Consider the following 115,343-nt stretch of genomic DNA (forward strand, 5'->3'; position numbering starts at 1 on the left):
TGAGGCCCGCCTCCGACAGCACCTTCGCCGACATGCCGCCACCGGCCCCGGAGCCCACGATGATCGCATCGTACACCGTAGAATTCTCTATTATCTGCATCTGTTAGTTTGGTTTAATTTAATTGATTGAAATTCAAAAAATTAAGTGAAATGATTTAATCTTAATTACCTTTTGTTCGTTTTAAAGATACTTTTTCTACGAATAAAACCGAGTAGTTTTCTAGTTTTCCTTTGAGTTTCCTGTCCAATAAACCCATCAAAATAACCGATATTTGACAAACTAACTTTCTCAAAAAAATTATTATCATGTTAAGAACCTCTAGCTTCCTTGCGTTTCTTTTTATCTGCATCAATTCCATAATTGCACAAAAGGGCAATATTTCTTCTCTACAGATCAAAGACATTATGCAGGGGGATGACTTTGTCGGACATAGACCATCCAGCGCATATTGGGCCACTGATGGCAAAACATTGTATTTTGATTGGAACCCGGATGGGGCACTGAGCGATTCACTCTATGCCTACTCCGTAACAAACAAAAAAATTAATAAAGTGGGCTTTTTGGATGCAAACTCGCTTCCTTCTTCACGATTGACCTATAATCAGGTCAAAACAAAAGCGGTCTATGCCAAGAATGGCGATATTTTCTTACTGGACCTCAACACCCATCAATCCAAACCTATCACTAAAACACAAGCTAGGGAAAGTGGTCCGCATTTTACGGATAATGGCAAGAGCATCGCTTTTGAACAAAATGGAGAGCTATTTACTTGGAACACGGATTCCGGTTTACTAGAGCAAAAAACACGATTTGTAAAATCCAAAAACAGTGAACCCAAGCGCGACTCCAAGGACGAATGGCTATACCAAGACCAATTGGAACTATTTGATGTTTTGCAGGAGCGTAAGATAAAAAAGGACAGAGGTGAAGAAATAAGTAATCAGTTGGAAACTTTGGAACCGTTGGAGATTGAAACCAAGGGTAAGCCGGTCATCAATCTCGAAATAGACCCGTCCGGAAATTTTATTACTTATGTTTTAATGGACAGGCCTAATTCTAAGGGCACCATTGTACCTCATTTTGTTACAGAATCAGGTTACACCGAAGACCAGAACACCCGTTCCAAGGTGGGTGACGAACCCACAGAATACGAAATGTTCGTGTACGACATCAAAAGTCGCAAGAGCTATCCGGTGGTTTTAGACAACTTGGAAGGTTTGGATTACATTCCGGAATACACCAAAGATTATCCTGACAAGACGTATAAAAATGAAAACCGCATTGGGTCTATCAGTGGGCCTACTTGGAATTCAAATGGAACAAAAGCCGTGTTAGATATCCAAGCCAATGATTATAAAGATCGTTGGATTGTGTTGCTCGACCCAAAAACTGGAAAAGTGGAGCAGCTGGACCGTCAGCATGATGAAGCTTGGATAGCAGGACCAGGCATTGGCAGATGGGGAGGTGGCTCCCTAGGATGGATGCCCGGTGATGACAAGGTTTGGTTCATGTCCGAAAAAACTGGCTACTCCCATTTATATACAGTGAACATCAACAATAAAAAAACGGATGCCCTTACCTCTGGGAATTTTGAAATCTATGATGCTTTCCTATCAAAAGACAAGGACAAATGGTACTTTACCTCCAATAAAACGCATCCCGGAGACCGACAGTTTTATACTATGAAGCTCAAAGGGGGCAAATGGGAGCAATTGACCAACATGACGGGTGGAAATGATGTAACCCTTTCCCCCGATGAGAAAAAAATGGCGATTTTATACTCCTATTCCAACAAACCTACCGAATTGTTTATTAAAGATAACCCGGTGGAGGTCGGTGGAAATCCAGAAGCAGAACAAATCACAAATTCGAATACCGATGAGTTCGAAACTTACGACTGGAAAGACCCGGAAGTCATCACCTTTAAGGCATCAGACGGAGAAGAAGTATATGCAAGACTGTACCAACCGGATGCTTCGGTGAAAAACAAGGCTGCCGTAATTTTTGTACATGGTGCGGGCTACCTTCAGAATGCGCATAAATGGTGGAGCTCCTATTTTAGGGAGTATATGTTCCATAATTTATTGGTGGACAATGGCTATACCGTACTTGATATCGATTATCGCGGAAGTGCGGGCTATGGCAGAGATTGGCGGACTGGAATCTACCGACATATGGGCGGGAAGGATTTATCCGACCAAGTGGACGGCGCCAATATGCTGAAGGAGAAATACGGTATTGATTCAGATAAAATTGGAATCTATGGTGGTTCTTACGGTGGGTTTATCACTTTAATGGGAATGTTCAACGCGCCAGAAACTTTTAGTGCCGGGGGTGCAATCCGTTCCGTGGGCGATTGGGCAGCCTACAACCATGGCTACACCGCTCGAATCTTGAACACGCCGGCTACGGATAGTTTGGCCTATAAACGAAGTTCACCTATTTATTTTGCAGATGGATTAGAAGGTGACCTTTTGATTCTTCACGGTATGGTGGACGATAATGTACATTTTCAGGACATGGTTCGCCTTTCTCAACGGTTGATAGAACTTGGCAAAGAAAACTGGGAAATGGCAGTTTATCCTGTAGAGCGACATGGTTTTGTGGAACCAAGTAGTTGGACAGATGAATACACCCGTATTTTTAAACTATTCCAAAAATCACTTTTGGGAAAAGAATAAACGATTGCCTCTAGGGGGGAAACTGAAAAATTTCAACAAAAAAACATATCTTCCTCCCTGAAAATTAACCAACAAACCGCATGAAGGCACTGTTGAAAGCACTTGGCCCTGGCCTTTTATTCGCCAGTATGGCTATTGGCACCTCACATTTGGTGTTATCTACCAAAGCAGGTGCCCAATATGGTTGGGTAATGGTAGTCCCGATTATTTTGGCCAATTTGCTCAAGTATCCTTTTTTTGAGTTCGGGATTCGCTATACCACGGTGACAGAAAAAAGCTTGATTGAGGGGTACACCAATCTAGGAAAAACTTATTTGTACATTTATGCCTTTGTAACGTTGATTTCCACCTTTACCATTTTGGCGGCGTTGTATGTTGTGACCGCTGGATTGTTCATTAACCTATTCGAGGTAACTTCCGTAGGGGCGGGTGCGATTGCATTTGGACTTTTTGTATTTATAAGTCTTTTGCTCATCATTGGCAAGTATCGATTCCTAGAAAATTCCTTGAAAGCGGTGATTACCATACTCTTTATCGCTCTTTTGATTACAACCGTTATGGTATTACAAAAAGGGCCGGTGCCCAATGCTTCCTCCTATCAAAGGCCGGAAATTTTCAACGAGGTTGGCATTTTATTTTTGATCGGACTTGTTGGGTGGATGCCCACAGCGGTGGAGGCATCTGGCTGGGTAAGCTTATGGGGCATGGAAAATTTAAAAACCATGAAGAACAAGCCCTCTCTAAAACTTGCTCTGCAAGAATTCAACGTTGGATATATCCTTACAGCGGTCTTAGCTTTGTTTTTTATGATCATAGGGTGGATGACCCTCTATGGTACCGGAACGGAAGTTAGCAATAACTCCGTCATCTTTGCGGACCAACTGGTAAGTCTCTTTACGACGCACATTGGAAGTTGGGCCTATTTTTTTATTGCCGTTGCGGCATTCGCCACCATGTTCAGCACCTGTATGACGGCACATGATGCCATTTCCAGGGTAAGCTTGGATGTGCTTCAAAAATTATTTCCCAAAAAAAACATCTACAATGGTAAACATACCTTTGCTTTGATGGTGATTGCCATGGCTTGGATCAACTGGATCGTTATAAGTTTGTTCAGTGCCAACATGGGAAATCTTGTGGCTCTAGCCACTTTTGTTTCGTTTGTTTTTGCCCCGCTATTAGGTTGGATGAATTTAAAAACGGTAACAGGAAAAGATATCCCAGAGGAATACAGGCCCAAAACAGGCTTAAAAGTTCTCACCTATTGCGGCATGATCTTTTTATCGCTCTTCGCTTTGTACTATTGTTGGATGCTGTTGATTTAATTAATCGAACAGAACATTATCGTTGAGTACAACTATCAAAGAACGTTGGTTCTTTTTGTGCAATGTTTCCAAACAGAACACTCCATTGGTACAATTGTTCAAGATTTTATCTTCTCCATAGCCAATAGAGTATAAAATAGTTGTGGCCGGCACACCACTTTCCACCAGATATTTTTTAATGGCATCGGAACGTGCCTGAGTAAGCTTAAAATTGGTACTGCTTCCTCCCCTACTGTCCGTATACGTCTCTATTCGCAATTGTGCATCTGGGAATGCTTTGACGAAGTCAACAACTTTGGTAAGCTCTTCTTTGATATCATCATTAAGTTGGGTAGACCCCGTTTTAAAATAGAAGTCATTCAACTTCACCACTTTTTGACCTTCCCTTTCTTCCACTAAATCATCATAAAGTGAAACGGGAATATCGAAAGTAGTGTTCTGTAAAGCATCCAATTCATCTTGGACAAACTTCTTGATATATCTTGAATATCGCTCTTTGGATGCATCCAACACCAATTCGCTCTCGTATGGAATTTCCAGACGATATTCACCACTTTCATCCGAAATTGTTTTGGCCAGCATAGCCCCGTTCATATCCCATAGACTGACTTCTACGTTGGCAACCGTTTGGGATGATCCACTCTGGTTTACCACAGCACCTTTAAATGTGATAGTCTTGAGACCTGGCTTTTCATCCACCTTGAACCCATAGATATCATCCTTTCCTTTACCTCCTTTACGGTTGGATGCAAAATAGCCCAACAAGCCATCTCCTTCGTTACGGATAATCATTCCAAAATCGTCAAATTCGGTGTTGATGGGTTCTCCCAAATTGATTGGAACCCCAAACCCATCATCCTCAATATTGGATTTATAAATATCCATACCACCCAGACCATAAAACACATCGGATGCAAAATAAAGACTGTTCTCAAATATGTATGGGGCAATCTCGTTTCCTGGCGAATTGATTCTTGGACCCAAATTGATTGGAGCTGACATTACCTGTCCATTATTGGTGTACACATAATAGATATCCGTACCACCATAACTATCCTCAAAATCGGCCGAAAAATAAAGCTTACCGCTAGCATCATCATAAAAGGGATAATAGAAAGAGGTACTCAAGTCCTTCAATAACAATTGATAGGAACCTCCTATCGCTTGTTTGGCAATGGCCAAGGCATTTTTTCCGTTGGAATCGAAGGCTAGCCCCCCATTTTCGGTGTTGGACAGCACATAAAAAATACTGTTCAATTTTGATGAATAGAATGGTGTTGCTTCGTGGTAATCCGTATCCTTCAACGATTTGAACAACTGTACGGAGGCAACTAGTCCAGTAGGCTGAATATTTGATTCGTAAATATGGAAATACCCTTCATTGCCTGGCTCATAGCGTAATTTTTTATTGACTTGTCGTCCACTGGAAAACAAAAGTTTATCATCGTAAAAGCTAGGGGCAAAATCCGTTTGAGGACTGTTTCCGTTCAAATTGAAGATATCATATTCCAACTGATTTTCTTGCGAGCCATTTTCTAGAAGTTGTTTATTGAACTCCATGTTCTCCATCAATTCCTTAGGAAAACTTGACGAAACTTTGGCCAAAAATCCATTTGTTCCATCCGTATTGGAATTTTGGGATAGGCTCCTAAGCATCTTGTTGTAATGGTGAGCATCCATCAAAGAATCCTTTCCAAAGATTTCCATGTAGGTCTTGGACGCTTTTTCAAAATTCTCGGTTTCAAAATAGGCATCAGCCAGATTAAGGAACTGCTGTTTGGTAAGTACTCCTTTTGAAAGTTGCTTCTCGTAGGCATCGACCGCCTTTTGATATTCGTACTGAAAAAAGAAAACATCTCCTGGGGAACTTCTTTTTTGAGCAAAACTGAGCACTGTGCCCAGTAGGCATGCCCAAAGTGTCAATTGTATTTTTTTTACATGGCTCATGTTAGAAAAATCTAGGGGAATCTATTTGCTTTCCTTTATTGTCGTTCGATTTTTTATCCTTGGACTTATTACCTCCGGAACCAAAACCGCCCCGTCCTATATAAAACTTGATGATTGCCTCATGGGAACCGCCGCTGTATTCACCCAGACCATTGGTAGCATAATCGTACGCGTACCCTATAAACATCGCGTTTGAAATCTGAAGTCCCGCCAACCCGCTTACGGCATTGTCCAATCGATACGACCCACCAATAGTGAGAGCATCCAAAAACTGAAAATTGGCCGATAAGTTTACCGTTACTGGGGAACCTTCTAAGTAATTTACCAAAAATGCAGGCTTAAATTTGGTCTGTTCTCCCAATTTGAACACATACCCTCCAATGGCATTGAATTGCATATTATCTTCTACGATGGTCGCCACTTCGTTGTTGTACAATGCATTTGTCAAAAAGTTGGGTACAGAGACCCCAAGGTACCAGTCTTCTTCATGGTACATAAAAAGACCTGCCCCCACAGTGGGATAAAAACTATTGTATTTACCCCCCAATATCGATGGATCCGATGGGTTTTCAAAATTACCCTTGGAATAATCTATATCTAGCATTGACCCTCCGACATTTAGTCCAAAAGAGAGCTTGGTTTCTTGAGATAATCGGATTTGATAGGAATAAGCAATATCAAAATATGTTTGGGTAGATGGTCCTAGAACATCGTTCACCACATTGATTCCCAATCCCATTTTTTCATTCTTAAAAGGAATATTGGCACCTCCCCTAATCGTTGTAGGCGCTCCATCGATATCCATCCATTGCGAGCGGTACAATCCAATTATTTCAGGACTTTCCACAGTGCCCACATATGCCGGGTTAAAACTACCAATATTATACATGTACTGAGTGTAATGCGGCTCCTTTTGTCCATACACGGAACCAATGACCATGCATAGAGTAAGTAAGCATATTACGTATTTCAACAAACCTTTTATATCTGGCATTTTAGTTGTCTCTTACAATTTGTATCCATCCTTTTAACACATCCGTTCCATCTCCATTTAGGTCCAGAACATAGAAATAAGTACCCTTGGGTAAATCGCCATTCTTGCCTGTTCCGTCCCAAGAACTATCATATCCATCCATTTGGAAAACGCTGTTGCCGTATCGGTCGAAAACTTCGAATGTATTATTAGGGAATAGATGATCCCCAACCAAGGTAAGGGTATCGTTGTACCCGTCCCCATTGGGCGAGAAAATATTACATATAGTGCCTGGATAAACACATTGGCTTCTATCTACACTTACGGTTACAGAGTCGGAGTTATTACCAAGCACATCATCTTCAGGCACCGAGGATACCAATGCTGCCGTATTCGGAATATCTCCTGCACCTCTTGCTCTTACTGTTATGGTCAGAGTTGCATTTAAATCGGCCGGGGTCATTTCCGAGATGGTCCATTCTCCAGTACCTGAATCATAGTTCCCTAAGGTTGCTTCAGCATTCAAAAATTCAAAATCTTCATCAAGTATATCACTGACGACAATATCCATTACCAAATTTCCGTCCACATTTTCCACATCGATAACAAAAACTATTTCTTCCCCCAACAAATAGGCATCCCTACCTTCTACGCTTTTTGTTATGGCCAAATCAATGGCCTCATTGGAAATACAATCTTGTACGGCTATGGTAATCTGGGCCGAAGCTGTTTCTGTACAGTTTCCAACAGTATTCGTGGTATATTCAAAAATGTAATCCCCACTGGGAAGCCCAGTAAAATCGACTACGTTTTCAGCTCCGATTGTCACATTTCCTTCTGAAGGATCAGTAATTATTGTCCAAGTCCCAGGATCTTGACCAATAAGCCCCTCATCCAAATCGAAAGTATTCGGACCATCATCACTGGAAACATTACATGCTTGCAGTCCATCTATCGGAGCCCCCGCCAACGGTTCATTGTTCACGGTGACCACCACCTCCTCACGTTCGGAAGCACATTCATTGGATGCCGCGGAAACATAAAAAGAGGTAGTTTCCGTTAACTCTCCGGTCTCAAAGGTGGTTCCTGTTGCGATAGGACTTGCATTTGCATCCAAACTATCGAACCAGCTATAGGTTATGGCACTCAAATCTTCCACCTCGGCAGTAACCGTTAATACAGATGTTCCTGAGCCACAAATCTGTTCTGCAGTGGTCTCTATAATGGTTGGGGTGAAATTTCTTTCCAGTTCCAGCTCCAAGCTAGCGCCGTAACAGTCATTGGCATTATCGTAATAGAATCCATAGTAAACACCAGAGCCATCTTCTATATTACTATCAATTTGATCATCAACGTTATCCGGAGAAGGGTTTCTGGACCACACCAGTTGTGTGCCCCCGGGTCCGTTCACATTGTTAACATAATTGTCCAAATCCACAAATATGGCCTCGCAGAACACTGTGGGCTCTGTGGTATCTAAGTTAGGGGCTGCCAAATTGGTACAGGTACCATCAGGGACATCTTCGCTTGAAATGGTCACTGTGGCCGAACCACTACCAGGGGCTACTGTATAATTAGCATTGGAAACTATGTTCACGGTAACCGTTTCATCAAACTCGACCAGAGCATCTTGCAATACATCGACGTCCAATGTCTCTGAACCATTACCTCCACTTAAAATACCAATGGTAACACTCACAGAGGGTGGCAATGCAGTATAATCCACTCCTGATGTTGCCGTACTGCTCACATCGACTTCCAAAAAGACTTCCACAGTTGAGAAAACTGTACCTCCTGTTACAGAAATAGTAAACTCACCAGAAGTAAGGCCTGCCTCGCTGGCATTAGGTTCGCTTGCGGTTATGGAAACGGTTTGCCCAAAGCCAACACCGATACCCAATAGTAGAAAAAGAATAATCAAAATATGACCACGACCCATAGCGGCAGATGGTATTGATGAGGTTGTTTTTAGCCGAGCTTGCATTATTTATTGCGTGCTTTTCAGTTATGTTCTTTTTGCCTGCGTGTAGTTGGTAAGTTGGGTGAACCAATATTACAAAAAAGGCAAGGAACAACCTTGCCAATTAGTTTAAATCTCAATTTATTTGGATGAACTGTTTTCCGTGCTTAAGAAACCACTGCGGAACTGGTTTCGGCCTCACCGTGAATTTTTTTCACCAACCCTTGCAACACCTTGCCCGGCCCTACTTCCACAAAGGATGTAGCCCCGCCTTTTACCATTTGCTGAACGCTTTGCGTCCACTTTACGGGAGCGGTCAACTGTAGTATTAAATTCTTTTGAATTTCAATCGGGTCGGATACTGCCGTCGTGGTCACATTTTGATAAATAGGGCAGCTCGGCGTCTTAAATTCGGTAGCTTTGATGGCTGCGGCCAATTCTTCCCTAGCAGGCTCCATCAACGGGGAATGGAAAGCTCCACCCACTGGCAACAACAAAGCTCTTCTTGCTCCGGCCTCTTTCAATTTTTCACAGGCTACATTAACAGCATCCACTTCACCGGAAATTACCAATTGCCCTGGACAATTGTAGTTTGCAGGCACCACTACACCTTCCACTTCCGAACAGATTTTTTCCACAACCTCATCTTCCAGCCCCAAAACGGCGGCCATGGTACTGGGTTGTATCTCGCATGCTTTTTGCATGGCAAGGGCACGCTGTGAAACCAATTTTAGTCCATCTTCAAAGTTTAAGGTGCCGTTGGCCACCAATGCGGAGAATTCTCCCAAGGAATGCCCGGCCACCATATCCGGCTTAAAACTATCCCCCAACACCTTGCTCAAGATTACAGAATGTAAAAAAATGGCGGGTTGTGTCACCTTGGTCTGTTTTAGGTCCTCGGCCGTACCTTCGAACATGATATCGGTAATTGAAAAACCAAGGATTTCATTGGCTTTTTCAAACAGCTCCTGTGCCTCGGAGTGATTTTCGTACAGGTCCAAGCCCATACCTACAAATTGTGCACCTTGTCCTGGAAAAATATATGCGTTCATGGTTGTCGATTTTTTTGAGTGGCACAAAAATAGGGAATATTCAATTTATCGTTTGCTCGATTACTATTGTTCTTTGAACCAACTGGCGTATTTCACGTAATTATTGGCTATCCGGTCTATTTCCCCTTTGGACAGTTCAGGGCTGATGTCCTTTATCTTCTTGGCGGGCATTCCTGCATAAATACTTCCCGCTTCCACATGGGTCCCCTTAGTGACCACTGCCCCTGCCGCAATAATGGAGTTGCTCTCCACTACACAGTCATCCATAATAATGCTTCCCATACCCACCAGCACATTGTCCTTGATCGTGCAACCATGTACTAAAGCATTATGGCCTATGGAGACGTTGTTCCCGATAGTGGTCGGGGATTTTTCGTAAGTGCAGTGGATCACCGCACCATCCTGCACATTCACTTTATTTCCCATTTTGATAAAATGGACATCGCCACGTATTACTGCGTTGAACCAAACACTGCATTGGTCTCCCATAGTTACCTCACCCACAATGGTTGCATTTTCCGCGATAAAACAATCCTTTCCAAACTCAGGAGATTTTCCCCGTACCGGTTTTATAATCATGCTAATATATTTTGACTTTGTTTCACCTTCCTCGACATGGGATGATGAATAATTTATTGAAAATACGACAATAGTTCCGCCTTTTTGGATGCCGAAACGGAAAGTTCTTTCCCGTTGGACAACACCACACTACCTCCCTTGCCTTTTTTGTACTTCACCACCTCGGTCACGTTGACCAAATATGATTTATGGATTCGAGCAAAAGAATACGATTGCAGGGCTTCTTCAAAATATTTGAGGGTTTTGCTCACAACTATTTTCCTTTTTTCCAGATAGATTTCGGTATAATTATCGTCCGCTTTGCAGAAATAGATATCGGCAACCTCCAACACTTGGAAACCATCTTGTTGGGGCAATGTTATTTTTCCTTCAGCCTTCACGGACCGAGCTTGCAGCACCTGTCCCTCCAAGGCATTCTCCTTTTCCTTGATGGTACGCACATAGTCCACTGCTTTTATCAACTCATCAATATTGATGGGTTTCATCAAATAATAGGCCGCATGATGATTGAGTGCGTCCATGGCATATTGGTTATAGGCCGTCACAAAAATGGTCTCAAAAGTACGGTCGGGGATTTGGTCCAACAGGTCAAAAGCATTTCCAAAGGGCATTTCCACATCCAAAAACACCAAATCGGGACTGTGTCTTTTGATTTGTTGCAGCCCCTCTTCAATAGTAGCTCCCTCGCCTAACAGCGTGACTTTATCGCAATACTTCGCCAAATAGTTCCGGAGAATTTCGCGGCTATTGGCTTCATCTTCCACAATTACTGCTTTTAGTTCCATTATTGCTTTTTAAGTTTTAAGGAGACTCGGGTTCCGGTTTGGTCTTTGTTCAAATCAGCAATGGATACATCTACCCTGTTTTTGTACATATCGTTCAAAATCTGGATGCGTTTTTTTATGTTGCCCATGCCCTTGGATTTCTGTTTCTTTTGATTGGTGGTCTTCAATTCAGCGGACCTTTTTCTTCCTATACCGTCATCCTCGATACAGATTTCGAGCATATCATCTGTAATTTGCCTAACTTTGATTTTAAGGCAACCCTTTTCCTCCCTATAGCGCAGTCCATGCCAAATGGCATTTTCTATATAGGGCTGCAACAACATGGGCGGAATCTGAAAGGCATCCACATCTATTTTTTTATCTACGTCTATTTCGTAATCAAACTTGTCGGAAAACCTTGAATGTTCCAATTTTACGTATAGTTCCAACAACTCCAGTTCCTTGGCCAACGGAATAAAATCTTCTTCTGAATTCTCGAGTACACTTCGCATCAACACGGAAAACTCACTTAAAAACCGATTGGCACTTCGCTCGTCGCTCTTGGCGATGTAGGTATTGACGGAATTAAGCGCATTAAAAATAAAATGCGGGTTCATTTGTGTCCGGAGCGATTTCAATGCCAGAAGGTTATTGGCCAATTTTTGCTGCCTGTTGCTCCTGTAATACAAGAATGCGGTAAGTGCCATCAGGGCAATTCCAAATATCAGTGAGTAGATGATCCATTTTTGTCGCTTACTGGTCTCCTCGTACAATTGCTGCTCCGTTACCGCCAGACTATACTTGCTCTGACTTAGCTCCCTTTCCTGTTCCAAACTGGAAATTCGGTTTTGTGTGTTTGCAATCTCTCGGTTAAAACGTGCCGCCCTGGAAATTTCCTGTTCCTTTCGAACATATAGGCTATCCACCACGGCCACATAATCCTGATAAGATGCCAATGCCTTGCCGTAATCACCTTTGTAGCCGTACACTTCGGATAATTTTCGCGTAGCGTCCTTTTGCACTACCAGGTCATCATCCTTGTCCGCTTCCACTATACTTTTTTCCAGATACGGAATTGCTTCCTCTAATTTGTCCTGTGCGATATAGGCGTTGGCAATTTTATAATTGATGCGCTGAGAGGTTATGGTATCCCGTGTATTGATTCCCAGTCCTCTGGTGGCCACACTGGCCCTTGACATCTGCTTTAGTTCGTCCAGGTTTCTTTTTCTCAGTTGAATCTCGTCATTATAACGACTTTTCTGATTATAGAAATCCGCCACTTTTTCACTCTCTTGAATCAAGCGCTCAGGTGCCACTTCTTTTGATAAGTTCAAGGAATTTTGGTAAAACCCTTCGGCTTCTATTACCCTATCTTCGCTTGCGAATACATCAGCAATTTTAGAATTGAGGTCGATTTCCTTTGGCGAAATCTGATTCTTTTCCGCAATAAGCAGTCCCTGCTGATAGTACCCTTGGGCATCTTTCAATTTGTTCAGCTCCTTATTGGCATCGCCTAGAGCTTCAAAAAGCTCGATTCGCTGATAGGGAACCATGTTCCTTACCGTTACCAGAGGTTCTAGAATGGAGATGGCACTTTCATAATTTCCGTTCAGCACATAAGCACGTCCCAAATGTATTTTGGTCTTGTTGGATTCTTGGGCGGCCAAGGCATCCTTAAAATTGGTGATGGCCAAATCGTACTGTTCGTGGAACATATAGATTTCGCCCAAAGTACGTAACGAGGCAGAAAATTCAGTTTTATTGCCCGAACTTCCCAAAGGTTCCATGGAACGCGCGATAAAATCGATGCTCTTTTCCAAATTGGTTTTCTTGTAGACATTGGCCGAATCCAAAAACCGTTGATGGTCTGCAAGGAAACTCCTTGAACTTATGGCTTCCCGTTTTTGCTTTTTCGAAACCCCACCGTAATAACCTTCCACCAACACATCCACATCCTCACCCGATTTGATACGGTAACGCACGGTTTCCAGTTCAGGTCCTTCAACCATCAATATATCTCCTACGGAAGCCCTGATAACAAACTCGCCCAAGGCATTTGTAGTGGTAAAGGCACCTTTATCGGTAGATACACGAACTCCAGAAATGGGGGCGTAGTTTTCCTTGCCCTTTACCGAGCCCTTGATCTGTATTTGACCCTGTGCATTTCCCACTTGCGCCAGAGAACCCAACGAGGAGAAAAGAATCAATAGTAATATGTAAATGTGGCGAGCCATATGTTAGGTAAACATACTGCATCCCAAGCATTTTAAAAAATGGTCACCTACCGAAATCCACTAAAAAACAACTCTATTTTACCACTTTACGAAGTTGTTGGTTCCATTCACTCATTTGAAATGCCAGGTCACTCATTCCTGATTTTAATTGAACAAAGTTGCCGATACATTTACCTCAACTTTAAAAATTATTGCATCATGAAACATATGAATTACTTTTTAGGTTCGGCTTTTCTGTTATTTATGACAGGTACAAGTTACGGTTGCAACCTTAATGCACACACGAAAGAGAAAACAACTTTAGTCACTCGGTCCGTAACCGAAAAGCCTTCAGAGCAATACGTTAAAATTGCGCTGCTTTTGGATACGAGCAATAGTATGGACGGACTCATCAATCAGGCGAAAGCACAATTGTGGGACATTGTAAATGAGTTTACCCATGCCAAATGCGGCACCAACAAGAGACCATCACTTCAAATTGCACTTTATGAATATGGAAATGACAATCTTTCTTCACGTGAAGGATACATCAGACAGGTGTTGGGTTTCAGCAACGATCTGGACGAAATTTCGGAAAAATTGTTCTCACTGACCACAAATGGTGGTGAAGAGTATTGTGGACAGGTTATCCATACCTCATTAAAACAATTGGATTGGGGCAAGAACGCAGATGACCTTAAAATGATATTTATTGCCGGTAATGAGCCCTTCACCCAAGGAAAACTGGATTACACGGACGCCACCACCAATGCAAAGGAGAAGGATGTTATTGTAAACACCATTTTTTGTGGCAATTACGAGCAAGGTATTTCCACCATGTGGAAGAGCGGCGCCACACTTACCGGCGGCGAATATATGGCCATTGACCACAACAGACAGGTGGTCCACATTAACACGCCTTATGACGATATTATCATCAAATTGAATTCTAAATTGAACGGGACCTATGTTTCCTATGGCTCCATTGGCAGACAAAAAAAGGAGCTGCAATATGCTCAAGATGCCAATGCTGCAGAACTGGAAGAAGTGGTAGCTGTGAAAAGAGCTGTGAGCAAAAGTTCCAGGTTGTACAAAAATTCGACTTGGGACCTTGTTGATGCCGCTGAAGATGATGAATCCTTGATTGCAGAGTTGCCACAAAAAGATCTGCCCGAAGAACTCCGAGGGAAATCCGAAAGTGAGATCAAAGCTTATGTAAAACAAAAGAAAGCGGAACGGGAAGAGATCCAAAAACAAATACAAGAGCTCAATGCCAAACGAGAGGTTTACATTGCCGAAAATCAAAAAGAGGAAACCGGGGAATTGGAAAATGCCATGTTATCCGCTATAAAGGCCCAGGCATCAAAGAAAAACTATACTTGGGATAAAAAATAACATTGACGCTTTTTAAGATTGAAATGGTCCATCATAAAAAGATGGGCCATTTTAGTTATTGGCCGCAGGACAATAGCAGTCGTAACGCTTGCCTTGGTCACTTTGCCCGAAGTCGTATCCTAGCGTAATTTGGTGAAACCCTCCATTATCAAAGCGGATATCCCCCGCCTGATAGGAGTAGTTGTAAGAAAACATAAATCGGTTCACATTGACCCCGATAATAGGTGTAAATAATTGAAGACGTTGCTCCCCAAAATTCCCGTTGGATTGAAATTGTGCCCCATCAAAACTGCGGCGGTAGGACAATCCGGCCCAAACGGTTCCAAAACTCACATCTCGATATACTTTTGCGTTCAGGTCCACCGTCTTCTCTTTGGTAAAATCCGTCATTTGAAACAAAATGGATGGTTCGATTCGGGTAGTTTTCCCAAAAACATAGCCTACGGAGAACAAATAACGTCTTAGGTTATCAAACTCGGCAGCCGTATAGAGATCACGTCCACTTCCCAAAAGGTTCAGTACAGCGACATGTGCATAAAACTCAAACAGATTATAGGATGCCCCTAGATCTACATTAAAATAACTAGTGGTGTTTTTGACCCCTGTGACAACCGGGTCAGGAATTACGGACCTAAATTCGGTTTCGTCCAAACTGCTCAGTATTACACCAGCGCTCAGTCCAAAAGATAACTGGTTGAGCGTCCTAAAATCGCCAGCCAACTGCAAGTGGTGCGCATACGTGGCCTTGAACCCTGTTTGCGAATGGTAACCGTTGGAATCGTTGAAAAGAATTCCCCCTACTCCGCTGCGTTCCCCAACTCGAGAATTAATGTTCAATGTTTGCAAGTTGGGCGCTTCGTCCACACTGAACCACTGCTTTCTTGCTGTTAGGCGAACTTTGGTACCTTCCGAAATACCCGCCATTGATGGATATACCAGATAATAATTATCCGCCAAGTAATCAAAATACACGGGAATACCTTCTTGGGCCTTGGCAAATGAGCCAAAAAACAAGGCAATAAACATTGAGGTTAAGATTCGTCTCATCTGACGGTTGGGGCTAGTGATTATCGAATACAATAAAACACTTAAATAACGATAAGCTTGTCACATTATTATAATATTTTGCTGCGCATCGCAACTATTGGTATTTTTGCAACAAATATTCAAGATGAAAGAGTTCAATATCACGGTTGTTCCTACCAACAACCCCAAAATAATAAAACTGGAAGCCAACCATTTTTTGGTGAAGGGCAATTACGAGTTTAAAAATATTGATGAGGCCAAAAACTCCCCTTTGGCCCAACAACTTTTCTACCTCCCATTTATCAAGACCGTTTACATTGCCAGCAACTTTGTGGCATTGGAACGTTTTGACATTGTGGAGTGGGACGATGTAAAGGATGAAGTGGCTCAACAATTGGTAGAGTACCTCAACGCCGGTGAACCTGTGGTCAATGAAGAGGCGGTTACAAAAAAAGAGCCGATTACAGTATACGCTGAGGTAACACCCAATCCTGCTGTGATGAAGTTTGTGTCCAACAAAAGAATCGTTCCCTCTACATATGAGTTCAAGAATATTGACGAGGCCAAAGATTCACCACTGGCCAAGGAACTTTTCCATTTACCTTTTGTAAAAGAGGTTTTTATGGACGAAAACTACGTATCCGTTACCAAATATGAAGTAGCCGACTGGGAAGAAATCAATATGCAATTGCGCGAATTTATCCGTGATTATCTTGCCGATGGCAAGGAAGTGGTAACTGCAGAAGCCATTCAAAAGGGCAAGGAAACTATTGAGCAGAAAAAATCAGGCACTGATTACGATGACACCTCACTTCAAATCATAGACATTTTGGAAGAATATGTGAAGCCAGCCGTTGCCGGTGATGGCGGAAACATTCTTTTTCAATCCTATGAAGAGCAAAGTGGTACCGTGAGCGTTATCCTTCAAGGAGCATGTAGCGGCTGTCCATCATCCACCTTCACCCTAAAGAATGGTATCGAGACCATGTTAAAAAACATGATGGGCGATAAAATCAAGGAAGTTGTTGCCCTTAACGGATAATTAACTAGGCCACTGCCTTATTCCGGTCAAAATTTGTTACCTTAAAGGAAATCTAAAAAATACATTGACCATGGCAGTTTTAAAAGTTATCGAAGTATTGGCTAATTCCAGCAAGAGCTGGGAAGATGCTACCAACAATGCGTTGGAGCAGGCCTCAAAATCAGTTAAGAACATTCGTTCCATCTACATCAACGAGCAGAGTGCTACCGTAAAAGATGGAAAAATTGACAACTACAGGGTAAACGTGAAGATTACCTTTGAAGTACAATAACAAAAATGAAGAAAAGAAAATGCGTCCCGAAACGGACGCATTTTTTTATGCACAAAACCGCCCATGTGATGAAAAAAGTGCTTTTCTTCATATTATTTGGAACCGTAGCCCTTGGCTGCAAACAAAATTCCGACAACATGAGCCATAAACATACCAACGCCCTTATCCATGAAACCAGCCCATACTTGCTCCAACATGCACATAATCCGGTAAATTGGGAAGCTTGGCATCCAGATGTGCTGGAAAAAGCGCAAAAAGAGGATAAACTTCTGCTCATAAGTATTGGCTACGCTGCCTGCCATTGGTGCCATGTTATGGAAAAAGAGTGTTTTGAGGACGAAACAGTGGCCCAAGTGATGAACGACAACTTCATCAATATAAAGATTGATAGGGAAGAGCGTCCAGATGTGGACCAGATTTACATGGATGCCATCCAAATGATATCAGGTCAAGGTGGGTGGCCCCTCAATATTGTGGCCCTGCCCGATGGAAGGCCTTTTTGGGGTGCGACCTATGTTCCAAAAGACAATTGGATAAAGTCCCTGGAACAACTGGCCGAACTTTATAAAAACGATAAGCAACGGGTAACCGAATATGCCACCGACCTGGCGAATGGACTACAGGCCATAAACTTGGTAGAAAACAATGTGGACAGTGAACTCTATTCCTTGGAGCAGTTGGATAGTGCCGTTCAAAACTGGACGCAGTACTTCGATACTTTTTTGGGCGGACATAAGCGCGCTCCGAAATTTATGATGCCCAATAATTGGGAATTTTTATTGCACTATGCCACCACGACCAACAAACCCGAGATTATGGAGTTTGTGGACACTACTCTAACCCGAATGGCCTACGGAGGTGTATACGACCAAGTGGGCGGAGGGTTCTCCCGATATGCCGTTGATGTAAAATGGCATGTACCCCACTTTGAGAAGATGCTGTACGACAATGGTCAATTGACCAGTCTGTATGCCAAGGCCTATGCCGTTACAAAGAATGACCTGTACAAAGGTGTTGTTGCCGAAACGATTGCCTTTGTCCAAGAGGAACTTTTGGACAAGAGTGGTGGATTCTTTTCCTCATTGGATGCCGATAGCTTGGACGGACATGGCAGCTTGAAGGAAGGTGCCTATTATGTTTGGACGAAGGAGCAACTTATCAATTTACTGGGCAATGATTTTGAACTGTTCCAAGCATATTTTAACATTAACTCTTACGGGCATTGGGAAGAGCAGAATTATGTACTTATCCGTGACAAGAACGATGAAGAGATTGCCAACAGTTTTGGCATTGACATTGAAACGTTGAGGAAAACCATAAAAAAGGGCCTAGCCACACTTAAAAATGAAAGAAATAAGCGTCCGAGACCACGGTTGGATGACAAAATCTTGACATCGTGGAACGGATTGATGCTTAAAGGACTGGTGGATGCCTATCGTTATCTGGAAAACGAGGCATACTTGGACCTTGCCTTAAAAAACGCCGAATTTATTGAACGGGAACTTATAAAAGAAGATGGCTCACTCTACCGCAACCATAAAAATGGTACCAGTACCATCAATGCATTTTTGGATGATTATGCCACTGTAATCGATGCTTATTTTGCACTTTACGAGGTCACTTTTGATGAAAAATGGCTAAAACTTTCCAAAAACCTTCTCAAATACACAAAAAAACACTTTTTCGACAATGAATCTGGAATGTTTTTTTATACTTCGGACCAAGACCAATCCCTGATTAGGAGGACCATAGAAGTGGACGACAACGTTATCTCCTCCTCCAATTCCATGATGGCCATCAATCTCTATAAATTTGACAAGCTGTTTCGAGGTGAAGGTTATGGAGAAACATCAAACCAAATGCTCAAAAACGTTCAAAAGGATTTTGACCGTAGGGCACAGGGTTTTTCCAACTGGTTGCATTTAGTGTTGTTCAACAACAAAAATTTCTATGAGGTCGCCATAATCGGTGATGACTATATGGACATGGCACAACAAATTGGCAAGGAATACCTGCCCAATAGTATTTTAGCTGGTTCCAAAAAGAATGGCAATCTTGATTTGTTGAAAAACAGGAAAGTACCGGGTAAAACCTTAGTATATGTATGTCAAGAAGGAGCTTGCAAACTCCCTGTCAGTACGGCTAAGGAAGCCTTGGAACAATTGTAAGCACCCTTTAACATTAACATTTGTTTAAAAACCTTTTCTTTTTTATTATTTGAATATTAACTACGTTGCCAATTAAACTAAAAAGCTATTATGAAGGAACTAGAAAATTACCAAGAATACGTTGATCAGGCCATTGAATGGGCCTTTGGGGTCGTACCCAATATAATCATGGCGATTATCATATTTTTTGTCGGTCTATGGGTTATCCGGCTCATCAATAGGATGGTGAGAGGGTTCTTTAAAAGAAAAGAGTACGACCAGACCCTAGAATCCTTTCTACAAAGTTTTATAAGTATCGCCTTAAAGGTTATGCTATTTGTGGTCGTGGTGACCCAATTGGGCGTAAAGACCTCATCATTGGTAGCCATCATCGGTGCCGCTGGTTTGGCCATTGGCTTGGCCTTGCAAGGTTCATTGGCGAATTTTGCCGGCGGGGTATTGATACTGGTTTTCAAACCTTTCAAGGTCGGTGATTTTATCTCTGCACAGGGCGTGGATGGAACGGTTAGGGAAATCTCCATTTTCAATACCAAGTTGAGTACTTTCGGGAATCAAATTGCGATTATACCGAATGGTCAGCTCTCCAATGACAACATCATCAACTACAATATGGAGTCTACCCGTAGGGATAAAATTGACGTTGGAATCGGGTATGGTTCAAACATTAAACAAGCAAAGGAAATCCTTCTTCAAATCTGTGCCGAGAACGAGAACATCAACAAAGAACCTGCACCAGAGGTGTATGTTGGAAATCTTGGTGACAGCTCCGTAGACCTGTCTTTGCGTTTCTGGGCCAATAACGATGTATTCTGGGCGGCACATTTTTATGTCATCGAGGAAACCAAATTACGTTTTGATGAAGCCGGAATCGAAATACCTTTTCCGCAACGTGTTATGCATAAGGCATTGGAAGATTAATTCTTCTTCTTTTTTTGCTGAAACACAAAGTCCTTGAGATAATAGGGCTCGAAATAGGCCACGTCCTCAAAATCATTGGACTGATATTTTTGAAGAGCAATTTGAATCATATCCTTCGCAGAAGGCACAACGGATTCATTAAAAATAAAGTTGGGGTGTTCTAGGACACCCCTAATTTTTTCTGCTCCACTACCAATAATATATACCTTGCTGTCCGATACGAATTCAGAGAAGGATGCTTCCTCTATGATCTCGGCCCGGGTTTCGCGAACTTCCTTATATGACGCATTGTAAACACAGGAATACACCTCCATACGTCTTGCATCGAGTACAGGAATCACCAATTCACCAGATTTTAAATCCACTTGATGCGCCATACTCTGGAGGGTAGGAACAGAAATCAAAGGAATATCCAATGAAAAACATAAACCTTTTGCGGAAGACACCCCGATACGAAGTCCTGTATACGAACCCGGGCCTTTACTGATGGCAACTGCATCAAGGTCCGAAAATGACAAAGAAGCCTCTTCCAAGGCTTCTTTTATAAATACGTGCAATTGTTCCGAATGGGAATAGTTCGCTGCGTTGTTTTCTTTTAGGACAAGCATTTCGCCATCCTTTGCAATGCTCACGGAGCAATTGGTGGTAGCTGTTTCTAAATGTAGTATTGTAGCCATAGCGGCCACAAAGATACTAGTTTAATGAAATGGGTATACCAAAGTAGAACTCCAATATTTTCAATCGGAAAATATAATCGTATTTGGTACGGATCACATCTGCTTGTGCATTCTCCACCCTGGCTTGCGCTTGGCTAAAGTCAAAAGCGTTCATCAAACCAACATCGTAACGTTCCTTGGCATAGTCATACGCCAAAGTCCTTGCCTCCAATGTTTTTTCGGCTGCCGCATAGGCCTTTTCAAACGTATTCACATCTACATAGGCCTGCTGAACGGTATTTTCCAAATCTAGTTTATCCTGCTCCAGTTGAAGCTTGGCCTTTTCCAGACTTATTTGTGAACGGGTTACATTGTTACGTGTGCTCCATCCATTGAAAATAGGGATGTTCAACTGCGCACCGTAACTGATACCATCAAAAATCCATAATTGGTCAGTAAGGCCAGGAGTATACACACCTCCATTTCCGTCAGGAATCTGGGTTACATCTGAATACCTTGTTCCGTATTGAAAGAAAGCTGATAGCGTTGGCAAATAGGCTCCCTTTGCAATTTTGACATCTTGTTCCGCCAATTCCACATTGGATTCTGAGAATTTGATATCGTTCCTAAAGGTCATCGCCTTATCAAAAATAGCCTTAGGTGAATTATCAAGAATGTCAGATGGGGGAATATCAAATTCCTCTTGAGCAATATCAAAATTTTCATAATCTGTAATCTGAAGCAATTGTGCCAGATTGATACGAGAAATTAGAACATTGCTCTCGCCATTCACTATTTGCTGTTCTTGATTGGCGGCCGTCGCCTCGATTTCTAAAAGGTCTCCCCTGGGAACCACACCGGATTCTACCAACTCCTTGGTTCTTTTCAAATCCTGTTCGGTAACGGCATATTGCGCCCTAAAGGTTTTAAGCTGCTCCTTGTTGGAGACTACTTGTAAATAAGCGTTCGCCACGTTCAAACGGATATCATCCTTTAAATCATCCAAACGGTATTGGTTTGCAATTGCGTTCATTTTGGCCCTATGCAGCTGGTTAATGTTCCTCAGACCATCAAAAAGTGTTATGCTGGATGTGGCACTAATGTTTACGTTGTTTGCCGTACTGTTCGTGGGCAAGTTGTTCGTTGGATTAATGGAGAAACCTGTGTTGCTCGACGCTGACATTGTTCCGCTTAAACTTGGAAGCATGTTTCCAATGGCATCGGACTTATCTATTTTAGCGTTTTCCAAATCCAGTTCAAACTGTTCTACGGTCAGGTTGTTTTCTACTGCGTATTCCACACATTCCTGGAGCGTCCATTGTCGCACCTGTGCACTCGACAAGGTGACAGCGAACAACGCAAGTAATATGGTTATGCTATTTTTCATTCGTTTTTCGATTTTGATTTATTAATGATGGTTTAGTACGGATTAGTTTTCGTCAGATTTTCTTTCCAACTTGTTCCAAACCTTGATTTTATCATCTTCATCAATACCTGAAACAACCTCTACGTCTATACCGTCGCTAACACCCAATTCAAGATCTCTGCGTTCAAATTCATTTTCACCTGTCTGTACTTCCACATATGGCTTTTCTGTCTCTTTATCGAACTGAAGCAAAGCTTCTTTTATGGACAATACATCTTTCTTCTCTTCCAATACTATAGAAGCGTTGGCACTATACCCTGCTCTTACGTAAGAAGTACTGTCACTAGCTTTTACATCCAAATCACCTTCAATCTTAAACTGAACGGCCCCTTCTTCCTCCACACCTTTTGGCGCGATGAATTTTAATTTGGCATTGAATTTCTGTTCCTCCAAAGCTCCCAAGCTAATCTCCAGGGGCATTCCTACACTAAGTTTTCCAACTTCGGCTTCGTCTACCTCTCCCTCAAAAATCATTTGGTTCATATCTGCAATGGTGGCAATGGTGGTACCATCGTTAAAGTTGTTACTTTGGATTACCTGATCTCCTTCTTTTACTGGAATTTCCAAGATGGTTCCAGCTACGGTAGCCCTAATATTGGTGTTTGCGCTTGCCGAGCCTCCGGCAGAACCTTTTCTAATAATTTGGTAATCTGCTTGGGCATTTTTCAATTCCTGCAACGCTTGCTCGTAGGTAAGCTTTAGGTTATTGAAGTCTTGGCTGGAAATCACACCTTTATCAAAAAGGGTTTTATTCCTGTCGTATTCTATTTTGGAATTGTTCAAAGCGAGTTCTGCAGTTCTTACCCGTCCTGCAGCTTGGTTCAAAGATTGCTCGTTCGGAACTACCTTGATTACGGCAATAAGGTCTCCGGATTCTACGCGCACACCTTCTTCCAAGAGGATCTTATCGATAATCCCTGAAATTTGAGGCTTGATGTTGATCTCGTCCTCTGGTATTACCTTTCCGGTTACGATTACTTTATTCACGATGTCCTTTCGTTCTGCTGTTTCGGTTTTATACAGCTCTACAGGAGCACTGTTCTGCTTTAAAAAGTAGACTATCGCGGCCAAAATACCAATGACCACTACCCCTATCAATCCGTATTTTACATACTTGTTCATTCTTGCTTATTTGATTTCGTTATTTAATTGTATTGATGATTATTCTTCTCTTAATGCATCTATGGGTTTTATTTTTACCGCTCTATTGGCAGGCAACAGTCCAATGAGCACGCTCAAACCTACCATTAAAACAAATGATATGATAAATTGAGGTATACTGATCATTGGTTTTACAAAAGGGAAATCATCCCCACTGCCGAACATGGCATCCAAAAGCGACAATATTCCCACAGAGATGGAGAATCCAACAAGGCCCGCAAAAGCTGTCAACACGATGGCCTCAACCACAATCTGGCGTTTTACGATCACCGGTGTTGCTCCCAAGGCCCTTCGCACCCCTATTTCTTGCGTACGCTCCTTTACGGTAATCAAAAGGATGTTACTGATGGCAATCACACCAGCTAGTAGTGTGAAGATTCCAACAAAGAAGGAAAATCCTTTGAGTACGGTGGTAAAGGCAGTGATGCTGTTGAATATTTCCGACATATCGAAACTTCCAATGGCACGCTCATCATCTGGGTGGATATCGTATTTGGCCTTTAAGATGCTCTTAATTTGGCTTTCAACAAATTTCACTGGAGTATTATCCTCCACCGCAATCGCCATCCACCCCATCCTGTCACCCGAGTTAAAGGCTATCTGAAAGGTACTGAAGGGAATGAATACGGCGTTTTCACCATCTATATTGATATTGTTGTTCGGCTTATATATTCCTACCACGGTAAAGTAAACTCCATTAATCCTAATTTCTTCACCGATGGCCTTCTCCCCTTTTTCAAAAAGGAGCTTATAGGTTTCTTCCCCGATAACGCATACCTTTTTGGAGTGCTCTATATCGGTTTGATTAAGGAACCTGCCCTCCACCAATTTCTTTTTTGTAATATCATCGATTTCCGGATAGTCCCCATAAACCGCAGAACCACTTGTTTGACCATTTCTATACACCGTCACAGTCCCCCGATGACTAGCCAACTCAATTCTTGGCGCCAACACTTCTATTTCGGGTATCTGCTTTTTTAAGATATCGGCATCTTCCAGTTTATATTGAATTCTTCTTCCTCGCTCAAAGCCTTTGTATGGTTCGGAGGTCGATTGACCCCAAACAAACAAACTGTTGGAGGCTGTTCCAGCAAAAAGTTTATTGAACCCGTTGCTCATCCCGTTGGCCGAACCTAGCAAGAGCACCAAAATGATCATCGCAAAGATTACCCCAAGCATGGTCAAGAACGTCCTAAACATGTTCTTGCTCAGCGTATGAAAAATTTCTATCCACAAATCCTTATCAAATAACCACATAACTATTTATCACTTAGTGCAACAATGGGTTTAACATTCGCAGCTTTCATCGCTGGCAACAGACCTGCCAATACTCCCGCTATTACAAGAATAATAGTGGCGGTTATCACAGTGGAGAGGTTTACGGATGGATTACTGAATGCCGGTGTTTGTATCATGGGACCGATTGCGGCCAAAATCATCCAGGCGAACAAAAGCCCCACAAATCCCGAAATAGCAGTAATAAAAACGGACTCCAACAAAACCAGATTCACTATTTGGCTCGGTCTTGCGCCTAGAGCTTTACGTACACCTATTTCTTTGGTTCTTTCCTTTATTGTAAACACCATAATGTTTCCGATACCGACGATTCCCGCAATGAGAATCAAGAATCCAACCCCGATACCTATGCCTTTTAGAACAGCCGTAAAACTGCTGATATCGTTGAATGCTTCGGCATAGTTCCAAACGGAAAGACCCGCTTGGTCCTCTGGTGCAATCTTATGTCTTCGCTTCATCAAAATCTCCAACCTTTCGGAAAAGTCAAGAGCTTCCGTTAAATCATAATTAGGGTTATAGGTCAATGCAATACTGGCAATTTCATTGGTGTTCCCATAAATACGTTGATATGTACTTACCGGCGCGTAAATCCTTCGCTCCGCATTGTCATCTCCATCATCTGTAAATATTCCAATCACCCTAAATGGCAGCCCGTTGAACTCTACGAATTTTCCCAGAGGATCTTCCTTTTTAAATAAATCCTCTGCCACTTTTCTACCGATAACGGCAACTTTGGCCTTGTTCACTATGTCGGCCTCATTGATATACCTTCCAGAGGTAACCAATGTTTTTTCTATAGCTTGATGACCAGGATGGGTAGCTTGTACTGAGTAGGAGCCGGTCTCACTCTTATAACGTGCTGTTGCATTGGCATAATACCTTGCGCTGATATATTCAATATCCTTTGGAAAGGTTTGTTTGATGTATTCCAAATCATCATTCTTTAATTGAATGCGTCTGCCTGCCTCAAAACCGCCATAAGCTTTGGAAGTTGTACCGGTGCGCACAAAAATGGAATTGGTGGCATCATCATTGAACTGGCCCACAAAACCGTTCTGCATTCCGTTCACCGAGGCCAACAACATCACTAGGATAAATATGGCCCAACCTACAGAGAAACCAGTCAAGAAAGTCCTGAGTTTATTGGTCTTCAGCGTATTGAATATTTCCTGCCAAACGTCCCGATCAAACATATTGTTCTGCTCTTACTTGTTCGACTTTTTTGTCCTCGACGATAACACCATCTTTTAAGTGCACGATTCGTTTGCACATGTGCGCGATATCCTCTTCGTGGGTAACTACCAAAATGGTGTTTCCCTCATCGTTGATTTTTTGAATAAGGTCCATGACCTCATAAGAAGTTTTACTATCCAAAGCTCCTGTTGGCTCATCCGCCAAAAGCACCTTTGGCTCCGCTGCCATCGCTCTCGCTATGGCAACCCTTTGCTTTTGACCTCCGGAAAGTTCGCTTGGCAAATGGCCCGCCCAAGGTTTTAGCCCCACTCTTTCCAAATACTTCATCGCTTTTTCTTGGCGTTCCTTTCTAGGTACTTTTTGATAGTATAATGGAAGCGCCACATTTTCTGCTGCACTTTTATAGTTGATCAGGTTAAAGGATTGAAAAATGAATCCCAAGAACTTGTTCCTATACTGGGCCGCCTTGGTCTCGCTCAAATTCTTGATTGGAACACCATCCAAGGTATATTCTCCGGAATCCGCACCGTCCAACATTCCCAAAATGTTCAAAAGAGTGGATTTTCCAGAACCGGAAGACCCCATAATGGCCACGAGCTCTCCTTCCTCGACTTTAAAATTTATCCCTTTTAAAACATGCAGGGAGTTGCTCCCCATTTTATAGGATTTATGAAGATCTTTGATTTCTATCATGATTGATGATGTTAGCTATCTTACATTTACTTCTGCTAGTAAGACATATATGTTGTTAAAATGTTACAAGATTTTTTACTTTTTTTTCAGAAAGGTGCATTTTGCACACTATTCCTCGGCCAGCGCATTCCATACCTTAACCTTGTCAGTAGCCGCTATACCTGACTTTACCTCTACAAAAATGCCATCACTGACCCCAAGTTCGATTGTTTTTCTTTCGAACTGCTGATTGGCAGTCTCTACCTCTACAAATGGTTTTTTGGTGTCATCATCAAACTGGACAAGCGCCTCCTTAACCGCCAGAACGCTATCGGCACGTGCCAAAATTATGGAGGCATTGGCACTGAGTCCCGCCCTGATGAAAACGGTATCGCTTTTCTTCAACGTGCCCTTAATCTCAAATTGGATTGCTCCGTTTTCTTCCTTGCCCTTGGGGGCGATGTAATCCAGAACGGCATCAAAAACACGGTTTTCAATGGCACCAACGGTAATCTCCAATGGCAAATCCTCTTTAATCTTTCCAACTTCGGACTCATCCACCTTGCCCTCAAAAATCATTTTATCAACATCGGCAATGGCTGCTATGGTGGTTCCTTCGTTAAAGGTGTTGCTCTCGATTACTTGATTACCGACCTCCACAGGGACTTCCAGCACCATTCCACTGACAGTAGCACGTATCATGGTATTGGCCGAACTGCTCAATCCGCTGGTAGTTCCTGTTTTTACGATATCGTAGCGTTTGTTGGCCGCCGAATAGGCTTGCTTAGCTTGGTCATAGGCCACTTGCGCCCGCTCCAAGTCCGTTTTGGGAATCACACCCTTGCCGAATAGCGTTGATTGGCGTTCATAGTTCCTTTTTTGATCATCGAGATTTATCTTGGCCTCGTCAATTGTATTTTTTGCATCATTCAATGCGGACAAATTGGGCACTACCTTGATCTTGGCCAAAAGATCACCAGATTTTACGTAATCTCCACCTTCCACATAAATCTCCTCAATCACTCCAGAGATATTGGGCTTGATCAACACCTCTTCCAAAGGAAGAATACTTCCGGTCGCAACGGCTTTTTTAACGATGGTCTGCTTGGAAGGTGTCTCCGTTTGATACACTACGGGGTCCTCAGCATTTTTTTGATACAAATAGTACATGGAGCCACCGAACACTATTACGATGAGCAACAAGATGACAATGGTTACCGATTTTTTCATTTTAATTGATGTTATTGATTGATTCTTTACCTATTATTCTGTTCTAAGCGCTTCGATGGGTCTGACCCGTATGGCACTCTGTGCTGGAATGAAGCCTGCCAATAGCCCGGATACCATTAAAATGGTCAATGCGCCGGTGACCACTCCAATACTGACACTTGGACTCATAAACATATCCACAGGCCCAACGCTATCCAATAGGGAGTTGATTCCAAATATGACCAACGACCCAAAAATGATGCCTACCATTCCCGATATCAAAGTCAGGAAGATGGACTCCATCAAAATTTGTTTTTTTATGGACCATGGCTGCTCGCCCAACGCCCTTCGTATTCCGATTTCCTTGGTGCGCTCCTTCACCACAATGAGCATTATATTGCTCACCCCGATAATTCCAGAAAGCAACACCATAATGCCCACAATATAAGCGACTGCTTTTAGTGCCCCAAAAAGACTTTCTACACGATTATATTGTTCGTAAAGGTCAAAATAGCCAACTGCACGGGTATCTTCGGGATGTACCTTGTGGCGTTTTTTCATCACATCCACAATTTTTTCCTTTAGTTGTGATATGGAACTGCCGTCGTTTGCGGTTATGGCCATCCAACCAACATTTTCTCCTCTGTTGAATGCCTGTGAAAATGAGGTAAATGGTACAAATATTTCCTTTTGGCCTTCTTCGCCCCCACCACTATTGTTCTTTTTATAGGTACCGATCACCATAAAGTTCACTCCCTGTATTTTGATATAGGTTCCAAGCGCATCTTCTTCTTTATCGTACAAATCATTCTTTACCCCTAGACCAATTACGGCAACCTTTCGTTTTTCCCTAATGTCGTTATAGTTCAAAAAACGCCCCGAGGTCACGGCCATTGGATCTTGATTGATAATCTCCGGATAATCCCCATACACATTATAAGCTCCGGTCCTAATGCCCCGTACCACATTGTTGTTGCCGCCAAAACCTCCCAATTGGTTCCGTGGTGAAATAAAACGTAAGTTAGGCACATTGTCACGAAGTGCTTGCACATCACTTATTTTAAACTCAAAACTCCGCCCTTTGGGTAGCCCCTCGTAACCTTTTGTGGTGGCACGTGTCCACATGAACATGGTGTTGGTGGCGATGTTTCCAAAATCTTGTTTGATGCCATTTTCCAATCCCTTACCTGCCGCCAAGAGCACGATAAGAATAAAAATACCCCAACACACTCCAAAGGCCGTAAAGATGGTACGCCACACATTGGTAGTGAGCACCTCAATAATTTCCCGCCATCTATCTTTATTGAACATATCAGCTTTGCTTATTCGTCCCTCAAGGATTCGATTACCTTAACTTTTGCCGCTCGGTAAGCGGGCACAAAACCTGCAAGGGTCCCTGCCACTATCAAAACGATTACCGTGGAAAAGGCCACATTAAAGTTGACCGAAGGATTCATAATGTAATCCACTTCTATATTGGGCCCGACAAGTTCCAACAATGCCATACTAAAAATAAGGCCACCAAAACCAGAGATAGCCGTAACAAATATGGCTTCGTGCAATATCATCCCAATAATGGACCATGGTTTGGCGCCCAAAGCCTTTCGGATTCCGATTTCACGAGTGCGTTCTTTTACCACGATCATCATAATATTGCTTACGCCCACTACTCCTGCGATGATGGTACAGACCCCAACGAACCAAAAGAAAAGTTTTATGTTGTTGGTAAGGCCATAATACCTCTTGGCTTCTTCCATGGCGCTCCACACCTCAATGGCCCCAGTATCGTCAGGAGCTATGGTATGTGTTTGTTGTAAATATTGGCGTAGCCCGTTTTTAAAATCGATGGACTGTGCTACGGCTTCGTCAAAATTCTCGACAGGAGGCAGGGTGAAGGACATATTATTGAGCCTATTCCCGCCATTAAAGGTGCGTTGTGCTGTGGTTATGGGTATATAAATTCGTTCTTCCTCCCGCTCTTCCATTTCTTTGAAGACCCCTATTACTTTGAAAGGAATGCCCGAAATGTCTATGAATTCTCCAATGGGTGTTTCCACCTCACCAAAGACATCCTTTTTTATTTTGTTCCCAATGATGGCGACTTTTCCATTGGAAACTTCGTCTTGATAGTTGATGAACCTACCCTCTACCATATTGGCATTTTCAATAAATTGAAAATCGGATGCTACACCCTGTACGCCGTAAATGAGCGCCTCCTTTCCATAATTGACATTGACGCCACGAACAAATATCCTGGCCGAACCACGTTCAATGTCCTCTTTGAACATAGCACTTGCCCTATCAAAATTTTCATTTACAAGCTGAATAGGTCTTCCCGGGTTAAGTCCCTTATATTCTTTTGAAGTAACTCCCGGCCACACCCAAACACTTGTGGACGCATCTTGCTTGAACTCGTTTTCGATACCGTTGCGCATACCTTGCCCAAAGCCCAATAAAATGACCAAAATAAAGATGCCTGAGGCCACGGAGAGCCCTGTTAAAAAAGTCCGGAGTTTGTTCTTTCTTATGGTGTCAAATATTTCTTGCCACCGTTCCAGGTCGAACATAGGTTAGCGATTTTGATTGATGAAATACGCAAAAGCGCACACCAATTAGACTATCAAAATCTTAAATTGTTACAGTTTGAGTTAAAAATCCTTATTGAAAGAATGTTTTAACCTCTCATCTTGCGATAAATAAAGTAGAAAAGACCAGCAACCAAGACATAAGGAACGGCCATTAGGTACACAATTCCATTATTAATCGCTTCGGCAGTTTTTCCATCAGACTCACTCTCTACAACTGCTCGGCACATGGCACATTGGGCCTCCGACAGGGTCGGGACCATAAAAGCTATCAGCAGTATGATAAGAAATCTTGTCTTCATGTTTGATTAGTATTGATAATATGGAGAAATCATTACGTAGACCAAAACACCCGTAACGGCTACGTACAACCAAATCGGAAAGGTGTATTTGGCCCACTGTCGATGACTTTCAAAATCGTCAAGGTACACTTTGGAATAGGTAATCAGTACCAATGGTATTACGGATATGGACAACACGATATGTGTCATCAAAATAAAGTAATAAATAAATTTAATGGGCCCTTCTCCTCCAAAAACCGTTGTTTCGGAAGTCATGTGATAGGCTACATACATCACCAAGAACAAGGCAGAAAGCACAATATTGGTCAACATCAACCTTCTATGAATCAATTGACGTCCATTCTTGATGGCGATAATGGCAGCAATCAATAGAATAGCTGTAAGACCGTTTATGCCCGCATAAATCGGGGGGAGAAACGACAATGGTTTTGCATTCGGAATTTTATAACCAAACAAAAGTGCCACCACTAAAGGTATAGCAATGGAAATTACGGTAATCAACCTATTGTACCGCTTTTCCTTAAGAGTAATTTCCTCGGTCATTCTGCCAATAATTTTTTAATGTCCTCTTTTAATATGGTAATCTGTTGGGATTCCCCTTCTGAATTTACTTTTTGTTCCTCGGTAATTGTTCCTCGATAATAGATCAACGGGTTACCGAATTCATCTTCACGGGAACGAATATACCCATTTTTGTCTACCAATGCGAACATACCGGAATGCTCGAATCCTCCTGGCGCATTTTGGTCTTCGTTGGCAAAAATGTAAAATCCTTGCCTTGCCAATTCATATATTTTCTCTTGATCGCCTGTCATCAAATGCCAATCCTTATCCGTGATACCATATTTTTCGGCATAGGCTGTTAGCACAGTCGGCGTATCATATCGTGGGTTGATTGTAAAGGATGCCACTCCAAAATCTTCATCTTCTTCGAAAGTATCCTGCAATTCCACCAGGTTTTTTGTCATTATAGGACAAATAGTGGGACAAGTGGTAAAGAAGAACTCCACTACATATACTTTGCCCAAATAGTCCTTGTTGGTCACCAAGGTACTATCTTGATTATAAAACTCGAAGTCTGGCACGCGGCGCTTTTCACCTTGGTTGACCACAAAACCTACCTCTATTTCTTTGGAGCCATTGCTCATCCGGTCGTTTTCTACGACCGTGCCCCCTTTTATGCGTTTGGTGATTTCATACACAGCAAAAATCCCAAAAATCAATATGATTGCTGAGACCCAGATATAGGTATGCTTTCGTTTGTTATTTGCTCCTGTCGGCATTGTTCTTTTTTAAAGCTAAACGGTATTCGGCCAAGATTATCTTGATATCGTCCACCATTTTATTGTTCAATTCTGCTACTGAAGAAGTATCGAATCCATACTTGGTTCCTTCATCCTCATCATCGGTTCGTCCGCGAAGTTTTAAATCCTTGTCAACTATAAATACATTGGGCGTGGAATAACTATCGTCCAAATCAATATTGGTCTCCAATGATTCAAAAATTGTTTCGATTTCATCTGGGTTGCCAAATGCAAAGTGCCATTTATCTATGTCGGAAAGTTTTCCCAATTCACTCTTCAAATCTTCGACCTTGCCCATTTGGTCTTCCGTCACCAACATCACCATCTGAAAATCGTTGAACTCCCCAAATCTTTTATAGATTTTTTGGTTCAAATTGAACGCATTCCCTTGTTTGGACGCTACATCATTGCCCAAAAAACCCAATATGGTAATCTTATCCTTTAGTTGGACGTTGGGGTCTATCCGAGCTACATCTTCCACGTTTTCCGTGAGAATGGGGAGGCGTCCGAAATTGTTCACTCCCGATGCGAAAAATAAATACACGACCACAGGGAGTATAAAAAGAACGGCTAATACAATTTTCTTCTTCATAGTGTTTATAACCGTACAAAAATAAAAAAAGACGGTTGGAAAACCGTCTTTTAAATCTGTTAAATGCTTTTCTTAGAAGTTCCAAGTAATGAATCCATCACTGTACACATTATAAATGTAGTCGGCTTCAAAAAGCAAGATGAATATCAAATAACATACTAGGAAAATCGGGGTCCATACGATTACCCTTCGCAATGGAGTCTTCTCGTCCCTTAAGTGCATAAAGTCCCATGCTATATAATAGGCCTTAACCAAGGTAAGGATGATGAATATCCAGTTTAACAACTTCATGCCCAAAAAGTAACTGTGGGTCAAGAACCGTGGCTTTATGATACCCAATGCAACTTCTACTGTTGTTACTATCGAAAGGAAAATAAGTACTCCCCAAATTTTTTGGGTGTTGGACTTAAATTTTAAAAGTCCTCTGAAAATCTCGAGTTTATGATCGTGTGCCATTTGTAATCTATGTTTTTATACCAAGTAAAAGAATGTAAATACGAATACCCATACCAAATCCACAAAGTGCCAGTATAGTCCAACTTTTTCTACCATTTCGTAATGGCCTCTACGCTGATAGGTTCCCAAGATCACATTAAAGAAAATGATGATATTGATTACTACCCCGGAGAATACGTGGAATCCGTGGAATCCAGTAATGAAGAAAAAGAAATCGGCGAACAACCTATGTCCGTATTCGTTGTGTACAAGGTTTGCTCCTTCTACCACTTGATTGGCCTCCAATATTTTTGAAAGTGATTCTTTTCTATCCAAAAGGGTCTTTTCACCCTCTTCATTAAGTTGTTCTGTACGAATAAGGATATTCGGTGTTGCTTTAAAACCCTCTACTACTTCGTTTAACGAATAAGAGGTCTGATAACCTTCTCCTTGGAACCAAATACCTTTGCTTGCCACATGCTTCTCTCTTTCCTCTGGCAATGTCTTGGCAAAGTCTGCCAAGGCAGCTCTTTCACCGGTTTCGGCATCTACGAACTGAAGGATTCTACCTGAGTTGGTTTCTACAGCTCCATAATCTCCTTTGATGAATGTTGCCCATTCCCATGCCTGTGAACCAACGAAGATGGCACCACCAATGATGGTAAGGAACATATATAGGATAACGCTTTTTTGCTTCATTTTATGACCTGCATCTACTGCGAGTACCATGGTCACAGAGGACATAATCAAAATAAAGGTCATGAAAGCTACATAATACATAGGATAGTTCCCATGGAAGAACGGCACGTGGGTAAATACCTCATCGGCAATTGGCCATAGCTCTATAAACTTAAATCTTGAGAAACCATAGGCTACCAAGAACCCAGAAAAGGTCAAGGCATCCGACATGATAAAAAACCACATCATCATTTTTCCATAGCTAGCGCCAAGGGGCTTATTCCCGCCTCCCCAAACGCTGTCTTCTGTACCGGTACTTACCGTTGCATCCATATAAAAGGTCGTTTTATTAAAACTTTCACAAATTTACATTTTTTGATGTATTGTAAAAGACAAACTTGATTGAAAACTGCGCCAATCTTGTTTTATTTCACGAAATACATAAATAGAATTAGATATACCCAAATAAAATCCAAAAAATGCCAAAATGTGGCACCCAACTCCATTCCCAACATATTATCGGGGGTATACTTATGTCTTATTTGCTGTACAATAACCACTAAAAGTGAAATCAATCCTGCCACTACGTGGGCAATATGTACGGCAGCTATCAAAAATACGTAGGACATTTTTATATTACTGGTGGGACCGGTAAAATAATACCCGTTCTCCAGCATCTGTGAAAACCCCACAAATTGTAATGATATAAATGTGATTCCCAGTGCCAAAGTGATGAGCAAACATATAGTACCCGCCTTTTGATTATTGTTGCTTACAGATTTTCTTGCGATAAAATAGGTAATACTGCTCAGGATAATCATGGCCGTGCTGACAAAGAATGCACTTGGAAGTTCCAAATCGCTCACCCAATCCTCTCTTTTACTACTAACGATATAGGCACTTGTCCAGCCAGCAAATCCCATGATCAAACTCACAATACCGAACCAGAGCATCATTTTTTTTGCCCTTTTATTCTTTTCCTCCGCTGTTCCTTGGGTTAAATCCATTCTTAGCTTATAAACTTATCTAATACGTATACAATCTGAATCAATGATATGTAGGTTACACTGGCCAACATCAATTTTCTGGCTGATGCATTGTCCCTATTTTCATAAAGTTTGAAAGCAAAAAACAACATGACCAATCCTGACAAAAATACGATGATTGCCGCAGTAATGGAAAGGTTAAGCCTACCTGTAAAACCAAAAACCGGGACAATGGAGATTACAATCATCCAGATGGTGTACAGTATGATCTGAAGTGCCGTTCCCTTATCCCTATTCCCTGTAGGCAACATTTTGAATCCTGCCTGCTTATAATCGTCATCTAACATCCACCCGAGTGCCCAAAAGTGCGGAAACTGCCAAAAAAATTGAATCATGAACAATGTCCCCGGCTCAATACCAAAATCATCGGTCGCTGCCACCCACCCCAACATAAAAGGTATGGCTCCGGGAAAGGCACCTACGAATACGGATAAAGGCGATTTTGTTTTCAGCGGCGTATAAACACTGGTATACAAAAAAATGGATATGGCACCGAACATCGCCGTTTTAGGGCTAAGTGCAAGCAAAGCCAAAACTCCCAGCACTGTTAACGTGACTGCAATGATCAATGCGGTCCTCACGCTCATTCTTCCCGAGGGAATGGGGCGGTTTCGGGTACGCTTCATTAGAGCGTCGAGGTCTTTTTCTATAATTTGATTATAGGCATTTGAGGCTCCGACCATGCAGTACCCCCCGAACATCAATAACAATAAAGAGACCAAATCCACCTGATAGGCACCCAGAAAATACCCCGCAATCGAAGAGAAGACCACGCTTACGGCCAATTTGGCCTTGGTAATCTCCTTAAAGTCGGAAAATACTAGGGAAAGGGTATTGCTTTTTACTGAACCTACGGCAGATTTCATCCACTACATTATTGGCTGGCAAAGATAACGCCAGTGTATATCTTTTGCAACCAAAGCTAAAGTTTTATGATTCTAGTATTTAAATGAATAAAAAAAGCCCTGACGTTTCCATCAGGGCTTTTTCTATTCCTACCTCGGCAAGAATTATATAAATTTTACTGAAGCTTAAATGTAATTGGAATACTGAAAGGAACCTTTACTGGCCTACCCCTCTGTTTTCCAGGTGTCATTTTAGGCAGTTTTTGAATAATTCTCATTGCCTCTGCTTCCAAGTTTTTGTCCGGTCCACGCATTCTAATGTTTCCGATACTTCCATCTTTCTGGATAACGAAAATTACACTTACCCTACCTTGAACTCCCATTTCTTGGGCAATTTCTGGGTAACGGAAGTTTTTACGGATGTGGTTTTGCATTTGTTCTTGGAAACAAGCCTTTTTATCCTTAGCGTTTTCGCACCCAGGGAATACTGGCACGTCCTCGATAACTGCAAAAGGAACAGAGATATCTTCTTCAACTTCCTCTACTTCAACTTCCTCGATTTCGATTACCTCTTCTTCTTGGCTGGTTTCAGTAGATTCGATTACTGTTTCCTCAACTTCTTCCTCATCCTCTACAACCTCGATAACTTCGGGGGCTGCAGGTGGCGGTGGTGGCGGTGGAGTCTTAATCTGCTCGGTCATTGGCACTTCTTCGTCCAATTGATCTTCAACATTCATAGAAATGTCGTAATCATTGACCTTGTCATATTTTTTCCACTCCATTGCTCCGTATACCAATGCCAAAACAGCGGCCAATCCTATAACGAAATATAGGGCACTGTTTCTTCCTACGTCTGCTTTCGGGTTCTTTTTTGGTTCCATCCTTTTTCTCCTTTTCTAAATTTAGTGTTTGCTAATTTAATTATTAATTGGTTAAATAAACAATTAAAATTTCCATTTTAACGGGTTTTTCTTAGAAAAAAACCACCGAATCAACCCAATTCCTGCAAATGCTCCCAGTGTATTTGCCAAAACATCGGCAAATTCGGCCATCCGATCCGTTGTTAGGGTATATTGCAGCACCTCAATCAGCATTCCATATAATATAGCGAAAATCAAAACAATAATCAAGGTTTTTCTCAATCCTAGGCTTCCAGAGGTTCTTTCCCGTAAACTTAAACTTCCCACAAATGCGAACACCAAATAAAATGTAAAATGAACGATTTTATCGGCATAGGGAATATCCAGACCTCCTGTATCCAAATCCATTTGAGAGAAAGAAAATAAGCTGAGCATTGTGATGACCACTACCCAGCTTATAAACAATATAGTATATATGCTTTTTTTAAGCACCTATCAATGCCTTGTAATCATCAGCACTCATTAATTCTTCTACCTCGGAAGGCTCGCTAATTTTTATTTTCACCATCCAGCCATCGCCATAAGGGTCGGAATTCACTTTTTCGGGCTCGTCTTCCAATGTTTCATTAAATTCTACGATTTCACCGCTCAACGGCAAAAACAAATCAGAAACGGTCTTTACGGCCTCAACGGTTCCAAAAACCTCTTCTTTATCCAAGGTTTCATCCAAAGTTTCCACCTCTACGTAAACGATATCCCCTAGTTCGCTCTGGGCAAAATCCGTGATTCCAACGGTTGCGATATCCCCATCTATCTTGACCCACTCATGGTCCTTTGTGTACTTTAATTCTGATGGTATGTTCATTGCTAATGTATTTGAATTAGTCGATGGACAAATGTAACAGATTGCGGAAAGCTTTTCAAAGAAACTTTGCCACAAAATGACGTATAAATAAATATAGGGTGTTTTCTAGTTTCCGAAGTTATATCGCAACGTAAAGCCGGTATTGATGGTAGTCTGTGGAAATGCAGTGGATACCGCAAACTCAGAAAAGGAATGATCATAGAAGAACAAGGCGTTCAAACTTTTGCTTAGGGCATAATCCGCAGTAAATTTTATGGACATTAATCGCTGACCGGAAGTAATTTGATTGTTATTGATATCCAAGTTACGGATGATGGTGATGTTATCACGAAGTGATAGGTCGGCCTTCAGGTTCAAATCTCCCTTCAACCGTGTTTTCTCTCCGCCGATATTGGTCACAAATTTTACATCCTTAAAGCGATAGCCCAAACCAAGCGTGTATTCATTTCCGTTGATTTCGGTCAACAAATTATTATCAAAACTCATAGACAGGGTTCTGCTCGTCCGCATCTCGGCCAAAAAGCTGAAAGAATTTTGCATCTCAAAATCCACTCGCATCAACGGATTGAACTCATCCGTAAGCACCACATTATTGATCAATGTTTTGGGGAGCCAATCACCGGTCTCTGAGTCGACAGAAGTGTTTTGGCGCTCCAAATTGGTCTGGAACGAGTTCACACTGTAGGCAGCGCGATATCCATGGCTCAAGGAGAATCGCTTGAATTTCTTTTTGAACCATCTGTTTTTCATCAAACCGGTGTACTTAATGTTCCAGTTTGGAATCGGGATTTCCCGGAATGCATCCAAATTAACACTTTCAGCATCCTGACCTGTATATGCGGCAAAGAAGGCCGGAAGCAATACTTCCTGCTGCGTTTTACCATATCGCTCTGGAAAACCGTCCTCATCCAATTGCCCAGGATTCTCCCCTCTATCGGCAACCAATCTATTTGCAACGGTAATACGGTTTTGTTTGAACTGCTCAAAGGTTTCGGAATCAAATTCATCACTTTTACTGAACACGGTTCCGATCATTACGGTGGAGATGCTAAAGTTCCCCATTTCGTTGATCAATCCCGGTTGTCCGTTTGCCCATTCCTCAGGACTATAGGTCTCTTGTGACGAACTCATAAAGTTTCTATCGGCACTAAGGTCGATTGTCAAATCTTGTGTTGGCTGGGCCGTGGCAGTAACATTCAATTGCCTATTGGTGTTCTGCATAAATTGGTTGCTGTACTCTGGATAATCCGTCAACCATCCTCTACGTGCCGCTTCGAACCTTACATCGGACTGACTTCCAAAGACAAATCCCAATGTTGGTCGAGAAGTTCCGATAAATCCGATGGATTGGGTATAACCTGGCAAAACCGTTCCCCGATTTTCGCTGTAATTGACATTGACCCGTTTTACCATAGTAACAATATCCACCAAGGTATTGAAACCTTTACTGGTTTTTCGGGGACCTTCTGCTTCTTCACCATTAGCGGGGTTACCGGCTTTGTCCCTCCTTATAGCGGCTTGGTTCGCTGTTACTTTTCCGTCACGTTTCTTCAGACCCAAAAAGTCATAAAAACGTTGCATGCTCATATTGGCCGTCAAATTATGGGTGCTGGCATTTTGAACGGTGTTGATGTTTTCCTCGGCAACTTCTATAAGCGCATCGCCTCCGCGCTGCCAATCAAAGTTACTGGTATAGGTGTACTGGGCATTTATAAAATTAAGGAACGGAATCTTGCTGAACGGCAGCTCATAGTTCAACTGCATTTGCTGTGCATGTCGGTTGGGCTCACCAATATCGAAGAATCCATCCCAAAGGTCCAATGCCTGATTGATTCCCGAATCCCTGTCATCATCAACATTGAAATAGTTACGGACAATATTGTTGTTGGAAGCGGTCAGGTTCAACCGTAATGATTTTGACAAACTATAGTTGAGGGCATATTGCCAATTGAATAAGTAATTACGTTGTTGAAGCAATGGCAACTGCAGCGCATCTACTCCTGGCTCCAACACATCACGATACCTTTGTTGATTAAAGGAGCGGTTATAGTTGGCATTCACCGACAGGCTTGTAGGCAGGGCATTAAAGTTTAAATCCTTGAGCCATTGCCAATATTTACCTGTGAGCATGGAATCTTTTTTGGCGAACGGCGCCACTGGAGCTGGCTTAAAATTATGATTGTAAACGAATCCCGTTGAAACGTTTTGGTCCCTAAGCTCTGCCACCTCAAAATCCCTATGGTCGGTTTCGTTATAGGAATAATTAAAGGTAAAATTTTCCACATCGAAGAAATTTTCCTCGGCTTCCTCTCCCCTATTTTTTCTGACCCCGATCAAATTGATACTGGTTCGTTTGGTATAATCCTCCGCTTGCTCCTGAATGGTTTCAGCTTCTTCTTGTGTTGAAGCTGCAGCAATCCTGTCGTCCAATCTTAAATCATCATAAACAGGGTCGAACTCAGGTGTAATCAATGTTTCAGAAATACCATAATTGAATGGTAGTTGCAGATTCCATTTCTTGGGAAACAATTGCCCCACATTTACATTGGTGACCACATCATAGGAAATAGCATCTTCCAAAGCACGCTCGGTCGGGGTCTGATCTATAGACCCAAAACCAGATGTACTTCTGCTTCCTGTTGCGGTTACATTGGCAAAATCGGCCATGTTGGCGTCCAAGGCAGCAGTTGCGGCCCAGCCTCCATTATTTTCCAATCCCGCCAAACGAAGCTCGTTGAACCAAACTTCTCCCCTTGCAGGTATATCATCGATATTCTTGATACCGACCATCATACCACGGATACTACCCAAGGATGGGTTACCCCTGATACCAATACGGACCCTTCCCAAAGTTCTTGGAGCGAACTCATCTACCAAAACAGCCTCGCCATCCACTATTTCATAGTAATTGATTTCGTCCAGGGTCTGATCTGATATTCCTTTTGATTTCACCTTGTTCAAATCCCTCAATGCTACATCAATTTCGTTGACATCTGGCCAAATCTCTTCCGCAGTTGATGCTCCGAAGGAGGTAAATTGAAGCGGCAATTCTATCTGATAAAAGTTTTCGGAGAAATCCGTGCCGATTCTCAAGAAACCGACCAAGGGTGTGTCACTGTCCGAATAATCGGCATTGAATATTTTTTCGGCGTGCATAAACATTTTTAAACGTTCGTACTGACGCACATCCACATTCACATTTTTAAACACCCCACGGGAATCTTGGGACTCCAAATTTTCCACCACAAAGGACAATGACTGCTCATTCTGACGGATAATTGTATTGTTGTTGTTCAACTGTTCCCTGAAAACTCCTGGAGGCAATACATATGGTATGGGTTGCCTTCCATAATTTTCCTCTATGTTCACCGTATTCACATCGGTCACGGTAGCATCATCCGTAGGATCATTGTCCACAGTGGGCTGTAGCGAATTGGTATAGGTCCTCCAATCGCCGCGTACCAAATCCAAAGTAGCAAAACGAAGCACCACATCATCCGAAAACCCGGTAAGGTACATCCTCATAAAGCTAATGGACCTAAAATCCGAAATTCCACCGACGGCATCGGTAAAATCGCTCAATGGGATTTTATATTGAATCCATCTACGGTTCAACTGCGTTCCATTGGGCAGCGTAGGTGTTTGTCCTTCACGGATATCCGTTACGTATTGATCATCGATAGTTGTATTTGGCTTTATTTGAATACGGTATTCGTAATAGCTGTTCACAGTATTCATGGTCAAATCCCTATCGATATCCTCCACATCGGGCAAAGTGGTGGAGCCCCTATTAGTGTTTGTAACGGTGACCGGGGAGTTTCCCTGTGTATTGTTGAAATCCAAATAGCGTTCTAAGATACCTCCCTCGCGATTTAAGTAATATTGGTAGTTGTCCAAAGCAGGGTCTTCTGCCGGACCATTATAGATTGTAGCTTCTTCCGCATCGCCGTAACCATCCAAACCAAGGTCTTGTGCCGACCTATTGGCTTCATCAGCATCAAATGCGTAAACCAAAGACTGCGTGGAAGGTACTTGACCCCAAATGGTCTCTCTCGGAATTTCATTATTGGTGCTGGCAGGCAATCCGTTTTCGTATTGCTTTCTACCATCCTTTAAAATATCTTCGGAAATATTTCCCAGGTTGAGCACCAGTTCCCCCGCATTGCCATCAACGGTTTCGCCATCGACATAAGGGTCCAACACCCAAAATTGGACAAACTCCACATTGGATTGTTCAAAATTGGTACTGCTCAACGGTCTCATGATTCCACCCCATTTGGCATCCGGGGTTTCGGTCTCAAAACTTGGATTGGCGTTGTACGGTCCTTTTGCGTTGGGATAGTAAACTATGTCCAAAGTGCTTTGCACTTGGGTCTGCCCTTGTGCAATATCGGTTTCGGTAAATACCTCATCAATAAAAACCCTACGGGTAGAGTTCAGGGAAATATCGTTGTCCGATAATCCAGATGGTCTTTGGTTGGTATAAAAAATAGGATCGATGGTGTACCAAGCCATTTTTGCCCGCTCGTACCCAACATCTATTCCCGTTCTATCATTCAAAAACTCTACTGGCGGGCTCGCCAATGTCCACCCCAGGGATGAGCGAATATCAATCAAGGCCTGTGCACCTTCAAAATCATCCAGATAGGTAGTTGTCTCCCCTTGAAAGTCGGCATTCTTTGGTGAATTGGGCCTTAAAAATGCTACCTCTCCCCTTACAGAAAGATTTGAAGGCACATCCGTATCAATATTTGGCAATTTATTGGCCAATCTCGTCAGAAAAGGAATTTCAGTACTAAAGTTTCCGTTCAGTCCAAAAATAGTATTGTTCACGGGCTCGATTCCGTAGTTTGATTTTTGGGTCAAGGGACGCTCGTTCAAGTTGAGAAAGGTTCCCCCTAAAAGAAACTTTTCGTTGAATTTATGTTCCACGTTCACCCCTGCAAAACGTCTGGTCTGCTGACCAAACACCGCATTGTTCTCAACCGAAATATTGATAGGCGTATTGGATGCCTCCAAACTTGGGTCGAGAAGCTGCACCGTACCAGCTTGATAATTTACAGTATAATCAATCCCTTCTTGCAACTGGCGACCTCCTGCAGTTACGGTAACCGAGCCTTGAGGCACATTGAAAGCTCCAATTGGAATACCGTTATTGGATTGCGAAGTATATTTTCCTTTTATTTGAAATCTGTTTTTTTCGGCATCCTGTAACGAAGCTGCCTTGGTCTTGGCGTACATGTTTCGGAACACGTAGCGCTGTTGGTTGGGATTGTAGCCCTGATCGTTGTCCACATCGTAGACCCCACCTCCCAACAATTCAAAAAGATACTCTCCGAATGGTTCGACCTTCGTGAAAATAATCCGTCCTGATTGCGAATCGACCGTAATTCCTTCAACATAATCAAAAAAGCCATCTCCGCCCGGTTGCACATCATTATAAGTGTTCAAACGGTCCAGATTAAATACATTTAATAGCACTTGGTCCTGTAGACCAGTGGGCCAACCAGCGTTCGGGTCGACCGGAGTAATATAATTTCTAGGCGTTGGGTCCGAGTAGAGGATATTGAGCCTAAAATCTTCTTGGCTCAATTGATAAGCTCCTGTAGAGTAGATGTTCTTCATCATCAAATCCCAAATAGGGTCTTGCACATTGGTGATGTTACTTTTCAATAGTTTCAAGACCAATGAATTGTTCTCAATCAAGTTGGAATTTGGTGGAACCGTGGTCGCATCCACACCTCCGTTGGCAAATTCCCCAACTTGATAGACCTGCCCATTAAAGGTATACTGGAAAGCAACCCCGAGCACCTCATCATTGCTCAAACTCTGGCTCAAAGAAATATAACCCAATTGGGAATCGAATTCATAATCGCGGCCAGCCTCCAGTTTTCTCGCATTTTCCAAGATTGCATAATCAAAACCTTGGTTTACGGTATATCCTGGGATATTAAATCCTGCTTCCACCGTGGCGATGTCCCGGATGGACTGGGTAAGCGCTCCGCTACCTATTTGATTTGGATCATAGTCATTAGCACCATTCTGTGGAAGTCCTGTGGCCACTGCCTGGGGATTAAAAAATCCTGCGGGGTCCCCATTGTTCACTCCTATACGGGTATTATCCGAAATGGCCTCTCCCAAATCCTGGATGGCCACCACATTTCGCACATTCTGAGTCTGTTGGTTTCGGTTGGTCACCCATACCTCCAAACGCGTAATCTGCACTTGGGTCTGTATAAAGGGGTAAAACTGCAAGGCACGGTCGTAATTGTCACGGAAATAATGTGCCAGGAAAAAGTGCCTGTCCTCATCATAATCCAAAGCCGTAAGTGAAAATTCATTTACTGTTCCACCACCTTGGGCAACTACGGTATTGTTTTGCGAACGCTGTTCAGAGAAAACAGCCGTTACCGTGGTTTTTCCAAATTGAAGCTGTGTTTTTACACCAAACAAACTCTGCGCACCGGTAATCAAAGAACTGTTGAGCGGCATACTTACGTTACCTACTTCAATTTTATGAAGAATATCGTCCTCGGTGGGGGTGTAATCCAACTTGACCAAATTCTGGAAATCGAACGTGGCCTCTGTATCGTAGTTTGCTGTCACCTGAAGACGTTCCCCTACTTTTCCCAACAAACTCAAACTGATACGCTGGTCAAAATCAAAAGAAAGGTTGGTTCGGTTTCTAGGGGACAATGCAGGGTTATCGTTCTTCTGCCACAAAACGCCCAAATCCATGGCTACCGACCCTTGTGGAATCACCTCAATGGTGTTTCCCCCAAAAATGGTCTCAAAAAAGTTACTGTTTACATAAAAATTGGGCAAAAGGTTTCGTCTAGCCTCTTCGCTACCGGCCTTTTTTCCGGCGTAGGCATCTCCTTTTTGCTTAAAATAGAGTTTCATCTGCTCCCTCTCCACCAAATCATAGTACTGCTCGGGCGTAAGGATTATTGGGTAATTAACATTGAAATCGCCAATGCTCTCGGTATATACGTAAGTGTTTGTTTTGGGGTCATAGGTATATTTTGCAACAATGCTGTCGGGATTTTGCATAATAAGGCGACCAAGCTCAACTCCTGTTTGCACGGAATCCTGAGCCTGCTCGTTAGTTTCCTGCGCCAATAGGTTGGATATGGACAACAAACAAACAATAAAGAAGGTGTACTTAAAACGTATTGGTTTAAGTATTGGTTTTGCCCCTTTTTTCAAACTAGTTACAAATTTTTCAGCGCCTGTTTTATAATGTTCTCTACGCTTAACGAAGTGTCTTGGGAAAGTACCTTGTCGACCACCTTTTCAGATTGCTTTCTGGTAAAACCAAGAACCTCTAATGCAGATAACGCTTCTTCTTTATTTGTATTGTTTGATTGTTGTGAAACTTCACCTATGTCGTAGACTTTTAAAATCTTGTCCTTAAGGTCCAAGATTACACGTTGGGCCGTTTTTGCACCAATCCCTTTCACAGACTGGATTGTGGGTACATCGCCATTGGCAATCGCATCCCTCACATCGGCCGGCGACAGAGAGGATAACATAGTCCTTGCCGTGCTGGCCCCGACCCCAGAAACGGATATCAATAAACGGAAGACTTCACGCTCTGCACGCTCCGCAAAACCGAACAGGGTATGGGAGTCTTCCTTTACCAATAAATCCGTGTAGATAAATATATTTTCCTCATCGGTTAGCAAGGAAAAGGTATGCAGTGAAATATTCAAAAAATAGCCCACCCCAGCGCATTCCACAATGGCATAGGTTGGATTTTTTTCGACTAGTTTTCCTCTTAAATGAGTAATCATACTATCCGTTTTATTGGAGGCTATTCTCCTTGCATTCTAGCTTTTCGTCTTTTCTCCCTTTCTTGGGCATCGATAACGGCCACTGCGGCCATATTTACCATTTCATCCACGCTTGCCCCCAATTGTAAGATGTGGGCGGCCTTGGTCAACCCGACCATTATTGGTCCAATCGAATCGGCTTTGTTCAGACCTTTCAAAAGCTTATAGGTGATGTTGGCCGATTCCAAGTTAGGAAATACAAATGTGTTCACCTTTTGACCTGATATTTTGGAGAACGGGAAATTTTTATCGCTCATTTCCGGGTCTAGTGCAAAATCAGTTTGAATTTCACCATCGACCACCAATTCAGGGTTTCTCTCATGTAGGATTCTAACGGCTTCACGCACCTTTTTGGCGTGGGGATGGTTTGACGAGCCAAAGTTCGCATAGGAAAGCAATGCCATGATTGGATTAAAACCAAAGGTTTTGGCCACGTTTGCCGTCATTTGGGCAATCTCGGCAAGCTCTTCTGCATTTGGATTTATATTAATAGAGGTATCCGCTAAAAATAGTGGACCTCTATCCGTAATCATAATGTTCACTGTACTGGCATTCTGCACGTTCTTCGCCCTTCCCAGCACTTCAAAAACAGGACGTAAAACTTTAGGGTACGCCCTTGAATAACCGGAAATCATACCGTCAGCGTCGCCTTCCCTCAACATCATGGCTCCAAAATAGTTACGCTTGCCCATGTTGACACGCGCACTGTATTTGGTCTCACCCTTTCTTTTTCTGAGTTCCCAAAGCTTTAGCGCATATCTGGAACGCATTTCACTGAACTCATCGGAACGAGGATCAATAATCGGCACCTCGGCATCAAACTCAAGCTCCTTTTTAAGATGTTCAATAATTTCCTTGTTCCCGAGCAAAATAGGTGTTGCGATTCCTTCCTCATAAACAATCTGAGCGGCCTTCATTACATCCAATAATTCCGCCTCCGCAAAAACAATGCGTTTTGGATTCACCTTGGCCCTATTGTGCAATAACCTCACTACTTTATTGTCGTTGCCCGACCTTTGGTACAGTTCTTCTTCGTATCTGTCCCAATCTTGAATCGGAAACTTGGCGACCCCACTGTCCATGGCGGCTTTTGCCACTGCCGGTGGAATCTTGGTTATCAATCGTGGGTCGAATGGTTTTGGAATAATGTAATTCCTGCCAAAAGTCAACCTTGTTGCATCATAGGCTATATTGACCTGCTCCGGCACAGGCTCCCTTGTCAAATCCGCCAAGGCCCTTACCGCGGCCATCTTCATTTCTTCATTGATCTTGGTGGCACGAACGTCCAAAGCTCCTCTAAATATGAAAGGGAATCCAAGTACATTGTTCACTTGGTTAGGATGATCGGAACGTCCCGTGGCCATAATAATATCCCTTCTGGTTTCACAGGCCAGGTCATACTCGATTTCGGGATTAGGATTGGCCATGGCAAATACAATTGGATTTTCCGCCATGGAGTTCAACATCTCCGGTGATACAATGTCCGCAATGGAAAGTCCAATAAATACATCGGAACCTACCATGGCATCTTCGAGTGTATCTATTTTTCTATCGGTGGCAAACTCTGCCTTTTCAGCGCTTAAATTCTCTCTATCGCTTCTAATTACTCCTTTACTATCGAGCATTACGATATTTTCCGCCTTTGCCCCAAATGCCTTGTACAATTTGGTACAGGAAACTGCCGCTGCGCCCGCGCCACTTACAACAATCCTGACTTCTTCGATTTTTTTATCTGCTATCTCCAACGCATTCAACAAAGCAGCAGCGGAGATGATAGCAGTACCGTGCTGGTCGTCATGCATTACCGGAATATCCAGTTCCTCCTTTAATCTTCTTTCTATCTCAAAAGCTTCGGGAGCTTTGATGTCCTCTAAATTGATACCTCCAAAAGTTGGAGCGATGGTCTTCACCGTTTCGATAAAGCGATCAACATCTTTGGTATCCAATTCGATGTCGATTCCATCTATATCAGCAAAAATCTTAAAAAGCAAACTCTTTCCTTCCATTACCGGCTTGGAAGCTTCTGGTCCAATATCCCCCAGACCCAATACAGCCGTTCCATTGGAAATTATGGCAACGATGTTCCCTTTGGCAGTGTACTTGTAAACATCATCCTTGTTCTTTTCAATTTCCAAACAAGGTTCGGCCACCCCTGGTGAGTAGGCCAATGCCAAGTCCCTTTGGGTGGAATATGGTTTTGTTGGTACAATCTTGATTTTTCCCGGCTGTGGTTTTGCGTGATACAGTAACGCCTCCCTTCTTTGCTTTTCCTTGCTCATATTGTAAAAAATGAAGTGGTAAAGTTAGGGCATTCGTTGCTTTTATCTTAAAATCTTGATAATCAATTTCAAGTTGACCGAAAAATTAAAAAGGTAATTTTATAACCTACTGCCTCAGTTTGGTTTAGGAATCCAAGGGATACTCCTTTTTAGCCCTTTTAACATTGAGTCGCATGGCCAAAATGCTTGCTATAACAAAAAACAAGCCTGCAAAAAGCATCGCATTGACTGAATTGCCCCCCAAAAGGTTTTTAAAAATAGGGCCAAAAGAAAGTGTTTCAATGCCCATTGGAATTACGATCATCATATTTAGTATACCCATGTACACCCCTCTTCGTTCCTGAGGCACTACTTTGGAAACCATACTGTACGGGATTCCCATCATGGCCGCCCAACCAATTCCGAACAGCACCATTGGGAACAGAACATAAACCGGATCTTGAATATATGGTATGGCAAACAGCGCAATGGCCGTGCCCAATAAACTCAAAGCATACACTTTTTTACCTCCAAAACGCACGGTCAACGGTACCAACACCAATGCAACCACTGCTGTGACAACATTGTAGGTTGTGCTCATTTTGGCAGCTTGCGCAGCAGCCTCTGAAGTATCGTACCCCAATGAGACCCTGAACAATGGCGTTATGAACTGCCAATACACAAAAAGGGCATACCATTGAAATAGGTATACGGCCGAAAGCTTCCACATAAATTTGGGCATATCCTTGACCGCTTTGGCAATTTCCACAAATGGAACCTTGACGCGTTCCATAAAGGGTAGCGCTTTATGTTTATTGATTTCTGAAAGCTCTTCATCCGTGGGAGGAATCTCGGGAGTTTTTAAAACAGACCATAAGATGGTGGCTATCGATAAGAACGATCCTATAAAAAAAGAATAGTACAACCATTTGGGCACCGTCCCTTCTATTTCTTGTCCCCCACCAAACCAATCCTGGAACAAAAAGATGGAAGCATTGGCCAAAAGAATACCCGCACCCACAAAAAGGCTCTGCATTTGATAGCCCATACTGAATTGTGACTCCGGCAATTTATCCCCAACAAACGCCCGATATGGCTCCATGGCCATGTTGTTTCCCACGTCCAAAATCCACAACAATCCCACAGCGAACCATAAGGCGGGACTTAAGGGAAAGGCAAACAAACAGATACTGCCCATTATGGCACCTATCAAGAAGAAAGGTTTACGCCTGCCCCAACGTGGAGACCATGTTTTATCGGATACGGCACCAATGATGGGTTGAACGATCAAGCCCGTTACCGGCCCCGCAATATTTAGAATAGGGAGCATTTCTTCCGAAGCGCCCAAAAAAAGAAATATTGGGTTAATGGCGCTCTGCTGCAACCCAAAACTGTATTGGATTCCAAGGAACCCAACATTCATATTAAAAATTTGCCAAAAGCTTAATTTTGGTTTTTTAATCGTAATCATCCTGTTTGTTTAGCTAGTCTTTACCATATCCCAACAAAAGACATGGATATTTTAAGAATATAGCTCAATATAATGCTATTTCTTCAAAAAATTGATGTTCCGCTCAAGACCGGATAATTTTGTTCTCTTTACCGCTGACTTTTTGAAGATTTTTTTGAAGACATCCTCTGTTATCTCTTCCCAATCTTTTTTGGTGAAGGACAACAAGTCCGGATTAGGATTAAAAAGGGGTTCGCTATGCGGTTTTGAGAATCGGTTCCATGGACAAACATCTTGGCACACATCACAACCGAACATCCATTCGTCCAATTTACCATCGAATTCGGAAGGAATCTCGTTCTTCAATTCAATGGTGAGATAGGAAATACATTTACTGCCATCGACCACGTAGGGCTGCACAATGGCCTCCGTAGGACAGGCATCAATACAAGCAGTGCAGGTTCCACAATGGTCGGTGACCGGTGTATCGTATTCCAGTTCCAAATCTACGATCAGTTCAGCAATAAAATAAAATGAGCCTACTTGTTGGGTCAGCAAGTTACTGTTCTTTCCTATCCAACCCAAACCGCTTTTGGTGGCCCATGCCTTATCCAGAACCGGAGCAGAATCCACAAATGCACGTCCATGGACATCCCCTATTTCTTCTTGAATAAACTGAAGCAGGCTTTTGAGCTTGTCCTTTATCACAAAGTGATAATCCATCCCATAGGCATATTTGGAAATTTTATAGGAATCGGGGTTTTGCTCTTCGGAAGGAAAGTAATTCAACAAGAGTGATATGACCGACTTGGAGCCTTCAACCAATTTTGTAGGATCCAAACGCTTATCAAAATGGTTCTCCATGTACTGCATTTCGCCATGCATGTTCTGGTTGAGCCATTTCTCCAAACGGGGCGCTTCTTCTTCCAAAAACCCCGCCTTTGATATGCCACACGACAAAAAACCGAGGCGCTTGGCTTCGGTCTTGATCATAAAAGTATGTTTGGTTGTCGAATTCAATATTGGCGACTACTTATGTTTTGAAGCACCAATATACAAAAGACATGTTCAATTTTATTGCGGAGGGGGAGGAATGGCCATATCAAAATCCGATGCCGTGGCCAATACCTTTTGAATGATTTCTGGTTCAACAGATTTCATGACGGCATTGTCTTCGGTTTCGGGAACACCAAAAGTCTCAAAAAACTTAGAGAATCCTTTGGGACTGTGAATATTGACCCAGGTACAAGGTGAATCCGTTTTATTACTGAACGTATGCAGAGTTCCCGGTGGCACATCCACAGACTCTCCCTGTTTACAAATGAATGTTTTCCCGTTCACAAAAAACTCAAGCTCACCCTCGATTACCATAAAAGCTTCCTTGTATTCGCTGTGCACATGTGGCGGGGGTCCTTGTGCACCAGCTGGAGTTTCACAAACTACTAAATCATAATCACCCGTGGTCGGATGCAACGTCACTTTTTGGCCTAAGACCCATTTTGAAGTATTGTTTTTCATTTTTATGAGATTTTTGTCTCACAAACATATATATTAATTTTCACAGTTCAAAATTTTATGAGATATTTGTCTCATGAAAGAGAAACATATTACGTCTGGGCGAAAAAAACAGAAACAAAATACTAGGGATAAAATCCTTGAGGCATCACGACAATTATTGGAGAAGAAAGTGACGTTAACCATGGAAAACGTAGCGGAAAAAGCCGGTATTTCCAGGGCAACGGTCTATAGGTACTACACCAATATCGATTCCTTATCGATGGATTTGATCCTTCAACTCGATGTACCCAATCCTGAAACCATTTTTAGCAACAACGAGGGAGCATCACATAAAGATGCGATTCTAGGTATCCAAAAAGTCTATCTGGATTTCAGTCTTCGAAACGAACAAACTTCCAGACAGTTCTTGGCAGCAGTGTTGGCATCATCGAACCCAAATATGCGCAGGGGAAAAAACCGCATCAATACCTTGAAGGAGCACTTCAAATCCAATAAGGTAGATTTGAGTGAAGAGGATAAAGAAAAGTTGGTTCACCTGTCCGTACTTTTGATGGGCATAGAATCTATCATTACCGCAAAAGATGTCTGTGGACTGGACAATCGAACCGCTACGGATACCTTATCATGGGGGTTACAAATGATTTTGAAAGGGTGCGGTGTAGATAAGTGATCGGTCGTTCAACAATTCAACCCCGGATCATCAAAACCAAGAACTACTTGGTTTTGACCATATCAAATTCATCTTTATAATATTTCATTATGGGTTGGAACGGTCCCAATTGATGTTGCTCTTCACTAAAGTTATCAGAATATGGGCCGTAAGGGGTAGAAACAGGTTTCTTGACCAAATCAGGGAAATCAACTTCTCGATTGGGCTTTGTCGGCCTCAGTTTTTGATTGATATACCCCGCCACATCATATGCTTCCTCATCGGTAAGTACAGGGTTATCGAATGTGGTTCCGTACGGCATGTTCCCTTTTATAAACTGTGCGGCGGTAATCACACGTGTCATGCCGGCGCCATTATTGTAAGAATCGTTTCCCCACAATGGCGGGTAGAGATAAGTGCCATCTGCTTGGGACTCTCCTTGCCCATCCGCGCCATGACATTCAACACAATTTTTGACAAAAACCTGTTCTCCATGCTGTAAATCCACGGCCCTATCAGGGATTTCAATGGTCAAAAAACCTTGTCCTTCTATTTTTCCGTTTGATGGGGCAGCCCTTCCCAACCATTCCATGTAGGCGAGCAAAGATTTCATTTTTTCACTGTCCTCTGGCATAACCTTACCGTTCATGCTGCGCTCCATGCAACCATTGATTCGCTCCTCGATGGTCCCCATTTTATCCTCTCGACCACGATACTGTGGAAATCGCTTGACCACACCTATCAGCGGAGCAGCATAAGGCTTTGTCCCTCCATTTAAATGACAACTGGCACAAGCCAAATTGTTCCCCGCGTACATCTGTGTTGAATCCCCTTGTTTGGAACCCAAATGCTGTGGGGTGTTCCTAAAAACTTCAAAACCTTCCTTTATTTTTTGATTTTTAGCAGAATTGGAGAGATTGTACACATTGTAATCCAAGTAATAGACACCATCTGGAAATGCTGCATATTCTTTGGAACCGAAGTCGCCGAATGCGACCAAAACCACTGTAAAGGCCAACCCCAGCATCAAAATGACACAAACACCCAGTTGTACGCACAGCTTTTTAATCTGCCGAGCAATGGCTATGTTTTTATCCGAACTCAGCTCTTCTGGATGTATTGGTTCTTCCATGATTCTTCTTTAATCATGCAAAGCAATTACGAAATGATAAGATAGGGGCACTTTCCTTGATTCCCATAAAATGAATTTCCAATCCAAGAAGACAATCAAACAAGCAAGTAAATTACAAAAAGATTTAAAACTGGAAAACATCAAAACAACCCGCCCTGCGTACCGCCCTTTACCTTGCCCAAATGTTTATATGCAAGTTCGGTGACCTCACGCCCCCTTGGTGTTCGCATTATAAAGCCTTGCTGAATCAAAAACGGCTCGTAAACTTCTTCCAAAGTTTCGGCACTTTCGGACACTGCCGTTGCCAAGGTGGTGATTCCAACCGGCCCTCCCTTGAACTTATCTATGATAGTGGTCAAGATTTTGTTGTCCATTTCATCCAGTCCATGGGCATCCACGTTTAGGGCCTTAAGACCAAATTGGGAGATTTCGAGGTCAATTTTCCCGTTACCCTTTATTTGGGCAAAATCCCGGACCCTTCGCAAAAGTGCATTGCAAATTCTAGGTGTTCCCCTGCTCCGACCGGCAATCTCTATCGCCGCATCATTGGTTATCGGCACGTTTAAAATTTCCGCACTTCGTTCCACTATAGTGGACAACAATTCTGTATTGTAATATTGCAAACGGCTCTGGATCCCAAACCTTGCACGCATGGGAGCTGTCAACAGACCTGACCGTGTAGTGGCTCCTATCAAGGTAAACGGACTCAAATTAATCTGCACGGTACGGGCGTTGGGCCCTGTCTCGATCATGATATCAATTTTATAATCCTCCATGGCAGAATACAGATATTCTTCCACGATGGGGCTCAATCTATGGATCTCATCAATGAAAAGAACATCCCTTTCATCCAAATTGGTCAACAAGCCTGCCAAATCACCAGGTTTGTCGAGTACGGGCCCAGAGGTAACCTTTATTCCCACACCAAGCTCATTGGCAAGAATGTGCGCCAAAGTTGTTTTACCAAGACCCGGAGGCCCATGAAAAAGAGTATGGTCCAAGGCCTCGCCCCGAAGATTGGCGGCCTGCACAAAAACCTTTAGGTTTTCCAATACTTGGGCCTGCCCAGTAAAGTCATCAAAACTTATGGGCCGTAAAGCCCTTTCTATATCAAACTCTTCCGGGGAAAGATTTTCGCCTGTTGGATCTAAATTTTCATTCATGGTTGAACAAATATAGTTGAAAACGGAATCCACCTAATGTCCTAAGCACTAAAATACCGTTTTGAACTCACTTCTTAAAAATCTAAACCTTACCTTAGATAAGTTTAAAATTCGTCAATTTACCCCTTTATGGTTACCACAGATTATTCCACTGGAATTCTACAATACATCCCTTTTTTCTATGTCATTTGGTCCGATGACCTTCTCTCCGCTTCCGAAATATCCGTTGTTCAAAAGGTAATAGCGCTGGATGAAACACTGACGAGTGAAGAGAAAAAACAATTAGGCAATTGGTTGCACAAAAACCGTCCTCCGCATGATGATGAAATCAAAAACTGGAAGCAGACCATTGCCACTTCCAAAGTAAAACTGATTGAGAGCGACACCTACCCTCTAACCTCACTCAGCCAAAGATTGGTGAAAAACGAGGAGTTGAACGAGCAATTAAAGCATATCGAAATTCATTTGGGCATACAGCCCAACCATTACAACCACTTGTTCGATGTCGAGGTAGTCCATGAAAAAACTTCGGACGAATATGATGCCGATGTTCTGGACACTATTTTAAAGGGAGAACATGCCAAGGAAGTAGATGAGTTCCGGAAGTTTTTGGATAAACCTGATTTTTCTTGGGAAATTTTACGCGATAAAGATGAATTCCGGAATAGGGTATTGAAACAGGTCCAACTTTTAGGCGGGGCCGGGTACGGTGCAATGGCCTATCCTGATGCATATGGCGGAACTGACAACATGCCTGCCTATGCCGCTATTTTTGAGCATCTGATGTTCGTGGACGGTAGTTTGGCGGTGAAGTTTGGGGTTCAGTTTGGCCTTTTTGGTGGAAGCATACAGAAGTTGGGCACAAAAAAGCATCATGATGCGTATTTGAAAGACGCTGGCGAAACCAAATTGTTGGGATGCTTTGCCATGACCGAAACCGGGCACGGCTCCAATGTACGTGGTATAAAGACCACGGCTACTTACGAAAAAGCATCGGATTCCATCATTATCCATACTCCAGGCAAAAACGACAACAAGGAATACATCGGGAATGCACTGCACTCCAAAATGGCATCCGTTTTTGCCCAATTGATCGTCGATGGCAAAAATGAAGGGGTACATGCGATTTTGGTTCCTCTCCGTAATGAAAACCATGAAACCTTGGAAGGCATTACCGTCGAGGACAATGGCTATAAATTGGGACTGAACGGAGTGGACAATGGAAAAATCTGGTTCAACAATGTAAAGGTCCCCAGACAAAACTTGCTTAACAAATACGGGGAGATCAAGGATAATGGCTCATACTTTTCCTCTATTAAAAATCCGAACAAGCGATTTTTTACCATGTTGGGCACCTTGGTCGGCGGTCGTATTTGTGTGGCCCGGGGTGCTCTGGGGGGCAGCAAAATGGCCTTGTCCATTGCGGTAAAATATGCCCTTAACCGTAGACAGTTCAATGATAATGTAAAGGTGCAGGAAGACTTGATTATGGACTATCCCACCCATCAGCTCAGGCTTACCCCAAAAATTGCCGGAGCCTATGTATATCATTTCACCTTGGAGGATATGATGAAGCGCTACAGTGACGACTCCCAACCTGATAAGCGAAAGATCGAGACACAAGTAGCAGGGCTGAAATCTATTATCACCTGGTTTGCCAACGACACGATTCAAGAATGCCGTGAAGCCTGCGGAGGAAAAGGATATCTATTGGAGAACCGAATTGCCGACCTTAAGGGAGATGTGGATATTTTTACCACTTTTGAAGGAGATAACACGGTGTTGCTACAGTTAGCAGCAAAAGGCGTCCTATCCGATTTTCAGGCTGAATTCAATAGTGCTGGCTTTGCATCAGTTTTAAAACTTCTCCAATCGCAGCTTTCGGATAAGCTTACAGCGATAAACCCCATGTATTCCAACAAGGTTGATGCTGAGCATCTGTACAATCCAAAGTTCCATAAGCATGCTTTTGATTATCGCACTCGCAGGTTGACTTACACCCTAGCTATGCGGATTCGGAACTACATTAAAAAGGGAATTCCTTCGTACCAAGCTTTCCTTAAGGTTCAGACCCATTTACTGGCATTGGGAAAAGCATACAGCGCAGATTTGGCATATACTATTTTTTGCGACCATTGCGAGCAGATAACAGACCTTAAATACAGGGCCTTGATGGAAAAAGTGGGATGCCTTTACGCTTTGGACCAAATCAATTCGGATGCAAGATGGTTTTTGGAACAAGGATATGTTGGAAGCACCAAATCCAAGGCTATCCGTCAGCGAGTAGAGCGATTATCTACGGAACTAAGGCCGCATATAGAAGTATTGGTAGATGGTTTCGGTATCCCTGAGCATTGCATGAGTGCTCCTATCACCAAGTAATCGTCAATCCTCTTTTTTGATGAGCTGGGAGGTTCCCAAAAATTCCTCTATGGTAATCTTTGGTGTGCCGTAGAGATAAATACCTGCGTTTCCGAACGATTTTATGGATATGTCGCCAAATGAATATACTCTTGCACTAGCGGTCCCAGTGATTTCCAGTTGCACTGAATTGATTTGCATGGCCTCCCCTTTATAGTTGGCATCTTCCATTAGATTGGCATGGAATCTATCCGAAGTACCCTCCATGGCCAAGGATGAATTTCCTTCCAAATCCACAACGCCGGAATTTATCTGCGCGTACACATAGGCCTGCGCCCTTTTATTCAGGTTTACGTTCAATGAGTCTACCTCTAGATGAAAATCGCCCCTACTGGTGTCTTCTAAATTTATGTCCATTACATCTGCATTCGCCTTAATATCCAATTTGGTATTGTTAAAACCATCCACGAACAGCTCCTCGGATTGGATAACGTCTTGGGAGACCATGGTCCCGTTCTTGACTGTAATTGCATTGAGTTGGGTATAATTCACTGTGATTTCCAACTCTTTTTTTGCTGTGATGTTATAGTAAGAACTAATAACCAAAGTGCCATCATTGACCTCGAATTTTAGAATGTCCACCAAGTTATCATCAGCTATAAGGTGGTAGCCCGGCCCCAAAGATTTCTTTAGGCTAATCTCAAGGTCATCATTTAAGATTACAGCATTAAACGGTGGCAGCTCCTCGGTCACCTGCGTTACAATGCGGCTACCTTTTATCTTGGGCTTACGCTGGGCAGTGGTCACTATAGGAAACAGCACTAAAAGTAGGATAACAATCTTATTCATCTTGGTTGTTTTTGTGAAAGGGGAAATGCCTTTTAAAGATATACAATTCACATCAAAATATGTTTCCATAAAAAAAGCCCATCCAAATTGGACGGGCCTTTTCACTAATATAACTATTTTTTAATGGTTGAGTTCTTCCTCGTTCTCTTGAAGTGGAACGTTTTGCGGAACAAAATCCTGCCCTGCAATGATGTACTCACCATTCTCGTATGTTTTACTGTAATCGTATGCCCAACGGTACACATGTGGAATCTCACCAGGCCAGTTTCCGTGGATATGCTCCCTTGGAGTTGTCCATTCCAATGTATTTGAGCCCCATGGGTTAACGGGTCCTTTTTTACCGTAGAATATGCTTGAGATAAAGTTGTAAACGAATATCAACTGTGCCAAACCTGCGATTATCGCAAATACGGTCATCAACACTTGAACGTTCGTCAACTCATCGAACATCGGGAACGCTGTGTTCTCGTAGTAACGACGTGGCACACCGGCCATTCCCACAAAGTGCATCGGGAAGAATACCCCGTAGGCACAGACTGCGGTAATCCAGAAGTGAACGTAACCCAAGTTTTTGTTCATCATACGGCCATGGAACATTTTTGGGAACCAGTGATAAATACCTGCGAACATTCCGTACAGTGCAGATATACCCATTACCAAGTGGAAGTGAGCTACCACAAAGTACGTATCGTGTACGTTAATATCCAACGTACTATCTCCCAAAATAATACCGGTTAGACCTCCTGTGATAAATGTTGACACCAAACCAATGGAGAACAACATGGCAGGGTTCAACTGCAGGTTACCTTTCCACAATGTGGTGATATAGTTAAATGCCTTTACCGCTGATGGTATGGCAATCAATAGTGTTGTAAATGTAAATACAGACCCCAAGAATGGGTTCATACCAGATACGAACATGTGGTGACCCCATACAATTGTGGACAAGAAGGCAATTGCCAAGATGGAGGCAACCATTGCTCTATACCCAAAAATCGGTTTTCTGGCATTTGTAGACATTACTTCGGAAGTAATACCCAATGCCGGTATCAATACGATATATACTTCAGGGTGGCCCAAGAACCAGAACAAGTGCTCATACAATACCGGAGACCCTCCTTGGTAGTGCAACACTTCCCCTTGTATAAAAATATCCGAAAGGAAGAACGATGTACCGAAGCTCCTATCCATGATCAGTAACAAAGCTGCCGATAACAATACGGGGAAAGAGATAACACCAATGATTGCCGTTACAAAGAATGCCCAGATGGTCAAAGGCAAACGTGTCATGGACATTCCCTTAGTTCTAAGGTTGATGACGGTTACAATGTAATTCAATGATCCCAACAAAGAGGAGGCGATAAATATGGCCATGGATACTAACCAAAGCGTCATACCCATACCGGAACCGGGCTGGGCCATTGGCAATGCGCTCAATGGTGGATAAATGGTCCAACCTGCTGCTGCGGGCCCTGCTTCCACGAACAATGAAATAATCATGATAACAGACGAAATGAAGAACATCCAGTAAGAAATCATGTTCATAAATCCGGAAGCCATATCCCTGGCACCAATCTGCAATGGAATCAAAAGGTTACTGAAGGTACCACTTAACCCCTGTGTCAATACGAAGAATACCATCAACGTACCGTGGATCGTAACCAATGCCAAATATATGTCGGCATCCATTACACCATCTGGTGCCCATTTGCCCAAAACGGCCTCGAATATCCCAAAAGATTCGCCAGGCCATGCCAACTGCATCCTAAACAACAATGACATAGCAATACCGATGAATCCCATGATTAGACCCGTAATGAGATATTGCTTGGATATCATCTTATGGTCCTGACTGAAAATGTATTTTGTTATGAAGGTTTCCTTATGGTGATGTCCATGATCATCGTGGTGATCATCGTGACTTACATGGGCTACTTCAGACATATTCCAATTAATTTTTCGTTATTCTTTTTTTGTTTTTACTCTTCCGAAGCGGTTTCTTCCGATTCAACATCCGCTACTTCTTCCGTGCTGGCCGTTTGCTCTTCGGTTTCTGTTTCAGTTTCATCAACCATTACAGATGCCTTAAAGGTCTGCTGCTCGGCAAGCCATGCATTGAACTCTTCTTCGGTTTCCACTATAATCTTCATCTGCATGTTATAGTGCGATTTTCCGCATATTTTATTGCACAACAAAATGTAGTCGAACTCCCATGGGTCATCGCCCTTTTGGGCACGTATGGCATTGGTTCTTTTTACCTTATCCACAACATCGGGATTCAAACGCATTTCTTCCGTTGTTATGGTCGGTGTGAACGAAAACTGCGTAACCATTCCGGGGACACAGTTCATTTGCGCCCTAAAGTGGGGCATATATGCAGAGTGCAATACGTCCTGCGATCTCATTTTAAAGTTTACTTTTCTTCCGACCGGCAAGTGCAGTTCCTTTACGATTATATCATCTTCTGCATTGGGGTCGGATTCATCAATACCCAGAACGTTGGCATTGGCAATATCTATTAATCTAACATTGGCTTCACCCAGAACATTATCGTCCCCACCGTACCTTGCGGTCCAGTTGAATTGCTGGGCGTATAGCTCTACGATCAATGGGTCATCGTCCTCATTGATGTCCATAATATTGGTCCAAGTGTACAGTCCCCATAGAATCAAACCTGCCAATACGATTACGGGAATAATGGTCCAGATGAATTCCAACCTATCATTATCGGCAAAGAAAAGAGCCTTTTTACCTTTCTCTCCTCGGTACTTGTATCCAAAATAGTGCAACAATGCCTGTGTGATGGTCTGTACAAAGAATATAATTGCAAATGACACCCACATTAACTGGTCGTAGTCACCACCATGTTCGGATGCCGCCTCTGGCAAAAGCATTTTGTAATACTTGGCAAAGCTAAAAATTGTGATCCCGTAAATAAAAATGAGGAACGCAAACAACAAATATCCGTTGTTCTTGTTATCGGAATCGTTAGCTATTTGAGAGCGTTCCGTTTTAGTCTGCGACAGTTCAAAAATCTTGGTCATTTGCCAAATCGCAATCGCAACCAGTACTAAAACAGTAAATGTTAATAATGCAGTCATCGTATATCTATCTAAGACTTAAATCGTATTGTATTAATAATGAAAATGTCTACTCTCCTCTATAAATGGGTTTCGTTTGGGCTGTAACGGTGCCTTTGTCAAAGCAGTGAATATCCAGTACACAAACAAACCTCCAAAGAACAGAATACCGCCAATTTCCGGCAATCCAATAAACCATTGATCGCCAACCGTTGCAGGCATTATCATATTAAATATATCTAAATAGTGGCCAAAAAGCACCACAATACCGGTCATGATCACAAACCAGTTGATTCGCTTATAATCGCTGTTCATAAGGACCAACAAAGGGAACACAAAGTTCAATGCCAACATACCAAAGAAGGGGAGTTTGTAATCTTGGAACCTTGCTACATAATAAGTGACTTCTTCCGGGATGTTTGCGTACCAAATCAACATGAACTGTGCAAACCAAAGGTAGGTCCAGAAAATACTGATACCGAACATAAACTTGGCCAAATCGTGGATATGGCTATCGTTTACATCTTCCAGATATCCTTTTGATTTAAGGTAAACGGTTACCATAGCGATAACAGTGATACCGGAAACGAACATACTGGCAAATACGTACCATCCGAACAATGTACTGAACCAGTGAGGATCAACACTCATGATCCAGTCCCAGGACATCATGGACTCGGTTACAAGATAAAATACCAAGAAACCTGCAGACCATCTAAAGTTTTTTACAAAGTTTGTATTGTCATCCGACTCATCTTGCGCCAAAGAAAGTTTTCTGGAATATTGACGGTAGAAAATCCATCCGCCCAAGAAAATGGCGGCTCTTATCAAAAAGAAAGTTGGGTTCAAATATCCCGCTTTACCTTGCAACAATTCATCGTGCGCAACTACTTCTGGATCCATCCACACAAACATGTGGTTCATGTGCATGGCAGAAAGCAACAAAATCACAAATACAATGATTCCTCCAGGAACCAGGTAGGCTGTTATACCCTCCATTACCCTGAAGAGCAGTGGGGACCATCCTGCTTGGGCCGCGCGCTGTATGGCATAGAAGGCCAATACGCCCAACGATATCATAAAGAAAAAGAAGGCTGCTACATAAAGTGCGGACCATGGCCTGTTTTTTAACTGGCTCAACAAATGCTCATCGTGCGAAGAATCGTGTTCTTCACCGTGAGAGGCCTCTGCGCCGTGCCCTTGATCTCCATGGCTTTCGGTGGCCGCTTCTGCATGTCCTCCTCCATGACCATCATCATGCACTGCTACCATGGCCTTGGCTTCTTCCACGGTTGAGGGGGCAGATATAAAACCAATTACAAGGAAAATAAATCCAAGCCCCATGGCGATGAAAGATCCTAGTCTAAGTTTGTTTGAAAAGGTATACATAGTTTCTTCTTATCCTATTATTTTGTTAGGTCTCCCTTTAATTTCATCACGTACTCGGACACTTGCCACATTTCTTCCTCGTTGGCGAACTGTGAGGCATATGACCCCATAGAGTTCAATCCGTAATAGATAGTGTGGTACGTGGTTCCTACCGTAATATTTCTGGCTGCATCATCGTAGCTGGGAACACCCAATATTTTTTCTCTTTTCACAAGATTTCCTTGTCCAGCTCCTTTTGGTCCATGACAAACAGCGCAGTAAATCGCATAGAGCTCTGCCCCTTTTGCCAAATTTTCTTCCTGTTTCAAGGAATCCAAAGGACTTGTATTCAATCTTGCCAATTCCTTACCTTCTGGAGTGTTTTCGAACTCATAGGGCATATATCCCCTGGAAATGGTTCCCTCTGGTGGCAACATGGCCTCGGTCCCATCGGGGAACAATCCGTTGTCCACACCTTGATAGGTTTCATATCCTACAGGTTCGTACATGTTTGGCATGAATTGGTAGTTTGGACTGTTCTTGTCCGCACAAGAAGCAGCGAACATCATCAGAACCAAAACAACACTTATTTTACCTAATTGCTTCATATTATTAAGACTCCTTTTCTGTAACTTTTACTTCTACCGCTCCTGTTTCCCACAACAATTCGGCAAGTTCATTTTCGTTATCGTGCAATCCGATTTCCATTAAAAAGTGGTCGTCGGTCGTACGTTTATCCGGGTTCTCTGCTTTTTTGAAAGGCCACATTCTACTTCTTAGATAAAAAGTGATTACCATCAGGTGAGCCGCAAAGAATACCGTAAGCTCGAACATGATAGGAACAAACGCAGGCATGTTCTCCAAGTATGTAAAACTTGGTTTGCCCCCTATATCCTGAGGCCAGTCCTCGATCATGATAAAGTTCATCATAACTATAGCGACCGTAAGCCCCAAACATCCATAAAGGAAGGAGGTGATTGCGATTCGTGTGTCCGCCAATCCCATGGCCTTATCCAAACCGTGAACCGGAAAGGGAGTGTACACTTCTTCGATATGATGGTGCTCTGCCCTAACTTTTTTTACGGCATGCATCAACACATCATCGTCGTTGTAAAGTGCCTGTATAACTTTTGACGCCATAATTATTTTTTATCGTTTAACAACTTTGCCTGACCAGCCCAATCATCGCGTTGTGCACGCCCTGGGAACCTTCCAGTAATCGAGTCTAGCAAATCATATTCTCTTTCTGTCATTCTAGCGACCTGGGCATAGGTGAATATGCCTATTTCGTTCAAGGTACGTTCCATTTCGGGACCAACACCTTTTATCTTTTTAAGGTCGTCCGGTGTTTCCGTAGTGGAATCAAATGTTCCTACTGCGCTGAGCAATTCATCCACCCCGACCTTATCACCGACCACCGGCTTGGGTTCACCCATCAGTACATCGTCGGTTATTGGCTCATCATAGCCTACGGTTTTGTTAACCCCTGTTGGTATTACATACAAAGGCTGTCCAGCATCCCTTAGTTTCTTGTATTTCTCACCGGATGATTTCAAGATTGATTTTACTTCCGCCTGTGCGATTACAGGGAATGTTCTTGAGTACAACAGGAACAATACAAAAAAGAATCCGATCGTTCCCACAAAGATTCCGATATCCACAAATGTTGGGGAGAACATGGTCCATGAAGATGGCAGGTAATCCCTATGCAATGAGGTAACAATGATCACGAAACGCTCGAACCACATCCCTATGTTCACCACAATAGAAATAAAGAAAGAGAACATGATACTGGTACGTAATTTTTTGAACCACATAAACTGTGGCGAGAATACGTTACAGGTCATCATGGACCAGTAAGCCCACCAGTAAGGCCCTGTAGCCCTGTTCAAGAAGGCGTACTGTTCGTACTCAACTCCTGAATACCAAGCAATGAATAGCTCAGTAATATAGGCACACCCTACAATGGAACCTGTGATCATGATCACGATGTTCATCAACTCGATATGCTGTACGGTGATGTATGCTTCAAGACTACATACTTTTCGCATGATAATCAAAAGCGTGTTCACCATGGCAAATCCAGAGAAAATCGCACCGGCAACGAAGTACGGTGGGAAAATGGTGGTGTGCCATCCTGGAATTACCGACGTGGCAAAGTCAAACGATACGATGGTGTGTACAGAAAGTACAAGTGGCGTTGCCAAACCGGCCAATACCAAGGAAACTTCCTCAAAACGTTGCCAATCTTTGGCCCTACCTGTCCAACCAAAGCTCAACAAGCTGTATATCTTCTTTTGGAATGGTTTTACCGCCCTGTCACGAATCATGGCAAAGTCAGGCAAAAGACCTGTCCACCAGAACACCAATGACACAGAAAGATATGTTGAAATCGCAAATACGTCCCAAAGCAATGGTGAGTTAAAGTTCACCCACAAGGAACCAAATTGGTTTGGAATAGGAAGTACCCAGTAACCCAACCATGGACGACCCATGTGGATAATCGGGAACAAACCTGCCTGAACAACCGAGAAAATGGTCATCGCCTCAGCAGAACGGTTGATCGCCATTCTCCATTTTTGACGGAAAAGCAAGAGTACAGCTGAAATCAGTGTACCTGCGTGACCAATACCTACCCACCATACAAAGTTGGTAATATCCCAGGCCCAGTTAACGGTTCGGTTAAGTCCCCAAACCCCAATACCTGTGGAAACGGTATAAATGATACATCCTAGACCCCAGAGGAATGCCACCAATGCAATGGAAAATACTATCCACCATTGCTTATTGGCCTTTCCCTCAACCGGACGGGCAATGTCCACTGTTACATCGTGGTATCCTTTGTCTCCGACCACTAAGGGCTTTCGAATAGGTGCTTCGTAATGCGACGCCATAATTTATCTTCTAGTTACTTCTTTTATTGATTAAGCCTCGTTGGTGTTTCTAACTTTTACATGGTAGAACACGTTTGGTTTTGTGCCCACATGCTCCAACAAATGGTACATTCTATCATCTTCCTTCAACTCCGCCACTTTACTGTCATGGTCATTGATATCCCCAAATACCATGGCCCCACTGCTACAAGCTGCAGAACATGCCGTTTGGAACTCACCATCTTTGATGACCCTTCCATCTCTCTTGGCATCCAAAATGGTCTTTTGAGTCATCTGGATACACATGGAGCATTTTTCCATTACACCTCTTGAACGTACGTTAACATCCGGGTTAATTACCATTTTACCCAAATCGTTGTTCATGTTGAAGTCGAACTCGTCGTTGTTGTTGTACAAGAACCAGTTGAACCTACGAACTTTATACGGACAGTTGTTGGCACAATATCTTGTACCCACACAACGGTTGTATGCCATATGGTTTTGACCTTGTCTACCGTGAGATGTTGCCGCAACCGGACAAACCGTTTCACAAGGAGCGTGGTTACAGTGCTGACACATTACAGGTTGGAAGGCAACTTGTGGGTTGGCAGACGGATCTTCCATCTCCCTGAAACCACCAAGGGAACCTTGATCCCCCCAAAGGCCATCCATATTTTCCTTCTTCTCGTTATCTTCCTCAAAAGTCTCCTCAGAAGAGTAGTATCTATCAATTCGCAACCAGTGCATATCCCTGGAACGACGCATTTCAGCTTTACCAACCACAGGAACATTGTTCTCCGCATGACATGCTATAACACAGGCACCACAACCGGTACATGCATTCAAATCGATGGACAGGTTAAAGTGATGACCAACGCTTCTATCAAACTCTTCCCAAAGGTCCGCATCCGGTGAAGTCACAGGTATTTCGTTGTGATTCAAGGTTACGTGCGGCATTGGGTTCCACTCTGCGTGGTCTTTGGTATTGAAGATTTCCAAGGTGGTTTCCTTGATAATATCCCCTCTACCCATCAATGTCTTATGTGATTGGATACAAGCAAACTCATGCTCACCTCCAATTTTCTCAACGGTTACAGATTGCACGTCGGAGAAGTTACTATACAAAGTATAGGCGTTAACTCCGGTTGCCATCTCTTCCTGCATACCGGCCCTCTTACCATAACCGTAAGACAGACCAACAGTACCTACCGCTTGACCTGGCTGGATAATAACTGGAACATTTTCCAACACTTTTCCATCCACGGTCAATTTCACGTAGCTTCCATTTACACCACCATCAGCCTCAATACTGTTTTCAAGGCCCCAAGCTTCGGCATCTGCCTTCGAAACGGTCAAATAGTTATCCCAAGAAACCCTAGAAATTGGATCAGGGAATTCCTGCAACCAAGGGTTATTGGCCTGACGACCATCACCCATTCCTGTTTTGGAATACAGCACCAACTCGGTACCAGAACTAGTTGAGTTCACCAAAGAACGAATTGCAGAGGCTATCGGAACAATCTCTGGCTGAACCTCTTCGACATCTTCCTGAGAAGTCGTTTGCGGTTCAGCACCTTCCGCCACAGCAACACTTGCCGAAGCAGCGTAAACACCATCCTGCAAAGCTTTGTTCCAAGAACCACCTTGAAGTACATCCGTACTCCAAGTTTCTTTGATGTATTCGTAATATGTTTTCTCAACGCCCATCCAAGTCAAAAGTGCTGTTTGAAACTGTTTCGTATCAAACAACTCCCTAATGGCTGGCTGCATTAAGCTAAATTCACCTTTTTTGAATTCGGCATCGCCCCAAGACTCCAAATAATGGGAAGCTGCGGCTACATAAGTAGAAGCTTGAGCAGTTTCATCATTATTGAAAGCAAAGTCGACCGACACATCTACCTGCCCAAGTCCCGAAAGGAACTCTTCGGCATTTGGCAATGTATAGGCCGGGTTGACCCCATCCATGATCAATGCACCAACACGACCTCCATTCATGTCCGCAATAAGCTTGTTTACTTTTGCAACATCACCTTGGCGAACATATTTTGGTTTGTCGGCATCAAAAGCCTCACTGCCCAACAATTTGTTGATGGCCAACACTACAGTTTGTGCATTTTCGTCATTAAGCCCACTAACAACAACAGCTTTGCTACCAGCTTTTTTGATTTCAGCCGCAACTTTATCAACAGCTTCGTCCACATCCGACGTTCCTCCTCCAACATTACTACCGTTCAACTTGCCGTATAATTTGGCAAGGGCAATCTTTTGTTGCGTAGGAGTCATTGGATATCTCTTGTCTGCATTGGCACCGGTCAGAGACATATTGGCCTCCAACTGCACGTGTCTGGACATTTTTCCATTTTTTGGAACACGACCCTTGGCATAACCAGAATCATACCCACCACCTTGCCAGTCACCAAGAAAGTCAGCACCAAAGGAAACGATCAAACCTGCTTTTTCGAAGTCATAATCCGCCAAGGCACGCTCACCGTATGCCTTGCTATATGCATTTAGGGCAGCATCTTCGGAAATGGCATCGTAAACCACATGGTTCACATTATCACCGTATGCCGCTTTAAACTCAGATATTAGTTTTGCAGTGGACGGACTGGCATGAGTCTGCGTCAGCAATACCACTTGCTTGTTGGAACCCTTCAGAGCATTCAATTTCGCTTTCATGGTAGCATCCAACACTTTCCACTCTACCGGCTCGCCATTGGCCATCGGCCCTTGAACTCTTTTGCTATCGTACAAAGTCAAAACGGAAGCCTGCACTCTTGCGTTGGCACCGCCATTTACTTTTGCATCGGTATTGTTTTCAATTTTAATAGGCCTTCCCTCCCTCGTCTTTACCAAGATGCTGGCAAAATCAAAACCGTCCGCAATAGTGGTTGCGTAGTAATTGGCCACACCGGGAACAATATTGTCCGGTTGCACCACGTACGGGATAGATTTATGAACAGGACCTTCACAAGCTGCAACAGTTGCCGCAGCTGTACTGAAACCTACATATTTCAAGAAATCCCTACGCGACGTATTGGAAGCAGACAAATTTTCTTTGTCCCCCAAAAACTCATCAACAGGAATCTCTTCGGTAAACTCGTTGTTTCTTAGCGCCTCAACAATGGAATCGTTCGGATTTAACTCCGCTTCACTTTTCCAATATTTTTTGTTTGATGCCATACGATATATCTGAGATTATCTTCTTTTAATTCTTAATAGTGACACTTTCCGCATTCTAGACCGCCCATCATCGCTGCGGTCAGCTCCTCAACACCATACTTCTTGGACAATTCCTCGTGGATCGCCTCGTAATATGCATTGCCCTGAACCTTCACATTGGTCTCCCTGTGACAGTTGATACACCACCCCATGGTCAATGGAGCATGTTGCTCAACAATTTCCATTTCCTCAACCGGACCGTGACATGTTTGACAGTCCACACCCGCTACGGAAACGTGCTGTGAGTGATTGAAATAGGCAAAATCAGGAAGATTATGAATCCTTACCCACTCCACTGGCTGTGTATCACCTGTGTAGCTCTGGTTTTCTTCGTCCCATCCAACTGCTTTATAGAGTTTTTTGATTTCCCCTGTGTAGAACTCATTGGTGTGCCCTGCAGCCAAATCTTCTGCAGAAGCCCCCTCGGGACTACCTGTGTACTCATAGATTGATTTATGGCAGTTCATACAAACATTCAAGGACGGAATCCCAGAAGTTTTTGAAACTCTCGCAGAGGAGTGGCAGTACTTACAGTCCACACCATTATCCCCAGCATGAATCTTATGTGAGAAGTGAATTGGTTGAACCGGGGCATAACCCTGATCCACACCAACCTGCATTAAATAGCCGTAAGCAAAATAAGCACTGCCCAACAACAAGAAGACAACCGTTACCAAAACCAAGAACTGGTTCTGAACAAACGCCTTCCAAATTGGCAAACGCTTTCCTTTCTCCTTTTCCAAAACAACACCATTGGCCTCCGCAATTCTGCGCAAGGTCTTGTTCACCAAAATCAACATGACGACCAACAGACCAAAAACCAATGCCAAGGCACCAAGGATCATCTCATTGGAAATCCCGGAACTTGAACCACCAGAACCTTCACCTGCAGCTGTCGCTCCACCAGCAGCTTGGGCTGGTGCCGCCTTTGGCGGGGCAGCTGTGTAGGCCAAAATATTGTCAATATCCTCGTTGGACAATGTTGGAAACGGTGTCATGGCCGCCTGATTGTACTCTGCGTAAATCTTGTTTGCATAAGCGTCTCCCGATGCAATTACCCCTGGGCTGTTTTTGACCCATGCGTAAATCCATTCCTTGTCCAAACCTTCATCTTCGGCCAATCTAGCTTCCACATTTGCCAATGCGGGACCTGTCATTTTCCTATCCAAGGAGTGACATGCGGCACAGTTCTGATTAAAGAGTTGTTTTCCTTTTACCGGATCACCATCAACAGCCTCCGTAGTTTGCTCTACAGCTGCATCCGTCGCAGCCTCTGCTTCTTCTTGCGCATAAAAAGATGATGAGAATAATAGGAGAGTTAAACCTAAAACTTTAGAAAATAGATGGCGGTATAAAACCTTTTTCATATTCGTGAAATTTCTATCGAAATCTTTGGCATGATTCTTTCTATTGAGTTTGAGAGCAATAGCTTTTTACCCTACCAAGAATGGCAACAAAAGTAAGACATACAGTCATTTTTTGAAATCTTAAGGTATTCATAACACTTAATTTATAAAGATTCTAAATAACTTGCCCTCGACTTGGTTAACCTTTAATAATCTACATTTGCAATAAGCATAAATCATACAACGAGTAAATAACATGAAAACGGCTGTTTTTAGCGCAATTCTAATTGCTTTGACAACTCAAGTTTTGGCCCAAGATGGACAGGTTACGGTTCAACAGGACCCAAAAATCAACGAGTTGGTAAAATTGTACACCAAGGTAAATGCGAATACTGGATATTATCAAATTCAAGTAGGTTTCGGCAATTACCAGAAAGCACAGGACCTATTAAGCCAAGTTGAAATTGACTTTCCGGATTGGTATTCCAAAATAGAGTTTGAATCCCCGACCTATCGTGTTAGATTGGGACGTTTCAAAACCAAGTTGGAAGCCGAAAGAAAGTATTTGGAGGTTCGGAAAAAATATCCGGATGCCATGCTCTTAAAACCTGAGCAGAAAGAATCTTAAATAAAAAAATCCCGCCATTGAGCGGGATTTTTTTCGCATTATCATATCAATTACAGCTTTTTCTTCACCGCAACTTCTTGGAAGGCTTCCACAATATCACCTTCCCTAATATCATTGTAGTTCTTGATCTGCAATCCACAGTCGTAACCTTTGGCTACTTCCTTGACATCGTCCTTGAATCGTTTTAACGAGGCCAATTCACCTGTATAGACCACAACACCATCTCGGATAAGTCGTATACGCGAGTTTCTAAAGATTTTTCCGCTGGTCACCATACAACCCGCAATGGTTCCAATTTTGGAGATTTTAAACGTCTCCCTTATCTCCGCATTACCCGTAACCTCTTCTTTCATCTCTGGAGACAACATGCCCTCCATCGCGTCCTTAAGGTCATTGATGGCATCATAGATAATAGAATACATTCTAATATCTATTTCCTCTTTATCGGCAATTGACCTGGCATTGCCCATCGGTCGTACGTTAAATCCGATAATAATCGCATCTGAGGCACTTGCCAACAGCACATCCGATTCCGTAATGGCCCCAACACCCTTGTGGATGATGTTCACCTGAATTTCATCAGTGGACAGTTTTTGGAACGAATCCGTCAAAGCTTCAACGGAACCGTCCACATCACCCTTAAGGATAATGTTAAGTTCTTGGAAGTCGCCCAATGCGATTCTTCGCCCAATTTCGTCCAAGGTAATATGACGTTGAGTCCTTACAGATTGCTCACGCTGCAATTGCGAACGTTTTGCCGCAATCTGTTTTGCTTCACGCTCATCTTCCAATACATGGAACCTATCACCTGCTTGTGGCGCCCCGTCCAATCCCAAAATAGAAATTGGCGTGGATGGACCTGCCTTATCAATATTGTGTCCTCTTTCGTCATGCATGGCCTTTACTTTACCACTACATGTTCCTGCGAGTACATAGTCACCTATTTTAAGGGTACCTGTTTGAACCAAAATAGTGGCAACATAACCTCTACCTTTGTCCAAGAAAGCTTCAACAACCGTTCCCGATGCCAACCTGCCTGGATTTGCTTTCAACTCCAAAAGTTCGGCTTCCAACAATACTTTCTCCAAAAGCTCTTTGACCCCCTGCCCTGTTTTGGCTGAAATGTCATGGGACTGTACTTTACCACCCCAATCTTCTACCAATAAGTTCATCTGGGCCAAGCCTTCCTTAATCTTGTCTGGGTTCGCCGTTGGCTTATCCACCTTGTTGATAGCGAACACTATGGGCACTCCGGCTGCCTGAGCATGGCTTATGGCCTCTTTTGTTTGAGGCATGATGTCATCATCCGCAGCGATTACAATAATAGCAATATCGGTTACTTGAGCTCCACGGGCCCTCATTGCGGTAAACGCTTCGTGACCGGGAGTATCCAAGAAGGTGATTTTCTGACCGTCATCCAAAGCAACCCCGTAGGCTCCAATGTGCTGTGTTATTCCCCCACTTTCCCCTGCAATCACATTTTCCTGACGAACATAATCAAGTAAGGATGTCTTACCGTGGTCAACGTGTCCCATTACGGTAACAATCGGAGCACGAGCCTTCAAATCTTCCGGACTATCCTCGACTTCCTCTATGGTTTCCTCAATCTCCGCAGTAACGAACTCTACTTCGTAACCAAATTCGTCGGCCACGATAGAAAGTGTCTCTGCATCCAAACGCTGGTTAAGCGTCACCATAATACCAAGGGACATACATGCCGAGATAATCTGGGTAGTAGAAACATTCATCATGGTAGCAAGCTCGTTAACGGTAACAAATTCCGTTACCTTCAAAATCTTGCTGTCCAATTCCTGTTGTTCAAGGTCTTTCTCCGTTTGTTGACGGTGCTGATCTCTTTTCTCCCTACGATATTTGGCTCCTCGGCCTTTACTGGATTTACCTTGAAGTTTTTCAAGGGTCTCCCTTACTTGTTTTTGTACTTCTTCTTCTGTAGGCTCTACTTTAGGTGCATTGGAACGCTGTCCCTTTCTACCTACTCCAGGCCTACTATTTCTATTGCCCCCACCAGTTTGTGGGCCATTCTTCACTATTCTTCTACGACGCTTTTTGCGCTCTCCGGCATCGGATGAAGCTCCTCCCTTATTTCCTTTTTGGGGGTCTTCCTTTTTCTTTTTCACCGGTTTCTTGAACTGCGAAAGGTCAATTTTATCACCGGTAATTTTAGGTCCGGAAAGTTTCTGATAATTGGTCTTTATAGTACCCGACTCAGTGCTTTCCGTGTCCTCTTTTGGTTTTTCCGCCTCAACCCTTTCCTCCTTGGTTTCAGTTTCTTTACTTTCTTTCTCTACGGCTTTTTCCGGTTCCGAAGCTTTGGGCTTTTCAGTCTCTTTGGCTTTTTCTGGCTCAACTTTTGGTGCCTCTTCTTTCTGAACTGGCGCTTCTTCTTGCTGTTTTGGCTCTTCTTTCTTTGGCTGCTCTGGCTTTTTATCCAAATCGATTTTGCCCACTGTCTTTGGTCCAGCAAGTTCCGCCTTGGCCTTTACCACTTCCTGCTCAGCCTCTTTCTTCTCCTTGGCCAACCTGCGCTCTTCCTGCTCCTTCTCCATACGGATTCGGATAGCTTCTTTTTCCTTGCGCTTTTCTTCACCAACTTCCTTAGAAGCGACCTTTTTACTCTTATCCGTTTGGAACTCATCCAACAGAACTTGATACACCTCATTGGATATTTTAGTGGTAGGTCGCGCTTCTACCTCATGCCCTTCCGAGGCTAGGTAATCGACTGCCCTATCCAGTGAAATGTTCAATTCTCTGAGAACTTTGTTAAGTCGTATTGTTGGATTTTCTGCCATAAATAATTTTACTTCCCTAAATTTTCGCTGCTAATATAAGCCTAATCTTCAAATTCTTCCTTGAGGATACGAACGACTTCTTGAATTGTTTCCTCTTCTAAATCGGTTCGCTTCGCCAAATCTTTTACATCTTGTTCCAGAACGCTACGTGCGGTATCCAATCCTATTTTCTTGAACTCTTCGATTACCCAGCCTTCGATTTCATCGGAAAACTCGGTCAACTCCACATCTTCCTCAACGCCTTCACGGAACACATCTATTTCATAACCAGTCAATTGACCAGCCAAACGTATGTTGTGCCCACCTCTACCAATAGCCTTGGAAACCTCCTCTGGCTTTAGGTATACTTGTGCTGTTTTTTTCTCATCGTTTAGTTTAACGGATGATACTCTTGCAGGACTTAAAGCCCTAGTCACCATCAATTGCGGGTTGTTGGTCCAATTGATCACGTCAATATTTTCATTGCCCAATTCCCGTACAATTCCATGGATTCTTGAACCCTTCATACCCACACAGGCACCCACGGGATCAATTCTATCATCATAGGAGTCAACAGCAACTTTCGCTTTTTCACCTGGGATACGAACTGCTTTTTTAATGGTAATCAAACCATCGAACACCTCTGGAATCTCTTGGAAGAACAATTGCTCCAAGAAAATCGGCGATGTTCTGGACATGATAATGGCCGGCTTGTTTCCTTTAAGTTCCACACTTTCGATGATTCCTCGAACGTTATCTCCCTTTCGGAAAAAGTCGGAAGGTATCTGCTTTTCCTTTGGAAGGATGATTTCGTTTCCTTCGTCATCCAATAAAATTACCGCACGGTGCCTAATATGATGAACCTCAGCAGTATAAATCTCACCCTCCAAGTCTTTGAATTGCTTGTAGATGGTGGTATTGTCGTGCTCATGTATCTTGGATATCAAGTTTTGGCGCAATGCCAGAATAGCTCTTCTCCCAAGATCAATAAGCTTTACCTCTTCCGACACATCCTCCCCTACTTCAAAATCGGGCTCGATTTTTCTAGCTTCGGACAAGGATATTTCCTCGTTGGGCTCTTCCACCTCCCCATCTTCAACCACCACACGGTTTCTCCATATTTCCAAATCCCCTTTATCGGGGTTGATAATGATATCAAAATTGTCGTCAGAACCAAACTTTTTCTTTAACGCACTTCGGAAGACTTCTTCCAAAATCGCCATAAGGGTCACCCTGTCAATAAACTTATCGTCCTTAAACTCCGAAAAGGATTCGATGAGCGCTAGGTTTTCCATTTTCTACTACAATTAAAATTTTAATTTAACTTTTGCCTCTTGAATGTCAGAAAAGGCGATTTCCTGCTTTTTCTGTACTGTAACTTTTCCTTTACCCACGGGTTTGGGCTCACGAGCCTTCCACTCCAAGGTAATGCTATCTGTCGAGGTCGCCACCAATGTACCCTCCAATTGCTCGGAGCCGGTCTTGACCTGTAATTTTCTTCCAACATTTTTATTGTACTGACGGGGCAACCTTAACGGCGAAGTAGCTCCGGCCGATGTAACCTCCAAGGAAAAATCCTCTTCCTCGCGATCCAAATTATGTTCAATGGCCCTACTAATGTTCATACAGTCTTGCAGACTCACCCCTTCATCACCATCCAAAACCACTTTGATACTGTTGTCGCCGCCCATTTTAAAATCTACCAAGAACAAGGAAGAGTGCTCTTCCAACGCCTTGCCCAGCAACGATTCCACTTTATCCTTCAACATAAAAATGAGAAATAAGTAATAAAAGAGGGGACTCAAGGTCCCCTCATGAATACTTTTATATCCGTTCAGTTTTGCAAATATACAATAAATAATATCGCATGTGCAACCCCATCCCGAACAAAAATAAGTTGCCCCCTATCTATTTTTCAATGAATTACCACAATCAAGAGAAAGAAAAGGAATTATCTATGGTCTACTATGTTGTGTCAAAAAGCCAATATCGCTACCCATTGGCACTCCATTCTCCAGATATGATCATGTTAACACTCCTTTTACAACCGTTCACAACAAATATTTTGAAGCCTCCGTGCACCAGTTAATTTTGTGCAACATTGAAATAAACACATGGGCACAACCTCGTTCTTCAATAAAAAGATGAATCATTTTCCCAGTGAATGGATGCTGATCTTGGCATTTTTCCTATTGGGAACCTTTCTTTCATTTTCACAGACCACCATATGGAGCGAAAATTTTAACAGCTACTCCGACAACATACAATCAGGAACGGCAACAGGCCCTTCCGCCACAGGATGGACCACAAACCTAGGAAATAGATTATCCGTAAACAACAATGCTTTAAGAGGAAGAAACCTTGACGCAGAAGGTATTTGGCAAGTGAACCCTATAGACATATCCAGCTACGATTTCGTATCCTTTAGAATGGAAACTCGGGTGAACGACCAAAGTCAGATGGATAATGGAAGTGACTATTTCATTGGCGAATATCGCATTGACGGAGGTTCTTGGCAACAATTTGTAAACGTATCCGGCTCCGCATCCAACCCATTGAGCCCATCTTATACAGTAAACATCTCCTCAACAGGCAGCTCGAGTCTACAAATTAGGGTCCGTATGATGAATCATGATAACGTGGAACAATATTTTATTGACAACGTTACGGTTCAGGCCGCTTCCGGACTCTGCAATGGCGAAGTCGATTTTGAGTTTTACGACAGCTCCCCCTCGGGAAGCACCGTAGACAATATTCCGACAAGCGGCTTTCTTGGCTCGGGCACTTTTACCAGTTTTGACGTGGACGCCCTTCAAAATCAAGAGGACCCCGGGGATACCGACAATTTCAGTATCAGATATACAGGATTTATCCAAATCGATACACAGGGAACCTATACTTTCTACACTACTTCCGATGATGGCTCAAAGTTATACATCAACGGGACCCAAGTGGTTAATAACGATGGTGCACATGGCTCCCAAGAACGTTCGGGTACCATAACTTTATCTCCCGGACTTCACGATATCACCGTGCTATTCTTTGAAAACGGCGGAGGGGAAAATCTATCGGTAGCATATCAAGGGCCCTCTATAGGCAAACAAAACATTCCTTTTTCCAAATTATACTCCACTTGTAGTGTCGGGGCTTCCGACCTTGATGGTGACGGAATTGACGATGTAACCGATATCGATGATGACAATGATGGCATCCTCGACACCAACGAATGTGGAGGCGCCAGCGGAAACTTTGTTCAAACGGCGACCAATGTGCAATATTTTAGAGACCCATCCAATGCGGAAGGTAACCCAGGCACCTCTTATGCCTATAACTCCACATCTACATATGAAGGTCAATCCATTATATCATTTCAGTTTGCCAACCCAATTCCAATAGGAACCACAGTAAGTGTATTCTTATCTGCAGCCTCGGGCACTTGCGATATGCAGATTCAGTATTCGAACGGCAATTATTTGGCTGCCGCGAATGGGATTCCTTCGGGGTCCATTACAGAAATAACCTTTAATGTTTCGCAAAGTAATTTTCAATCCTTTAGGGTAATGGCATACCAAACAGGAGCTAGAGTTCACGGTGCCAGTTATGGCGGCACAGTTGATTGCACAACGGTTGATACAGATGGCGATGGTATTCCAAACTATCAAGACTTGGACAGTGATGGAGATGGCATACCGGACAATGTGGAGGCTCAAACATCTTTAAACTATATAGCACCTTCGGGGATAGATGCCAATAACAATGGTCTGGACGATGCCTACGAAAGTAGCGGAATCACCCCTGTAGATACCGATGGGGATGGAGTACCTGATTTTATGGATTTGGATTCTGACAATGACAGCACCCCGGACACAACGGAAGCTGCCCTAACCCTTTCAGGTTCTGACAGTGACGGTGATGGTTTGGATAATAATATCGACACTACAACCGGATATGCCGACCCAGGAGGAACCATAGACAATCCACTGAGCACCAATGGTGGCTCTTTGATATTGCCAGATTCTGATGGTGATGTTGCCTCAGGAGGGGATTTGGATTTTAGGGACGATACTTTTGACGATAACGACCCACCATCCATAACCGCAACCGGAAACCAAACATTTTGTCCAGGCGACCCAATTCCCGTGGTAGAAAGCGTAGAAATCACAGATACCGACAGCAGTACTTTGGACGCTGTTTACATCCAAGTAACTTCCAACTATGATGTTTCCGGGGATATTTTGAGTTTAACCGGAACACACCCTAACATTACAGCCAGTTGGGACACTTCGGAAGGAAGACTTTTCTTGGAAGGCCCGGCAACCTTGTCCGAATTTGAAGCTGCCATAAGCGATGTTGTATTTCAAACCACAGCTACGGTAAGCGGCGGCGACACTCGAACATTTTCCATAGTAATGAACGAGGCCAACTATTTGGAATCGACAGGACACTATTATGAATACGTGGCCGCAGAGGGAATCACATGGACAGCCGCCAGGGATGCGGCCGCGCTAAGAACATTCTATGGCCTACAGGGGTACTTGGCAACTATCTCTGTTCAGGACGAATCCGACCTCTTAGGCTCGCAGGCACCGGGAGCGGGATGGATAGGGGCCAGTGATGCCACAACCGAAGGAGATTGGTATTGGGTAACCGGACCTGAAGCAGGAACTCTGTTTTGGAGAGGCGGCGCAGGGGGCACAGCATTTGGATATGAATTCTGGAACTCAGGGGAACCCAATAATTCCGGAGATGAAGACTATGCACACATTACAGCGCCTGGCGTTGGATTACCTGGATCCTGGAACGACCTCTCCAATACCGGTGCAGCCAGTGGCGATTATCAACCCAAAGGATATTTGGTAGAATATGGCGGTATGCCCGGCGACCCGCCATACCCAAATTTGGCGGCGACTACAACAATAACGGTAGAAACGGAAGCACCCACAGCTAGTGCTCCCTCGCCCATTGCAGTAAATTGTGCCTCGGATATTCCAACACCAGATATAACTATAATCACAGATGAGGCCGATAATTGCGACCCGAACCCTACAGTTACATTTGTGAGCGATGTAAGCGATGGTGGAAGCAATCCTGAAATAATTACTCGAACATACAGGATTACGGATGAGGCAGGAAACACTTTTGATGTTGAACAGACAATCACCGTAACTCCATTTACCATTTCCAGCCAACCAACGGACCAAACCGTAGTTATCGGAAACAATGGTGCTTTTTCCGTTACCGCAAACAATGTTGACACCTACCAATGGCAGGTAAGTACGGACGGCGGAAGCAACTTTGCACCTATCGTTGACGGAGCTGAGTATTCGGGAACCCAGACAGCGAACCTTACTGTAACCGCTCCGGATTCCTCTAAAAACGGCTATGTCTACCGAGTACTTGTATCGAATTCTGCAGGAAGTTGCACACCGCTCGAATCAAACCAAGCAACCTTGACAATGAAAGCTGGCAGAGTGATAACCAACCGAGGCATTACCTATCGGGTGAACAACAATTAGCAAAGACAGAAACAATACTTTTTTAGACTGATTTTTGGCTTTTCTTCATGAAGAAGAAAACACCATATCTTTACCATATGGTACTTTTAAAAAATCCAAAGGTCAAGCACTACGTGAAACGCATACTGCCCTTTGGGATTATTTGGCTGGTCTTGAGCTGGTTTATACTGCTCATAGAGTCCATGGCCATGGGTTATGAAAATCAACGACCAGAAACGGACATCACCGTTACCTGGAACATTCTCCTTTTTGCCTCCATAGCCGTTTTTTTGGTAGGTATGGTAATGGGCACTGTGGAAGTATCTTGGCTGAGCAAGCTTTTTAAAAACAAAGCATTTTGGAAAAAAATCCTTTACAAAATGGGGTTTTACCTTCTTTTTATGCTTGTCATCAATTTAGTGACATTTCCTATTGCAGCGAGCATAGAGCTTGACTCCACCCTTATGGACGCGGAGGTATGGCAAAAATTTTCAAATTATATTGAGAGTCCTACTTTTTTAAGCACAATGGTCTCCCTAACATTTAGCATTTTTGTTTCCTTACTTTATTCAGGTATCAGCGAACATCTGGGACACAATGTCTTGATCAACTTTTTTATGGGAAAGTACCATCGGGCCAAAGAAGAGTTCCGTGTTTTTATGTTTTTGGATATGAAATCTTCCACCTCCCTCGCTGAACAACTGGGACACAAAAAATATTTTCAATTTTTAAGCGATTATTACAATCAACTATCCAATGCGATAATTCAATGTAAAGGAGAAGTGTACCAATATGTGGGCGATGAGATTGTAGTTACTTGGGAGAAAAGCGATGGCTTACAGAACAACAACTGCATTCGCTGTTTTTATGCTATGAAACAGTCCCTGCTAAAAAAGTCGACCTATTTTGAAAACACCTACGGCCTAACCCCCTCATTTAGGGCAGGACTGCATCTTGGACAAGTGACCACGGGAGAAATAGGGGCCCTTAAAAAAGAAATCTTCTTTACCGGCGATGTTCTAAATGTTACCGCACGTATCCAAAAACTGTGCAAACCCTTGAAACAGGATATTATCGTTTCCGAACAACTGGCCGAACAACTTAAGGGTAACGGACTGAGTTTTGAATCCTTGGGAAGCACGGAGCTAGAAGGTAGAAAAAAAACTGAAAAACTCTTTGCCCCTAAGTTTACTTCATGAAAAATATCGGGTCAGTGTTGGGTTAAAAACCAAAATTCCTCCAAATATTTAGAACTTGATTTTAACTCACCAGTTTCAAAGATCAATAATTTACCTTCATCCTGATTGTAACTGCTCCACTGTGGCAACCCTTCTCCATTGGGATTTCCCGTTTTGACAAAATTAATCCAGTAAGCAGACATTTGGTCCTCAAGCTTGCGTTCCTCGGTTTGCCACGACCTGTCCCATTGATCTAGCGTATGTAATGCGAACGGCACTTCAGAAGTATGGAAGGCTCCGTAATTTGGAAAACCCGGTTTATCGGTAGGGACATGGGTAAACTCATATAACCAAACATCCCTGTCCATATATGTTCCCAACAAGTAAGATGGCAATCCGGCAAAGCTCAGAAGGTTCATTTTTTGTTGTGATTGAAGTGCCTCTTCATTATTTCCAGCAGGAAACATTTCTAAGAACTCGTGGGCATTTCCGCCAAATCTTTCATTGGCCATCGATGTGAAGCTTTCCATTGTCACCTCTCCCATAGGCAAAAGGTTGGAATCACCGGTAACCCAGCCTGTAAGTACCTTTACTTGATTATGATTTCCTTCTTTGAAATGTTCAAACAAATCCTTTGGCAAAAAATAGTCATCCAACACCACCCCGAAGCGACCTAAATCGCTGTTATTGCTCAACTCCTGTAATTGTGCCGCGGGCATTGCTCGTAATTCGTCAATAGAAGTAGCATTTACCGATTCCATAAACTTAACACCCTGTTCTTCCGCCGTTGCTAAATCTTGCATTAAACGACCACCCAAAATGCCTCCACTCTGACAAATGGCCTTGTTGAAATATCCGCTTGCCAATGGAGAAGCAATTTGGGCATTCACACTAAACGACCCCGCAGACTGGCCCGCAATCGTAACATTGTTCGGGTCGCCACCGAAAGCGGCAATGTTTTTCTGAATCCATTTCAGCCCTTCCAATTGATCCATAAAACCATAATTGCCCGATGCTCCGTGACCGGATTCTTCGCTCAATTCTGGATGGGCCATAAACCCGAGCACTCCTACCCTATAATTCAAACTCACGAACACTACGCCTTGTTCAGCCATTTGTTGCCCATCATAAATATCACAATTGGCACTTCCTGAACTTAATCCGCCTCCATAAATCCAGACAAACACAGGCAATTTTTCATCATGTGCCTTCGCTGGCGTCCATATATTGAGATAAAGACAATCTTCGCTCAATGGTTCGGGCTTGGCAATAAACTCTTCTGTCCAGCATAAAAAGGGCTCTGGTGTATTTTGAATGGGACTAGGCCCAAACTCTTTGGTTTGTTTTACACCTTTCCAATTTTGAACAGGCTGTGGAGCTTTCCACCGTAATGCCCCAACTGGCGGCTCTGCAAACGGAATTCCTTTGAATATGTGAATATCTTCATTTGAATATCCTTCCACTTTGCCATTTTGGGTCTCTACTATGTTTTGACCATAACCTGCAAAGGATACAGTAATGAATAGGAAAATTAGCTTTCTCATGAGGTTGAAATGATTTGTTCTCACTGCAAAAGATACTGCTTTAAGAATTATGGGGGAAATTTCAATGCTTGGACAAATACAATGAACCCCGTAAATTTAAATTTACGGGGTTTTTTATTGCTATTCAGATGCTTTGCCCTGCTAAGAGGTTATTTCAATATCGCCATAATATTCTTTTGACTTTTCGTCCTGCCAAACATAAAGGTTTAAAAAACAATCATAATTCCATGGTGGCTCAAAACCAAAAAAGCTTGGATAAAAATTAGGATCATCTCCATCCTCCCCTTGGTAGTATCGCGGCTTTCCAAAAAAGTATTCATCTGGAAGACTGCCAAGATGATCATATAAAGTGAAGCTTCCTGCTTCTTTTTGTAAAAGCCCCTCTAGCCTTTCCAGGATATCTGCTCCCATAATGGTGGCTAGATGGCAATCTGAATATTTATCTTTGGCTTTGATCCACCACCCAATAAGATCCTCCTGCATATAAAGTTCCTCACTCTTGCCTCTTAGGTCCATTACTTGAGACTTTCCATATTCATCCCCATTAGGGTATTCCCGTATTTTTAAATCATCAACAGGGCCGTCATAAAAAAACACCTCAGATTCCACACCGTCAACATCTACAAAAAAATAATAAATCCCAGAGTCTTTGGGAACCTCGTTAAAAATGTCATGTGGCTTAATTTCGGCTAGATTGAACTGGCCCGCAAATATCATATCCTCAGGAAACTCCAACGAATCCGGCAGGTGCGGGAGCCCGTACAGTTTTGTGGTTCCCAATGGCACCTCTTCTTCAGAACCATACATTTCAAATTGTGGAACCAAATAATACTTCAACCAATTTTTAAGGTAGTCTTTGAGACTTTCGGAACTCAATTCGGTCCCGGCGCTTTCATTGAAGGCCTCAATGTTCGCTTCGTTAAAGTCAAAGCCATCTATCGCAGCTTTTGCTTTTGCCAATACATTCATGCGTTTTTGTATTATAAGTAGATTAATAAAAGATTTGGGGTAAATGCTGCATTTCTGAAATAAAAGAATGATTCAAGTACAGCTTTGATGAAGACCTCCCAGTTCAATCTTCTCAAGTTTTGATGGCAAACAAAAATTGAACACACATTCCTTTCGACCGCTATCACCGTCCTCGTCATCATCAAACTCGTCATCATCAAACTCGTCATCATCAAACTCGTCATCATCAAACTCGTCATCATCTGCATCATCCGCATCATTGAAACGGGATAAATTAACTGATAAAGAATCCGTAGAAAAGAGAACCGGTTCTCCATCATCCTCACCTTGATGGCACTGGGGACGACCAAAAAAGAATTCATCAGGTAATTGCCAATCATAATCACAAAAATTAAAATCGCCAAGTTCTTCTTTCATTGCCTCAACAAATCGATTACCATTATCTCCCAAAATTTCTTTTAAATTAAAATGGTGTTGATTAACAAAAAAAATGCTTTCAGATACCTTATTGAAATCAAAGACCTTAGATGAGTAACGATTCCCCCCTCCATTCGGAATTTCACGAATCTTTAGCTGGTCTGTTGGGACATTGGTATAATACACTTTTCCTACAACACGTAGATCGTCCCCGTGCTCAATCATGAAATCTTCATGGCCTTTTTCTCCCCAACCTATAGAATCCTTTACCCCGACTGGATGGCCTACATCCTGACCATCTGCAGATGTCACAAAAAAATAGCACATACCGGTATCAGCGGGAAGCACATTATAATGATCGAAAGGTTTTAGTTGTTGAAAATTGAACTGACCCAAAAAAATTTCATCTTCCAATGGTTCTATATCATCAGGAAGGTGAGGTGACCCATACAGTTTTGTAGTACCCAAGGGAACGTTTTCCTCTTTCCATTCAGTATACTTATCTACCAACAGATAAGAATTGGAATAAAACTCAATATCCTCTTTGAGATCTTCTAAATTAATTTTCTTTTTCCTGTTCTGATTATACTTGTTCAGAATTTCGTTGAAATCAAAGTTGTCCAATACAACTTTTAATTTTTCATTTGGGTTCATACGCTTTTGCATTTAATAGGTTAATAAAAGATTTGGGGTAAATGCTGCGTATATTTTTCAAATATGTAATTATTTTTTGAATGGTACAACCTTAAATATCAAATTACTACCAACAAAGTACATTGACAGTTGTATAAATTTTGATTGCATGTTGAAGAAACCTTCAAATCCACATTCATTTTAAAAAATATTTTCATCACGAATCAAAATAAGATTTAATTTCGGCCCCCAAATAATGACACTAGATCAGAAAGTCCGATTGGTTGAATCGTTATTCGACCAATTGGAGCTAGAGACCCAACAGTTTCAGGAAAAATCGAAACTTGGCTGTGTTTCTGGTTGTGGAAAATGTTGCACCTACCCCAACATTGATGCATCACCATTGGAGTTTTTACCATGGGCATTTCAACTATTTTTATCGGGCAAAGCGGAAGAGGCACTGGACACACTAAGTTCGTCTACCGGGCAAACTTGCTTTTTGCTGACACCTGTTTCCATCTTAAGCAAAGGGCACTGCGGCAGTTATCGCCACAGGGGGCTTATTTGCAGGCTATTTGGATACGCAGCAAGCAAAGACAAATACGGCAATTTGCGTTTGGCAACCTGTAAAGTCATCAAGGAGAAACAGGCTGACAATTATCAAAAAACAAATAAGGCCATTGCCGAAGGGCTATATGTTCCGGTTTTTACGGATTACTACATGCAGCTCAACCAAATCGATTTCCAATTGGGCTCTAGAATAATGCCTATTAACAAAGCACTAAAAATGGCTTTGGAGGAGGTATTGCAATATTATACCTACAGGCCTGTCCCCAATATGGACAGGCAAATTGTATAGATACATTAAACCAAGAAAAAAGCCCCTTAAATCGGATGATTTAAGGGGCTTTTTGTTGGCCTACAAGGACTCGAACCTTGAACGACTGAACCAAAATCAGCTGTGTTACCAATTACACCATAGGCCAGTACCATATAAAAGCTAAATTTGATTCAGCTTTTGAGCGTGCAAATTTAAAACAAACTTTGGTTTCAACAAATATTTTTGATAAGAATACTAGCTATTTTTATTGAACATGGGTGTTAAAGGTTTTCCAAAAAGGGCTAGGCTTCTGTTCTAGATTTACTAAATTCGCCACAATTCGGTTAATAACCAACTCTTATGTTTGCAAAAGACTTCAAAAAATGGGATACCATCCTTGGGTGGGTTTCCTTTGCTATCGCATTTATAGTATATGCCCTTACCGTTGAACCCACAGGAAGTTTTTGGGACGCGGGGGAATACATTTCCACCTCCGCAAAGTTGCAAGTAGGGCACCCGCCGGGAGCACCCCTATTACAGATGATCGGTGCCTTTTTTGCCATGTTCGCCTTTGGCGACCCCACCAAGATAGCACTTATGGTAAATGCCGTATCCATTGTATCCAGTGCTTTTGCTGTATTATTCACTTTCTGGACCATTACCAACTTAACAGGAAAGTTGGTTGCCAAAAAGAATGAAGTGACCGATAGCAAGGCTATTGCCATCCTTGGCAGTGGATTGGTCGGAGCGCTTGCATTTACATTTTCGGATAGTTTTTGGTTCAATGCCGTAGAGACCGAGGTGTATGCCATGGCAAGTTTTATGATGGCGTTATTGCTTTGGTTGGGCCTAAAATGGACCGATAACTTGGGCGACCCCAGAGGCCACCGATGGCTCATGCTCATCTCTTTTGTAATAGGTCTTACCTTTGGCATACAGTTCATGGGCTTCTTGGCCATACCTTCCATTGGATTGCTCTATTATTTCAAAAAATATAAGACCACCACGGTAAAAAACTTCTTGCTCGCGAACATCATCGTCGTAGCAGTACTCATCTTAGTCTACAAATTCTCCTTGACCTACGTTCTGGAACTATTTGGGTGGAGCGAGGTATTCTTTATCAATGAAATTGGGCTTCCATTCAACTCAGGGTCCATCATCATGGGACTTTTGTTTGTTGCAGCCTTCTATTTTGGTTTGAGATACACCCGAAAACACAATTACTATAATGCCAACATTTTAGTGCTTTGCCTAATGTTCCTCATCCTCGGGTTCTCTTCTTGGTTGATGCTTCCCATTAGAGCAAATGCAAAAACCGTGGTCAATGAGAACAACCCGGCCGATGCCCGAGCGTTACTCGCCTATTATAACAGGGAACAATACCCAGGGGTGGACAGTCCTATTTACGGAGCCTATTACTCGGACACCTTTGCAACTTCGGGAGAAGATAGGGATGATAGCCCTAAGTACGAAAAAGACTTGGAAACGGGTAAATATGTTATCGTGAACCATTACAAAGGAGCTATTCCAGGCCCCAACGAAAAGCACGTAGGATTTTTACCCAGAATGTGGAGCGATCAACACGCCGAAAATTATATGAAATATTTTGGCGCCTTGGAATTCAAGATAAAATCGGAATATATATCCAATAATGATCTTCGACAGGCGGTAAATCAATTCAAAACGGCCTATTCGCAAGGCGAACTGGATACAGAACAATATATACGTTTTTTAAGGGAATTCGGTGAATATATTGAGGTGCAGCCCCCTACCCTTTGGCAGAACATAGAATACCTTTTCGATTTCCAGTTTAATTATATGTACATGCGCTACTTCATGTGGAACTTTGTCGGGAAACAAAACGACATGCAAGGCCGATATGATGAAAATGGAAATTGGTTGAGCGGTATCAATTTTATTGATAGCATCCGTTTGGGAAGCCAAGATAATCTACCCAGCGATTGGAAGAACAACAAGGGTAGAAACACCTATTTCTTCCTCCCGCTATTGCTCGGAATCTTGGGCATTGTCTTCCAAGTATCCAGAAATCCAAAACAGTTTTGGGTGCTCTTCGTGTTCTTTATGTTCACGGGACTTGCCATTCAGTTTTATACCAACCCCTATATCTTTCAACCTAGGGAAAGGGATTACTCCTTGGTAGGGTCCTTCTATGTGTTCTGTATATGGATTGGTATCGGTGTATACGGGCTGTTTGAAGAATTCAAAAAATTGGTTTCATCCAAAATAGCGGCTCCGGCAATCACAACTATATGCCTTTTGGCCGTTCCGTTGTTGATGGCCTTTCAAAACTGGGACGACCACGATCGGTCCGATAGGTTCACTGCCCCATCTACAGCTAAAGCTTATCTAGATTCCACGAAAGAAGATGCGGGAGCTATATTGTTCACCATTGGGGACAATGACACTTTCCCTATTTGGTACGCACAGGAAATCGAGAAATACAGAACCGATGTCCGCGTAGTGAACACAAGCCTTTTTGCAACAGATTGGTACATTGACCAGATGAAGCGAAAGGCTTACGAAAGTGACCCTATACCATCGCAATTAACGCATGACAAATACAGCTACGGAACAAGGGATGCCATTTACTATCAAGGTATTACAGACAATAGATGGGACATCAAAGATTTTATGAATTGGATTGGCAGCGACAAGCCTCAGACCAAATTCAGACATATTTTGACCAATCAAGGCGCCGATTTGAGCAACTATTCAGAAAGCACCTTGGATATTGTGTACTACCCCACCAATAAAATCAGGATACCTGTCAACAAACAAAATGTATTGGAAAGCGGCCTTGTCAAAGAGAAGGATTCTGCTTTGATCGTGGATTATATCGATATTGACCTGCCAACCGGTGCACTTCCCAAGAACAGAATATTGATGTTGGACCTTATCGCCAACAACGATTGGAAACGACCCATCTACTTCTCCGGAGGTAGTTTTGACAGTGCAGAATACATCTGGATGAAGGATTATCTGCAACTCGATGGACTTGTGTACAAATTGGTACCCATCAAAACCCCAAACCGAAATTCCTTTGAAATGGGCCGAATCGATACCGATCTGATGTACGATATTGTCAAGGATTGGGAATGGGGCAATGCAGGAAGCGATGAGATTTATCACGATCCACAAACGCGTTCACAGGGACTTTCTTTTAGAAGCAATTTGGCCCGCCTGATGGAAACCTTGATTGCAGAAAACAAGATTGACGAGGCCAAGGATGTCATCAATATTGCTATGGAAAACATGCCCGTGGAGCATTATTATTTCTATGCTTTTGTTGAACCATTTGTAGATGGCTATTATAAAGTGGGAGAAACCCAAAAAGCCCGAGAGCTTTTCGGCAAGCTCAAAAAGGTCTATCAAGAACATTTGGAATACTACGCCAACATTCCTTTGGATGAGCAATACGATAAAATAGACGACATCCTATCCGATATGCAGGCCTACCGTAGAAACATTGACATTTTGATTGAAAATGGAGATAAAGAATTGGCAGAGTCGGAAACCATTATCTTCAATGAATACATTGACAAATTCTCCCAGTTTGTGGATGAAGAGGATGATGTAATGGACGAATCAATTCCTCCAATAGACCCGGACATGGAAGGTTCCATTCCTATCGATGCCCCAGACAGCATTCCGGACTCTATAATTCCAGAAGAAGAATAGCATAAAAAAAAGCGAGGATAAAACCTCGCTTTTTTTATTGAATATATTCATTTAAGATTCCGATCAGGGTATTGGCATCTTGCTCTCCGCTCTGTCGCCAGACCATCTCTCCTTTTTTGTATATCATTAAAGTTGGCAGCCCTTTGATACGGAGTGCCTGTGAAAGTTCCTTGTTCTTGTCCACATCGATTTTTATCACCTTTCCCTTATCGCCAAGAGCAGCGGCTACATCGCTCAACACTGGGTGCATAGAGGTGGACTGTTCGTTCCATTCCGCATAAAAGTCTAGTAAAACTGGGACCTGTAAATCTATAAGTTCTCCGAATTTGGACATGTATTCTAAGGTTTACAGTCAAAAATAAGAAAAAAGTTGAATGTTTTACAGCCTTTCAACGCTTTGGACATTGCTTCACACTAAATTGTGATGGGCGCCATCATAATTCCATTACTCATAAAGTTCAAAATCGTCCTGGAAAACTACTTTTCCCTTTTCATCGGTAAGTTCAACAAAATCAATGGACCCGGTTCCCTCAAACACATAGGAAAGACCTACAATGTTTCCAAGGTCCTCCTGGTAATTTTCAGAATATATTTTCTTCCCATTCAACAAAAGGGTGGCCTTCTTTCCCTCGACCTTTATCTCCAAATCATTCCATTTATAAAGGTCAGTTCCCAATTTGGACAGGTTATTGTCCTTCCCGGACTTGTAAATTTCACCCAATTTATAGCTGGCCCCCGTTTCACAGCCGTTGCGGACAAGCTTAGCCGAAAATACATGCTCGGTGGTAATCAATAAAACATTTACCCACGGACAGTTGGATTCCAATGCCTTGTCCACTTTGATTTTTGTTTTGAATCCAAAGTTATTGGAAGAGACCCCATAGTCATCGCTATGCGAAATGCGGGACATAAAGTAGCGGGAAGTATCCAAACCTCGTTTTTTCAGCAGCTCGATAGGCAGATGCAATCTTCCATCCTTTACAAATGTCTCGCCCTTAAAATCGATGAATCTGTCGTCGGCTTCAGAGTAATAAACATGTGGCTCCCAGCCATCGCTTAAAATATGGACCGCTTGGGTGGCGACCACCTCATCATTGGCAATCAATTTGGCTCGATGGAAACCACTTTCATAATAGGTTGAAGCATACACCTCCTTTTTGGGGTCGATTTCTTCCTTGCGCCAGGCATTCCAAGATTGTTGGATAAAAAAACTATCGGCTTCCACATGGCTCAGGTCATACTCGAAAATAAACGTATTCGGAACGCCTTTGGCAACCGTTTTATCCGTACTAAAACTCACGGGGCCCTTAATTTTTACGTTTGATGCCCCACTTTCTCCAAAAGAAAACACGATCACCGTCAAAATAATCGCCACTACCGATACTCCCAAATAAAAGGGCCATCTGCTTCTCTTTGCTCCTTCCTCTTCTTCAACCTTGGCTTTTTGATGCTGAATTTTAAAATCCTGCCAGTTTTTATAACCAAGCACTTCCACAAGGGCGTTCAAGGTGGCAATTTGGGGCTGTGTTTTATAAGTGCCCTTCCACACCCGTTTTAAAGTGGACAAACTGATATAGTACCCGGTGTGCTCCTCAATATAGGAGGAAAGCTGTTCCAAATCCTTCTGGGTATATCCGTGCCCATTGCCGAAGGAAAATTTCTCTTCGAGCAATTTTATGCACAATTCGATATGGTAATTATCAGGGCTTTTCATAGCATACTCGAAGATATTAATATTCGCCCAAAATTGTTCGGTTTTCGGTAAATGACCGAATTTTGAACTCGATTTGATCGGCTTTTGCTTGCTCATCAAGCCTTGTTCCGCGCTAGTTTTGGATTTCAATCAAAAAACAAACACAATGAAATCTTTAAAAACAGTTTTTTTACCCATTCTCCTTTTCACCATTTCTTTTTCAATTTTAGGACAGGTCAACAAAAAACTTGATGACCCTAAAAGTTGGGAAGTGCATAATAGAGAAGTCAGTTTTAACAACGGTGTTATCCACCTCAATAGTAATCCAGGGGATGGCATTTTATGGCTGAAAGGCTCCGATTTTCAGAACGGCACCATTGAACTCAACATCAAGGGAAAGAATAAAATCGGTGCAAGTTTCGTTGGAGTGGCCTTTAACGGTAAGGACAATTCAATTTTCGATGCCGTTTACTTTAGGCCCTTCAATTTTCAAAATCCAGAGAAAAAAGAACATATGGTACAATATATTGCCATGCCGCATTTAGACTGGAAAACCTTACGAGAAGGCCATCCTGGAAAGTACGAGACCCATATTGCCCCTGCTCCTGTTCCCAATGACTGGTTCCACGTAAAACTAGAAATCAATTATCCAAAAGTGGAAGTATATGTGAACCGTTCCCCAACACCGACCTTTACGATCGAAGAGCAAATCAATGTTAGTGGCCACGGAAAAATTGGATTGTGGGTAGGTGAAAGCAGTGAGGGGTGGTTCAAAAACATTTCCATAAAGCAGAAGAAGATGGAAAACTATACCCGTATATTAATGGATGTCGCCCATAATCAAGTGTTTTGGAACGACCCCAAATCCATGAAGTTGGAGAATGAAAAAATCGGGCGGGTATATATGATGACGGAGGAATTGTTCAAAACATCAAGAGCCATAAACGCTACCGTGGATTATGCGAAGGGCGAAATTGATTCAAACATGTTGTCGGACATCGACATTCTTTACATCCATATTCCCAAGAAACAGTACACCAAAAAGGAAGTCAAGGCCATTCACAGGTTTATCGATGATGGTGGAAGCCTATTTATCATAATGGACAGCGACTACTGGTCATCATTGAACGACACCAATGTTAATGATATTATTACCCCATATGGTATTCAATATGGTGACGCCATCCCCGACAAACTACCGGGCGGGCATACCATAAAAGGAGAAATTCATGACAAACCTTTGAAAATATCCTATCATGAAGCCAGAAAAGTAATTGGCGGAACACCTTTTGTCTATGGAGATGAATTGGGGAAAGCTTATCCCGCTGGCACCTTTACCAATACCAAAAAAGGAGGTAAAATAGTGGCCATGGGCGAAGCTATGACATCGCTATACATGACCAGCTGGCAAGGCGTGGACGATTATCAATGCCAAGAATTTATGCAAGATGTCTTTAGTTGGCTTAAGAAATAGCCGTTCTATACAACTCCCCTCTTCTTAAGGGTAATTACGGAAATCTCGGGCCAGATGCCAAATCGGCCCGGGTATCCTATAAATCCAAACCCTCTGTTCACGTTGATGAACTGCTCCATTTCCTTATAAATACCCGCCCAATATTTGTAGCGCCATTTAACGGGGCTCCATTTTACCCAACCTGGTATTTCCACGCCAAATTGCATACCGTGGGTATGTCCGCTCAAGGTCAAATGAAAATGGTAATCGTCGTGTATCACAACATCTTCCCAATGCGAAGGATCATGGCTCAACAATATCTTAAAATCATCCGGTGAAACACCTTGTTTCGCCTTTTGCAGGTCACCTGCCTTTTTAAAGCCACCCCTGCCCCAGTTCTCCACTCCTACCAAAGCAATTTTATGCCCATCTTTTTCCAAAAACCGATTCGAGTTCAATAGCAAATCAAAGCCCATTTCCTTTTGCATGGTTTTGAGATATTCCAAATTCTGCTCTTTTTCTGCTTCGGTATCCCAAACGGCATAATCTCCATAATCGTGGTTACCCAAAATGGAATACACCCCATCTTTGGCGTTCAAGCGGGAGAAAACCTCTTTCCAAGGCTCAAGCTCTTCAGATTTTAAATTCACGATATCTCCAGTAAAGAAAATCACGTCGCTTTTCTGCTCATTTACCAAGTTTACACCATACTCCACTTTCTGGTAATCGTCAAAACTACCACTATGCACATCGGAAATCTGGGTGATTTGATAATTGTGGAACGCATCTGGCAAATCATCAAACTCGAGCTCATATTTAAGCACTTGGTAATTGTATTTTCCTCGGTACATACCATACAACAATGCTCCGAAAGGCAAGGCTGCCAAACCAAGGGCAATGCCACTAATGAATTTCCTACGTGAGGGCAAATAACCAGCATCCGAGTTGGACACACCTGCAATTTTATTGTAGCCAAAAGCAAGCACACGGACAATATCCTCTAGCAACAAAAAGAAGCCCAACACCAAGGCCAACAAAAAGAATGCGGCAAAAATGGTTCCCGCAACGGCCGCGGTTCCCTTGAAGCCATCCCCTGGATCATAGGTCAATACTTTGATAGTCAAAAATATCAAGGCTCCTAAAAAAAGTATGATATAGGTCCAATGCAACAACGGACTTTTGAACAGCGTACGGAATGCTTGAAAACCGTAAACGGCCAACACCAAGTAAAGAATTGCCAAAATGATAAATCGGGACATACAATTTTTTTACAAAATTAGAGCTAATCTGCTTTTTAGCAGTGCTTTTTACTATTATTTAACGGCTCGAACAATCGAGGTCAGTGTTTCCAAATTCGAAACGGCCACCTCATCTTCCACTAAATGTTTGGCGGAGTTCATGCTGATTTTGCCTTCCAAATCCACTCGGTTTCCAAACGAGGTTCCAGAACAATGAATGGCTTGAAGGCCAATTTGTTTAAATTTTGATGCATTATTGGGCGACACTCCCCCCCCGGCCATAATCGTCATGGATGTTTCTTTTTGCCAAGTTGCCAATTTTTTGATTCCGTTCTCCGCCGAAGCTTCCCCACCCGATGTTAAAATGGTCTGCACTCCCATCGCTTCAAGCTGTTTGATAGCTTCCAAGGGGCTGTCAACCCAATCAAATGCTCGGTGAAACGTGAAATGCATCGGTTTTGCCAACTCCACCAAAACTTTTGTTCTTTCAACATCCACGGAGAAATCCTTCATCAAAATTCCAGAAACAATACCATGCACTCCCAAATCCTTGCAGGCCAAAATATCTGCCTTCATCACTTCAAATTCGGTTTCGGAATAGGTAAAATGTCCACCTCTTGGCCGTATCAAAACATGAACGGGAATGGACAATTCCCTTATCACCAATTGAATCAACCCGGCAGATGGAGTTATACCCCCAACACCAAGTTCCGAACAAAGTTCAATCCTATCCGCTCCCGCCCTCTCGGCATTCTTTGCCGATTCCAAGGAATTGGCACAAACTTCTACCAGCATATTGTATATTTATAACCCCTAAAATTAAACATACCAACTCATGGAACGACGCAAATTCCTTAAAAATTCAAGTCTGTCCGCTGCAGGGCTTGTTTCCGCCACCACATTAGTGTCTTGTAAAACGGAACCTAAGCCAGAAGTAGCACCGGCTACCACAATTCCAAAACCGACAGCGATAAAACCTATTGTGGTATGTACTTGGAATTTTTTCAACGCTTCCGAAAAGGCATGGGAAGTCTTAAAATCAGGGGGAAATGCACTGGATGCCGTAGAGCAAGGGGTTAGGGTCGAGGAAGCCGACGAAACCAATGAAACCGTAGGCAAGGGTGGGCGCCCGGACCGCGATGGCAATGTGACCTTGGATGCCTGCATTATGGACAAGGACGGTAATTGCGGGTCGGTGGTCTGTATGGAAAATATAGCTCATCCGGTTTCCGTGGCACGAAAGGTGATGGAAGAAACCCCACACATTATTTTAGGGGGCAAGGGTGCTGAGAAATTTGCTTATGAACAGGGTTTTAAGAAAGAGGATCTATTTACCGAAAGCACACGAAAACAATACGAAGAGTGGTTAAAAACCTCTAAATACGAGACCACCATCAATATAGAAAACCATGATACCATTGGCATGTTGGCCATTGATGACAATGGCGATATTGCTGGTGCGTGTACCACAAGCGGCATGGCCTACAAAGTGGCCGGTCGTGTCGGGGACTCCCCTATTATCGGTGCAGGACTGTTTATCGACAATGAAGTGGGGGGCGCTACTGCTACCGGTGTTGGCGAGGAAGTCATCCGTACGGTAGGCAGTTTTTTGATTGTGGAACTCATGCGTCAGGGAAAAAGTCCACAAGAAGCCTGTGAGGAAGGTGTTAAGCGTATCATGAAAAAAAATGAGGGTAGAAAAGATTTCCAGATTGGGTTCTTGGCCATCAACAAAAATGGAGAGACCGGTGGTTATTGTGTACATCCCGGATTTACGTATCGAGAGTATTCGGATAATGGTCACCACAATCGTGAGGTGACAAGCTTTTATGGATAGGCCTTAGACCCAAGACCGCTTCGCTGTTAGATTCAAGAAGCAGGACGGCTTGTTTCAACTATCTCGGCTCCTATTTCCCTTTTCTGAAATCTGATATCTCAATTCCCGCATCTTTTAATCGCAATTCGTACATTTAAAAATTCGTACTTCTAATTTTATACTTCAAAAAAAAATAAAATGTCTGACCAAAAAAGACTATTCCTACTAGACGCCTACGCGCTTATTTTTCGTGGTTACTACGCACTAATCAAAAACCCAAGGATAAACTCCAAGGGAATGGATACTTCAGCGATCATGGGGTTTATGAACTCTCTTTTTGATGTGATCAAACGCGAGCAGCCCGACCATTTGGCCGTTGCCTTTGATAAAGGAGGAAGTGTGGAGCGTACCGAAATGTTCGAGGACTATAAAGCGAACCGTGACGAAACGCCCGATGCCATCCGTATCGCCGTGCCCTATATCCAACAAATTTTACAGGCCATGAAGATTCCAATCGTGGAATTGGAAGGCTACGAAGCCGACGACCTCATCGGAACGGTCGCCAAACAGGCCGAAAAGGAAAACTATAAAGTTTTTATGGTGACGCCCGATAAGGATTTTGGACAGTTGGTAAGCGAAAACATTTTTATGTATCGCCCCGCAAGAATGGGCAACGGTATCGAAATTTGGGGCATACCTGAAGTACAAAAACGTTTTGGCGTTAAGCGCCCCGAACAGGTAATCGATTACTTGGGGATGATGGGCGATGCCAGTGATAACATTCCAGGCTTGCCCGGTGTTGGTGATAAAACGGCTAAAAAATTTATTGAGCAGTTCGATTCCATGGAAGGTTTGTTGGCCAATACCGACCAGCTCAAAGGCAAGATGAAGGAGAAAGTAGAAGAGAATGCCGAGTTGGGAAGATTGTCCAGAAAATTGGCCGAAATCAAAATTGATTGTGATGTTCAGTTCCATGCGGAAGATTACGAAATGTGTCCGCCCGATGCAGAAAAAGTTCAAGAGATTTTTGAGGAGCTTGAATTTCGTAGATTGAAAGACCAATTCATCAAACTATTTACCGAAGAGGCAGAAACCCCTACACAAGTCACCAGTACAAAAACGGCCAAAGAGGAAGCTCAAGTGGCCGGAAGCGGTCAATTTACCTTATTTGGCGGTGACCCCACAGAGGCTGCAGCTACCCTTAAGGATGTGAACAGCCGTATGACGATTAGTGACGTCCCCCATTTTTATCAGAATGTGCAAGATGGATTGGGTATGGAGCTCTTTTTGGAAATGCTGATGAAACAGCCCTCTGTTTGTTTTGATACGGAGACCACTTCCCTAAATCCGTTGGAAGCAGAATTGGTCGGAATTGCGTTTAGCTGGTCGCCCGGCAAAGGATTTTATGTACCCTTTCCCGACAATAGGAACGATGCACAACCTTTGATTGAAAAACTACGCCCATTTTTTGAATCGGAAAACATTGAAAAAGTGGGGCAAAATTTGAAGTACGACATCAAAGTGATGAAAAGTTATGGTGTGGAAGTCAAGGGCCAATTGTTCGATACCATGCTGGCCCATTACCTTATCAACCCCGACATGAGACACAACATGGATGTGCTTTCCGAGACCTATCTCAATTACACGCCTATTTCCATTACTGAACTTATCGGCAAAAAAGGCAAGAACCAACTCAGTATGCGCGATGTTCCTTTGGAAAAACAAACCGAATACGCCGTGGAGGATGCGGACGTTACCTTCCAATTGGGCCTAAAATTCACCCCGGAACTTAAAGACGCCCATACCGACAAGCTGTTCTCCGATATAGAAATTCCTTTGCTTCGCGTATTGGCAGATATGGAACTTGAGGGCATCAATTTGAACGAAAGCTATCTGAAAGACCTATCCACGGCACTTGAGACCGACATTGCGGAACTGGAGAAGAAAATTTACGAAGATGCTGGTGAGGAATTCAATATTGCTTCACCCAAACAATTGGGCGATATACTCTTTGGCAAACTAAAACTGGTGGACAAACCAAAAAAGACCAAGACCGGTCAGTTTTCCACTTCGGAAGATGTGCTGTCCTATTTGGCTAAGGACCACGCTATTATCCAAAATGTATTGGATTACCGCGGGCTGGCCAAACTAAAGAGCACTTACGTGGATGCGTTGCCGAACGAGGTTCAGAAAAAAACAGGCCGAGTTCACACAGACTACATGCAGACCGTAGCCGCCACGGGCCGTTTGAGCAGCAACAATCCAAACCTTCAGAATATACCAATCCGTACCGAGCGCGGACGCCAAGTGCGAAAAGCGTTCATCCCCCGTGATGAAAATTACATATTACTGGCTGCGGATTACTCACAGATCGAGTTACGAATCATCGCTGCGTTGAGCGAAGAGGACACCATGATCTCTGCTTTTAAAAATGGGGAGGACATTCACGCTTCCACCGCTTCTAGGGTATTTAACGTACCGATTGATGAAGTGACCCGCGAACAGCGTAGCAATGCCAAAACGGTGAACTTTGGAATTATTTACGGGGTGTCGGCATTCGGGCTGAGCAACCAAACGGATTTAAGCCGTGCCGAGGCCAAGGAACTTATTGATACGTATTACAAAACCTACCCAAAGTTGCGCAATTATATGAGCGAACTCGTAGATTTTGCCCGTGATAACGGCTATGTGCAAACGGTGTTGGGCCGTCGCAGGTATCTAAAAGATATTAATGCAGGGAACCAAGTGGTTCGCGGAGCTGCGGAACGCAACGCAGTGAACGCCCCCATCCAAGGGAGTGCGGCGGATATTATCAAGATTGCGATGATCAACATCCATAAAAAACTTGAGGAAGGCAACTACAAGACCAAAATGTTGTTACAGGTGCATGATGAATTGGTGTTCGATTGCTATAAACCCGAACTGGAGGAAATGAAAAAGCTCATCAAAACCGAAATGGAACATGCCTACGAACTATCCGTGCCGTTGGATGTGGAAGTAGGTATTGGTGAGAACTGGTTGGAGGCTCACTGAGCCTTGGACTAATTAAGAAATACTTTTACAAAAAAAGCTCTTAGAGTTATGAAAAAAATCCTTTTATCAATTTTGTTTTTGAGTGCAAACGTATTCGGACAAAACTCCCATAAAATGGGATTTCAAGAAAGTACTCCTTACATTTCGGACTATCCTGAAGGAATCTATTTAACTAAAGAAGATTTCATAAAAAAGACTCCAAGCCCAACTACCAAAGTTTATCCTGTTAGTTTATATGGCAGAGAAGAACTTCCCAAAATAATGAAAGTACACAACTGTTATTTTTTTGACAGAAGTAATTCTAAAAAAATTAAGAATGCATTTGCAATTTCATTTGAAGGTGGACTATATTTTCAAATCAAAGCAATTTTAAAGAATCGGAATAAAGAAGATAAAGCTCAAAGTTCAAACCAAGCAAATTCATTTGTTAGAACTATTATGGGTGGTGAAAATTATCTATACACCGAGGCGGAGTTAGAAAACAAATGGGCTGCAGGTGCTGCTGCTAACCTCGGTGCTGCGGGAGGAACAATTTACCCAGAATTAATTAACAGAAAAGGAATAGTATGGGACTTTAAAAATACTGAATTCAATATTTTCAAATCCTGTAAAGACTATAATGAATTTATTGGAGACAAGTTGCTAACTGCTGTACAAAATTGTGAAGAGCATCAACCGGACATGCTGGAAGTGAGGGAGGCCATTTCAGAAATTAAATAGTCTCATCTATGAACTAGATTGCTAAAACTAAGGTTTCTCAATTCCAAAAAAATCGTAAGACTATTTCTTAAATCATATACTCAATTAAGAAGTCAAAGTGAAACCCTCCAAGCTCATCCTGCCCATCATCGTGTTGTCGCAGTTTTGCTGCACCTCATTGTGGTTTGCGGGCAATGGGGTCATGCGAGATTTGGTGGCCACCTTCGGGCTAAATGACAATGCTGTGGGACATTTGACCTCTGCGGTTCAATTAGGATTTATCGTAGGGACGTTGGTTTTTGCCGTTTTATCCATCTCTGACCGGTTTTCACCATCCAAAGTTTTTTTTGCCTGTGCCATTTTTGGAGCCTTATTTAATTTGGGTGTCGTTTGGGAAGGCAATGGGTTGGCAAGCATCCTATCCTTTCGATTTATAACCGGTTTTTTTCTTGCGGGCATCTACCCCGTAGGTATGAAGATTGCCGCAGACCATTTTGAGAAAGGTCTGGGAAAGTCGTTAGGGTTTTTGGTTGGCGCCTTAGTGGTCGGAACTGCATTTCCACATGTATTAAAGGAAATGACCCATACCTTTTCATGGAAGGCCGTTTTGATGGCTACTTCAGCACTTGCCATCTTGGGCGGTACCTTTATGCTCATCCTTGTCCCGAATGGGCCCTATCGTAAACATGGTCAACAGGTGCAATTATCTTCTTTTTTAAAAGTGTTTCAGAATAGTAGGTTTCGTTCTGCGGCCTTCGGGTATTTTGGGCACATGTGGGAATTGTACACCTTTTGGGCTTTCGTCCCGATTATGTTGCAGTCCTATGCCCTGTTGCATCCACAAACCATGTTCAACGTTCCATTGCTGTCCTTCCTGATTATAGGAATTGGTGGTCTGGCCTGTGTTTTAAGTGGATATCTCTCCCAATCAATCGGGACCAAAAAAGTGGCTTTTGTGGCACTCCTACTTTCATGTATCTGTTGTTTGGTTTCCCCATTCCTATTTGGTCAACCCTCTACAATCCTATTTATTGCTTTTCTAATGTTTTGGGGCATGGTGGTAATAGCGGATTCGCCCCTGTTTTCTACTTTGGTCGCTCAGAACGCATCCGCGGAAATAAAAGGAACGGCGCTAACCATTCTAAACTGCATCGGGTTTGCCATCACCATAGTAAGTATTCAATTGCTCAACGAGCTTAGAATTGCGACAAGTTCCAATTGGGCGTACATGCTTTTAGCCTTGGGCCCCATTCTTGGACTTCTGGCCATGGCTTCAAAAGGAAAGAATTCCCTTAAAGGTTGAAGGCACATTATTTCATCAAATAAATTCCTATCTTGAAACGTCCTTTTCGACACATTCCAACATCATCAAACTCAACTGCACTACATGAAAACCATTCAACTTCTTATGCTTTTGGCCCTAGGTGCCATTGCAAGCTGTGGGAATCCGGCATCGGAGGCCGAAGAAACCACCGAATCCTCGGAAACTAAAGAGAATTCTCAATCTGAACGTGAGTTTTATCAAATTAAAATCTACTCCTTCGACACCGAAGAGCAAGTAGCCACCGTGGACGAATATTTGAAAAATGCCTTTATGCCCGCCGTAAAAAAACAGGATATCGACAAAGTCGGGGTGTTCAAATCCCGAATCTCAGAAACGGACACGGTTCAAAAAACATTTGTTATGCTACCCTTCAAAAGTTTGGAACAATTTCAAACCTTAGAAGACAAATTACTTAGGGACAGTATCTATTTGGCCGCTGGCAATTCTTATATCGATGCCAATTTTGACAATCCGCCATACACCCGCATCCAATCTATTATCCTGAAAGCCTTCCCCGACATGCCCAAAATGGAGGTGCCCGATTTGGACAGTCCCAGATCGGAACGCGTTTATGAACTTCGGAGTTACGAGTCCGCAACAGAAAAATACTACCGCAACAAGGTAGATATGTTCAACGCCGGAGGCGAAATCCCGCTATTTGACCGATTGGACTTTCAGGCCGTGTTTTACGGAGAAGTACTTTCGGGCGCCAACATGCCCAACCTAATGTACATGACCACTCATGCAGATATGGATACGCGAAACGAGCATTGGGACGCTTTTGTAAATTCTCCGGAGTGGAAAGAACTCATTGCTATGCCCAAATACAAAAACAACATGTCGCATATTGATATGTGGTTTCTTTACCCCACCGAATATTCGGATTATTAAATGAACGAACTCATTTTTTTTACCGGCAAAACCTGTGGAGTTTGCAGGGCAGTCCATGGTATTCACCTTGCCCGTTGTGATACTTAAGTCAGACGACAGGGAAATGTATCGGTTTGCCCGTAGTTTTTCGGTGTACGAGGTATTGGATAAACTTAGAAAATCAACACTCTATAATTTTGATAATCAATTAATTGAAAATTATTTTTAACCTAACAAATTTTCCATCAACGAATCGAACAATTTTATACCTTCAATCCACTTTTTAAAAGGTATATAATGATTCACCCAGATACAGAACTTAGATTTATCAGTAATGAAATTGGTTATGGCGTTGTCGCTACAAAGCTCATTCCAGCTGGTACCATTACCTGGGTCCATGATAGGTTGGACCAAGAATTTTCTCCATTGCAATTACAACAAATGGAACCCATTTACCAACAAATCTTGGATACCTATACGTTTAGGAACAACAAGGGCAATTACATTCTATGCTGGGATAATGGCAGGTATGTGAACCATAGTTTCAACTCTAATTGCCTCACTACGGCCTACGATTTTGAAATAGCCATCCGGAACATTCAACCCGGAGAACAATTGACAGACGATTATGGCTACCTTAACATTCCGTTGCCTTTCCGGGCGGCCAATGAAGGAACCCGCAGAAAAATTGTTTACCCCGATGACCTATTAAAATACTATAAGGTCTGGGACAACAAAATCAAGAAAGTCTTTGGGAACATCACCAAACAGCAACAACCTCTTAGACCTTTACTCGATGATGAACTGTGGAACAGAATAAGCCGTATTGTAGAAGGAAAGGAAGAAATGGAATCCATTTTGAGCAATTTTTATCATAGCACTCCCGCAGAAAGTACGGTATAACTAAAAAAGGCACCGATCGGTGCCTTTTCCATTCTTCTTCATAGCATTGGATATTCAATTGCCAAAACTATTGGCCAATCGTGGTTTTTGACTTTTGCTCCCAATAAACAAATCCGTAAGCGGTTTAAAGTGTCGCTTCCACTGGTAGGGAGCAAAGTCAAACCACAATTTAACTTCGGGTGCATTGTTCTCCTCCACAACAAAACCATCTTCGATATTAAAATCCAATCGGTTAAAGGTGTTGGCGGATTCCTCCATCCCATCTTGGTAAATAAATTGATTGCCCCATTGCGCCATATAAAAACGAAACGCAGTGTATTTACCTTTGGGCAAGGAAAGAACGCTCTTGGAACGTATAAAGTTCCCAGATGCGATACCCTTGAACGTTACCGGGTTTTGACCGGGAAAATCTATTATAAAATGTTCTTTACCTTGTTCATCTATTGCTGAAAACCTGGTAATATTCAATGTCATTTCTGAAACATAATAAGCTGTTGCGGCCTCATTGGACAAAATCAACTCTGCTCCTTTGTTCTCCGAACCATACCAATCGGCAAGGACATTCGGGGTGTAAGGTGCTGTTGACCATATTGTTGGATAAAACATATTCTTTTTCATAGCAATTGTATATCAAAAGTTATACAGGTACAAAGTTGCGGCAGTTTTCCTACCCTAACGTCCAATAGATTATCCAGTTTATATGCTCCATTAACTCAAAAACCTAATTTTAAGATTATTTTTGGTTAAAATGACATAAAATCTGTATTCAAATAAATTACCAGGCTATCTTTCAGAGGTATGAAAGTCAATTACATTTTTCTGCTCTTGGCCTTGGTTGCGGAAATCATCGGCACCATTGGCGGGTTTGGCTCGTCGGTATTTTTTGTGCCTCTGGGCAATTTTTACTTTGACTTTTACTCCGTTCTGGGAATGACGGCCATCTTTCACCTCTCCAGTAACATCAGCAAGATCTTTCTTTTTAAAAAAGGGTTGGATAAAAAACTCCTCCTCTACATTGGGGTACCCTCTGTATTGTTTGTTATTGTTGGAGGTTTTTTATCAAAAGTGGTCAACAGCGGCGCGCTGGAGATTGTGCTGGGCGTTTTTCTGGTAGTGTTCAGCTTGTTGTTTCTAATCAAAAGTGAGATTATTGTACTGCCCAATAAAAAGAACTCGATAATCGGAGGTGCGCTATCAGGCTTCTCGGCAGGACTTTTGGGTACGGGCGGGGCCATTCGAGGGTTGACCATGGCCGCCTTCAATTTGGAGAAAAGTGCCTTTATCGCCACCTCGGCTTTTATCGATTTTATGATTGATTTCTCCCGAACCTTCGTCTACTACGGGAATGGCTACATAGGAAAGCAAGAGCTGATGTACCTGCCATTTTTGTTCGCGATTGGATTGATTGGCACCTATTTGGGAAAAAAGATACTTCATTATATTCCCCAAGAAAAATTCCGCAAACTCAGTTTGATTTTTATCTTCCTCATCGGTTTGGCGACCATCATCAAACTGGTGTTCGATTATTGGGGCTGGTTTTCCTCGTAATTCTCTCCAATTTTATCCAACACCTTCAAAAAAGTTTCAAATTCAGAAGCATCTACATCCTTAATGGCGAGTTTTCGTAAAGCTAGAGCACTGGGCAGGGTTATATCCAAAATTTCCTGACCTTTAAGGGTCAGTTCCAGTTTAAAACGTTTTTGATCTCCTTCAAAACGAGTTTTGGAAATCCACCCCTTCTTTTCCAGACCGCCAATAACACGGGATGTAGTGGCACGGTTACGAAAGTTTTCATTTACAATATCACGCTGGCTGGCATCATCCCCCATTTGATATATCTGGTAGAGAATCACCCATTGCTCAATGGTCGTATCCACCCCAAGTTCATCGAACTTTCGCAGATATGCCTTTTGAATTTTTCGGAGCACCAAATCCAAATGGAACCCCATTCCCTGTATTTCATCGATACGACTGAGCATTTATTTATTTGGAATAGTCACAAAAATAGGGAATCAGATTTTTTTATGCCCAACAAAGATGGTCCTGTCAATTTTAACTCAATTTTCAGCCTTCAAAATCAATTTGGTATCCCAAAATTATTATTTTTGTTGTATATGCAACAATAATTTAAACTAAACAATAAAATATAGATATCATGGAAACATCCACTATTCCCAAGGGAGTAAATACTACCGAAGATTTTATGCCCATAAACGGAACGGACTACATCGAACTATATGTAGGCAATTCCAAACAAGCGGCACACTTTTACAAAACTGCCTTTGGATTCCAATCCTATGCGCAAGCCGGTTTGGAAACCGGACTTAAAGACAGGGAGAGCTACGTAGTGGTTCAGGACAAAATCCGTTTGGTGCTTACTTCACCCTTAAAAAGTGGAACAGAAATAGGCAAGCATATCGACAAGCACGGTGACGGTGTCAAAGTGGTCGCCCTCTGGGTGGATGACGCTACAGTTGCCTACAACAATGCCATGGAACGCGGCGCCAAATCATATATGGAACCCAAGGTTGAAGAAGACAAAAATGGAAAAGTAGTCCGCGCTGGAATTTACACCTATGGTGAAACCGTACATATTTTTGTAGAGCGCAAGGATTATAACGGAACTTTTCTTCCCGGATTTAAAAAATGGGAAACACCCGACTACAATCCAGAGCCAACAGGTCTAAAATTCGTGGACCACATGGTGGGCAATGTAGGATGGAACAAAATGGATCATTGGGTGAAGTTCTACGAAGATGTATTGGGATTCAAGAACATCCTTTCTTTTGATGACAAGGATATCTCTACCGAATACACCGCTTTGATGAGCAAGGTGATGAGCAACGGAAACGGACGCATCAAGTTTCCGATCAATGAGCCTGCCAAAGGCCAGAAAAAATCACAAGTAGAGGAATATTTGGATTTTTATGAAGACGAAGGCGTTCAGCACATTGCCGTTGCCACGGACGACATCATCCAGACCGTTCGCGACCTTAGAAGTCGTGGAGTGGAGTTCCTACGGGTTCCAGCTACTTACTATGATGCGGTTACCGACCGTGTTGGTGAAATTGACGAGGATATTGCCCCATTGAAAGAATTGGGCATTTTGGTGGACCGCGATGACGAAGGGTATTTATTGCAAATTTTTACCAAACCCGTGGAGCCGAGACCAACGATGTTCTTCGAAATTATCCAAAGAAAAGGCGCACAATCCTTTGGAAAAGGTAACTTTAAAGCATTGTTCGAAGCCATAGAGCGCGAGCAAGAGCTTCGTGGCACACTGCATTAATCATAGTTAAGAGTAATGAGTTATAGGTTATTGAATTTCAGACTCATAACTCATAACTTTAAACTCAAAACTGAGAAAAAATGCCTATATATCATAAACTTGGAAAAATTCCGCAAAAACGGCATACCCAATTCGAGAAACCTGATGGCGGGCTATATTACGAGCAGCTTTTTGGGACTATCGGGTTTGATGGCATGTCCTCGCTTTCCTATCACGTACATCGACCCACACAGGTCAAAGAGATTGGCAAAGCCTTAGATGTAAGCCCCAAAATTGCGGTGGAAAAGAATATTACCAGTCGAAAGTTCATTGGTTTTGATGTGGCTCCCAAAGATGATTTTTTGGAATCGCGCGAGCCGCTTTTGGTCAATAACGATGTTCACGTAGGATTGGCGGCACCCAGAAAATCTGTCACCAAATATTTCTACAAAAATGCCGATGCCGACGAAATGCTCTTTATCCACAAAGGTTCGGGAACCTTGAAAACCTTTTTGGGAAACATTCCGTTTGAATATGGGGATTACCTCATCATTCCCCGCGGGATGATTTATCAAATCGAATTTGATACGGAGGACAACCGCATTTTATATGCTGAATCCTTCCATCCCATCTATACCCCAAAACGGTATCGAAACTGGTTTGGACAATTGTTGGAGCACTCCCCTTTTTGTGAGCGGGATTATAAATTGCCGCAAGACCTTCAAACTTTTGATGAAAAAGGAGAGTTTTTGATGAAAATCAAAAAGCAGGGCATGTTGCACCAATTGGTCTATGCCACGCATCCTTTTGATGTTGTGGGATGGGACGGTTACAATTATCCGTATGGATTTTCCATTCATAACTTTGAACCGATAACGGGCCGCGTGCATCAACCGCCACCAGTACATCAAACTTTTGAGACCGGTGCGTTTGTGGTGTGTTCCTTCTGTCCAAGACTTTATGATTATCATCCAAAATCCATTCCCGCGCCTTACAATCACTCCAATATTGATTCGGATGAGGTATTGTACTACGTGGACGGTGATTTTATGAGCCGAAAAGGCATAGGGCCCGGTTATATCTCTTTACACCCCGCGGGCATTCCGCACGGGCCACACCCAGGCACTTACGAGGCAAGCATCGGTAAAAAAGGTACTGAGGAATTGGCAGTGATGATTGACACCTTCAAACCTTTACAGATTACAGAAAACGCTCTCAAAATTGATGATGGCAAGTATTATAAATCGTGGTTGGAGTAAATTTGATTGTTTTACAAGTCATTTCGAAATGAGCAGAGCGATTGAGAAATCTAAAATTCAGATTTCTCACATTCGTTTGAAATGACAAAAAATAGATTCCTGCAGGAGCAAGAATGACGCAAACAACATGCAATGATCATAGAAATACCTGAAAACTCAGATTTTTCAATTCACAATATTCCCTTCGGGATTTTTTCCACCAAGGATAGAAGTCCGCGAGTAGGTGTTGCCGTTGGCGAACATATTTTGGATTTGGCCGCTGTCGCCGAATTGGAAGTGTTCGATTTCAATACGGCCTTATTGGAAAAAGATACTTTAAATGATTTTATTTCTCTGGGGAAAGAAATCACGACACGGGTGCGTAAAAAGATTCAGTACTGGTTAAAAGATGATGAATCTATTTTGGCCGGAAAGCCAGAACTTTTCGTAAAACAGTCCGAGGCCCAAATGCACATGCCCGTCACAGTGGGAGATTACACCGATTTTTATTCCAGTTTGGAACACGCCACTAACGTTGGGAAAATGTTCCGAGACCCCGAAAACGCACTCTTACCCAATTGGAAACATATTCCTGTCGGTTATCACGGCAGGGCAAGTTCCATTATTGTGAGCGGACAACCCATCCATCGACCTAAGGGACAAACCATGCCCAATGGAGCAGAGTCGCCCATTTTTGGCCCAACAAAACGTTTGGATTTTGAACTGGAAATGGGTTTTATCTGTGGAAAGGATACCCAATTGGGCGAATCGGTTTCTACAAAAGATGCAGAGGACTACATCTTCGGACTGGTACTGTTCAATGATTGGTCGGCCCGTGATATTCAGAAGTGGGAATATGTCCCGCTCGGACCATTTTTGGCCAAGAATTTTGCATCGTCCATTTCACCGTGGGTGGTTACGCTGGAAGCTTTGGAACCTTTCAGGACCAATGGTCCCAAACAGGAACCCGAAGTACTTCCCTATCTTCAATATGAGGGAGAAAAGAATTATGATATCGACTTGGAAGTAGGCATCAAACCGGAACAAGGCGGAGAAACCACTGTTTGCTTTAGCAATTTTAAACATATGTACTGGAACATGGCCCAGCAACTGGCCCATCATACGGTAAACGGGTGCAACATCAATATTGGTGATATGATGGCCTCCGGAACTATATCAGGTAAAGAGGAAAACAGTTTTGGCTCCATGCTCGAATTGTCTTGGGGAGGCTCTGACCCTATCAAACTAAAAGATGACAGTGAACGAAAATTCATAGAAGATGGTGACACGGTAACCATGCGAGGTTACGCTCAAAATGGCGATATTAGAGTCGGATTTGGCGAAGTGACGACCAAAGTGCTTCCCGCTAAAGAATAAATACAGTTTCAGATGTCACATGGAGCGCAGTTGAAATGTCATCTGAAATTCAACCATATCTCGACTGCGCTCGATATGACAAAACAAAATCAATCTAAATGATCAAAACCTTAGACCCAACTACCATACCTCAACCCGAATTGTACAGTATTCTATCGACAGCGGTGGCACCCAGGCCCATTTGCTTTGCCAGCACCGTGGATGCCGAAGGCAACGTCAACCTGAGTCCGTACAGCTTTTTCAATGTATTCAGTTCCAATCCGCCTGTGATGGTATTTTCCCCGACACGAAGCGGCAGGGACAATTCCTTAAAACATACCCATCAAAATGTGGTGGAAGTGCCCGAAGTGGTCATTAATGTAGTGAACCATAAAATGGCGGAGCAGATGTCGCTCTCCAGCACGGCCTACGACAAAGGCGTGAACGAATTTGTGAAGGCAGGTTTTACCGAAGTGCCCAGCGTGAAAGTTAAGCCGCCACGTGTGGGCGAGGCTCCCGTATCTTTCGAGTGCAGCGTTCTAGAAGTGGTTGAGATTGCCCAAAGTCCGGGAGCGGGAAACTTGATCATTGCCCAAGTGGACATGATCCACATTAACGAGGAATACCTAACGGATGATATATTGGATACCGAAAAATTGGATTTGGTGGGTCGTATGGGCGGCAATTGGTACATCCGTGCCATTAAAGAATCCTTATTCGAGATTCCAAAACCTATCCGCACCCATGGTATTGGGGTTGATTCCTTGCCGAAAGGTATTAGAGAAAGTGACGTGCTCACTGGAAACAACTTAGGGAGATTGGGAAATTTGGAACAATTGCCTTCCACAAAAGACATACAAATTATTGTCGATGCTGAGGGAATACAAGATAAATCCAAAACCGAATTGCACACCTTGGCCAAACAGTTATTAGAGGAAAATGTTGATACAGAAAAGGCGATGGCATTTTTACTTTATGGGGAAAGTTTATAAAACAAAATGACAAAAGACATCACATCCATATTCAAGGACCATTTGGTACCCAAAGAGGTGTATAAAGGCGGAAAAAATATTCCACCGACCGATAAAAAAATCTACAAGCTGTCCTCGAACGAGAATCCTTTGGGTGCTTCACCAAAAGCGGTTGCCGGTATGAAAGCAGCTTTGGACAAGATTGACATCTACCCCGACCAGACCGATATTCGTTTACGCGAAGCCTTGGTTCAAGATTTTGATGGCCAATTGACCGCCGACCAATTTTTGTGCGGGAATAGCGGTTCGGAGGTTATTGATATGCTGCTTCGCGCTTTTATCAACAAAGGGGACGAAGTGATTTTTTCCAACCCCTGCTTCCTGCCCTACTCCGTTTTTTCGAGATGGTATGGCGCCCATCAAGTCGATGTGCCTCTCTTGGCTCCCAACTACGATTTGGATGTGGAAAGTATCTTGAACGCCATCACGGAGAAGACCAAAATCATTTTCTTGACCAGTCCCAACAATCCTACGGGAACTTACATTCCCAAGCCGGTCATGGACGATTTTATTTCCCGTGTTCCCAAGGATATTGTGGTGGTATTCGATGAAGTGTACCGCCATTTTGCGGATGCTGACGATTATGTTACTGCATTGCCCTATGTCTTGGAAGGTCATAACGTAATCGGGCTCAATAGTTTTTCCAAAACGTACGGATTGGCTGGCCAACGTATCGGGTACGGGTATACCACGGCAACCATTGCCAATTATGTACGCTTGATTCACAAGCCTTTTTTACTACCATTAACCTCTATTGAGGCTGCTATTGGAGCTTTAAACGACACCGAATTCATTGAAAAAACCGTAAAAACGGTTTTGGAAGGTAGAATATATGTTTCCAAGGCTTTTGATGAATTGGGTATCGAGTATTGGCCAAGTCAAGCCAATTTTTTCATTATTGATCCGCCATTACCCGAAATGGAATTCACAGATAAAATGATGGAACAAGGAATCATGGTTCGACCTGTTTCACAATTTGGTGCTCCCGGTAAGGTGCGAATCACTATAGGTGACAAGGAGGCAAATGAAGCTTTGGTTACGGCACTCAAAAAAATAATTGAAGATGATCACACTTCTTTATGAGACGTCTCGACTGCGCTCGATGTCACAATTACAATACAAATCGATAGGTCGCCTTCAATAAGAAAATGTTTTGTGGTTTTTGCCCAAAAATATTGTCACCTAAACCGGGCAGCAGACCTGCTGTCGGGTCACCGCTTCGCGATACATCCTGCGACCATACCAAGAATATCTCAGAGCCAGGGATGTACTCCCATCGAATCACCAAATTGGAGCGAAACTGCACAAAGGAAAAATCAGGGTTATCAAAACTAAAATCGGTCACCCCGTCCAGATCTTCATCAATGGCATAAGTGCCATCCGTTAAACTGGTTTGTTCTGATGTGTACTGCACAAACCTATCCTCAAAAACTTTGGCAACAGGGTCGGTGATGTGCTTAAATTCAGAATAGCGGCCACGGGAAATAAACGGTTGCCCCCAATATTGAATGGTCAGGTTGGGGTTGATGGTGTAGTTCAGCCTAACGGACATACTCAATGTCCGTTGATCTATTTTTCCATTCAGATATCTTGGTGAGCCATTTACATCATCAAAATTATCAATGAATTGTAGTTTATCATGATTGATGTCCAAAGAAGGGAATACAGAAACCCGCAGGGCATTTATAGGTTGGTATACAAACCCTCCTTCCATATAATAGTTTTTGATGGAATTGTCCAATGCCTTTCTACCTTGGTGGTAAAAGGAAAAACGTAATTTTTTCCGGTAATCGGTGCTGATGTTATTCCAAAAACTCACCCATGGAGACTGCCTTAACCTAGGGCCGCCCCGCAAGGCGAAGTTGGAATATTCAATAGGGGCTATATTGAAACCAATGTTGGATTGATAATTGTTTTTCCAGTTTTGCCAGCTGTTGGTGTTGAACTGTAAATAATTATGGTTGCCCTGAAAATCCCATGCGGTCCAGTGGTTGTAATTGATGCCTACCCGCCTAAAGGTACTGTCCGGTTTTAGGGTCTGGTACCCTATCCATGTGTAGTGACGGATATCATCGGCCTGACGTTGAAAGCCAATATCGTTGAGTTCCAATTCAGGTGAACGCCATGTAGCCCCAGATTCAAACTTCCAGTGCCCGTTCCCTACCTTACCTATTTGCATGTTGCCCCCGGTCCCTGTCAATGATGTTCGGGTAGTATCTACGGCAACGTGGTCGGCACCTACCCTTCCGAACAAATGCGTTATGGATTCTTGAGTGTTTGTTATAGCCTCTTCACTACCACGAACATGGCTCATATTTATATTTCCGCCAACATACCAATCACGATTGGCCCATTGGTGTTTAAAATCCAACCCGCCTGTGTAGGCTGCATCATGAAGAAAGTTGAGCTGCTCATGAATCTGCTCTCGGTTGGTCGCCGTGAAAATCCCTCCTATATATGAATTTCTTTCGTTGAAATCCTTTTGCAGTCGTCCCACAAAATAGTTGGTCAGTGGCTCCACCATTTCTTTCCGGGTACCGCCTTCATCATTAATTATAGTAGCCGTCCGTTGCGCAGTTACACTTTCCAGCACGCCAATGGCCCACCCATCCTTGGTTTTTCCGCTAAACTTGGCAGCACCAATAATCGGAGTGTTATCGGGCTGGTCCACAAATTCATCATCTGAAGTATCCGGGTACCCTTGTGGGCTTCTGCCTATTCTACGCGAATAAAAAATATTATCGGACCCAAAGGTATTGCCTGCTTCGGATTGGGAGACACTAAAATCAAAAATGTTCTTGTTCTCCACAAAAAAGGGACGACGCTCCTGAAAAAATATTTGAAAACCATCCAATGCAATGGCAGAAGGGTCGGCATCCACTTGTCCAAAATCAGGGTTGACGGTCAAATCCAACGTAAGGTCATTGGTGATTCCTATCTTGGCATCGAGTCCGGCAGTGATATTATTCTCGCTCCCGTCCCTAAAAGGGTTTCCTTCTTCGGCTTCGTAAGTTTCGGTTTTGGCCACGGTATAGGGCTGGATTTCCAACTGCTTTTGAGGTTCAATATTCTTTAATCCATGTAATTCTCCAAACTCGCTCACCCAACCGGGCTGGTCCACTGGTTTTCGTTGCCAAAGGGAACGCTCCTCGTTCCTAAAAAAACGTCGTGTGGACTGTAGCCCCCAGACCTGTTCCTCAGCATTTCCAAATTTTAATTGACTTAACGGAATACGAAGCTCGGCCGTCCATCCTTTAGCATCAATGTTGGTCTTGGCATACCAAATGGGATTCCAGCTGGGGTCCCAATTGTTGCCATTGTTGGAGATAAACTCATCTCCTTTTACACCTGCAGCGGTAATCGTAAAGGAAAAAGCAGTGCGTTTATCAAAATAGCTATCTATATTGAACTCCACCCAATCCCCATCAAAACCATCTCTTCGAGAAAGCCGTTTCACGATTTTATCCGGTTCATCATCAAAACAGCGTACTCCTATATATAGGTTCTTGCTGTCGTAAAGTATCTTAAACTGGGTTTGATACGAGGGCGGAGTATTCTCATCGGGCTGCCACTCAATATAGTCACCGCCCCATTCAACCAGGTTCCACGCCTCGTCTTCCAATATACCATTAATAGTTGGCGCCGCATAAGCGCCCAAAGATTGGGTAGTATACTTCTTTTTGATGATGACTTCGGTTGAATCTTGTGCTTGTAGGGAAAAAATGAGGAATAGGGTCAGGAAAACCAGCGCTGCGTTTCTCACGTGTTCGTTTTTTGGTTGATTGATACAACAAAGACCACAGAAAATCTGAAGAGTTACAGTTACGCATTTTTTTAACTCTTTTTAACATTTTATACTACTATCTTTAGACTGATTTCTACCGAAGAAGATTGAATTTGAAAAAAGTAAAAAAATATTCCCGATCAACCGTTTGTAATTCAATCTAATAATTGTACATTTGCAGCCCGTTAATCGGGATAGGTTATTTAAATCAATAATATTCGAGAAGTGGATACATTAAGTTATAAAACTATTTCCGCCAATAAATCTACTGTTGACAAGCAATGGTTATTGGTTGATGCTGAAGGACAGACCTTAGGAAGATTGGCGTCTAAAGTAGCCAAAATACTTAGAGGGAAATATAAGACCAACTTTACCCCTCATGTTGATTGTGGAGACAATGTGATTGTCATCAATGCTGAGAAAATCGACATGACCGGAAACAAGTGGGACGAGAAGGAATATCAAAGATATACTGGTTATCCAGGTGGACAACGTTCCGCTTCTGCGAAAGAAGTATTGGAAAAACACCCAGAGCGCATCATTGAGAACTCTGTAAAAGGAATGCTTCCAAAGAACAAACTTGGGGCCGACCTTTTTAGAAACCTTAAGGTATATGCCGGCGTAGAGCACGGGCAAGAGGCTCAAAAACCAAAAGCAATAAACTTAAACGACTACAAATAATGGAAGTGGTTCATAAGATAGGCAGAAGAAAAACAGCTGTGGCCAGAGTTTATGTTTCCGAAGGTTCTGGAAACATCACAGTAAACAAAAGAGATCTTAACGATTACTTTACCACAGGTACATTGCAATACAAAGTAAAACAACCTTTTACTTTGACCGAGACCGACGGAAACTACGACGTAAAAGTAAATGTTTACGGTGGTGGTATCACAGGTCAGGCAGAAGCCGTTCGCTTGGCTTTGTCCAGAGCAATGTGCGAAATAGATGCGGAAAACAGAAGCGTTCTTAAACCAGAAGGTCTGTTGACAAGAGACCCAAGAATGGTGGAAAGAAAGAAATTCGGTCAGAAGAAAGCCCGTAAGAAATTCCAATTCTCCAAACGTTAATATACATTGGGCCTCGAACCCATTTATATATAAGTTCATTGAAAACCCTGAAAATATCCAAGTTTCAGGGTTAAATTTTTAACCAAAGTTGTCGTTGTTCCAAAAGGGATAAAATTATCGGCTTTTTGGAAACTAGTTTAGCATCTAAATGGACAGGGCGAACAAAATTTGTGACCACCTGCACATTGCTACTTACAACGGAACGTAAACTAAGTACAAAAAATGGCAAGTAAAATTGAAGTAAAAGACTTACTGGAAGCAGGTGTGCATTTTGGACACCTTACTAGAAAGTGGAACCCGAACATGGCGCCCTACATCTACATGGAGCGTAACGGGATTCACGTAATCAACCTGTACAAAACGGTTGCAAAACTTGAGGAAGCCAACGAGGCACTTAAGAAAATTGCTGCTTCAGGAAGAAAAATCCTTTTCGTAGCTACAAAAAAACAAGCAAAAGACATTGTTGCGGACAAAGTATCCAAAGTAAACATGCCTTACATCACAGAAAGATGGCCAGGTGGTATGTTGACCAACTTTGTGACTATTCGTAAAGCTGTAAAGAAAATGGCAGCTATCGACCGCATGAAGAAGGACGGCACCTTCAACACTCTTTCCAAAAAAGAAAGATTGCAAGTTGACCGTCTTCGTGCCAAGTTGGACAAAAACTTGGGTTCTATCGCAGACATGACCCGTTTGCCAGGCGCACTTTTCATTGTTGACACAATGCGTGAGCACATCGCTGTAAAAGAAGCCCAAAAATTGAACATTCCGATTTTTGCAATGGTGGATACCAACTCCGATCCTCGTGATGTTGATTACGCCATCCCATCCAACGACGATGCCGGTAAATCCATAGAAGCTATCTTGGAATCCGTAACCAGTGCAGTAGCCGAAGGTTTGGAAGAGCGCAAGAGCGAAAAAGGCAGTGGAAAAGATAAAGACGAGGACACTCCAAAAAAGGAGAAAAAATCAACTGAAGAAAAACCGGCCAAAAAAGCTGAAGCCGCTCCTAAAAAAGAAGTAAAAGCAGATGACCTTACCAAAATTGAAGGCATAGGACCCAAAGCTGCCGAGGCTTTGGTAGAAAGTGGAATAACCACTTACGCTGAATTGGCAAAAACTGACGCTGATGACATCAAAGAAACTTTGACAGAAGCTAGCTCAACTTTGGCTCACCTTGACCCAACATCTTGGCCAAAACAAGCAAAAATGGCTGCCGATGGTGAATGGGACGAACTAAAAGAATGGCAAGACAGCGTAAAAGGTGGAGTTGAATAAACCCACTGATTTAACATTGTCCTAAACAAAAACACTTTTTTAGTGTTTTACTTTACATAAAATTTTAAAAGAAAACAAAATGGCAAAGATTACTGCCGCAGAGGTAAATAAATTAAGAAAGGCTACTGGAGCTGGTATGATGGATTGTAAAAAAGCTTTGGTCGAAGCTGATGGAGATTTTGACCAAGCCATTGAAATCCTAAGAAAAAAAGGTCAAAAAGTCGCTGCTAAAAGAGCTGACAGAGAATCTTCAGAAGGTGCCGCCATCGCAAAAGTGAACGATGACAACACTCAAGGAGTTGTAATCTCCCTTAACTGTGAGACCGACTTCGTTGCCAAAAACGATAGCTTTGTAAAACTTGCAAACGATTTGGCTGATTTGGCCCTTGGTTTTGACAGCAAAGATAATTTCCTTGCTGCTTCTTTTGAAGGAATGACCGTTGCCGAAAAATTGACAGAGCAAACTGGTGTTATAGGTGAAAAAATCGAAATCGGAAGCTTTGACAAATTGAGTGCTCCGTTTGTTGGTTCATACATTCATGCTGGTAACAAAATTGCTACATTGGTAGGATTGTCCGCCAATGTTGATGGTGCTGCCGAAGCTGCAAAAGACGTAGCCATGCAAGCTGCCGCAATGAACCCAGTTGCACTTAATGAAGAAGGCGTTGATCAATCCATCATCGACAAAGAAATCGAGATCGCTAAAGATCAATTGCGTCAAGAAGGAAAGCCAGAAGCCATGTTGGACAACATCGCAAAAGGTAAATTGAACCGTTTCTTTAAAGACAACACTTTAGTGAACCAAGCTTTTATTAAAGACAGTAAGCAAAGTGTAGCTGAGTACGTTAAATCTGTGGATTCCAGCTTGGAAGTTACAGGTTTTGCAAGAGTTGCACTAGGCTAATTCGCCAACAGAACAATATAAAAAACCGCTTCCCTTACGAAGCGGTTTTTTTATGCCCAGATCTAACCCACAATTCTTCATTTGCCATAAATAATTTTGATTATTTTTGTCCGGACTTCAAGAAACTCTCAATGCATTACAAAAGAATTTTATTAAAATTAAGTGGGGAAGCCCTTATGGGCGAACAACAATATGGTATAGATGCCAAGCGATTGGACGAATATGCCGAAGAAATACAAGCTGTAATCGAAAAGGGTGTTGAAGTCGCCATAGTTATAGGTGGAGGGAACATTTTTAGAGGTCTGGCCGGTGCCAGTCAAGGAATGGACCGCGTTCAAGGAGACCATATGGGAATGCTTGCAACAGTAATCAACGGTCTTGCCCTACAAAGCGCATTGGAACTCAAGGGAGTTCAGACCCGATTACAATCTGCCATCAAAATCAATGAGGTGGCCGAACCTTTTATCAGAAGAAGAGCAATTCGTCACCTAGAGAAAGGAAGAGTGGTAATCTTTGGCGGTGGAACGGGAAACCCTTACTTCACTACGGATTCAGCCGCCGTTTTAAGGGCCATCGAAATTAAGGCAGATGTTATCTTAAAGGGAACCCGCGTAGATGGCATTTACACTTCTGATCCTGAAAAGGACAAGAACGCCACCAAGTTCGATTCCATTTCCTTTAACGAAGTACTTTCCAAAGGACTTAAGGTGATGGACACCACGGCATTTACCTTGAGCCAGGAAAATGAACTGCCAATTGTTGTATTCGACATGAACACACAAGGCAACTTAATGAAACTAGTATCTGGAGAAAATATAGGAACAGTGGTCAACGTATAAGTTGACATATACTTTGGTTTCAATTTTATAAATTTGAAAGTTATGGACGAAGAAGTAAAATTTATTCTTGATAGCACAAAAGAAAGTATGGAAGCAAGTATTGAGCACTTGCAAAAGGCATTGACCAAGATTAGGGCAGGTAAAGCAAGCCCCATCATGCTTTCTACGGTAATGGTAGACTACTACGGTTCGCAGACACCACTTTCCCAAGTATCCAACATTAATACCCCCGATGCGCGCACACTATCAGTTCAACCCTGGGAAAAAAATCTATTGGGTGAAATAGAGACCGCCATCATGAATGCTAATTTGGGATTCAACCCAATGAACAATGGAGAAACCATAATCATTAACGTTCCTCCGTTAACGGAAGAGCGAAGGATACAATTGGCAAAGCAAGCAAAAGGTGAAGCCGAAGATGCCAAAGTAAGTATACGAAGCGCTAGACAAGAGGCAAATAAAGAATTGAAAGCACTGGATATTTCCGAAGACCTGCTGAGCAACGCCGAGGTAGATGTCCAAGAACTCACCAATACATACAGCAACAAGGTGGATGCCATTCTCTCTGCTAAAGAAGCAGAGATCATGAAGGTATAAAACTTAGATTTTGACCAGCTACTTTCCTAGGAACACAGCATATCATTTTCTACCTTTGCGGCCAACAAAACCCAAATGGTAGCAAAGCTCACTAAAGGATTTTGGCCCAAGGTCGCAAGCATTATACTCCGCAATAGGATCCTGATTCTTTTGGCGGTTATCGGCATTACCGTTTTTTTGGCCATGCAATGGAAAAACATGCAGTTTTCCAATACAGAAGCCAATATTCTTCCAG

Annotated in this window: 93 protein-coding genes and 1 tRNA gene (1 of these 94 running past the window's edge); 35 read left to right on the top strand and 59 right to left on the bottom strand. The window is 42.8% G+C overall.

Annotated features, from left to right (window positions below):
• The first annotated feature begins 306 nt into the window (after positions 1–306).
• Positions 307–2,682 (top strand): S9 family peptidase, encoded by a 2,376-nt coding sequence (locus GUA46_RS05805; RefSeq protein WP_176619691.1) that lies wholly within the window; start codon positions 307–309, stop codon positions 2,680–2,682.
• Positions 2,683–2,762: 80 nt separating this feature from the next.
• Positions 2,763–4,007: an NRAMP family divalent metal transporter gene (locus GUA46_RS05810; RefSeq protein ID WP_176619692.1), complete on the top strand. Its 1,245-nt coding sequence runs from the start codon at positions 2,763–2,765 to the stop codon at positions 4,005–4,007.
• On the opposite strand, the gene GUA46_RS05815 is transcribed toward GUA46_RS05810, so the two are convergent.
• From GUA46_RS05815 to GUA46_RS05845, 7 genes are all read right to left on the bottom strand, one after another.
• Positions 4,008–5,954, bottom strand: coding sequence for an OmpA family protein (locus tag GUA46_RS05815; protein WP_176619693.1), 1,947 nt, complete (start codon positions 5,952–5,954; stop codon positions 4,008–4,010).
• Between the two features lies 1 nt (position 5,955).
• Positions 5,956–6,948 carry a PorP/SprF family type IX secretion system membrane protein gene (locus GUA46_RS05820; RefSeq protein ID WP_176619694.1) on the bottom strand — a complete coding sequence of 331 codons (993 nt, stop codon included), beginning with the start codon at positions 6,946–6,948 and terminating at the stop codon, positions 5,956–5,958.
• Between the two features lies 1 nt (position 6,949).
• Positions 6,950–8,911: a T9SS type B sorting domain-containing protein gene (locus GUA46_RS05825; protein WP_176619695.1), complete on the bottom strand. Its 1,962-nt coding sequence runs from the start codon at positions 8,909–8,911 to the stop codon at positions 6,950–6,952.
• A 143-nt stretch (positions 8,912–9,054) separates the two neighbouring features.
• A complete protein-coding gene (gene fabD / locus GUA46_RS05830) occupies positions 9,055–9,939 on the bottom strand; it encodes an ACP S-malonyltransferase (RefSeq protein ID WP_176619696.1) in 885 nt (294 codons plus the stop codon).
• 63 nt (positions 9,940–10,002) lie between these two features.
• Entirely contained in the window at positions 10,003–10,518 is a 516-nt protein-coding gene (locus tag GUA46_RS05835; protein ID WP_176619697.1) for a gamma carbonic anhydrase family protein, read from the bottom strand.
• Between the two features lie 53 nt (positions 10,519–10,571).
• The gene (locus GUA46_RS05840) at positions 10,572–11,303 is read right to left on the bottom strand and encodes a LytR/AlgR family response regulator transcription factor (RefSeq protein WP_176619698.1); all 732 of its coding nucleotides are present in this window, start codon (positions 11,301–11,303) and stop codon (positions 10,572–10,574) included.
• The gene (locus GUA46_RS05845) at positions 11,303–13,516 is read right to left on the bottom strand and encodes a tetratricopeptide repeat-containing sensor histidine kinase (RefSeq protein WP_176619699.1); all 2,214 of its coding nucleotides are present in this window, start codon (positions 13,514–13,516) and stop codon (positions 11,303–11,305) included. The genes GUA46_RS05840 and GUA46_RS05845 overlap by 1 nt, the downstream gene beginning before the upstream one ends.
• A 198-nt stretch (positions 13,517–13,714) precedes the next feature.
• Between GUA46_RS05845 and GUA46_RS05850 the strand changes: the two genes are divergently transcribed.
• The gene (locus GUA46_RS05850; RefSeq protein ID WP_176619700.1) at positions 13,715–14,890 is read left to right on the top strand and encodes a VWA domain-containing protein; all 1,176 of its coding nucleotides are present in this window, start codon (positions 13,715–13,717) and stop codon (positions 14,888–14,890) included.
• Between the two features lie 51 nt (positions 14,891–14,941).
• Here GUA46_RS05850 and GUA46_RS05855 read toward each other — a convergent pair whose 3' ends face one another.
• Positions 14,942–15,937, bottom strand: coding sequence for a PorP/SprF family type IX secretion system membrane protein (locus tag GUA46_RS05855; RefSeq protein WP_176619701.1), 996 nt, complete (start codon positions 15,935–15,937; stop codon positions 14,942–14,944).
• A gap of 124 nt (positions 15,938–16,061) precedes the next feature.
• Here GUA46_RS05855 and GUA46_RS05860 point away from each other — a divergent pair, with 124 nt between their 5' ends.
• The 4 genes from GUA46_RS05860 to GUA46_RS05875 all read left to right on the top strand — a co-directional run bounded on the left by GUA46_RS05860 (position 16,062) and on the right by GUA46_RS05875 (position 20,315).
• Positions 16,062–16,958 (top strand): NifU family protein, encoded by an 897-nt coding sequence (locus GUA46_RS05860; protein WP_108246269.1) that lies wholly within the window; start codon positions 16,062–16,064, stop codon positions 16,956–16,958.
• Between the two features lie 70 nt (positions 16,959–17,028).
• A complete protein-coding gene (locus tag GUA46_RS05865; RefSeq protein ID WP_108246270.1) occupies positions 17,029–17,229 on the top strand; it encodes a dodecin family protein in 201 nt (66 codons plus the stop codon).
• 5 nt (positions 17,230–17,234) lie between these two features.
• The gene (locus GUA46_RS05870; protein WP_313790859.1) at positions 17,235–19,397 is read left to right on the top strand and encodes a thioredoxin domain-containing protein; all 2,163 of its coding nucleotides are present in this window, start codon (positions 17,235–17,237) and stop codon (positions 19,395–19,397) included.
• 90 nt (positions 19,398–19,487) lie between these two features.
• Positions 19,488–20,315, top strand: a complete 828-nt coding sequence (locus GUA46_RS05875) for a mechanosensitive ion channel family protein (protein ID WP_108246271.1) — start codon at positions 19,488–19,490, stop codon at positions 20,313–20,315.
• On the opposite strand, the gene tsaB is transcribed toward GUA46_RS05875, so the two are convergent.
• From tsaB to GUA46_RS06005, 26 genes are all read right to left on the bottom strand, one after another.
• Positions 20,312–20,992 carry a tRNA (adenosine(37)-N6)-threonylcarbamoyltransferase complex dimerization subunit type 1 TsaB gene (gene tsaB / locus GUA46_RS05880; RefSeq protein ID WP_176619702.1) on the bottom strand — a complete coding sequence of 227 codons (681 nt, stop codon included), beginning with the start codon at positions 20,990–20,992 and terminating at the stop codon, positions 20,312–20,314. The two genes, GUA46_RS05875 and tsaB, sit on opposite strands and share 4 nt — an antisense overlap.
• A 16-nt stretch (positions 20,993–21,008) precedes the next feature.
• A complete protein-coding gene (locus GUA46_RS05885; RefSeq protein ID WP_176619703.1) occupies positions 21,009–22,358 on the bottom strand; it encodes a TolC family protein in 1,350 nt (449 codons plus the stop codon).
• A gap of 42 nt (positions 22,359–22,400) precedes the next feature.
• The gene (locus GUA46_RS05890; RefSeq protein ID WP_176619704.1) at positions 22,401–23,519 is read right to left on the bottom strand and encodes an efflux RND transporter periplasmic adaptor subunit; all 1,119 of its coding nucleotides are present in this window, start codon (positions 23,517–23,519) and stop codon (positions 22,401–22,403) included.
• A 39-nt stretch (positions 23,520–23,558) separates the two neighbouring features.
• Positions 23,559–24,815: an ABC transporter permease gene (locus tag GUA46_RS05895; RefSeq protein WP_108246275.1), complete on the bottom strand. Its 1,257-nt coding sequence runs from the start codon at positions 24,813–24,815 to the stop codon at positions 23,559–23,561.
• Positions 24,816–24,817: 2 nt separating this feature from the next.
• On the bottom strand, positions 24,818–26,047 hold the full coding sequence (locus GUA46_RS05900) for an ABC transporter permease (protein ID WP_176619705.1): 1,230 nt from the start codon (positions 26,045–26,047) through the stop codon (positions 24,818–24,820).
• Complete coding sequence (locus GUA46_RS05905; protein ID WP_176619706.1) at positions 26,040–26,741, bottom strand: ABC transporter ATP-binding protein; 702 nt, start codon at positions 26,739–26,741, stop codon at positions 26,040–26,042. The genes GUA46_RS05900 and GUA46_RS05905 overlap by 8 nt, the downstream gene beginning before the upstream one ends.
• Positions 26,742–26,849: 108 nt before the next feature.
• On the bottom strand, positions 26,850–27,950 hold the full coding sequence (locus GUA46_RS05910) for an efflux RND transporter periplasmic adaptor subunit (RefSeq protein WP_176619707.1): 1,101 nt from the start codon (positions 27,948–27,950) through the stop codon (positions 26,850–26,852).
• 33 nt (positions 27,951–27,983) lie between these two features.
• Positions 27,984–29,240 (bottom strand): ABC transporter permease, encoded by a 1,257-nt coding sequence (locus GUA46_RS05915; protein WP_176619708.1) that lies wholly within the window; start codon positions 29,238–29,240, stop codon positions 27,984–27,986.
• 11 nt (positions 29,241–29,251) lie between these two features.
• Positions 29,252–30,496 (bottom strand): ABC transporter permease, encoded by a 1,245-nt coding sequence (locus GUA46_RS05920; protein ID WP_176619709.1) that lies wholly within the window; start codon positions 30,494–30,496, stop codon positions 29,252–29,254.
• Positions 30,497–30,603: 107 nt separating this feature from the next.
• Complete coding sequence (locus GUA46_RS05925) at positions 30,604–30,816, bottom strand: hypothetical protein (RefSeq protein ID WP_176619710.1); 213 nt, start codon at positions 30,814–30,816, stop codon at positions 30,604–30,606.
• Positions 30,817–30,822: 6 nt separating this feature from the next.
• A complete protein-coding gene (locus GUA46_RS05930; RefSeq protein WP_108246282.1) occupies positions 30,823–31,359 on the bottom strand; it encodes a DUF420 domain-containing protein in 537 nt (178 codons plus the stop codon).
• On the bottom strand, positions 31,356–32,099 hold the full coding sequence (locus GUA46_RS05935) for an SCO family protein (RefSeq protein WP_176619711.1): 744 nt from the start codon (positions 32,097–32,099) through the stop codon (positions 31,356–31,358). The genes GUA46_RS05930 and GUA46_RS05935 overlap by 4 nt, the downstream gene beginning before the upstream one ends.
• Positions 32,080–32,712, bottom strand: coding sequence for a hypothetical protein (locus GUA46_RS05940; protein WP_108246284.1), 633 nt, complete (start codon positions 32,710–32,712; stop codon positions 32,080–32,082). The genes GUA46_RS05935 and GUA46_RS05940 overlap by 20 nt, the downstream gene beginning before the upstream one ends.
• A 72-nt stretch (positions 32,713–32,784) precedes the next feature.
• Entirely contained in the window at positions 32,785–33,168 is a 384-nt protein-coding gene (locus GUA46_RS05945) for a cytochrome C oxidase subunit IV family protein (RefSeq protein ID WP_176619712.1), read from the bottom strand.
• A gap of 15 nt (positions 33,169–33,183) precedes the next feature.
• Entirely contained in the window at positions 33,184–34,158 is a 975-nt protein-coding gene (locus GUA46_RS05950; RefSeq protein ID WP_176619713.1) for a cytochrome c oxidase subunit 3, read from the bottom strand.
• 92 nt (positions 34,159–34,250) lie between these two features.
• Positions 34,251–34,832 (bottom strand): cytochrome c oxidase subunit 3, encoded by a 582-nt coding sequence (locus tag GUA46_RS05955; RefSeq protein WP_176619714.1) that lies wholly within the window; start codon positions 34,830–34,832, stop codon positions 34,251–34,253.
• 2 nt (positions 34,833–34,834) lie between these two features.
• Positions 34,835–35,737, bottom strand: a complete 903-nt coding sequence (gene cyoE / locus GUA46_RS05960) for a heme o synthase (RefSeq protein ID WP_108246288.1) — start codon at positions 35,735–35,737, stop codon at positions 34,835–34,837.
• A 155-nt stretch (positions 35,738–35,892) separates the two neighbouring features.
• Positions 35,893–36,597 carry an energy transducer TonB gene (locus tag GUA46_RS05965; protein WP_108246289.1) on the bottom strand — a complete coding sequence of 235 codons (705 nt, stop codon included), beginning with the start codon at positions 36,595–36,597 and terminating at the stop codon, positions 35,893–35,895.
• A 63-nt stretch (positions 36,598–36,660) separates the two neighbouring features.
• A complete protein-coding gene (locus GUA46_RS05970) occupies positions 36,661–37,011 on the bottom strand; it encodes a VanZ family protein (RefSeq protein ID WP_108246290.1) in 351 nt (116 codons plus the stop codon).
• 49 nt (positions 37,012–37,060) lie between these two features.
• On the bottom strand, positions 37,061–37,441 hold the full coding sequence (gcvH, locus tag GUA46_RS05975; RefSeq protein WP_108246291.1) for a glycine cleavage system protein GcvH: 381 nt from the start codon (positions 37,439–37,441) through the stop codon (positions 37,061–37,063).
• Between the two features lie 105 nt (positions 37,442–37,546).
• On the bottom strand, positions 37,547–44,650 hold the full coding sequence (gene sov, locus GUA46_RS05980) for a T9SS outer membrane translocon Sov/SprA (RefSeq protein WP_176619715.1): 7,104 nt from the start codon (positions 44,648–44,650) through the stop codon (positions 37,547–37,549).
• Between the two features lie 5 nt (positions 44,651–44,655).
• Positions 44,656–45,237 (bottom strand): Holliday junction branch migration protein RuvA, encoded by a 582-nt coding sequence (ruvA, locus tag GUA46_RS05985; protein ID WP_108246293.1) that lies wholly within the window; start codon positions 45,235–45,237, stop codon positions 44,656–44,658.
• A gap of 20 nt (positions 45,238–45,257) precedes the next feature.
• Entirely contained in the window at positions 45,258–47,555 is a 2,298-nt protein-coding gene (locus tag GUA46_RS05990) for an NADP-dependent malic enzyme (protein WP_176619716.1), read from the bottom strand.
• Between the two features lie 124 nt (positions 47,556–47,679).
• Positions 47,680–49,005 (bottom strand): MFS transporter, encoded by a 1,326-nt coding sequence (locus GUA46_RS05995; RefSeq protein WP_218109520.1) that lies wholly within the window; start codon positions 49,003–49,005, stop codon positions 47,680–47,682.
• Between the two features lie 75 nt (positions 49,006–49,080).
• On the bottom strand, positions 49,081–49,977 hold the full coding sequence (queG, locus tag GUA46_RS06000; protein ID WP_417942596.1) for a tRNA epoxyqueuosine(34) reductase QueG: 897 nt from the start codon (positions 49,975–49,977) through the stop codon (positions 49,081–49,083).
• Positions 49,978–50,058: 81 nt separating this feature from the next.
• Positions 50,059–50,502 (bottom strand): cupin domain-containing protein, encoded by a 444-nt coding sequence (locus GUA46_RS06005; RefSeq protein WP_176619718.1) that lies wholly within the window; start codon positions 50,500–50,502, stop codon positions 50,059–50,061.
• A gap of 73 nt (positions 50,503–50,575) precedes the next feature.
• Between GUA46_RS06005 and GUA46_RS06010 the strand changes: the two genes are divergently transcribed.
• Positions 50,576–51,172, top strand: a complete 597-nt coding sequence (locus GUA46_RS06010) for a TetR/AcrR family transcriptional regulator (protein ID WP_176619719.1) — start codon at positions 50,576–50,578, stop codon at positions 51,170–51,172.
• Positions 51,173–51,215: 43 nt separating this feature from the next.
• Here the strand turns inward: GUA46_RS06010 and GUA46_RS06015 are convergent, their stop codons facing one another.
• Together GUA46_RS06015 and ruvB are read right to left on the bottom strand one after the other, a co-directional pair.
• Positions 51,216–52,283 (bottom strand): c-type cytochrome, encoded by a 1,068-nt coding sequence (locus GUA46_RS06015; RefSeq protein ID WP_229418451.1) that lies wholly within the window; start codon positions 52,281–52,283, stop codon positions 51,216–51,218.
• Positions 52,284–52,423: 140 nt separating this feature from the next.
• Positions 52,424–53,446: a Holliday junction branch migration DNA helicase RuvB gene (gene ruvB / locus GUA46_RS06020; RefSeq protein ID WP_176619720.1), complete on the bottom strand. Its 1,023-nt coding sequence runs from the start codon at positions 53,444–53,446 to the stop codon at positions 52,424–52,426.
• A 129-nt stretch (positions 53,447–53,575) separates the two neighbouring features.
• On the opposite strand from ruvB, the gene GUA46_RS06025 reads away from it, so the two are divergent.
• Positions 53,576–55,828 carry an acyl-CoA dehydrogenase family protein gene (locus tag GUA46_RS06025; protein WP_176619721.1) on the top strand — a complete coding sequence of 751 codons (2,253 nt, stop codon included), beginning with the start codon at positions 53,576–53,578 and terminating at the stop codon, positions 55,826–55,828.
• A 3-nt stretch (positions 55,829–55,831) separates the two neighbouring features.
• Here GUA46_RS06025 and GUA46_RS06030 read toward each other — a convergent pair whose 3' ends face one another.
• From GUA46_RS06030 to GUA46_RS06070, 9 genes are all read right to left on the bottom strand, one after another.
• Positions 55,832–56,656 (bottom strand): GIN domain-containing protein, encoded by an 825-nt coding sequence (locus GUA46_RS06030; RefSeq protein ID WP_176619722.1) that lies wholly within the window; start codon positions 56,654–56,656, stop codon positions 55,832–55,834.
• A 120-nt stretch (positions 56,657–56,776) separates the two neighbouring features.
• Positions 56,777–58,600, bottom strand: coding sequence for a cytochrome c oxidase subunit I (locus tag GUA46_RS06035; protein WP_176619723.1), 1,824 nt, complete (start codon positions 58,598–58,600; stop codon positions 56,777–56,779).
• 35 nt (positions 58,601–58,635) lie between these two features.
• Positions 58,636–59,757 carry a cytochrome c oxidase subunit II gene (locus GUA46_RS06040; protein WP_166250340.1) on the bottom strand — a complete coding sequence of 374 codons (1,122 nt, stop codon included), beginning with the start codon at positions 59,755–59,757 and terminating at the stop codon, positions 58,636–58,638.
• Between the two features lie 33 nt (positions 59,758–59,790).
• The gene (locus GUA46_RS06045) at positions 59,791–61,125 is read right to left on the bottom strand and encodes a quinol:cytochrome C oxidoreductase (protein ID WP_176619724.1); all 1,335 of its coding nucleotides are present in this window, start codon (positions 61,123–61,125) and stop codon (positions 59,791–59,793) included.
• A 17-nt stretch (positions 61,126–61,142) separates the two neighbouring features.
• Positions 61,143–61,712, bottom strand: coding sequence for a c-type cytochrome (locus GUA46_RS06050; RefSeq protein WP_176619725.1), 570 nt, complete (start codon positions 61,710–61,712; stop codon positions 61,143–61,145).
• A 4-nt stretch (positions 61,713–61,716) separates the two neighbouring features.
• Complete coding sequence (locus GUA46_RS06055; RefSeq protein WP_176619726.1) at positions 61,717–62,244, bottom strand: DUF3341 domain-containing protein; 528 nt, start codon at positions 62,242–62,244, stop codon at positions 61,717–61,719.
• A gap of 2 nt (positions 62,245–62,246) precedes the next feature.
• Positions 62,247–63,998 (bottom strand): NrfD/PsrC family molybdoenzyme membrane anchor subunit, encoded by a 1,752-nt coding sequence (gene nrfD / locus GUA46_RS06060; RefSeq protein ID WP_176619727.1) that lies wholly within the window; start codon positions 63,996–63,998, stop codon positions 62,247–62,249.
• 30 nt (positions 63,999–64,028) lie between these two features.
• Complete coding sequence (locus GUA46_RS06065) at positions 64,029–67,160, bottom strand: TAT-variant-translocated molybdopterin oxidoreductase (RefSeq protein WP_176619728.1); 3,132 nt, start codon at positions 67,158–67,160, stop codon at positions 64,029–64,031.
• A 32-nt stretch (positions 67,161–67,192) separates the two neighbouring features.
• Positions 67,193–68,566: a c-type cytochrome gene (locus GUA46_RS06070; protein ID WP_176619729.1), complete on the bottom strand. Its 1,374-nt coding sequence runs from the start codon at positions 68,564–68,566 to the stop codon at positions 67,193–67,195.
• 271 nt (positions 68,567–68,837) lie between these two features.
• Between GUA46_RS06070 and GUA46_RS06075 the strand changes: the two genes are divergently transcribed.
• A complete protein-coding gene (locus tag GUA46_RS06075) occupies positions 68,838–69,173 on the top strand; it encodes an SPOR domain-containing protein (RefSeq protein ID WP_225603357.1) in 336 nt (111 codons plus the stop codon).
• Positions 69,174–69,223: 50 nt separating this feature from the next.
• Here GUA46_RS06075 and infB read toward each other — a convergent pair whose 3' ends face one another.
• The 3 genes from infB to rimP are packed head-to-tail and all read right to left on the bottom strand — an operon-like array spanning position 69,224 to position 73,731.
• Positions 69,224–71,983, bottom strand: coding sequence for a translation initiation factor IF-2 (infB, locus tag GUA46_RS06080; protein WP_176619731.1), 2,760 nt, complete (start codon positions 71,981–71,983; stop codon positions 69,224–69,226).
• A gap of 41 nt (positions 71,984–72,024) precedes the next feature.
• A complete protein-coding gene (nusA, locus tag GUA46_RS06085) occupies positions 72,025–73,257 on the bottom strand; it encodes a transcription termination factor NusA (protein ID WP_176619732.1) in 1,233 nt (410 codons plus the stop codon).
• Between the two features lie 12 nt (positions 73,258–73,269).
• Positions 73,270–73,731: a ribosome assembly cofactor RimP gene (gene rimP / locus GUA46_RS06090; protein WP_108246312.1), complete on the bottom strand. Its 462-nt coding sequence runs from the start codon at positions 73,729–73,731 to the stop codon at positions 73,270–73,272.
• 345 nt (positions 73,732–74,076) lie between these two features.
• Between rimP and GUA46_RS06095 the strand changes: the two genes are divergently transcribed.
• Both GUA46_RS06095 and GUA46_RS06100 read left to right on the top strand, forming a co-directional pair.
• Complete coding sequence (locus GUA46_RS06095; RefSeq protein ID WP_176619733.1) at positions 74,077–77,478, top strand: PA14 domain-containing protein; 3,402 nt, start codon at positions 74,077–74,079, stop codon at positions 77,476–77,478.
• 47 nt (positions 77,479–77,525) lie between these two features.
• A complete protein-coding gene (locus tag GUA46_RS06100; RefSeq protein ID WP_229418452.1) occupies positions 77,526–78,656 on the top strand; it encodes an adenylate/guanylate cyclase domain-containing protein in 1,131 nt (376 codons plus the stop codon).
• Between the two features lie 11 nt (positions 78,657–78,667).
• Here the strand turns inward: GUA46_RS06100 and GUA46_RS06105 are convergent, their stop codons facing one another.
• The 3 genes from GUA46_RS06105 to GUA46_RS06115 all read right to left on the bottom strand — a co-directional run bounded on the left by GUA46_RS06105 (position 78,668) and on the right by GUA46_RS06115 (position 82,219).
• The gene (locus GUA46_RS06105; RefSeq protein ID WP_176619734.1) at positions 78,668–80,179 is read right to left on the bottom strand and encodes a carboxylesterase/lipase family protein; all 1,512 of its coding nucleotides are present in this window, start codon (positions 80,177–80,179) and stop codon (positions 78,668–78,670) included.
• A 141-nt stretch (positions 80,180–80,320) separates the two neighbouring features.
• Positions 80,321–81,148 carry a YwqG family protein gene (locus tag GUA46_RS06110; protein WP_108246315.1) on the bottom strand — a complete coding sequence of 276 codons (828 nt, stop codon included), beginning with the start codon at positions 81,146–81,148 and terminating at the stop codon, positions 80,321–80,323.
• Positions 81,149–81,220: 72 nt separating this feature from the next.
• Complete coding sequence (locus tag GUA46_RS06115; RefSeq protein ID WP_176619735.1) at positions 81,221–82,219, bottom strand: hypothetical protein; 999 nt, start codon at positions 82,217–82,219, stop codon at positions 81,221–81,223.
• Between the two features lie 235 nt (positions 82,220–82,454).
• Between GUA46_RS06115 and GUA46_RS06120 the strand changes: the two genes are divergently transcribed.
• A complete protein-coding gene (locus GUA46_RS06120; RefSeq protein ID WP_176619736.1) occupies positions 82,455–83,057 on the top strand; it encodes a YkgJ family cysteine cluster protein in 603 nt (200 codons plus the stop codon).
• A 55-nt stretch (positions 83,058–83,112) separates the two neighbouring features.
• Here GUA46_RS06120 and GUA46_RS06125 read toward each other — a convergent pair.
• A tRNA-Gln gene (locus GUA46_RS06125) sits at positions 83,113–83,184 on the bottom strand.
• Between the two features lie 194 nt (positions 83,185–83,378).
• Between GUA46_RS06125 and GUA46_RS06130 the strand changes: the two genes are divergently transcribed.
• A complete protein-coding gene (locus GUA46_RS06130; RefSeq protein WP_176619737.1) occupies positions 83,379–86,717 on the top strand; it encodes a glycosyltransferase family 117 protein in 3,339 nt (1,112 codons plus the stop codon).
• Positions 86,718–86,751: 34 nt separating this feature from the next.
• On the opposite strand, the gene GUA46_RS06135 is transcribed toward GUA46_RS06130, so the two are convergent.
• Entirely contained in the window at positions 86,752–87,051 is a 300-nt protein-coding gene (locus GUA46_RS06135; protein WP_100817192.1) for a thioredoxin family protein, read from the bottom strand.
• 111 nt (positions 87,052–87,162) lie between these two features.
• Entirely contained in the window at positions 87,163–88,431 is a 1,269-nt protein-coding gene (locus tag GUA46_RS06140; RefSeq protein WP_176619738.1) for a hypothetical protein, read from the bottom strand.
• 145 nt (positions 88,432–88,576) lie between these two features.
• On the opposite strand from GUA46_RS06140, the gene GUA46_RS06145 reads away from it, so the two are divergent.
• Complete coding sequence (locus tag GUA46_RS06145) at positions 88,577–89,884, top strand: 3-keto-alpha-glucoside-1,2-lyase-like domain-containing protein (protein WP_176619739.1); 1,308 nt, start codon at positions 88,577–88,579, stop codon at positions 89,882–89,884.
• A 5-nt stretch (positions 89,885–89,889) separates the two neighbouring features.
• On the opposite strand, the gene GUA46_RS06150 is transcribed toward GUA46_RS06145, so the two are convergent.
• Positions 89,890–91,122: a metallophosphoesterase gene (locus tag GUA46_RS06150; RefSeq protein ID WP_176619740.1), complete on the bottom strand. Its 1,233-nt coding sequence runs from the start codon at positions 91,120–91,122 to the stop codon at positions 89,890–89,892.
• A 54-nt stretch (positions 91,123–91,176) separates the two neighbouring features.
• Positions 91,177–91,896 carry a copper homeostasis protein CutC gene (locus GUA46_RS06155; RefSeq protein WP_176619741.1) on the bottom strand — a complete coding sequence of 240 codons (720 nt, stop codon included), beginning with the start codon at positions 91,894–91,896 and terminating at the stop codon, positions 91,177–91,179.
• 40 nt (positions 91,897–91,936) lie between these two features.
• Here GUA46_RS06155 and GUA46_RS06160 point away from each other — a divergent pair, with 40 nt between their 5' ends.
• From GUA46_RS06160 to GUA46_RS06190, 7 genes are all read left to right on the top strand, one after another.
• Positions 91,937–92,938 carry an isoaspartyl peptidase/L-asparaginase family protein gene (locus GUA46_RS06160; RefSeq protein WP_176619742.1) on the top strand — a complete coding sequence of 334 codons (1,002 nt, stop codon included), beginning with the start codon at positions 91,937–91,939 and terminating at the stop codon, positions 92,936–92,938.
• 177 nt (positions 92,939–93,115) lie between these two features.
• Positions 93,116–95,950: a DNA polymerase I gene (gene polA / locus GUA46_RS06165; protein WP_176619743.1), complete on the top strand. Its 2,835-nt coding sequence runs from the start codon at positions 93,116–93,118 to the stop codon at positions 95,948–95,950.
• 48 nt (positions 95,951–95,998) lie between these two features.
• Complete coding sequence (locus tag GUA46_RS06170) at positions 95,999–96,670, top strand: hypothetical protein (protein ID WP_176619744.1); 672 nt, start codon at positions 95,999–96,001, stop codon at positions 96,668–96,670.
• Between the two features lie 97 nt (positions 96,671–96,767).
• Positions 96,768–97,952 carry an MFS transporter gene (locus GUA46_RS06175; protein WP_176619745.1) on the top strand — a complete coding sequence of 395 codons (1,185 nt, stop codon included), beginning with the start codon at positions 96,768–96,770 and terminating at the stop codon, positions 97,950–97,952.
• 84 nt (positions 97,953–98,036) lie between these two features.
• Positions 98,037–98,864 carry an NIPSNAP family protein gene (locus GUA46_RS06180; protein ID WP_176619746.1) on the top strand — a complete coding sequence of 276 codons (828 nt, stop codon included), beginning with the start codon at positions 98,037–98,039 and terminating at the stop codon, positions 98,862–98,864.
• Between the two features lie 34 nt (positions 98,865–98,898).
• Positions 98,899–99,072 (top strand): hypothetical protein, encoded by a 174-nt coding sequence (locus GUA46_RS06185; protein WP_229418453.1) that lies wholly within the window; start codon positions 98,899–98,901, stop codon positions 99,070–99,072.
• Positions 99,073–99,140: 68 nt separating this feature from the next.
• On the top strand, positions 99,141–99,746 hold the full coding sequence (locus GUA46_RS06190; protein WP_176619747.1) for an SET domain-containing protein: 606 nt from the start codon (positions 99,141–99,143) through the stop codon (positions 99,744–99,746).
• A 54-nt stretch (positions 99,747–99,800) separates the two neighbouring features.
• Here GUA46_RS06190 and GUA46_RS06195 read toward each other — a convergent pair whose 3' ends face one another.
• Positions 99,801–100,364, bottom strand: a complete 564-nt coding sequence (locus tag GUA46_RS06195; RefSeq protein WP_176619748.1) for a hypothetical protein — start codon at positions 100,362–100,364, stop codon at positions 99,801–99,803.
• A 180-nt stretch (positions 100,365–100,544) separates the two neighbouring features.
• Here GUA46_RS06195 and GUA46_RS06200 point away from each other — a divergent pair, with 180 nt between their 5' ends.
• Positions 100,545–101,294 carry a sulfite exporter TauE/SafE family protein gene (locus tag GUA46_RS06200; RefSeq protein WP_176619749.1) on the top strand — a complete coding sequence of 250 codons (750 nt, stop codon included), beginning with the start codon at positions 100,545–100,547 and terminating at the stop codon, positions 101,292–101,294.
• Here the strand turns inward: GUA46_RS06200 and GUA46_RS06205 are convergent.
• Entirely contained in the window at positions 101,270–101,725 is a 456-nt protein-coding gene (locus tag GUA46_RS06205) for a MarR family winged helix-turn-helix transcriptional regulator (protein ID WP_176619750.1), read from the bottom strand. The two genes, GUA46_RS06200 and GUA46_RS06205, sit on opposite strands and share 25 nt — an antisense overlap.
• Positions 101,726–101,901: 176 nt before the next feature.
• On the opposite strand from GUA46_RS06205, the gene hppD reads away from it, so the two are divergent.
• From hppD to GUA46_RS06230, 5 genes are all read left to right on the top strand, one after another.
• Positions 101,902–103,035 carry a 4-hydroxyphenylpyruvate dioxygenase gene (gene hppD, locus GUA46_RS06210; protein WP_176619751.1) on the top strand — a complete coding sequence of 378 codons (1,134 nt, stop codon included), beginning with the start codon at positions 101,902–101,904 and terminating at the stop codon, positions 103,033–103,035.
• Between the two features lie 80 nt (positions 103,036–103,115).
• Positions 103,116–104,273: a homogentisate 1,2-dioxygenase gene (locus tag GUA46_RS06215; protein WP_176619752.1), complete on the top strand. Its 1,158-nt coding sequence runs from the start codon at positions 103,116–103,118 to the stop codon at positions 104,271–104,273.
• Between the two features lie 132 nt (positions 104,274–104,405).
• Entirely contained in the window at positions 104,406–105,629 is a 1,224-nt protein-coding gene (gene fahA, locus GUA46_RS06220; protein ID WP_176619753.1) for a fumarylacetoacetase, read from the top strand.
• Positions 105,630–105,727: 98 nt separating this feature from the next.
• Complete coding sequence (locus GUA46_RS06225) at positions 105,728–106,600, top strand: flavin reductase family protein (protein ID WP_176619754.1); 873 nt, start codon at positions 105,728–105,730, stop codon at positions 106,598–106,600.
• A gap of 6 nt (positions 106,601–106,606) precedes the next feature.
• Positions 106,607–107,722 carry a pyridoxal phosphate-dependent aminotransferase gene (locus GUA46_RS06230; protein ID WP_176619755.1) on the top strand — a complete coding sequence of 372 codons (1,116 nt, stop codon included), beginning with the start codon at positions 106,607–106,609 and terminating at the stop codon, positions 107,720–107,722.
• A gap of 28 nt (positions 107,723–107,750) precedes the next feature.
• On the opposite strand, the gene GUA46_RS06235 is transcribed toward GUA46_RS06230, so the two are convergent.
• A complete protein-coding gene (locus tag GUA46_RS06235; RefSeq protein ID WP_176619756.1) occupies positions 107,751–110,402 on the bottom strand; it encodes a DUF5916 domain-containing protein in 2,652 nt (883 codons plus the stop codon).
• A 246-nt stretch (positions 110,403–110,648) separates the two neighbouring features.
• Here GUA46_RS06235 and rplM point away from each other — a divergent pair, with 246 nt between their 5' ends.
• The 7 genes from rplM to GUA46_RS06270 form a co-directional block, all read left to right on the top strand.
• Positions 110,649–111,104, top strand: a complete 456-nt coding sequence (rplM, locus tag GUA46_RS06240) for a 50S ribosomal protein L13 (RefSeq protein ID WP_108246341.1) — start codon at positions 110,649–110,651, stop codon at positions 111,102–111,104.
• Positions 111,104–111,490, top strand: a complete 387-nt coding sequence (gene rpsI, locus GUA46_RS06245; RefSeq protein ID WP_119607609.1) for a 30S ribosomal protein S9 — start codon at positions 111,104–111,106, stop codon at positions 111,488–111,490. The genes rplM and rpsI overlap by 1 nt, the downstream gene beginning before the upstream one ends.
• A gap of 222 nt (positions 111,491–111,712) precedes the next feature.
• Complete coding sequence (rpsB, locus tag GUA46_RS06250) at positions 111,713–112,768, top strand: 30S ribosomal protein S2 (protein WP_176619757.1); 1,056 nt, start codon at positions 111,713–111,715, stop codon at positions 112,766–112,768.
• 79 nt (positions 112,769–112,847) lie between these two features.
• Positions 112,848–113,672 carry a translation elongation factor Ts gene (gene tsf / locus GUA46_RS06255; RefSeq protein WP_176619758.1) on the top strand — a complete coding sequence of 275 codons (825 nt, stop codon included), beginning with the start codon at positions 112,848–112,850 and terminating at the stop codon, positions 113,670–113,672.
• A 131-nt stretch (positions 113,673–113,803) separates the two neighbouring features.
• Complete coding sequence (gene pyrH / locus GUA46_RS06260) at positions 113,804–114,511, top strand: UMP kinase (RefSeq protein ID WP_176619759.1); 708 nt, start codon at positions 113,804–113,806, stop codon at positions 114,509–114,511.
• A gap of 42 nt (positions 114,512–114,553) precedes the next feature.
• Positions 114,554–115,108, top strand: a complete 555-nt coding sequence (gene frr, locus GUA46_RS06265; protein ID WP_108246346.1) for a ribosome recycling factor — start codon at positions 114,554–114,556, stop codon at positions 115,106–115,108.
• A gap of 75 nt (positions 115,109–115,183) precedes the next feature.
• Positions 115,184–115,343, top strand: the start of a protein-coding gene (locus GUA46_RS06270; protein WP_176619760.1) for an efflux RND transporter permease subunit. The gene runs 2,240 nt beyond the window's last position; 160 of the gene's 2,400 nt are visible here — the first part of the coding sequence; its start codon is at positions 115,184–115,186; its stop codon lies beyond the right edge, outside the window.

This window comes from Flagellimonas chongwuensis (assembly GCF_013376415.1).
GTDB classification, from domain to species: Bacteria; Bacteroidota; Bacteroidia; order Flavobacteriales; family Flavobacteriaceae; genus Flagellimonas; species Flagellimonas chongwuensis.

Excerpts from the sequence above, each read along its gene's own strand:
- GUA46_RS06010 (WP_176619719.1), top strand. The coding sequence starts at position 50,576 with ATGAAAGAGAAACATATTACGTCTGGGCGAAAAAAACAGAAACAAAAT.
- GUA46_RS06155 (WP_176619741.1), bottom strand. The coding sequence starts at position 91,896 with ATGCTGGTAGAAGTTTGTGCCAATTCCTTGGAATCGGCAAAGAATGCC.
- GUA46_RS06005 (WP_176619718.1), bottom strand. The coding sequence starts at position 50,502 with ATGAAAAACAATACTTCAAAATGGGTCTTAGGCCAAAAAGTGACGTTG.
- rpsB (WP_176619757.1), top strand. The coding sequence starts at position 111,713 with ATGGCAAGTAAAATTGAAGTAAAAGACTTACTGGAAGCAGGTGTGCAT.
- GUA46_RS06150 (WP_176619740.1), bottom strand. The coding sequence starts at position 91,122 with ATGTCCCGATTTATCATTTTGGCAATTCTTTACTTGGTGTTGGCCGTT.
- GUA46_RS06105 (WP_176619734.1), bottom strand. The coding sequence starts at position 80,179 with ATGAGAAAGCTAATTTTCCTATTCATTACTGTATCCTTTGCAGGTTAT.
- GUA46_RS05860 (WP_108246269.1), top strand. The coding sequence starts at position 16,062 with ATGAAAGAGTTCAATATCACGGTTGTTCCTACCAACAACCCCAAAATA.
- GUA46_RS06055 (WP_176619726.1), bottom strand. The coding sequence starts at position 62,244 with ATGGCGTCAAAAGTTATACAGGCACTTTACAACGACGATGATGTGTTG.
- GUA46_RS06140 (WP_176619738.1), bottom strand. The coding sequence starts at position 88,431 with ATGAAAAGCCCTGATAATTACCATATCGAATTGTGCATAAAATTGCTC.
- infB (WP_176619731.1), bottom strand. The coding sequence starts at position 71,983 with ATGGCAGAAAATCCAACAATACGACTTAACAAAGTTCTCAGAGAATTG.
- GUA46_RS05900 (WP_176619705.1), bottom strand. The coding sequence starts at position 26,047 with ATGTTTGATCGGGACGTTTGGCAGGAAATATTCAATACGCTGAAGACC.
- GUA46_RS05885 (WP_176619703.1), bottom strand. The coding sequence starts at position 22,358 with ATGAAAAATAGCATAACCATATTACTTGCGTTGTTCGCTGTCACCTTG.
- pyrH (WP_176619759.1), top strand. The coding sequence starts at position 113,804 with ATGCATTACAAAAGAATTTTATTAAAATTAAGTGGGGAAGCCCTTATG.
- GUA46_RS05990 (WP_176619716.1), bottom strand. The coding sequence starts at position 47,555 with ATGAGCAAGGAAAAGCAAAGAAGGGAGGCGTTACTGTATCACGCAAAA.
- GUA46_RS05820 (WP_176619694.1), bottom strand. The coding sequence starts at position 6,948 with ATGCCAGATATAAAAGGTTTGTTGAAATACGTAATATGCTTACTTACT.
- GUA46_RS06180 (WP_176619746.1), top strand. The coding sequence starts at position 98,037 with ATGAAAACCATTCAACTTCTTATGCTTTTGGCCCTAGGTGCCATTGCA.
- GUA46_RS05910 (WP_176619707.1), bottom strand. The coding sequence starts at position 27,950 with ATGAAAAAATCGGTAACCATTGTCATCTTGTTGCTCATCGTAATAGTG.
- GUA46_RS05835 (WP_176619697.1), bottom strand. The coding sequence starts at position 10,518 with ATGATTATAAAACCGGTACGGGGAAAATCTCCTGAGTTTGGAAAGGAT.
- GUA46_RS05845 (WP_176619699.1), bottom strand. The coding sequence starts at position 13,516 with ATGGCTCGCCACATTTACATATTACTATTGATTCTTTTCTCCTCGTTG.
- GUA46_RS05850 (WP_176619700.1), top strand. The coding sequence starts at position 13,715 with ATGAAACATATGAATTACTTTTTAGGTTCGGCTTTTCTGTTATTTATG.
- tsf (WP_176619758.1), top strand. The coding sequence starts at position 112,848 with ATGGCAAAGATTACTGCCGCAGAGGTAAATAAATTAAGAAAGGCTACT.
- GUA46_RS05925 (WP_176619710.1), bottom strand. The coding sequence starts at position 30,816 with ATGAAGACAAGATTTCTTATCATACTGCTGATAGCTTTTATGGTCCCG.
- hppD (WP_176619751.1), top strand. The coding sequence starts at position 101,902 with ATGGAAACATCCACTATTCCCAAGGGAGTAAATACTACCGAAGATTTT.
- GUA46_RS05945 (WP_176619712.1), bottom strand. The coding sequence starts at position 33,168 with ATGGCACACGATCATAAACTCGAGATTTTCAGAGGACTTTTAAAATTT.
- ruvB (WP_176619720.1), bottom strand. The coding sequence starts at position 53,446 with ATGAATGAAAATTTAGATCCAACAGGCGAAAATCTTTCCCCGGAAGAG.
- GUA46_RS05920 (WP_176619709.1), bottom strand. The coding sequence starts at position 30,496 with ATGTTCGACCTGGAACGGTGGCAAGAAATATTTGACACCATAAGAAAG.
- GUA46_RS05935 (WP_176619711.1), bottom strand. The coding sequence starts at position 32,099 with ATGCCGACAGGAGCAAATAACAAACGAAAGCATACCTATATCTGGGTC.
- GUA46_RS05810 (WP_176619692.1), top strand. The coding sequence starts at position 2,763 with ATGAAGGCACTGTTGAAAGCACTTGGCCCTGGCCTTTTATTCGCCAGT.
- GUA46_RS05955 (WP_176619714.1), bottom strand. The coding sequence starts at position 34,832 with ATGGATTTAACCCAAGGAACAGCGGAGGAAAAGAATAAAAGGGCAAAA.
- GUA46_RS06135 (WP_100817192.1), bottom strand. The coding sequence starts at position 87,051 with ATGTCCAAATTCGGAGAACTTATAGATTTACAGGTCCCAGTTTTACTA.
- GUA46_RS05915 (WP_176619708.1), bottom strand. The coding sequence starts at position 29,240 with ATGTTCAATAAAGATAGATGGCGGGAAATTATTGAGGTGCTCACTACC.
- GUA46_RS05855 (WP_176619701.1), bottom strand. The coding sequence starts at position 15,937 with ATGAGACGAATCTTAACCTCAATGTTTATTGCCTTGTTTTTTGGCTCA.
- GUA46_RS06045 (WP_176619724.1), bottom strand. The coding sequence starts at position 61,125 with ATGTATACCTTTTCAAACAAACTTAGACTAGGATCTTTCATCGCCATG.
- ruvA (WP_108246293.1), bottom strand. The coding sequence starts at position 45,237 with ATGATTACTCATTTAAGAGGAAAACTAGTCGAAAAAAATCCAACCTAT.
- GUA46_RS05970 (WP_108246290.1), bottom strand. The coding sequence starts at position 37,011 with ATGCTCAGCTTATTTTCTTTCTCTCAAATGGATTTGGATACAGGAGGT.
- cyoE (WP_108246288.1), bottom strand. The coding sequence starts at position 35,737 with ATGAAATCTGCCGTAGGTTCAGTAAAAAGCAATACCCTTTCCCTAGTA.
- GUA46_RS05815 (WP_176619693.1), bottom strand. The coding sequence starts at position 5,954 with ATGAGCCATGTAAAAAAAATACAATTGACACTTTGGGCATGCCTACTG.
- GUA46_RS06040 (WP_166250340.1), bottom strand. The coding sequence starts at position 59,757 with ATGACTGCATTATTAACATTTACTGTTTTAGTACTGGTTGCGATTGCG.
- GUA46_RS06015 (WP_229418451.1), bottom strand. The coding sequence starts at position 52,283 with ATGGAAGAACCAATACATCCAGAAGAGCTGAGTTCGGATAAAAACATA.
- fahA (WP_176619753.1), top strand. The coding sequence starts at position 104,406 with ATGATCATAGAAATACCTGAAAACTCAGATTTTTCAATTCACAATATT.
- GUA46_RS05950 (WP_176619713.1), bottom strand. The coding sequence starts at position 34,158 with ATGGATGCAACGGTAAGTACCGGTACAGAAGACAGCGTTTGGGGAGGC.
- GUA46_RS05995 (WP_218109520.1), bottom strand. The coding sequence starts at position 49,005 with ATGATTACGATTAAAAAACCAAAATTAAGCTTTTGGCAAATTTTTAAT.
- GUA46_RS06160 (WP_176619742.1), top strand. The coding sequence starts at position 91,937 with ATGGAACGACGCAAATTCCTTAAAAATTCAAGTCTGTCCGCTGCAGGG.
- GUA46_RS06095 (WP_176619733.1), top strand. The coding sequence starts at position 74,077 with ATGGGCACAACCTCGTTCTTCAATAAAAAGATGAATCATTTTCCCAGT.
- GUA46_RS06225 (WP_176619754.1), top strand. The coding sequence starts at position 105,728 with ATGATCAAAACCTTAGACCCAACTACCATACCTCAACCCGAATTGTAC.
- GUA46_RS05865 (WP_108246270.1), top strand. The coding sequence starts at position 17,029 with ATGGCAGTTTTAAAAGTTATCGAAGTATTGGCTAATTCCAGCAAGAGC.
- nusA (WP_176619732.1), bottom strand. The coding sequence starts at position 73,257 with ATGGAAAACCTAGCGCTCATCGAATCCTTTTCGGAGTTTAAGGACGAT.
- GUA46_RS06050 (WP_176619725.1), bottom strand. The coding sequence starts at position 61,712 with ATGAAGCAATTAGGTAAAATAAGTGTTGTTTTGGTTCTGATGATGTTC.
- GUA46_RS05895 (WP_108246275.1), bottom strand. The coding sequence starts at position 24,815 with ATGTGGTTATTTGATAAGGATTTGTGGATAGAAATTTTTCATACGCTG.
- tsaB (WP_176619702.1), bottom strand. The coding sequence starts at position 20,992 with ATGGCTACAATACTACATTTAGAAACAGCTACCACCAATTGCTCCGTG.
- GUA46_RS06025 (WP_176619721.1), top strand. The coding sequence starts at position 53,576 with ATGGTTACCACAGATTATTCCACTGGAATTCTACAATACATCCCTTTT.
- GUA46_RS06130 (WP_176619737.1), top strand. The coding sequence starts at position 83,379 with ATGTTTGCAAAAGACTTCAAAAAATGGGATACCATCCTTGGGTGGGTT.
- GUA46_RS05930 (WP_108246282.1), bottom strand. The coding sequence starts at position 31,359 with ATGACCGAGGAAATTACTCTTAAGGAAAAGCGGTACAATAGGTTGATT.
- GUA46_RS05965 (WP_108246289.1), bottom strand. The coding sequence starts at position 36,597 with ATGGAACCAAAAAAGAACCCGAAAGCAGACGTAGGAAGAAACAGTGCC.
- GUA46_RS06190 (WP_176619747.1), top strand. The coding sequence starts at position 99,141 with ATGATTCACCCAGATACAGAACTTAGATTTATCAGTAATGAAATTGGT.
- GUA46_RS06145 (WP_176619739.1), top strand. The coding sequence starts at position 88,577 with ATGAAATCTTTAAAAACAGTTTTTTTACCCATTCTCCTTTTCACCATT.
- GUA46_RS06100 (WP_229418452.1), top strand. The coding sequence starts at position 77,526 with ATGAAGAAGAAAACACCATATCTTTACCATATGGTACTTTTAAAAAAT.
- gcvH (WP_108246291.1), bottom strand. The coding sequence starts at position 37,441 with ATGAACATACCATCAGAATTAAAGTACACAAAGGACCATGAGTGGGTC.
- GUA46_RS05825 (WP_176619695.1), bottom strand. The coding sequence starts at position 8,911 with ATGCAAGCTCGGCTAAAAACAACCTCATCAATACCATCTGCCGCTATG.
- GUA46_RS06115 (WP_176619735.1), bottom strand. The coding sequence starts at position 82,219 with ATGAACCCAAATGAAAAATTAAAAGTTGTATTGGACAACTTTGATTTC.
- rimP (WP_108246312.1), bottom strand. The coding sequence starts at position 73,731 with ATGTTGAAGGATAAAGTGGAATCGTTGCTGGGCAAGGCGTTGGAAGAG.
- fabD (WP_176619696.1), bottom strand. The coding sequence starts at position 9,939 with ATGAACGCATATATTTTTCCAGGACAAGGTGCACAATTTGTAGGTATG.
- GUA46_RS06110 (WP_108246315.1), bottom strand. The coding sequence starts at position 81,148 with ATGAATGTATTGGCAAAAGCAAAAGCTGCGATAGATGGCTTTGACTTT.
- GUA46_RS05840 (WP_176619698.1), bottom strand. The coding sequence starts at position 11,303 with ATGGAACTAAAAGCAGTAATTGTGGAAGATGAAGCCAATAGCCGCGAA.
- GUA46_RS05905 (WP_176619706.1), bottom strand. The coding sequence starts at position 26,741 with ATGATAGAAATCAAAGATCTTCATAAATCCTATAAAATGGGGAGCAAC.
- GUA46_RS06215 (WP_176619752.1), top strand. The coding sequence starts at position 103,116 with ATGCCTATATATCATAAACTTGGAAAAATTCCGCAAAAACGGCATACC.
- GUA46_RS06120 (WP_176619736.1), top strand. The coding sequence starts at position 82,455 with ATGACACTAGATCAGAAAGTCCGATTGGTTGAATCGTTATTCGACCAA.
- GUA46_RS06030 (WP_176619722.1), bottom strand. The coding sequence starts at position 56,656 with ATGAATAAGATTGTTATCCTACTTTTAGTGCTGTTTCCTATAGTGACC.
- GUA46_RS05890 (WP_176619704.1), bottom strand. The coding sequence starts at position 23,519 with ATGAACAAGTATGTAAAATACGGATTGATAGGGGTAGTGGTCATTGGT.
- GUA46_RS05870 (WP_313790859.1), top strand. The coding sequence starts at position 17,235 with ATGAAGAAAAGAAAATGCGTCCCGAAACGGACGCATTTTTTTATGCAC.
- GUA46_RS06200 (WP_176619749.1), top strand. The coding sequence starts at position 100,545 with ATGAAAGTCAATTACATTTTTCTGCTCTTGGCCTTGGTTGCGGAAATC.
- GUA46_RS05875 (WP_108246271.1), top strand. The coding sequence starts at position 19,488 with ATGAAGGAACTAGAAAATTACCAAGAATACGTTGATCAGGCCATTGAA.
- GUA46_RS06170 (WP_176619744.1), top strand. The coding sequence starts at position 95,999 with ATGAAAAAAATCCTTTTATCAATTTTGTTTTTGAGTGCAAACGTATTC.
- polA (WP_176619743.1), top strand. The coding sequence starts at position 93,116 with ATGTCTGACCAAAAAAGACTATTCCTACTAGACGCCTACGCGCTTATT.
- nrfD (WP_176619727.1), bottom strand. The coding sequence starts at position 63,998 with ATGGCGTCGCATTACGAAGCACCTATTCGAAAGCCCTTAGTGGTCGGA.
- GUA46_RS06070 (WP_176619729.1), bottom strand. The coding sequence starts at position 68,566 with ATGAAAAAGGTTTTATACCGCCATCTATTTTCTAAAGTTTTAGGTTTA.
- queG (WP_417942596.1), bottom strand. The coding sequence starts at position 49,977 with ATGATCAAGACCGAAGCCAAGCGCCTCGGTTTTTTGTCGTGTGGCATA.
- GUA46_RS06205 (WP_176619750.1), bottom strand. The coding sequence starts at position 101,725 with ATGCTCAGTCGTATCGATGAAATACAGGGAATGGGGTTCCATTTGGAT.
- GUA46_RS06035 (WP_176619723.1), bottom strand. The coding sequence starts at position 58,600 with ATGTCTGAAGTAGCCCATGTAAGTCACGATGATCACCACGATGATCAT.
- GUA46_RS05940 (WP_108246284.1), bottom strand. The coding sequence starts at position 32,712 with ATGAAGAAGAAAATTGTATTAGCCGTTCTTTTTATACTCCCTGTGGTC.
- GUA46_RS06195 (WP_176619748.1), bottom strand. The coding sequence starts at position 100,364 with ATGAAAAAGAATATGTTTTATCCAACAATATGGTCAACAGCACCTTAC.
- rpsI (WP_119607609.1), top strand. The coding sequence starts at position 111,104 with ATGGAAGTGGTTCATAAGATAGGCAGAAGAAAAACAGCTGTGGCCAGA.
- GUA46_RS06065 (WP_176619728.1), bottom strand. The coding sequence starts at position 67,160 with ATGGCATCAAACAAAAAATATTGGAAAAGTGAAGCGGAGTTAAATCCG.
- GUA46_RS05805 (WP_176619691.1), top strand. The coding sequence starts at position 307 with ATGTTAAGAACCTCTAGCTTCCTTGCGTTTCTTTTTATCTGCATCAAT.
- GUA46_RS06230 (WP_176619755.1), top strand. The coding sequence starts at position 106,607 with ATGACAAAAGACATCACATCCATATTCAAGGACCATTTGGTACCCAAA.
- frr (WP_108246346.1), top strand. The coding sequence starts at position 114,554 with ATGGACGAAGAAGTAAAATTTATTCTTGATAGCACAAAAGAAAGTATG.